Source organism: Bifidobacterium sp. LCP19S3_E9 (assembly GCF_052121135.1).
GTDB classification, from domain to species: domain Bacteria; phylum Actinomycetota; class Actinomycetes; order Actinomycetales; family Bifidobacteriaceae; genus Bifidobacterium; species Bifidobacterium thermacidophilum.
The window spans coordinates 1-82,039 of record NZ_JBQKEV010000011.1; the positions used below are offsets into that span (position 1 = coordinate 1).

At 59.1% G+C, this 82,039-nt stretch carries 57 protein-coding genes and 1 tRNA gene; 32 read left to right on the top strand and 26 right to left on the bottom strand.

Annotated features, from left to right (window positions below; genetic code table 11):
- The first annotated feature begins 160 nt into the window (after nt 1-160).
- Complete coding sequence (locus ACTQYB_RS06635) at nt 161-928, top strand: SIR2 family NAD-dependent protein deacylase (protein ID WP_033506905.1); 768 nt, start codon at nt 161-163, stop codon at nt 926-928.
- 125 nt (nt 929-1,053) lie between these two features.
- On the opposite strand, the gene ilvA is transcribed toward ACTQYB_RS06635, so the two are convergent.
- From ilvA to ACTQYB_RS06660, 5 genes are all read right to left on the bottom strand, one after another.
- Complete coding sequence (ilvA, locus tag ACTQYB_RS06640) at nt 1,054-2,319, bottom strand: threonine ammonia-lyase (protein WP_321046671.1); 1,266 nt, start codon at nt 2,317-2,319, stop codon at nt 1,054-1,056.
- Nucleotides 2,320-2,453: 134 nt separating this feature from the next.
- Complete coding sequence (locus ACTQYB_RS06645; RefSeq protein ID WP_441482274.1) at nt 2,454-4,280, bottom strand: glycoside hydrolase family 13 protein; 1,827 nt, start codon at nt 4,278-4,280, stop codon at nt 2,454-2,456.
- 432 nt (nt 4,281-4,712) lie between these two features.
- A complete protein-coding gene (locus tag ACTQYB_RS06650; RefSeq protein WP_015451317.1) occupies nt 4,713-5,546 on the bottom strand; it encodes a carbohydrate ABC transporter permease in 834 nt (277 codons plus the stop codon).
- 44 nt (nt 5,547-5,590) lie between these two features.
- Nucleotides 5,591-6,529 carry a carbohydrate ABC transporter permease gene (locus ACTQYB_RS06655; RefSeq protein WP_015451318.1) on the bottom strand — a complete coding sequence of 313 codons (939 nt, stop codon included), beginning with the start codon at nt 6,527-6,529 and terminating at the stop codon, nt 5,591-5,593.
- A 33-nt stretch (nt 6,530-6,562) separates the two neighbouring features.
- Complete coding sequence (locus ACTQYB_RS06660) at nt 6,563-7,852, bottom strand: ABC transporter substrate-binding protein (RefSeq protein ID WP_441482273.1); 1,290 nt, start codon at nt 7,850-7,852, stop codon at nt 6,563-6,565.
- A gap of 233 nt (nt 7,853-8,085) precedes the next feature.
- On the opposite strand from ACTQYB_RS06660, the gene ACTQYB_RS06665 reads away from it, so the two are divergent.
- Nucleotides 8,086-9,327: an ROK family transcriptional regulator gene (locus tag ACTQYB_RS06665; RefSeq protein ID WP_441482272.1), complete on the top strand. Its 1,242-nt coding sequence runs from the start codon at nt 8,086-8,088 to the stop codon at nt 9,325-9,327.
- Between the two features lie 467 nt (nt 9,328-9,794).
- Here ACTQYB_RS06665 and ACTQYB_RS06670 read toward each other — a convergent pair whose 3' ends face one another.
- Entirely contained in the window at nt 9,795-10,694 is a 900-nt protein-coding gene (locus ACTQYB_RS06670) for a DUF5067 domain-containing protein (protein ID WP_441482271.1), read from the bottom strand.
- 141 nt (nt 10,695-10,835) lie between these two features.
- Here ACTQYB_RS06670 and ACTQYB_RS06675 point away from each other — a divergent pair, with 141 nt between their 5' ends.
- Complete coding sequence (locus tag ACTQYB_RS06675) at nt 10,836-12,554, top strand: sensor histidine kinase (protein ID WP_441482270.1); 1,719 nt, start codon at nt 10,836-10,838, stop codon at nt 12,552-12,554.
- 60 nt (nt 12,555-12,614) lie between these two features.
- Nucleotides 12,615-13,322, top strand: coding sequence for a response regulator transcription factor (locus ACTQYB_RS06680; protein WP_441482269.1), 708 nt, complete (start codon nt 12,615-12,617; stop codon nt 13,320-13,322).
- A gap of 34 nt (nt 13,323-13,356) precedes the next feature.
- On the opposite strand, the gene ACTQYB_RS06685 is transcribed toward ACTQYB_RS06680, so the two are convergent.
- A complete protein-coding gene (locus ACTQYB_RS06685; protein ID WP_441482268.1) occupies nt 13,357-14,202 on the bottom strand; it encodes a sulfite exporter TauE/SafE family protein in 846 nt (281 codons plus the stop codon).
- Between the two features lie 321 nt (nt 14,203-14,523).
- Here ACTQYB_RS06685 and ACTQYB_RS06690 point away from each other — a divergent pair, with 321 nt between their 5' ends.
- Nucleotides 14,524-16,737, top strand: coding sequence for an alpha-galactosidase (locus ACTQYB_RS06690; protein ID WP_441482267.1), 2,214 nt, complete (start codon nt 14,524-14,526; stop codon nt 16,735-16,737).
- 80 nt (nt 16,738-16,817) lie between these two features.
- Here the strand turns inward: ACTQYB_RS06690 and ACTQYB_RS06695 are convergent, their stop codons facing one another.
- A complete protein-coding gene (locus ACTQYB_RS06695; RefSeq protein ID WP_441482266.1) occupies nt 16,818-17,300 on the bottom strand; it encodes a nucleoside deaminase in 483 nt (160 codons plus the stop codon).
- A gap of 255 nt (nt 17,301-17,555) precedes the next feature.
- On the opposite strand from ACTQYB_RS06695, the gene ACTQYB_RS06700 reads away from it, so the two are divergent.
- Nucleotides 17,556-19,634: a cation:proton antiporter gene (locus ACTQYB_RS06700; protein WP_441482265.1), complete on the top strand. Its 2,079-nt coding sequence runs from the start codon at nt 17,556-17,558 to the stop codon at nt 19,632-19,634.
- 84 nt (nt 19,635-19,718) lie between these two features.
- Here ACTQYB_RS06700 and ACTQYB_RS06705 read toward each other — a convergent pair whose 3' ends face one another.
- The 3 genes from ACTQYB_RS06705 to ACTQYB_RS06715 all read right to left on the bottom strand — a co-directional run bounded on the left by ACTQYB_RS06705 (nt 19,719) and on the right by ACTQYB_RS06715 (nt 25,183).
- Entirely contained in the window at nt 19,719-20,459 is a 741-nt protein-coding gene (locus tag ACTQYB_RS06705; protein ID WP_441482264.1) for an alpha/beta hydrolase, read from the bottom strand.
- A gap of 67 nt (nt 20,460-20,526) precedes the next feature.
- The gene (locus ACTQYB_RS06710; protein ID WP_441495917.1) at nt 20,527-21,852 is read right to left on the bottom strand and encodes a hypothetical protein; all 1,326 of its coding nucleotides are present in this window, start codon (nt 21,850-21,852) and stop codon (nt 20,527-20,529) included.
- A 334-nt stretch (nt 21,853-22,186) separates the two neighbouring features.
- Complete coding sequence (locus tag ACTQYB_RS06715) at nt 22,187-25,183, bottom strand: cation-translocating P-type ATPase (RefSeq protein WP_441482262.1); 2,997 nt, start codon at nt 25,181-25,183, stop codon at nt 22,187-22,189.
- Between the two features lie 255 nt (nt 25,184-25,438).
- Here ACTQYB_RS06715 and rlmB point away from each other — a divergent pair, with 255 nt between their 5' ends.
- Nucleotides 25,439-26,449, top strand: a complete 1,011-nt coding sequence (gene rlmB, locus ACTQYB_RS06720) for a 23S rRNA (guanosine(2251)-2'-O)-methyltransferase RlmB (RefSeq protein ID WP_441482261.1) — start codon at nt 25,439-25,441, stop codon at nt 26,447-26,449.
- 86 nt (nt 26,450-26,535) lie between these two features.
- On the opposite strand, the gene ACTQYB_RS06725 is transcribed toward rlmB, so the two are convergent.
- Nucleotides 26,536-27,975 (bottom strand): DUF4032 domain-containing protein, encoded by a 1,440-nt coding sequence (locus ACTQYB_RS06725; protein WP_441482276.1) that lies wholly within the window; start codon nt 27,973-27,975, stop codon nt 26,536-26,538.
- 123 nt (nt 27,976-28,098) lie between these two features.
- Complete coding sequence (locus tag ACTQYB_RS06730; RefSeq protein ID WP_015451340.1) at nt 28,099-29,226, bottom strand: ABC transporter ATP-binding protein; 1,128 nt, start codon at nt 29,224-29,226, stop codon at nt 28,099-28,101.
- Nucleotides 29,227-29,949: 723 nt separating this feature from the next.
- Between ACTQYB_RS06730 and ACTQYB_RS06735 the strand changes: the two genes are divergently transcribed.
- From ACTQYB_RS06735 to ACTQYB_RS06765, 7 genes are all read left to right on the top strand, one after another.
- Complete coding sequence (locus tag ACTQYB_RS06735; RefSeq protein ID WP_441482275.1) at nt 29,950-32,199, top strand: serine/threonine-protein kinase; 2,250 nt, start codon at nt 29,950-29,952, stop codon at nt 32,197-32,199.
- 137 nt (nt 32,200-32,336) lie between these two features.
- The gene (locus ACTQYB_RS06740; RefSeq protein ID WP_441482260.1) at nt 32,337-33,329 is read left to right on the top strand and encodes a DsbA family protein; all 993 of its coding nucleotides are present in this window, start codon (nt 32,337-32,339) and stop codon (nt 33,327-33,329) included.
- A 384-nt stretch (nt 33,330-33,713) separates the two neighbouring features.
- A tRNA-Thr gene (locus ACTQYB_RS06745) sits at nt 33,714-33,787 on the top strand.
- Nucleotides 33,788-34,539: 752 nt separating this feature from the next.
- Nucleotides 34,540-36,069, top strand: a complete 1,530-nt coding sequence (locus ACTQYB_RS06750; protein ID WP_441482259.1) for a G5 domain-containing protein — start codon at nt 34,540-34,542, stop codon at nt 36,067-36,069.
- Nucleotides 36,070-36,119: 50 nt separating this feature from the next.
- Nucleotides 36,120-37,076: a 16S rRNA (adenine(1518)-N(6)/adenine(1519)-N(6))-dimethyltransferase RsmA gene (rsmA, locus tag ACTQYB_RS06755; RefSeq protein WP_441482258.1), complete on the top strand. Its 957-nt coding sequence runs from the start codon at nt 36,120-36,122 to the stop codon at nt 37,074-37,076.
- Nucleotides 37,073-37,999, top strand: coding sequence for a 4-(cytidine 5'-diphospho)-2-C-methyl-D-erythritol kinase (locus ACTQYB_RS06760; RefSeq protein WP_441482257.1), 927 nt, complete (start codon nt 37,073-37,075; stop codon nt 37,997-37,999). The genes rsmA and ACTQYB_RS06760 overlap by 4 nt, the downstream gene beginning before the upstream one ends.
- A gap of 32 nt (nt 38,000-38,031) precedes the next feature.
- The gene (locus ACTQYB_RS06765; protein WP_441482256.1) at nt 38,032-38,655 is read left to right on the top strand and encodes a LytR C-terminal domain-containing protein; all 624 of its coding nucleotides are present in this window, start codon (nt 38,032-38,034) and stop codon (nt 38,653-38,655) included.
- A gap of 275 nt (nt 38,656-38,930) precedes the next feature.
- On the opposite strand, the gene ACTQYB_RS06770 is transcribed toward ACTQYB_RS06765, so the two are convergent.
- Complete coding sequence (locus tag ACTQYB_RS06770) at nt 38,931-40,349, bottom strand: CCA tRNA nucleotidyltransferase (RefSeq protein ID WP_029576267.1); 1,419 nt, start codon at nt 40,347-40,349, stop codon at nt 38,931-38,933.
- A gap of 85 nt (nt 40,350-40,434) precedes the next feature.
- Here ACTQYB_RS06770 and ACTQYB_RS06775 point away from each other — a divergent pair, with 85 nt between their 5' ends.
- The 4 genes from ACTQYB_RS06775 to trxB all read left to right on the top strand — a co-directional run bounded on the left by ACTQYB_RS06775 (nt 40,435) and on the right by trxB (nt 48,632).
- The gene (locus ACTQYB_RS06775) at nt 40,435-41,085 is read left to right on the top strand and encodes an NUDIX hydrolase (RefSeq protein WP_033506937.1); all 651 of its coding nucleotides are present in this window, start codon (nt 40,435-40,437) and stop codon (nt 41,083-41,085) included.
- Entirely contained in the window at nt 41,049-43,367 is a 2,319-nt protein-coding gene (locus ACTQYB_RS06780; RefSeq protein WP_441482255.1) for a DUF6049 family protein, read from the top strand. The genes ACTQYB_RS06775 and ACTQYB_RS06780 overlap by 37 nt, the downstream gene beginning before the upstream one ends.
- Nucleotides 43,364-47,470, top strand: a complete 4,107-nt coding sequence (locus tag ACTQYB_RS06785; RefSeq protein ID WP_441482254.1) for a lipid II flippase MurJ — start codon at nt 43,364-43,366, stop codon at nt 47,468-47,470. Before ACTQYB_RS06780 ends, ACTQYB_RS06785 begins: the two co-directional genes overlap by 4 nt.
- Before the next feature lie 220 nt (nt 47,471-47,690).
- The gene (gene trxB, locus ACTQYB_RS06790; RefSeq protein WP_321046688.1) at nt 47,691-48,632 is read left to right on the top strand and encodes a thioredoxin-disulfide reductase; all 942 of its coding nucleotides are present in this window, start codon (nt 47,691-47,693) and stop codon (nt 48,630-48,632) included.
- A gap of 733 nt (nt 48,633-49,365) precedes the next feature.
- On the opposite strand, the gene ACTQYB_RS06795 is transcribed toward trxB, so the two are convergent.
- The 8 genes from ACTQYB_RS06795 to rpmH all read right to left on the bottom strand — a co-directional run bounded on the left by ACTQYB_RS06795 (nt 49,366) and on the right by rpmH (nt 58,118).
- A complete protein-coding gene (locus tag ACTQYB_RS06795) occupies nt 49,366-50,916 on the bottom strand; it encodes a ParB/RepB/Spo0J family partition protein (protein ID WP_441482253.1) in 1,551 nt (516 codons plus the stop codon).
- Nucleotides 50,917-51,861 carry a ParA family protein gene (locus ACTQYB_RS06800; protein ID WP_441482252.1) on the bottom strand — a complete coding sequence of 315 codons (945 nt, stop codon included), beginning with the start codon at nt 51,859-51,861 and terminating at the stop codon, nt 50,917-50,919.
- A gap of 2,483 nt (nt 51,862-54,344) precedes the next feature.
- Nucleotides 54,345-55,043: a 16S rRNA (guanine(527)-N(7))-methyltransferase RsmG gene (rsmG, locus tag ACTQYB_RS06805; RefSeq protein WP_441482251.1), complete on the bottom strand. Its 699-nt coding sequence runs from the start codon at nt 55,041-55,043 to the stop codon at nt 54,345-54,347.
- A 373-nt stretch (nt 55,044-55,416) separates the two neighbouring features.
- Nucleotides 55,417-55,983: a Jag family protein gene (locus ACTQYB_RS06810; protein ID WP_033492898.1), complete on the bottom strand. Its 567-nt coding sequence runs from the start codon at nt 55,981-55,983 to the stop codon at nt 55,417-55,419.
- Nucleotides 55,984-56,194: 211 nt separating this feature from the next.
- On the bottom strand, nt 56,195-57,202 hold the full coding sequence (gene yidC, locus ACTQYB_RS06815) for a membrane protein insertase YidC (RefSeq protein ID WP_441482250.1): 1,008 nt from the start codon (nt 57,200-57,202) through the stop codon (nt 56,195-56,197).
- 3 nt (nt 57,203-57,205) lie between these two features.
- Nucleotides 57,206-57,517 (bottom strand): membrane protein insertion efficiency factor YidD, encoded by a 312-nt coding sequence (yidD, locus tag ACTQYB_RS06820; RefSeq protein WP_015451360.1) that lies wholly within the window; start codon nt 57,515-57,517, stop codon nt 57,206-57,208.
- A 9-nt stretch (nt 57,518-57,526) separates the two neighbouring features.
- Nucleotides 57,527-57,967, bottom strand: a complete 441-nt coding sequence (gene rnpA, locus ACTQYB_RS06825; protein WP_081966565.1) for a ribonuclease P protein component — start codon at nt 57,965-57,967, stop codon at nt 57,527-57,529.
- A 16-nt stretch (nt 57,968-57,983) separates the two neighbouring features.
- The gene (rpmH, locus tag ACTQYB_RS06830) at nt 57,984-58,118 is read right to left on the bottom strand and encodes a 50S ribosomal protein L34 (protein WP_015451361.1); all 135 of its coding nucleotides are present in this window, start codon (nt 58,116-58,118) and stop codon (nt 57,984-57,986) included.
- Nucleotides 58,119-58,474: 356 nt separating this feature from the next.
- Between rpmH and dnaA the strand changes: the two genes are divergently transcribed.
- The 9 genes from dnaA (at nt 58,475) to ACTQYB_RS06875 (ending at nt 73,281) form a co-directional block, all read left to right on the top strand.
- Nucleotides 58,475-60,397 (top strand): chromosomal replication initiator protein DnaA, encoded by a 1,923-nt coding sequence (dnaA, locus tag ACTQYB_RS06835; RefSeq protein WP_441482249.1) that lies wholly within the window; start codon nt 58,475-58,477, stop codon nt 60,395-60,397.
- Between the two features lie 583 nt (nt 60,398-60,980).
- Complete coding sequence (gene dnaN / locus ACTQYB_RS06840) at nt 60,981-62,105, top strand: DNA polymerase III subunit beta (RefSeq protein WP_033506952.1); 1,125 nt, start codon at nt 60,981-60,983, stop codon at nt 62,103-62,105.
- Between the two features lie 251 nt (nt 62,106-62,356).
- A complete protein-coding gene (locus tag ACTQYB_RS06845) occupies nt 62,357-63,850 on the top strand; it encodes a DNA replication/repair protein RecF (protein ID WP_441482248.1) in 1,494 nt (497 codons plus the stop codon).
- Nucleotides 63,847-64,326, top strand: a complete 480-nt coding sequence (locus tag ACTQYB_RS06850; protein WP_029576254.1) for a DUF721 domain-containing protein — start codon at nt 63,847-63,849, stop codon at nt 64,324-64,326. Before ACTQYB_RS06845 ends, ACTQYB_RS06850 begins: the two co-directional genes overlap by 4 nt.
- Nucleotides 64,327-64,633: 307 nt before the next feature.
- The gene (gene gyrB, locus ACTQYB_RS06855) at nt 64,634-66,673 is read left to right on the top strand and encodes a DNA topoisomerase (ATP-hydrolyzing) subunit B (RefSeq protein WP_026650581.1); all 2,040 of its coding nucleotides are present in this window, start codon (nt 64,634-64,636) and stop codon (nt 66,671-66,673) included.
- 123 nt (nt 66,674-66,796) lie between these two features.
- Nucleotides 66,797-69,484: a DNA gyrase subunit A gene (gene gyrA, locus ACTQYB_RS06860; RefSeq protein ID WP_412171171.1), complete on the top strand. Its 2,688-nt coding sequence runs from the start codon at nt 66,797-66,799 to the stop codon at nt 69,482-69,484.
- 141 nt (nt 69,485-69,625) lie between these two features.
- A complete protein-coding gene (locus tag ACTQYB_RS06865) occupies nt 69,626-70,135 on the top strand; it encodes a DUF3566 domain-containing protein (protein ID WP_015449541.1) in 510 nt (169 codons plus the stop codon).
- A 623-nt stretch (nt 70,136-70,758) separates the two neighbouring features.
- Complete coding sequence (locus tag ACTQYB_RS06870) at nt 70,759-71,973, top strand: alpha/beta hydrolase (protein ID WP_441482247.1); 1,215 nt, start codon at nt 70,759-70,761, stop codon at nt 71,971-71,973.
- Nucleotides 71,974-72,066: 93 nt separating this feature from the next.
- Nucleotides 72,067-73,281 (top strand): VanZ family protein, encoded by a 1,215-nt coding sequence (locus ACTQYB_RS06875; protein WP_441482246.1) that lies wholly within the window; start codon nt 72,067-72,069, stop codon nt 73,279-73,281.
- 53 nt (nt 73,282-73,334) lie between these two features.
- On the opposite strand, the gene gdhA is transcribed toward ACTQYB_RS06875, so the two are convergent.
- Nucleotides 73,335-74,681 carry an NADP-specific glutamate dehydrogenase gene (gene gdhA, locus ACTQYB_RS06880; RefSeq protein WP_321046418.1) on the bottom strand — a complete coding sequence of 449 codons (1,347 nt, stop codon included), beginning with the start codon at nt 74,679-74,681 and terminating at the stop codon, nt 73,335-73,337.
- Nucleotides 74,682-75,052: 371 nt separating this feature from the next.
- On the opposite strand from gdhA, the gene mscL reads away from it, so the two are divergent.
- The 3 genes from mscL to ACTQYB_RS06895 all read left to right on the top strand — a co-directional run bounded on the left by mscL (nt 75,053) and on the right by ACTQYB_RS06895 (nt 76,993).
- On the top strand, nt 75,053-75,520 hold the full coding sequence (gene mscL, locus ACTQYB_RS06885; RefSeq protein WP_321046419.1) for a large conductance mechanosensitive channel protein MscL: 468 nt from the start codon (nt 75,053-75,055) through the stop codon (nt 75,518-75,520).
- 510 nt (nt 75,521-76,030) lie between these two features.
- Nucleotides 76,031-76,537: a hypothetical protein gene (locus ACTQYB_RS06890; protein WP_321046420.1), complete on the top strand. Its 507-nt coding sequence runs from the start codon at nt 76,031-76,033 to the stop codon at nt 76,535-76,537.
- A 129-nt stretch (nt 76,538-76,666) separates the two neighbouring features.
- The gene (locus ACTQYB_RS06895) at nt 76,667-76,993 is read left to right on the top strand and encodes a hypothetical protein (RefSeq protein WP_321046421.1); all 327 of its coding nucleotides are present in this window, start codon (nt 76,667-76,669) and stop codon (nt 76,991-76,993) included.
- Nucleotides 76,994-78,186: 1,193 nt separating this feature from the next.
- Here the strand turns inward: ACTQYB_RS06895 and ACTQYB_RS06900 are convergent.
- Genes ACTQYB_RS06900 through ACTQYB_RS06910 form a run of 3 tightly spaced genes read right to left on the bottom strand, consistent with a single transcriptional unit; the run spans nt 78,187 to nt 79,975 of the window.
- Nucleotides 78,187-78,699: a phage major capsid family protein gene (locus ACTQYB_RS06900; RefSeq protein ID WP_321046422.1), complete on the bottom strand. Its 513-nt coding sequence runs from the start codon at nt 78,697-78,699 to the stop codon at nt 78,187-78,189.
- A complete protein-coding gene (locus ACTQYB_RS06905; protein ID WP_441482244.1) occupies nt 78,684-79,277 on the bottom strand; it encodes an IS30 family transposase in 594 nt (197 codons plus the stop codon). The genes ACTQYB_RS06900 and ACTQYB_RS06905 overlap by 16 nt, the downstream gene beginning before the upstream one ends.
- Nucleotides 79,187-79,975, bottom strand: coding sequence for a transposase (locus ACTQYB_RS06910; RefSeq protein ID WP_441482243.1), 789 nt, complete (start codon nt 79,973-79,975; stop codon nt 79,187-79,189). The genes ACTQYB_RS06905 and ACTQYB_RS06910 overlap by 91 nt, the downstream gene beginning before the upstream one ends.
- Before the next feature lie 305 nt (nt 79,976-80,280).
- Here ACTQYB_RS06910 and ACTQYB_RS06915 point away from each other — a divergent pair, with 305 nt between their 5' ends.
- Together ACTQYB_RS06915 and ACTQYB_RS06920 are read left to right on the top strand one after the other, a co-directional pair.
- A complete protein-coding gene (locus ACTQYB_RS06915; RefSeq protein ID WP_441482242.1) occupies nt 80,281-80,850 on the top strand; it encodes a helix-turn-helix domain-containing protein in 570 nt (189 codons plus the stop codon).
- A 217-nt stretch (nt 80,851-81,067) separates the two neighbouring features.
- Nucleotides 81,068-81,937, top strand: a complete 870-nt coding sequence (locus tag ACTQYB_RS06920) for a tyrosine-type recombinase/integrase (protein ID WP_441482241.1) — start codon at nt 81,068-81,070, stop codon at nt 81,935-81,937.
- The last annotated feature ends 102 nt before the right edge of the window (nt 81,938-82,039 follow it).

Sequence of the window (82,039 nt, forward strand, 5' to 3'; positions counted from 1 at the left end):
ACAACATACACCACCAACACCACCCACGCAAACCAACCACCCAACCACCACCCAACAAACCCTACAAAACACAAGCAAACACCGGCGTGTCGAAAACACCACACACCACACCACAACAAACCCACCACAAACGGACATCACAGCGTGGTATTCCTGAGGTATGAGCAAAAAGATCGCAGTATTGACCGGCGCCGGCATCTCGACATCAGCCGGCATCCCAGATTTCCGCGGGCCCGACGGCGTGTGGACCAAACACCCCGAGCAGACCAAGGTCTACGACATCGACGCGTTCCTCACCAATCAGAAGGATCGCGAATATTCGTGGCGTTGGCAGAAAGAATCCCCCGTGTGGAACGCCCAGCCTGGCGCCGCACACAAGGCACTCGTCAAACTTGAGAAGGCGGGGCTCCTGACGCTCCTTGCTACGCAGAACTTTGATGCGCTGCACGAGAAGGCTGGAAATTCGCCGGATATCATCGTGAACCTGCACGGAACCATCGGCACGTCCCACTGCATGAAGTGCCACGCAAAATACGACACCGCAGACATTATGGCGCGCCTTGACGAGGAACCGGACCCGCACTGCCATCGCCGGCTCAAGTACCAGGGCGACATGCCGTGCAACGGCATTATCAAGACGGATGTCGTGTATTTCGGTGAGATGCTGCCGGACGGGGCGATGGAGAAATCGATGCGGCTGGTGTCTCAGGCCGACGAGTTCTGGGTGATCGGTTCGACACTTGAAGTGTTCCCGGCGGCATCACTCGCCCCGGTCGCCGCACAGGCCGGCGTGCCCGTCACCATCATGAATATGGGCAAAACGCAGTACGACAACATCGCCACGCGGCTGATTCATGAGGATATCGCCGTCGCGCTGCCGAAACTCGTGGACGAAACCATCGCCGAAGCGCAGGCGGATGAGCAGTAAGCACTGAAACTTGCGTTTGCGCCGCGCGGCAAGCAACCACGGCAACGGGCGAAGCATAACGGCCCCGGAACCTTGAGAATCCAAGGTTCCGGGGCCGTTGCCATACAGAGGCAGATGGCGGACCGTCAGTAGATGCGCTTGGGGTCGAAACCGGCCTGCTTCAACGCTTCGAGTACGCGGTCGATGTGGTCGGGGCCGTTCGTTTCGACGGTGACCCCGAGGGCGACTGCATTCGTGTAATGACCGGACGCCTTGAACTGGTCGTGGTCGAGGGCGATCACGTTGGCACGCTGCTCGGCCAGCACTTGAGCGACCTTGAGCAGCTGTCCCGGCAGATCTGGCAGCTCGACCTCGAAGTTCATGATGCGGCCGCGGGCAATCATGCCCTTCTGAATGACCGCGCCGATGGTGACGGTATCGATGTTGCCGCCCGACATGATCGGGACGACGACATGCGGACCGGGAGCGGACGCGAACTTGCGCGAACGCAGGTTCAGATGTTCCAATGCGGCGAGCGACACCGCACCTGCGGCTTCGACGACGAGCTTGTGCTTCTCGAGCATCAGGAGGATCATCTCGTTGATATCACGTTCGGACACGGTGATTAGGTCGTCCAGGAATTCGTTGAGCAGTGCGAAAGTCAGGTCGCCCGGGCGCTTGACGGCAACGCCTTCCGCCGAGGTGACCACCTTGTCGGCGGGAACCACGCGGCCGGCGGCGAACGAATTCTTGAACGCCGGAGAACCCTCAGGAATCGCGCCAATCACGCGGACTTCGGGCTTGAAGGTCTTGACGGCGAGCGCCACGCCGGCGCCCAGACCGCCACCGCCGAGCGGCACGACGATATCGGTGACATTCGGGACATCTTCGAGGATTTCCATGGCGATGGTGCCTTGGCCGCAGATGACCTCGTAATCGTCGAAGGGCGGCACGTAGATCATGCCCTGCTCGTCGCTCAGCTTCTGGGCGTACGCGGCGGCTTCGTCGAACACATCACCGTGCAGGACGACGTCGGCGCCGTAGGCTTTGGTGGCGTCAACCTTGAGTGGCGGGGTGATGGTTGGCATGCAGATGGTGGCTTTTGCGCCACGCTCGCGGGCGGCGTAGGCGACACCCTGCGCATGGTTGCCGGCGGATGCGGTGACGATGCCGCGAGCCAGCTGGTCCTCGGACAGGGAGGCGATCTTGTTGTAGGCGCCGCGAATCTTGAAGGAACCGGTAACTTGCAGGTTCTCCGGCTTGAGAAGAATCTGGTGTCCGGTCATGTCGGACAGCACCGGGGAGGCAATAACCTCCGTGTGCTTGGCCGTGCCTTTGAGCCGCTGGGCGGCCTTCTTCAATTCAGCGGCATGATCGCGCTGCAGTGCTTTGAGAACCTCGTTTTGTTCCATGATCGATATTGTAGGACGGTCGAGGCACAAGCATGTCGCCGCGTCTCGCACATTGGAGTAGGCCGCTGGCTGCCGCATGAGTGGCGAACGGGTTCCCACGCGGCAGCCACAAACCCTCCCGGGCTGGACCCGGCTTACAGCCGGACCGTCACCGCCTCCCACGGGGACAGCGTGCGTGCAGCCAGTGAATCGGCGGAATGCTGCGGATCATAGGATGTCAGCACGATGTCGGGCGACTGGTTAGCGGCTGCGGCGAGCGAGGCTGCGGTGTCATCCGGAATGCGGGCGTCTTTCCCGGACAGGTTCACGGCGACCAGCAGCCGCTCATCGCCCAGCGAGCGCGTGAACGCGTACACCTGCGGGTCGGATTCGTCGAGCAGACGCCAGTCGCCTGCGGATACGACCGGGTCGTCGTGGCGCAGTGCGATCAGCTGCTTGAAGAAGGAGAACACCGAATCCGGATCATCCTGCTGGGCTTGCGCGTTGACCGTCGTATGGTTCGGATTGACGCTGATCCACGGTTCTTTGGGGGCGTCGGCGGCGGTGAACCCGGCGTAAGTCGAATCGTCCCATTGCATCGGTGTGCGGGCGTTGTCACGGCTGCGCTTGGCGAGCGCGTCCATCATCGATTCGGCGGACTGGATATGCGCCTGCTCGACACGCTGGTGGAACATGTTCAGGGATTCAAGGTCGCGATACTGGTCGAGCCGGGTGAAATGCGCGTTCGTCATGCCAAGCTCCTCACCCTCGTAAATGTAGGGGGTACCGCGATGCATGTGCAGCAGCATCGCCAGCGCTTTAGCGGAGTGGACACGGTTCTCCTCCGTGGAGTCATCGCCCCAACGGGACACGACGCGCGGCTGGTCGTGGTTGTCGAAGAACAGGCTCACCCATCCCTTCTTCGCGACAGCATCCTGCTGAGCTGCGAGTGTGCGCTTCAACTTCGGGACATCCAACGGGGTTGGGTTCCACTTCGTGCCGTTCTCACAATCGATATCCACGTGGTCGAACATGAACAGCATATCCAGTTCACGGGCGGCAGGATCAGTAATCTGCTCGTTGCGCTGCGCAGCCACACCCGGCGCCTCGCCAACAGTGAGATATCCTTCACGGCCGTCGAACACCTCACGATGCATTTCCTTAAGGAACTCGTCGAGGCGCGGACCATCGGAGCAGAACGGGAACGGGGACGAGTAGCCGTCGGGGCCGGCGGGATAATCCTCAATCTGGCTGCCAGGTTCGCCCGGAAGCTTGCCGTTGGGGTCGACGCGCTTGGAAATCTGCGTGATGACGTCCATACGGAAACCGTCGATACCACGGTCGAGCCACCAGTTCATCATCTGGTAGACCGCCTGACGCACCTGCGGGTTCTCCCAGTTGAGGTCAGGCTGCTTCGGGGAATACTGGTGGAAGAAATACTCGCCGCGCTTGGGGTCATACTGCCATGCGGAACCGCCAAAATACGAGCCCCAACGGTTCGGTTCGGCACCCGGCGTGCCCGGCTCATGGCCGGGACGGGCGGGACGCCACCAATACCAGTCGGCGTGCGGGTCGTTCTTGTCGCGGCTCGCTTGGAACCACGCGTGCTCGTCGGAAGTATGGTTGACGACCAGATCCATCACGATTTTCAGGCCACGCTGATGTGCTTGCGCGAGCAGTTCATCCATATCGTCAAGCGTGCCGAACATCGGATCGATGCTCTGGTAATCCGCGATATCGTAACCGTTGTCGTCCTGCGGGGACTTGTAGACCGGGCTCAGCCACAGCACGTCAACGCCCAGGTCGGCGAGGTAATCCAAGCGGCGGGTGATGCCCTTGATATCGCCGAGGCCATCGCCATCGGTGTCTTGGAAGCTACGCGGGTAAATCTGGTACACCACGGCGTTCGCCCACCACGGGCTGGTGGACGCCCCATTCGTGCGGACACCGGCGGGAAGGGCCGGACGATTGAAATTGGTCATGGCAAGCTCCTTTGCTGTCTGGTGTTGTTTTGCTGGAATTATCGTACGATGCACACGTTTTCATTCCTATTGCTGGCGTGCCGGGTGCGTGGGGAAAGATATTCGGGCGGGGTCGCAGGCGGAATCACGCGGTTGGCGACCAGGCGGTTGCACGGCGGGCAGATAGCCCAAGCAAGACACAGGAAACCAGCTACACTCGGCAGCTGTGCAACTGGGTAGTCACACAGTGGGCAGATAGGTCGGTAACGACGGCGAGGGCCAGTAAACGGCCGGCATGCGACTGGGTGGTTGCATCGGGCGAGGAAAAACAGACCGAGGGGCCTGTGAATGTGCATCACAGGCCCCTCGGCGGGAGAGAACAGATGGATGGAAGTGGATGGGGAGAGTAGGAAGGCGGCAGGCTTCCCTTACCCCCCCCCCCTGGGCTTTCCGTTACTTCACGGCGCCCCTCATCACGCCGCTGACAACCCAGCGCTGGGCGAAGACGTAGACGATCAGAATCGGGGCCATCGCCATCAGGTAGCTGGAGAACGCCATCGGGTAGTTGGTCGCGAACTGCGAGCTGAACACGTACTGGGCGAGCGGAATCGTCTGGTTGGACTGGTCCGTCAGCACAATCAGCGGCAGCAGGAAGTCGTTCCAGGCCCACAGCGCGGTCAGGATGCCGATCGTCGCGTTGATCGGGCTCATCAGCGGGAAGATGATCTTCCAGAAGATCTTCCACGTGCTCGCGCCGTCCACACGCGCCGCCTCTTCAAGCGACGGCGGAATCGAGCGGATGAAACCGGTCGCAATGAACAGGTTCGTGCCCAGGCCGAGCGTCATGTACAGCAGAATCAGACCGAACTGGTTGTCCAGATGCCAGGCGCCCATCTGCTTGGCGATCGGCAGCATCACCACCGGGAACGGCACGAACATCGCGGCGATGAAGAAGTAGTACAGGAAGCGGAAGAAGCGCTTGTCCATGTTGCGGGCGACGGCGTACGCCACGAAGGTGTTCGTCAGCAGCGTGAGCACCACCGCGGCCACCGTGATGATCGCGGAATTCAGCGCTGCCCGCGGATAATCGACCTTCGCCGAAGCATCTGCGAAATTATGCCACTGCCAGGATGTCGGCAGGCTGAAGGTGCCCGCCTCGGCCGGTGTCTTCAACGCCGTGACGATGGTGAAATACAGCGGGACCAGCACGGTCAGCGACAGCACCACGGTCAGTGCGGTCAGCCACCAATTAATCCGATGATCCTTGTGGAATGTCTTGTCTTTCATGATGTTCCTTTCCCCTCTGTCAGTCGGGCTTCAGCGCACGGCTGTCAGATCTGCTCCTTGCTTCTCGAGAATCCGAGCTGGATGAACGCGACAATCGCGAGGACGATGAAGAAGATCACCGCATTGGCTGTCTGATAGGCGTATTCACCGCCGGTCAGGCCACCCTTCCAGATGAGGTAGGTCACGGTTTCGGTGGAGGAATTCGGGCCGCCTTCCGTCAACGCGACCACCTGGTCGAAGGTGCCCAGCGCGTTCTTGAGCGACAGCACGAGATTGATGGTCACGAACGGTCCAATCAGCGGGAAGGTAATCTTCCAGAACTTCTGCCACGCATTCACGCCATCAATCGACGCGGCCTCGTAGATTTCGTCGTCAATGGTCTGCAAACCGGCGATGTACAGCAGCGTGGAGTAGGCGACGCCCTGCCACACGGCGAGGAACACCACAGGGACCCATGCGTACTGTTCGCTGGTCAGCATCGATTCGGACAGCCAGCCGATACCCAGCGCCTTGCCAAGCGCGGGAAGCGGCGTCATGAAGATGTACTTGAACACGTAGCCGATGACCAGCGTGCCCAGAATGTACGGGATGAAGAAGATCGCGCGGAATCCGTTCTTGAACGCGATCTTGCTGTTCAGCAGCACCGCCAGGAACATCGAGATCAGGTTGATCAGCACCGTGATGATGATGGCGATGAAGAAGGTGAACAGGTAGGCGTGGCCGACGCGGTCATCGCTGAACAACGCCTGGTAGTTGCGCAGGCCGACCCATTTGAAGTTGCCGTAGCCTTGTGAGTTCGTGAACGAGTAGCCGATGCCGCGAATGAACGGGACATACAGGAACACCGCGAAGATAATCGCCGCGGGGACGGTCATCCAGTAGTAGGCGCGGTCGACCTTGCGCTTGGAGAACGCGGTCTTGCGCTTCTTTGCCGGCTTGTCCGACGCCGCCGGCTGCTTCGACGATACGACTGTTGCAGACATGCTATTTCCTTTCTCCGTGTCCGATTACTCGACTTACTCGACCGTGCGAGCTTGGACCTTGTCCCATTCCTTCTGCATCGAGTTGATGAAGCGGGGGACGTTGCCGCTGATCACCATGGTCTGCAGGTAGCCGCCGATGTTGATGGACGACGGGATGTAGTGGTCGCAGAAGTCAACCACGTCGTTGCTTTCGAAGAACGGGCGGACGCCTTCCAGCGCCTTGTTGCCGAAGTAGGTGTCCTTGAGCGGGGAAATAGCGGACTGGGCCTTCGCGTAGGCGTTCAGCTGCTTCTTGCTCATCAGGAACTTGATGAACTTCATGGCTTCCTTCGGGTGCTTGGTGTTGGCGCCCATTGTGAGCATCACGTCATCGCCTGCGGTGAGCTTCTGCTCCTTGACGTTGTTGCTGGCCGGCATCTGCGCGAACCCGAGGTCGATATCGGGGTTGATCATCGTAATCTGCGGGATCGCATACGTGCCGAGCGGGATAATCGCCGCCGTGCCCTTCGCGAAGTTCTGGGTGGCCTCCTGATAGGTGACACCCTTGTCGGACGTCGAATAGGAGTACATTTCGACTTCCTTCTTCGCGGTTTCGGTCCAGATCGTCTTGAAGTCGGTCTTGCCTTCCTTCAGTTTCGTGTACTCGGATTCCGGGACGAGCGTACCGGCGAGCGAGGCGAGCGGCGCCTGGGTGGTCCACGCGTCCGCGACACTGGCTTGCACCGGGTTGATACCCGCAGCCTTGAATTTCTTCAGCATGGCAATAAATTCGTTCCAGGTCTTGGGCGGATTGTTCGGATCAACACCGGCCTTACGCCACAGCGTCTTGTTGTAGATGTAGCCGGATGCGTTGCCGGAGAACGGCAGGCCATAGAGGCGCTTCTTCGCCGGGTCGGTGGTCTGTACCAAGTTCTTGGCGATTTGGACCATACCAGGGTTGAGTTCGTCAACAATCGGATCGTCAGTGAAATCATGGAACACGCCGGAGGCGGCGAACATGCCGAAGCTGATATCGCCGTTAAACGTGATGACATCCGGAACACGGTTCTTTACGAACCGGGTGCGCAAATCAGTCTGCGCGTTCGCGGAATTATTGATGTTGATGCGGATGTTCGGATTCTCCTTCTCGAACTCCTGAACCATCTTCTTGAACTGGTCAGCGGCCTCGGACTTGAACTGGAAGAAATCCAACGTCACCGTCTGCGCGTTCGACGCTCCACACCCGGCGGCACCGAGCCCCATCACCGCAACGCATGCCACGGTGAGGGCACGGCGAAGTACCGACCTGAGCGTTCCGCGTCCTGAATGGGAATCCGTCTTCATGAAGACTCCTTTGCCTCTTCCGTGCCGCAGCGTCCTCGCCGCGGCTTTGTTTGTGTTTCTAAGTATACGTGGACATGGATTTCATTCCCAGTCCCGCGCGCCTCTTGCATAAGGAAAGAAAAACACGGTATTTTTATGTATTGAGAAAGAAAATACAAGATACCAGATGCGAGGCAATGAGAACAGGGTTGTATCCTCGCACGCCGGCGACGGCACATCAGCAAGGAGCGGCGATGACAGCATATGCGACAGATGCGCGGAAATCCGCGGAATCAGACGATGACAACGGGCAGACAACGGACGTCCAATGGTTCACCGGCTCCCCGCAAACCCATCGGGTGACCCGCGCCATCGCACAATACGGGCCCATCGCGCGCACGACCCTGGCTCAACTTCTCGGACTGTCACAAGGGGCGTTGTCGCGCATCACCAGCGACCTGATCTACGAAGGTGTCATCGAGGAACTTCCCGGTGACACCACAGAACAAGGCAGACTCCCGCAAGGCTTCATACCGAAAGAATCACGCGAAAAACGTGGCCGCCCGCAGACCAATCTGCGGTTGCGCGCCGGCGAGCGCACTTTCCTCGGCATCAATATCCACGGCTCCGAGGTGAGTATTGTGGCTGTGAACGCGCTGTGCCGGCCGGTCGGTCCATGCCGCACGGTGACGCTTGAATCCACCAAGCCGCAGGATGTCGCCGCGACCATCGGCACGGCGATCCGCAAATACCGTTCAGACGTCACGCCAAGCCCGGTTGCCGTAGGGCTGAGCTTCGGCGGGCATGCGGAAGACGACCGGTATGTGACGTACGCTCCCTTCCTGCATTGGGACGGGCGGGTCGATGCCGCCGGGGCGATTGAGCAGGCGGGCGGGCTGCCCACAGCGGTGTTTAACGACCTCGATTCGCTGTTGCTGTATGAAAGCTGGTTCGGCGCCGGCATCGGCGTGCGACGGTTCGCTGTGGTCACGATAGGTGCGGGCGTCGGGTACTCGCTCGCCGAGGACGGCATGCCTGTGGACTACCCTGATAAAAGCTATGGGCTGGCCGGGCATATCCTCGTGGACCCCGAAGGGCCACGCTGTTACGCGGGTCACACCGGCTGCTCGCAATGCCTGACCAATGATTCTCTGGCCGAAGAGTATTCAGACATGGTGGGACATATGGTCACCTTCGACCAATTCGCCGCCGACGCACAGGAAGGGACCGCGCAGGCACGGCAGCTACTCAACCGCCTGTGCTTCCGGCTCGGCGTGCTGGTATCCACGGTCGCGAACTTCGCCATGCCGTCGAAAGTGCTGATCAGTGGGGAATCATCATTCCTCGCGAAAATGAACCAAGAATCGATTCGCAGCGGCATCAACTGGTATCGCCCCAGCCAGGCGGCGACCGTCGACTTCGAAATTCTCGACTTCTCTTGGGAAAGCTGGGCGAAAGCCGCGGCCGCACGGGCGATCGCGCGGTATATCGGGTGAGTGGAACATGACAGCGTGAGCCCTCAATGCCTCTCTCTTTCCCACCCCCAATCATTCCCTGCTCGTCCTATACAACCTGTTGTGTGAGGATTCGCTCACATAACGGGTTGTATAGGACGACCAAACAGGCGGAATCTGCGCTCTACCACGCACTTTGTGAGCCAATCCTCACAAAGTGAGCATCTCAGACTGCCGAACCAGCAACCCGCGACGCCCTGCCGCGCAGTTTGCGAGCCAATCCTCCCATCAAGACGCCCAAACGTACCGGATTGTCCGATTCAGCGCCATTCACCCGCCGGTTTGTGAGCGAATCCTCACAAAGTGATACTCGGACAACCCCGAATCACCTCTCGGGGCGTTGGTGGTGGCCGGTTTGTGAGCGAATCCTCACATCAAGACGGGGCCGCACAACCGACATGCCGCCGGCCGCACAGCCCCGAACCACACTCGGCAACCGCCCGTATCAGCTACTGCAACTGGTACGTGTGCGAGACCTTGGCGCCCGAGAAGTCAAGGGTGCCACTCACTTCAACATCCACAGGCGAATCATCCTGAAGCACGTAGCCAACGCTCACCTGCTGGGTGGCACCGGGCTGAATCTCCTGAAGGCTGGCGTTGGAATCATAGCCGGCCGGCGCTTCCGTATAGATCGCCATGTCAAGCTCCTTGCCGTTTTGGAAGGCCTTCGCCGACGTTGCCACCGAGAACACTTGGTTCTTGTCGGTGTTATTCGTCCACTCGTAGGTCACCAGCACGGTCGGCTGGCCGTTATAGTCGGCCCCGGACTTGGCGGCAGACACGATCTTGACATGAAGCTTGCCAAGATCGCCCTCGGTATCCTGCGCCCCAGACGCCGCCGCGGAGGAAGATGAATCACCACTGTCCTTCTTCGCGCCAGACGAGGCAGACTGGGATGTGGTGGAAGACGTGCCGAGCGCATCATCGAGCGCCTTGCCTGTCGCCTGCTGCATCACCAGTGTGACCACCATCGCGAGAACCGTCAAGATGACCGCGGCAATCGCAAGTCCCCTGCCGCGACGCTTGCCGCCCCGCTTGGTCGCGACCAAACCGATAATGCCGAGCACCAAACCGATGATGCCGAGAATGAACGCGACATTGTTGATAATCGGGATAAAACTGAAGATGATACCAATAATGCCGAGGACCAGACCTGCGACCGCGCTGGCACTCAGCTTGCGCGGACCGTCATCATCCGGGTCGCCGCCTGGCACAGGCTGCGGGTACACGGTGTTCGGCGGGAGCGCCCCGGGAGTCGCCGGCATCGTGGGTGCAGCTTGCGGCTGCGGTGAATATACGGTCTGGGGGCTGCCGTACGGCTGAGTCCCATACTGTTGGTTGTCGTCCATGTCATCCTCGCTTTTCTCTTCCGATCAGGACAATCCCCACGCTACGGGCTGGGAAGAGAAGCGGAAAGTGTACGACGGGCCGTGCCGATATGTCCGAAAGGACAATGGCGGCGCGACAATTCACTGAGTACAGTGGACGGCATGAGCGAAGCAGGAGGGCATCCGGGCGGCGAACCCGACAAGCAGATGGGTGCGGGGACCATCGGGTCATTGGGGACAGCAGGAACCCCTCAGACACCTCGTGCTATGCCATCCGCACCAGTCGGGCATCAATCACCATATGGTTACGGCGGCTGCCTATCACAGGGCACGTTCCAAGGTGCATACCAGTACCGGCAGCCGTACACGACACAGCAACCCCGGCGGTTTCAGCAACCAGCGCAACCGGCGCAGCCTCAGCAACCGCAACCGTATATGTTGCAACACCCGTACACGACGCCCCGCCAACAAGCCGGAAGAACCGATACCGGCGCATCGGGCAACGGGAAAACCCGCCGCATCACCATCACAACGGTGATGCTCGCATGTGCGATTGTCTGCGGAATCGTGCAACCGGCGTTCATCTACGAAGGTATGTCCGCATGGCACAACGATATCGGCATGTTCTGGTCGTTGATCGGGCTGGCCGCCGGCGCCGCACTACCCTTCCTGCTGCGCAACCGCGACAAGAAACCGGAATTCGTTTGCCTGATCACCGCGATAATAACCATCTGCCTGCCAATCAGCCCGCTCACCACACTTATGGCACAAAGCGCGCTGATTGCTCGTCGCGACCCGGATCGCCGCATCTACGGACTCATCGCGCTCAGCAGCGCGGCAACCGTCATCTCCCGCCTGCGCGATGCCTTGATGCCAGCCGAATACTCCATCATCGGCACCATGTTGTCCAGCACCAACGATCAAGGACACGTCGTCCACGCGGCAAGCCAACCAAGCATGCTGTGGTCAGGCTTGATTCTCGCCGTGATATCCATCGCCATCGCGGTAATTGTCGGCGTGGCGAACCGCAACACTTCACGCGCGCGGCGAGCCCAACGGCAGGCAGCGCAACAGCAGAATCGCGCGCAGATGCTGCAATCCGACCTTGCTGATCAGCAACTGGCGGATGCCATCGCCACGGAGGCGCATGACACGCTTGCACACAGCCTGTCGCTCATAGCGGTCAACGCCTCTGCCCTGCAAGTGCAATGCGGGGCGCTTGAAGCCGGCAATATCACCGACCAGCAACTACACGACATCGCGCAACGCGCCGAAGATATCCGCAAGCAGGCGGCGGGGGCGCTGGACGAAGCGCACAGCATCATCGACCTGCTGCACAACCCTAACAAAGCCCGGCAAACGCTCGGACCGGACGATGCCACATCACTGTCGCGCGAGTCATTAAGCAGCTTGATCGCCGAGGCGAAAGCAGCGGGCGCGCACATCGACACTTGGATTGACATCCAGGACATGGGCGCTATCCACCCGGATATCGCCAAAATCGCCTATCGCACAGTCCAAGAGGGATTCACCAATGCGCGACGGCACGCCCCCGGACAGCCCATCGAGCTGGAGGTCACCTGCTCTGCCGAACGCGGCATTGGCGTGCATATCAGCAATCCGACCGGCATGCAGGCGCAGGGAGATACCGCCGACAACAGGAACGGAAACACGAACGGCACTGGCATCGAAAACACAGCCGGCAACGAGCCGGGCAGCACACCAGCAGGCGGCAACGGCTTGCGCGGCATCCGCCAACGCGTGGTGGCATCCGGCGGTACGTGTACATGGGGAACCGACCAGCGCGGCGTCTTCCACCTTGATGTGGCACTTCCCTCGGCAGATGCCCGGCGGCAGGCGTCCGAGGCAGACCCCCGGTAACAGACACCGCACACTGAACGGCAAGATCGCCGGCATCAGCGTCTCCGGTATCATGGAGCCGTGCGGACGCAAGAGAAGATCGAACAACCTGATGATACGGTGGCGGGCGACGATGCCCCGATCACCGTGGTCATCGCCGACGACGACCCCATGATTTGCCAGACCATGGCGTTGATTCTGCAGGACTATTCCCACGGTCGAATCCGCGTCCTCGACACGTGCGCGGACGGCATGCAGGCCGTTGCCGCCACCGAACGCGACCATCCAGACGTCGTCCTTATGGACATCGACATGCCCGCCATGGACGGGATCGAAGCCACCGACCGCGTGCGACGCGTCAGCCCGGGCACGCACGTATTGATCCTCACCTCGCTCAGCCCGCAACGCACGGTGGAACGCGCCGTGGAAATGGGTGCGGAAGGCTTCATTTCCAAAACCGACGCACCGCAAACCATCATCGAACGCATCATCGCCGTATGCCTAGGCGAGCCGCAATTCAATCAGGCCGCGCAACGCCAGCTACTGGACGATATGGCGAGCGCACGGTTCAATGCCCGCGAGGACGGAGCGAAACGCATGCTCGACAGCTTGCCCGAGCGGGAGCGGGAAACCGTAATCCTGGCCGCGCAAGGCATGAGCAATCAGGAAATCGCCGAACGGATGTTCATATCCGAACGCACAGTAAAAGCGCATTTGTCCAGCGCCAGCGAACGCCTGAGCATGAACCGGGTGCAGCTGGCGAGGCTGGTGGAGCGGGCCGGACGGTAAGCGTGGATGGCAAACGTCGTCTGTGGCACCGCTATCAACGCCAGGATTCGCGGCGCGGGAGGCGCTTTGCCAAGGCTGGGGTCACGTTCACGGCGGCCCAGACGGAACGCACGCAAATCACGCACAGATAGATGGCGAACAGATTGGCTCCCATACGAGCGCTGATCGAGCCGGCGATCCACGTGCCGGCGGGCGTCAGGCATGCCGCGACCACGCCGATGATCAGGCCGTCACGCAGGTTGACCAGGCCGCGCCGGACATTCGCGACGCTGCCTGCGATGGCATTCGGAATCATCATGAGCAGTGACGAGCCGCGGGCCACCAGGTCGCTCGCGCCGAACGCCAGCGACAAGGCCGGTACGACAATCGCCCCGCCACCGATGCCAAGCAGGCCAGACAATGTGCCCACGAACACGCCGAGCAGCATCAGCAGAACACCGGTCAGAAATGTCATGTGAATCGTGCCGTCACGCGACGGCGTCCCGACAATCTGTGAGACAATCACAAAGACCAGGAACGTGGCGAACGCCCAGCGCAACACCATTTCTGGCAATCGTGAGAGCAGCCAGCTGCCAAGCTGCGATCCGACGATTGTGCCGCAGGCGAGCAGCAGCGCGGCGATCCAGTCCACATGTCCGGATTGCGCGTACGAAATCACGCCGGCGATGGCGGTCGGAATGATTGCGGCGAGCGAGGTGGCAACCGCATGGCGTTGTGTCAACCCTAGCCAGACCAATGCCGGTACGATGATCGTTCCGCCGCCGATGCCGAATAGGCCGGACATCAGGCCCGACAGCACACCCACCATCGCCAGCACCACCACACGACGAACAAGACTGCCCCCGAGTGCATCATGATCCTGTGTGCCGGAATACGCCATAGGTGCCCTTTCCCGCTTTCCTGCCTTCTCGCGCGCATGAATGCGACACGGTCGGCACCAACTGTAGCGCGCCCGACAGCCGCGCAACGTCCTCGTTCCATGTCAATCTCCTGACACCTGCATTTCTTCATCGTTAGCGTTTCTTCAGCGTTCGCGAAAATCCTGTTTTTCTTGCGCAATGCACACGACACGCGTCCTGAGACAAGGAAAACGCGAGCACATACCATACAACTAACAATGCAGGAGCGGCGCGGCCAGCATACACGCGCCGGCTCCGGCACAGCGAAGGACAACGACAGACCCTACGACCAAAGGAGTGCAATGACGCGCATCACCATCATCCCCGGAACAGCGAACGACGGCACTGACCTGACTGCGGTGTACACGGAGAACGCCGCTGCCAACGTGGCGTTCGCACTGATTTTCCCAGGCAAGGCCCTCCCCCGGTTCGTCCATTGGGGGCGCCCACTGACGCACCCGGAAACCCTCGTGCACCTGTATGACGCACTCAAACCGCAACGCGTGTCCGGCGCATTGGACAACACCGCATGGCCGAGCATTCTGCCCACGCAGTCTGAATCGTGGATCGGCGCGCAACGCATCGATATCCGCCGTGACGGGCGCGAACTGTTCTGCAACTTCGCCGTCACCGCTATCAGCCCTGCCGCAGGAGACAACGAGGGTGCCTCCATCATCAGCGTCGACGCACAGGACGCCGACCAGCAGGTCGCTCTGCAGTGGACCTGCGAACTGACCGATTCCGGCCTAATCCGCCAATCTGCCACCATCACCAATCTCGGGGACGGCATCTTGGACGTCAACGGTGTTGAACTCGGGTATCCGATGCCTCAACAGGCGGTGGAAATCCTCACCACCACCGGCCACCATCTGCGTGAGCGCTCACCGCAGCGCCAGCCGCTCACCGTCGGCCGCTTCGAAAAGCTTTCGATGGCCGGGCGCCCTGATTTCGACGCATCCCTGCTTCTGACCGCCGGCGCCCCCGGATTCGGCTTCGAGCACGGCGACGTGTATTCCGTGCATGTGGGTTGGAGCGGCAATAGCGTGCTGTCCGCGGAACGTCTGCCCTACACGCAGGGTGTGATTGGCGGCGGCGAGAAGCTGTTCGGCGGCGAAATCACACTGGAGCATGGCGGCCAGTACACCACACCGTGGGTGTATGGCGCGTTCGGCACTGGGCTGAACGAGGTCGCCCACCGCTTCCACGAGTTCGTGCGTGCGCAGCACCCGAATCTCGCCAATAAGCCGCGTCCGGTCATCCTCAACACGTGGGAGGCCGTCTATTTCCAGCATGATTATGACACGCTTGTCCGACTCGCGGACAAGGCCGTGGACAGCGGTGTGGAGCGGTTCGTCGTGGATGACGGCTGGTTCGGCGCCCGGCGCGATGACACCGCCGGCCTCGGCGACTGGCAGGTCTCACAGGACGTGTGGCCCGACGGCGCAAAAAGCCTCAAGGCCTTGGCCGACTACGTGCACAGCAAGGGCATGGAGTTCGGCCTGTGGTTCGAGCCGGAGATGGTCAACCCGGATTCCGACATGTTCCGCAACCACCCGGACTGGGTTCTGCGCCCCACCCCCGGCCGCCTGCCGATGCAGGGCCGCTCCCAGCAAGTCGTCGATCTGACCAATCCGGATGCGTATGACTACGTGTTCGGCGCGATGAATCATCTGGTCGGCGAACTGGGCATCGACTACATCAAGTGGGACCACAACAAGCTCGTTACCGAAGCGGTGTCGCCGCGTACCGGCAAACCGGCGGTGCATGAGCAGACGCTTGCCGTATACCGGATTTTCCGTGATCTGAAACTCGCGCATCCCGGGCTCGAAATCGAAAGCTGCTCGTCCGGTGGCGGTCGCGTCGATCTGGGCATCCTACGCTACGCCGACCGCATCTGGGCATCCGACTGCGTCGATCCCGTGGAACGCGCCGATATCCAGCGCTATACGTCATTGTTGGTGCCGCCCGAGATGATCGGTGAGCATGTGGGCGCCAGCCCGGCGCATTCGACACACCGTGCGACCAGCCAAGACCTGCGTATGGATATGGCGTTCTTCGGGCATATGGGCATCGAATGGAATCTGCTCAAGGAGTCGCAGGAGGACCTGGACAAACTGGCCGCGTGGGTGCGCGCATACAAGGAGCATCGCGCTATGTTCGAAACCGGGACGGCAGTGCATGCGGATACTGCGGATCCGGCAGTGCGCCTGGACGGCATCGTCAGCGCCGACCGCTCACACGCCGTGTACCGTTTCACGCAGCTGACCACATCGCAGACCTACCCGGCGGCGCCGGTCGATCTTCCCGGACTCGACGCGGATGCCGTGTACCAGGTCAAGCCGCTGTCGGTCAGCCTTGATCTCGGCGCCGACGGCATCGGCAACGGTCAGTCCGCACTCGGCTGGTGGACCGCCGACGGTGTGACATTGCCTGCGGTCGCGCTTGAAACCTACGGTCTGCGTCCACCGAGCCTGCACCCCGCGCAAGCCGTGCTGTTCGAGGCCGTGCGGGTGTGACTTCGCACGTCATGTCACATGCGTGCGTTTGAGGTGCACGCATGTGACATGACGTGATATCTCAGCCGAGACGGTCCAATTCACCGCCTGAGGCTGAAGAAATCCGCAAGCAGACGTGCGCACTCGTCCTCGCATACTCCCCCATACACTTCAGGGAATGAGCCGACATGCGGATCGCGCGGGATATCCCACACTGAACCGCATGCGCCCAATTTGGCATCCCACGCACCGAACACGATACGCCCGATATGGGTTTGCAGGCACGCTCCGGCACACATCGGACATGGTTCCAAGGTGACAACCAGTGTGCAATCGGCAAGATTCCAGTTCCCCAAGGTCTTAGCGGCTTGACGCATTGCCTCGACCTCGGCGTGGGCCAACGGGTCGCCGCCGCGCTCGCGCAGGTTGCGGCCACGACCAATGACAGCGCCGTCAGCGCCGATGACCACCGCCCCGACCGGCACCTCCCCCTCACGCGCAGCCTCGCGCGCAAGACCCAGCGCCAGCCGCATCGACCCGTCCAGCGTCTCGCTTACCGTTGCATGACTTCCCGTTTCCGCCATATCAGCCAGTCTAGCGGCAAGCTTCGCGCACTAGCCACCTGTCCAATCTGCGTGCCGCCTATCTCCAGTTGATACGCAATCAGCGCACGGTCTGCCTACAGTCAGTCCACAACTATTCCTCAGCACGCAGCGAACAGAATTCATCTGTGCCCGGTACGCTGGAAGTATTCGTGCGTGCCATGCGGCAACCCCAAACGGCAACGCAACGCACCACAGCCCATGCCCACTGCTTACCAGTCCAAGGAAGGCGGCATCATGACGGAACTGACCCTCGTCCTGTGCATTGTCGGCGCGGTTGTGGTGTCTTCGTTCCTCAGCCGGTTCATTCCCAAAGTGTCCACGCCGCTCGTGCAGATTGTGCTCGGTGCGCTGGCTTCGCGACTGCCGTTCTTTCCGGACGCTACGTTGGATCCGGAACTGTTCATGGTGCTGTTCATCGCTCCGCTACTCTATCTTGAGGCACGCAGCATCGATAAAACAGCATTGCTGAAGAACCTGAAACTATCGCTGTCGCTGGCCATCGGCCTGGCAATCGCCACCATGGTCGCCGTAGGCTATGTGACCCATGCCGCGTGGCCCGCCGTACCGCTTGCGGCCGCCTTTGCGTTGGGTGCGGCCCTCGGTCCGACTGACGCGGTAGCCGTAGCGTCCTTGAGCCATGAAGCCACGCTGAGTGAACGGCAGCGTGGGATCCTTAAAGGCGAATCCTTGTTCAATGACGCTTCCGGCATTGTCGGCTTCCAGTTTTCGATTCTCGCCGCAATCACCGGCACATTCTCCATCGGGGCGGCCGCCGGGGAGTTCGCGGTCTCGTTCTTTGGCGGAACTGTGCTCGGCTTGATGTTCGGCGTGTTCGCCAACTGGCTGTTCGGATTGATGCGATCCTTCGGCTGGGAAACCACCACGTCACGCATCTTGATGGAACTGTTCCTGCCGTTCCTGCTGTATTTGGGCGCCGAAGCGATCGGCGTATCCGGCATTCTGACCGTGGTCGCGGCCGGACTCATTGCACGCTATGACCGCAGTGGGGTCGGCCCGAATGTCGCCCGCACTAACATTGTGTCCTCCAGCGTGTGGGCGGTGCTGTCGTTCGCGTTGAACGGTTCCGTGTTCATCATGCTGGGCATGATGCTGCCGGACGTGCTGGGCACCACATGGGCCGACCCCACAGAAAGCAACACCATGCTGCTGGGAATCATCGTGCTGGTGTCCACCGTAGTGGTCGTAATGCGGTTCGTGTGGGTGGCCGCCATGTTGCGCATCGCCCGCGACCAGCGCACCGGGCAACGGCGGCGGATGACCCCGGAACGGTGGCGTTCCGCCGCGATCATGACCTTCGGCGGGCCGAAAGGCACCATCACCCTGTCTCTGATGTTCACCATCCCGTACACCATCGCCGCAGGCGCTGATTTCCCGATGCGCGACGAACTGATATTCGTGGCCGCCGGCGTCATCATCGTGACGCTGCTGCTGGCGAACTTCCTGCTGCCGCTGCTCGCGCCCACCCACCTGCACAGCACCAAGGAGATGGACGACATCACCGTGGAAGTGCTGCGCCAGACCGTGGAGGAGCTCGCCCGCCGCGTCACTCCGGAGAACCGACGGGCGGTGCTCGCGGTCATCGACTCATACACCAAGCGCATCACCCGGCTCAAGCACCACATCGGCAGCGCCGACCCGCAAGGCTTCGAAGCCCTGCAAATCGAGGCATTGCAATGGGAGAAAGACTTCCTCAAGCAGCGAATCATCGACCTGAAAAACGAGGAACCCGCAACCCCGGCGGCAACACACCAGCGCGACCTGCATATCGAAGCCTGCGAGCGCATGCTCGACCAGTTGATGACCACGTTGCGCCATGCGACAGCAGGGTCAAGAAATTCGCAGGCGGTATCGCAGATTCGCGGCCGGTTCCGCGCGCTGCAACGCCGGGTATCCCTGTTGGCGCGGCGGATTTACGGCAAAATTCTGCGCACGGCACCGCTGATGAGCGAGGATGAAATCTACGCTGCCGTTCGCGGCACCCAGCTTGAGGCGATTCATGTGGTAATCGGCAAGCTGTATGAGCAGATGCATGCGGGCACCTACAATACCGAGGATTGTTCGGCGCTGATCCTTGATTATCAGCGTGCCGAGGCTTCCCTGCGCAATCGGCCGAATATGGAGCGCAGCGCGGAGACCATCAACGAGGTGGAGGATGTCAAGCGCGACAGTTACGCGATCGAGCTGGGCATCATCCAGGACCTGTTCGAGGACGGGCGGATTAATCGCGCCCAGTTGAGGCAGCTGCGTCGCAACGTGTATGTGATGCAGGTGGATGCGGACTCCGGTGTGTGAGCCAATCCTCACATAACGGCGCTCGTCGCATGGCACAGTGGCCCGTTCGCCGAGCGCCCACGATCCCGCGCCAGCACGCACCGTTCACAGCATGCCGGACGTGATGTTGTGCAGCATCAGCCACTGGCGCAGGTCGTTGAACTCCTGCAGGCTCACCGCGTGATCAAGCCCGCGGTAGCTTTTCTCCGTCAGCCAGGTGTGCTCCTCCAGCCAGGCGGACATCGCGTGGATCTCATACGCGGGAATCACGGTGTCGGCCTGACCGTAACCGAAGAAGGTCGGGATCTGCAGGTCGGCGAGTCGGTCATCCGCGGGAGCGGTGCCCGGAACCTGCGCTGGGGCGAGGAAACCGGACAGCGAAATCGAGGCACGGTACCGTTCCGGATGTACGCGCAGCAAGTGAATCGCAAGCAATCCGCCTTGGGAGAAGCCGATCGGCACCACGTCACGTTCTGCGGGGATATGCTCCGACACCCACGCGTCAATCGCGTTGGCGGCGGCGAAGGCGTCACGGTCGAGATCTTCGCCGGTCGGCACGCAATCGTGGAACCACGTGTAGGCACCCGGAATCGACTCTCGCTCCTCCTGCAAGACGAGCGGCGCACGCAGCGACACGAAATCGTTGTAGGGAGCCACGTAGCGCATCATATCCGCCAGATCCTGCTCGTTCGACCCCCAGCCGTGCAGGCACAGCAGCATCGGACGATTGGGCTGCGCGTTGCCGCCTCCGCGCGACCATTGGGCTTCACGCACCTGCATCGGTTCGCCGAACCGCCCCGGCACTACGTTCGATTCACGACCCACCAGCTGCGAAGATTCACTCATATCGCCCAATATACCCGCGAATTGTCCGCGACTATCCGTTGGCGGCATCATATCCGGGAGACAACGCTCACTGCACGGCGCTGATGGCGCCGCCCCACTGGTCGTGCAGGGCTTCGATGTCGGATTTCTGGCCGAAGGCGATCCAGCGTTCGCCGCTGAGAATACGCCATTCGCCCTGGGCGCGCGAGTCGGTGGAGTAGCTGTCCAGCGTGGACGAGATCTTCGACGTGATTGCGCTGCGGTACATGGATGCGGCCGACGCGCTGTCGAAGGTGACGAACGCCATCCGCGTGGTCTTGCATACCGCCACCGCGCTCATGCCGGGGTAACCGCTGACATCCATCGTCTGCCAGCCGTCGGAGCACCGCTCGGTTGCTTCCTCGATGCCGGATTCCATGCGTGACGTACTGTTCACGGGAGCGTTATCGCGTCCAGACGCCTTAATGATGCCGTCAGGGAAGAAGTTGCCGACCACCAGTGCGCTGGCGATCAACACGCCAGCCAAGGCGGTCAGCACGATGGCGGCAGTACCCGCATGACCGCCCTTGCGCCGTTTCGAATCCGCCACGCGGGCGGCGACGACGAGAATGATGGCCAGAACCGCGAACACGCAGCCAATCGCGGTGTAAGCGGATACGGGCAATACCGCCAGTTGAGACAGCTTGCCGGGAGCGACCGCACGCAATGCCGCGCACGAGGCCGCGGCGAGGGACAACAGTGAGCTCAGCGCCGCGCCGCCGGCAATCCAGCGTTCCGCGGCAATCGGCTTGCGTTGGCGCTTGGGCTTGGGTGCCGCCAAAGCGTGCGGGTCACGCCCTTCGCCGGCGCGGAATTCATGTTCATGCACCGCTGGTTCGCCCGCATGACCAGGGTAATTGTCACTATCGCGGTCGCTATCGGCCGGGTTATTTCGCAGATTCGATCGCTCGCCGAAGTCGGAACCGGCACCAGCAGCGTTGGCGGCACCCGCCTGCGTTTGCTCCGAATGCACAGACTGTTGCGAGGAGCCAGCCGTCGCCTCCTGCCGCTCGACAGGTGACATTCCAACCGCATACACCGCCGACGCCTGCGGCGACAACGATGACCCATCGGCCTCGCGTTGCAATTTTGCCATCACATCGCCATCCGGCTGCGGGGACGCCTGGGCGCGGTCATACAGGCCATTCCAAGGATGAAGAGGGTCCTGCCACGGATCGTCATCAGCATAGTCGTCATCAGCATTGAAATTGTCGTTGTTCTGGCGGAATGCATCCTCCCCCGACGTGCTAGATGCCTTCGCCATGGCCTGCCGTGATCGGGCAATCTCGTTTCCTGTGGTTTTCGGCATTCCCAAGGCCTCTGAAGCCGCAGAAGTCCCGGAATCGATGGGTAACGCCTTTCCGTCGTCTGTCATCATGCCCTCATTCACGTTTCAGCCATACATACGCAATACACGCAACAGCAATTATCGTTCATCGCCCGACAGCCGGGCGGCACTCAGCGGGTTGCTGTCACCATCGTTTCACCATATGAGACGCCGGGCGCAGATACGCCGAGTCACCCGGCAATATCCGAGGACGTCGTGCGGCGACCGGAAAACCGGCCATTGCCGCACGACGTCCCACATTCATCAGCGAATCCTGCCTCACAACGCGTCTCGGACGCTGTCAGTGCTGATCAGGGCTTTGCCGCATTCTGGCGGCATTCGCACCCGAACCCGGCATCTGGCCGTCTGGGCTGATGCCGCATCATTTCGCGGATTCCTTGCCGCGTTCCACTGCGCGAAGCACCAGCTTGCGCAATTCGGATGCGACCAGCACGATGGCGGCCAATCCGACGCATTCCAGCCAGGCGCCGCCGCTGAGCGGGGTGGTGCCGAACGCCGTGTTGAGGAACGGCAGGTAAATCACCGCAAGCTGCAGAACGATGGACAGCGCGATAGCACCCCACAGCAAGCCGTTGGAGAACAGGCCGACGAACGCGGACTGGCGCGCCGAACGCGAAGCGAGCGCGTTGAACAGCTGCGCGAACACAAGGATGGTGAAGCCCATCGTGCGCGCCTCCACCATCTGCGCGTCATGCCCGATGGCGTTGACGGAACGGTCGGTGAACAAGCCGCCGGACAAATGCATATCCATGCCGATCAGTGTGACCGCAGCCATGATGACGCCGATGAACACGATGTCACCCCACATGGAACGGTCAATCACCCGGTCGGTGAGTTTGCGCGGCTTGCGGTTCATCACGTCCTCGGTCTGCGGATCGACACCCATCGCAAGCGCCGGCGCGGCATCCGTAAGCAGGTTGATCCACAGCAGTTGTGTCGCCAGCAGCGGCACGGTGACACCCGCCGAACCCGGCTGGGTGATGCCGAGGAAACCGGCAAGAACCACGCCGAAGAACACAGTGAACACCTCACCAACGTTCGAACTGAGCAGGTAGCGCAAGAACTTGCGGATGTTGTCGAAGATGCCACGACCTTCACGCACAGCTGCCACGATGGTGGAGAAATTGTCGTCCGCCAGAATCATCTTGGCGGATTCTTTGGTCACTTCGGTACCGGTAATGCCCATAGCCACGCCAATATCCGCGGTCTTGACCGCAGGGGCATCGTTGACGCCGTCGCCGGTCATCGCCACGATATTGCCTTGCCGCTGCAAGGAGTCGACAATCTTGAGCTTGTGCTCCGGGGCGACGCGCGCGTACACGGACACTTCAGATGTCGCCTTGTCGAAGGCCTGCTGGTCCATGGCGTCGAGCTGGTCGCCGGTCAGGGCCTTGCCGCCGTTGTCGATGATGCCGAGATCGGTGGCGATACGCGCGGCAGTCAGCGGATGGTCGCCGGTGATCATAACCGTGCGGATGCCCGCGCGGTGTGCTTCTGCGACGCTGTCGCGCACTTCGGTACGCGGCGGGTCGATGATACCGACCATACCGGTCCAAATCATGTCACGTTCCAGTGCATCGCTCTGGTCGGCGATATCAAGCACTTCGCCGGCCGCATTGGAAATCATGCCCGGAACATCCGCGATGGAAACCGTGTCAAGCGGACGGTAGGCCTCGCCGAGTGTGCGGTAGGCCTCGTTCGACAGCCGTTCGACCTGGTGCAGGATTTCCTGCCGGTCGCCTTCGGTGATCGGACGGACCGCGCCACCTACGGCGATGCGGGTGCAGTAGCCGAGCAGCACGTCCGGGGCGCCCTTGGCGAATACGGTGAGCTTGCCGGAGTCCGCGTTGTCCTTGGCGACGATGGACATGCGCTTGCGTTCCGAGGTGAATGGTACCTCACCGACACGCTGGAAGTTCTCGAACCGGCGGTCGGTTTTGGTCTTGCGTGCAGCGACGATCAACGACACCTCGGTCGGGTCGCCCACGATATCCCACGTGCCGGGCTTGTCACCTTCCCGCAGTTCGCCGTCGTTCGCCATGGCACCGGCACCCAGCGTGGCATAGACCTCCGCACGAATATCGGCAGGCACTTCCAAATCGCCATCAGCGGCACCAACGGCGATCATCCGGCCTTCGGGAGCGTACCCGGTTCCGGTCAACTGCACTTCGCCGCTCGGCGTGACCACCCGTTCGACGGTCATCTCGTTGCGGGTGAGCGTGCCGGTCTTATCAGAGCAAATTACCGAAGCGGAACCGAGCGTCTCAACGGACGACAGCTTCTTGACGATGGCGTGATGCTTGGCCATGCGCTGGACGCCGAGCGCCAGCACCACGGTGAGGATTGCAGCAAGGCCTTCTGGCACTGCGGCGACCGCAAGCGACACGGCAAGCAGCAAGGATTCGATGACGTCATCGACGCCGTGGAAGCCTTCCATCAGTGCGAGCGCGGCGAGTACCACCGCGGCAATGATGCACACGGCGATACCCAGCACCTTGGAAACGTGTGCCATTTCCTTCTGCAGCGGGGTCTGCTCGTCTTCCGTACGCGACAACATATCGGCGATTTTGCCGACCTGCGTATCCATGCCGGTGCCAGTGACAATGGCACGCCCGGTGCCTTGGGTGACGGATGTGCCGTTGAACACCATGTTCATGCGGTCGCCCAGCGCTTTGGCGCTGTCAAGGGTCTCGGGCTTCTTCGCGACCGGCACGGATTCGCCGGTCAGGCTTGCCTCCGCGATACGCAGGGATGCAGCGGCGAGCAGTCTGCCGTCAGCGGAGACAGAATCGCCTTCGCCGAGGATGAGGATATCGCCCGGCACGACGTCCGACGTGTCGATGCGCATCACCTGACCGTCACGCAACACGGAGGTCTGTGGGGCGGTCATACTGGCGAGCGCCGCCACCGCCTGTTCTGCTTTTGCTTCCTGGATGTAGCCGAGCACCGCGTTGACGATGAGGATCAGCACGATGACGATGGCGTCGAACGGGAGCGCCTCGGTGGATGAGCCGGGCTGCGCGTTCGCCCGTTCGATGAACCATGCGACCAGCGATATGGCCGTCGCGACGAGCAGCAGATAGACCAGCGGGTCGCGGAACTGGGTGAGGAACTTCTTCCATTTGGGCACCGGCGGTGCGCTGGCCAGTTGATTCGGGCCGAACTTTTCCTTGCGGCGTTTCGCCTCCTGCGAGCTCAGCCCGACAGCGGGATCGACATGCAGGGCTTTGGCGACATCCGATGCGTCGGTGAGCGACGGATCGGTGTCAAGAATCGCGGATGCATGCAGGTCACCGGCTTCGGCTGGTCGCGTCTGGGGGGCATGGGATGGGGATTGATCGAGCTGGTGATCAACCATGATGGTCTCCTCAGTCAGCCGCGGAGTAGTCAACCCTCGTGTCTGCTGCGTCTACTGACGATGCCGACACGGCAAGGCTGCGCGGTTATGGGCGCCGGGCGATTGCCTGCGGCGCAATACTTATATTCTACAAAGAGGCCCCCTACCGAGGCGTTCACGAAACGCTGAAATCCACGATTTTCCGACAACACTCCGGCCTCTGCCCAGGCCGCCCTGACCGGCGATTGCTCCATCGGCCATGAGATAATGAGAGGTATGGCTAACAAGAAAGGCCCGACCAAGGGTTCGGGCGGAAAACATCGTAACGCGCTTCGAGGCAAGGGTCCGACCCCGAAGGCAGAGAATCGCGTCTATCACAAGGCATACAAGGCGAAGCAGACTGCGGACCGCCGCAAAGCCGCCGATCCGCGTCTCGCCGCACGGCGTCGGGCCGCCAAGTACACGTCCGACGGCGCCGATCTGGTCATCGGCCGCAACTCCGTCCTCGAGGCGTTGCGCGTAGGCGTGCCGAGCACTCAGCTGTATATCGCCTCGCATATCGAGCATGATGACCGCACGCGCGAGATCATCAAAATCGCCACAGCACAAGGACTCCACCTGCTGGAGGCCGACCGCCTGGAGATGGATCACATCGCGCATTCCGGCAACCATCAGGGCATCATCCTCAAAGTGCAGCCCTACGAATACGCGTCGCTGCGCGATCTGGCCGACAAGGCCGAGAAGCGCGCGAAGGCCATGGAGCAGGTCGATTCCCCGCAGATGCGTATTGCGGCTCGCCCGCTGTTCATTGCTTTGGATGGCGTGACCGACCCGCAGAATCTTGGCGCGGTGATCCGTTCCGCGGCGGCGTTCGGCGCAAATGGCGTGATTCTGCCGGAACGCCGTTCCGCTTCCGTCACGGCCGCGGCCTGGAAGGTGTCGGCCGGCGCTGCGGCCCATCTGCCGGTTGCGCGCGTCGTGAACCTGACCAAGGCGATTGAGGCACTGAAAGAGCGCGGATACTACGTTGTCGGGCTTGACGGCGGCGGGGATGCGCTCGTCGGCGAGACCGGGTTCGAGACCGATCCGCTTGTGGTCGTGCTCGGCTCCGAAGGCAAGGGCATCAGCCGGCTCGTGCGTGAATCGTGCGATGCCATCGCCGGTATTCCAATCGACAGCCAGGTGGAGTCGTTGAACGCTTCGGTCGCCGCGGGCATCAGCCTGTACGCGGTGGCGCGCGCCCGTCGCGAGGCGGCTCAGCAGCAGGCGCAAGCGGCCGCCAAGTAAACAGACGCCAAGAAACAACTCCATACGCAAACTGGGTACGCCGGGAAAAGTCTCGGCGTACCCAGTTTGTATTACGAGTCGGCCTGTCAGTGACTCCAGACCGCGGCGTCGGGGTCGTCCTCCGGATTATATCCGTCATCCTCATGATCCGCACCACGACCGGCCGCGGAATCATCGGAGTAGGTGAACTCGTCGTCGATCACACCGGAATCGGCATCGGCGTTGATATCCTTCATCGCCTTCTTATCGAGCTTGTACTGCGGGAGCACGTTCTTGACATAGCTTTGCACGGCTTCCGCCATCGGGATATCATGGCCGGCATGCTCGGCGAGGAACCACCGGTGGTCCAGCACCTCGTGGAAGAACTGCGCCGGTTCGATCTGCGAACGGTATTCCGGCGGAATCATGCGCACGGTCGGCTCGTAGACCTCGCGCATCCAGTCGGTCGCCACCACTTCAAGATCCTCGTTCTGCCGCCATGTGGACGCGCGATACGTGTCAAGGTCGTTGAGCAGACGACGGGCCTGGTTCTCCTGCACGTCAAGACCGGTGAGGCGCATGAGCTTGCGGGACGCGTACCCGGCGTCGACCACGCGCGGCCGCACCAGCACATGGGTGCCGTCGGCGGCGGTTTTCACCTCAAGCTCATCGACATCGAAACCGAGTTCGTTGAGCTTGTTTACACGCTTCTCGATCTTCCACATTTCGTCCGGATTGAAGGTATCGACGTCGGTGAGCGCGCTCCACAGCGAATGGTAGCGGTCCACCAGACGGTTGCCGACTTCGACTTCGTCCACATCGCCCGGGAGCAGCTTGCCGGAGCTCAAATCCATCAGCTCGCCGATGATATTCGTGCGCGCCAGGTCGATATCGTATTCGCGCTGACCTTCGGTGAGATTCGCATGCAAATCGCCGGTTTCGGCGTCCACAAGGAACGCCGAGTACGCGTCGGCGTCACGCAGGAACAGCACGTTGGACAGCGAGACATCGCCCCAGTAGAAGCCGGCCAGATGCAGCCGGACCATAAGCACGGCGAGGGCGTCAATCAGCCGTTCCGCGGTGTCGGTGCGCAGGTTCCTCGCGAACAGCGCGCGGTACGGCAGCGAGTATTTCAGATGCTCGGTCACCAGCATGGCTTCGAGCGGGTTGCCGTCCTTGTCGTGGCGCCCGGTGACGACGGCGATCGGCGTGACCGTAGGCAGATCGAGCTTGCGCAGTCGCCTGAGCAGCTCATACTCCCGTTCCGCCACGCTGCGCGTAATCTCCTTCATCGCGTAGACGTCATCGCCGACGCGCACGAAGCGGACGACGTGCCGGGAGATGCCTCGCGGCAGGTTGACCAGCAGATCGTCCGGCCACATGGCCAACGGCTGGTTCCACGGCAGGGTGAACATCTTCGGGTTCGAGCTCGCCGCCGTAATATTCAGCGTCTCAGGTTCCTTCGACTCCTCGTTGCCGTCTTCCGCCTTGACGGATGTCGCGTTCACCGCGCGCGGGTCAAGCTGTGACTGGTCGTTCGTTTCCATGTTCCTCATGCTACCCTTTCCAACAGAAAAGCCCCGCAGCTATGCGGGGCTTTTCCAACGAGGCCGAAAGAGAGGAAGAGAAGCCTCGCGTTACTGGTTGACGGGATTGCTCCCGCCAAGTTCCTAGTTCAGACGCAGCTCGGTCGACGGTGCGAACAGGTGCATCTTCGACGGGTCGATCTTGATCTTGACGATCTCGCCGACGCGCGGAAGCACACGCGGGTTCACACGAATCGTGGTGAGCTTGTTCTGGTCGGACATCAGTGTGGTGGTCTCGGCGACCGAGCCATCGGTGATGATGTTGCCGTAGATGTAGCCGTCGGAGCCGAGATCCTCGACGTTGACGACTTTGAGGGAGAAGGCGTTCGGTTCATCCGGCGCAGCCAGGGAGCCATCCTCCGGGCGGAAGCCGACGACGATCTTGCCGCCATCCTCCGGGGTGAGCTTGTTGACGGCCTCGGCCGGCAGGTCGAGCGTATCGTCGCCGATCTTCGCCTTGCCGTTGACCACCGGGTGGGTGTTGAGGTTCATCGACGGGGAGCCGATGAAGCCTGCCACGAACACGTTCGCCGGGCGATCGTACAGCTCGGTCGGGGCGCCGACCTGCTGGAGCTTGCCGAGCTTGATGACGGCGATGCGGTCGCCCATCGTCAGGGCCTCGGTCTGGTCGTGGGTCACGTACAGGGTGGTAACACCGAGCTGACGCTGCAGTGCAGCGATCTGCGTACGGGTCTGCACACGGAGCTTCGCGTCCAAGTTGGACAGCGGCTCATCCATGAGGAAGACCTTCGGCTTACGCACAATGGCGCGGCCCATGGCGACACGCTGACGCTGGCCACCGGACAGGGCCTTCGGCTTGCGGTCAAGGAACTCGGTCAGGTCGAGGATCTTCGCGGCTTCTTCAACACGCTTGCGAATCTCTTCCTTCGGGGTGCCGGCGATCTTCAGGGCGAAGCCCATGTTGTCGGCGACGGTCATGTGCGGGTACAGCGCGTAGTTCTGGAACACCATTGCGATGTCGCGATCCTTCGGCTGCATGGTGGTGACGTCCTTGCCACCGATGAAGATGCGACCCTTGTTGACTTCCTCAAGGCCGGCGAGCATACGCAGCGTTGTGGACTTGCCGCAGCCAGACGGACCGACGAGCACGAGGAACTCGCCATCCTTGATATCAAGATTGAGATCATCAACCGAGGGCTTGTCATTGCCCGGGTAGATACGCGTGACGTGGTCGAATACGACTTCTGCCATAATGTTCATCCTTTCAGAGGCAGGTACGTGCCTCACGATCCGTAGTGAGAGGGTTTGGTGCGTTCACTCGTAGCATCCGGCTTCGGAAACTGCAAGCTTCGGCGTTTACTTGTTCCGGTCCATTGAAGGTCCTCTTCTTTGAGCCATTGCCCAGTATACACGATGATTTGACATCGGCAGGGGTGTGTCGTTTGACGTGTTGTGCCGGGCCGAAAACAGGGGACGTTCCATGCAAACAATCTGCATCGGGATGGTCCGCCGGCGTTCCGAGAACTCGCTGCTCGTCGGTGCAGGCTCGCGAAAACTGCATCTCAGCCTCAACGACGTGATGCGTGTCGAATCCATACGGCATACGGTTATCATTCATGCATTGGACGGCAAGCTTTCCGGCAGCAGCAACACGCCTGCGGTGACCAGATACGGCACCAGCGAGTTGATGATGGCGACAACATCTGCCATGTTGATCTGTAACATGGTCGTCTCCTCCTTGTTTGTGGTGCATGTCTCGACCGTGTCGATGCTGCTTCCGCGCCTCACACCGATGTGTCGCCCGTCTTCGGGAGCGGTCCAACATGCCTTGATGCCATTGCATCAGAAAATATGTCCTGTCGTGTCTCTACGCCCCATCCTGTCATTTCTGGTGCATAATCTGCACGCTTCCCGTGCATGACCTGCTGACGTGTCATGGCGGGTCCGGCACGCTTGCACCTTGGTATCACTAGGATTGGGGCTATGAGCGATTTGAACGCGTTGAATCTCGAAGCAGGCGAGGAAATCGGCGGCTACACGCTGATTTCCCGGCTCGGCAGTGGTGCGATGGGGTCGGTTTGGCGCGTGAAGGACGACGGCGGGCAGGAATACGCGATGAAGATCCTGCGCGATTCCCTGGTTGATGACGGTGAGACGACCGGCCAGGCCGCCCGCGACCACGCGACCGCCCGCGAGCGCCTGCGCCGCGAGGCGATGGCGTTGCGGCGCATCAAACATCCCGGCGTGTGCTCGATTGTGGATATGGAATTGGATGATGCGGTCGCGTTCATTGTCACGGAGCTGATCGAGGGCAGGAACTTGCGCGAGGATGTCGCCGCCAACGGCCGGTATGTGGGCGACGATCTGGAGCGTCTGTCACGCAAGCTGATTGACGCGGTCGAGGCGGTGCACGCGGCGGGGATCGTACATCGCGACATCAAGCCGACGAATGTGATGGTAGCGGCGAGCGGGCCGATTCTGGTGGATTTCGGCATCGCGATGGGCGAAGGGGAAAGCCATGTCACGCGGACCGGGCTGGTGATGGGCACACCCGGGTTCATCGCCCCGGAAATCATTGACGGCGCTGAATCAAGCGAGGCGACGGACTGGTGGTCGACTGCCTCGGTGCTGGCGTTCGCTGCGACCGGCCAGCCGGTGTTCGGCACGAAGCCGATGATGGCGGTGCTGGAGCGCGAGGCGCACGGCAATGCGAATCTTTCCGGACTTCCTGCGCGCACGGCCGCCGCATTCCGGTCTGCTCTCGACCCGGACCCCGATCACAGGTGCACGCCGAAGCAGCTGCTGCACACCATCGCCGCGGATGCGTTGAATCCGGCCGCTTGGGATGATGCGCAAGACCAGATGGTGGACGGGCAGACGGTTGTGTTTCCCCCTGCAGACGACAGCGAGCGCTCTGAAGACGGGGGCGCGATGCTCCCTTTTGACGGGGGCAATGCGGCGAATGCCAAGCGCACCGGGGACGCCGCCATGCAAGCCGACAATCCGAGGTCGTTGTGGGTGGCTGATACCGGCGACGGCTGGGACGACGACAGCCCTGAGGAAAACGGCCCAGAATCCGTTGATATCGGCGGTGACCGCGGAACCGATGCCGACGATGATGCCACTGATGTCGTTACTACGGTTGATCCCGACGACGACGCTGATGCCCGCGCCGATATGAATTCCGCGAAATTTGCAGATACCGCCAGTTCTTCCAACGCCTCGGATCGCACCATGGTGATCGGCGACCAGCCTACTGTTGCCGCACCAGTTCCGATCACCGCGACCGCAGTGATGCCGCATGACGATCCCACGCGCCTGCCCCCCGATGCCGCCGGCGCCCCCTACGCCACCAATACCGCCAACACCGCGAACGGGACGATGCCACCGTCCATTCTCCCGGAAGATGGAGCCGAAACCGGGCAGGCGGCCGGGCAACCGGTCCTGCCGGCAACGCAAGCGGCGGTGCCAGGAACCCAGAATCAGCCAAATCCCGCCGATATCAAGCGTGCACAGTATCTCAAGCGCGGAACGCTCCCGCTCGCTGCGCTGACCGTTCCGGTCGCCATCACCGCGGCGGCGATGCCGCTCATCGCATGGATTCTCGCCGGCGTGCTGATCTGGCTGCTCATCGCTATCGGTCTGAATACCGGTTCGCAGCTCGACCGCGAAAGCAAACGCGGCGGGACACGCAAGCGCGGCGATGGCGCGTTGCGTGTGGCAACCATGCCGTGGCATATCGTCAAAGGACTGGCGCTGGCCATCCCCCGCGCCCTACTGGCCGGCATCATCGCCACACTGGTGGTCATCATCGCCGCACTCGCCTTACATTTGCCGACATTCCCGGCGCCATGGCATGCCAACGGCTGGGTCGTTCCGTTCGTGTTGCTCGCCGGCCATCCGCTGTCGGTCAGCGGCTGCGTCCTGGCAGGCGCCGCCGCCATCGGATGGCTTGTCGGCGTGTTCGCGCCTGGGGCCACCGCAATCCGATTGGGCTCAGGCGCATTGCGCGGTCTTCCCCGCGACACGGGAAGCGCTCTCCCGGCTGAAGGCAACAGCGAGACCGGCCAAAACGACGCGCCGGAACGCAAGGGCGCGGGCGGCCGACAGACAACGCTGCTCGTGATATGGCTGATGCTGGTGGTCGCCGCTGTGGTGGCGATGCTGATGACTGGTACAATCAATTGGGTACCGTTGATGGTCACTGACTACATGCACATGTGATAGGCCTGTGATGATTGCCGGAACCGCAAGAATCCGGGACTTTGCCGGCCGTTCTCGCCGTCCTCGATTAGACTATCCGACAGTGAGCGGTCATGGATGCCGCGGTCGCGGAATCGTGCATACCAGAAAGGACAATCATGCCCCAGAATGACAAGAGGAACGCCAAACGCCGTACCCGTGCGGAACGCCGGGCTGAGGAAGAAGCGCGTCTGAAGGAGCAGGCCGCCCAGGCGGAACACGAGCGCAAACAGCAGACGCTGATTGGCGCAATCGTGGTTCTCGTGGTCGTGGCGTTGGTGGCAGTCATCGGCGTCACGGTCTATCGCAACACGCATCCGTCCTCGACATCCACATCCTCCGGCTCTGCTTCGCCCACGTCCGTCGCCGCCGCGAAAAAGGCGATGAACGCGGTGAAGACCAAGCCGTCAAAGGCGAATTCCACCGGTGGATTCCTGTTCTCGAAGAACGGATACAACAAGACAATTAGCGACGCCCCCACCATCGCGCTGTACATGGATCCGATCTGCCCGGGCTGCGGGTCGATGCACCGGCAGATTGATTCGACTCTTGCGTCGATGTTCGACGCGGGACAGGTCAATCTTGAATTCCATCTGATGACCTCGCGTGACGCAAGCTCCTCAGACAACTACTCTTCGCGCGCCGCCAACGCCGCAGTGTACATCGTGGAGCACGACGACAACCCGGAGCATCTGCTCAAGTACATCGAAAATATCTACGACGAGGATTTCCAGCCCGACGAAGCCGACTCCTATGTCCCGGTGAGCGACAAGAAGCTGCAGGAGCAGGCGGAGAAGGCCGGGGTTTCGACCGTAGTAGCCTCCAAGGCGTTCTCGAATACCTACACCGCCTGGCTCAAGGCTTCGGACACCTACACGAGCATGCGGCCGGAGCTTGAGAACGTCTCGGGCAATTACGCCGGCTACATGACCACGCCTACCGTCACCATCAACGGCACGTATCTGGATTTGGTGAAGGTCGGCCAGTACAATATGTCGATCAAGGACGCGATTCTCACCTCCATCGGGCTGAAGGAAAGCCAGGTCGGCAAGAGTGGCGTCATGCCGTCGATTGGCTCTGGCAAGCCGAAGGCCATCGACACCGGCAAGTAACGGAATCGGCGTCGCGGCTGTATGCGCCGCAGATTCACGCCCCGGTCGTTATGGCCGGGGCTTTTGTCATGCCTGGCGACGCGGGGGTTGCAGGTACGGCGGCGCAAGGGCTGCAACACAACACGGTTCGCTACGCTCGTGCTGAATTCGCGGAGATGACCCCTGTGATGTTCATTCTGGGATCCACCCCATGTTCGCCCCGAGCGAATATATCAACAACTTCACATATCATTCACATTTGCAGACGTTGCTTTCCTTGATGCTGACACCGCCCCCACGACACGGTTCCGACCCTATGGTGAGTCGATGTTCGTCAGCACTGGTATGCTAGTTCCTTGTGCGCTCAGGACGCGACAACACTACGGTTGCCGCTGACGCGCGAACGCCTCCTTAGCTCAGATGGCCAGAGCGGCCGCCTTGTAAGCGGCAGGTCGTCGGTTCGATCCCGACAGGAGGCTCGAAACGTGGTACAGTATTGTTGTGCTATAATGGTGGCACCACGTTGAGTCTTACTGCGAGTAAGTAAGCCAAGGGCCTTCCCCCCAACTACGACCCTTGGCAACACAAAGGTGGAGCGTCCCCCCAACCAGCTTCACCTTGAGGGGGGCCGGACCATCCCCTTCTCTTCGGCCCCCCTTTCTCTTCCAAGTCCGCCCGCTGTGGGGCGGACTTGTTTTTTCCAGCGCATACGAATTCCGCGAAACCGGCCACGGGAGCCTTCGGGCGAGGCCGGACCATGGAATTATCGGCCAACATCCGCATCAGACAGCCGGATACGCATCGGACAGTGCGGCAATGCACATCAACCAGTTCCGCCCTCTCCCCTTTCTCCACGAACTCGTTACGCCAGGACCGCCCCAACGTCACCAGTTTGTGAAGCGAAGAACCAAGACACTCGTCCGACGGCAAGGCAAGCCCGCCAGCGCGTCCGATCCAGAACCCTCTGCCGACGCTGACGAGGTTCTCGGCGTCGGCAGAAACAGAACCACAATCTTCTACCGACACTTCAGCATTCCAACACCCCAACACCACAACCGCCACGAGCCCCCCCCCCAAGCAGCCGAGCAACCGCAGGCAGCGAACCCTGCGAATGTGGGAGAATGTTGCGAGCTGCGCCGAATACCCCGCCGCGCCCAGGCAAGTCGCTACAATGCAAGCCAGAGGCTCTGCCAGACAGGCAACCCGTTCTACGATTTCGGAAGGTGATGGCATGGCGCGTCGTTGGACTCCACAACGCACGGTGATACTGCGTCGCATCAGAGTGGCATGCTGCTCGATCGCGGTCGTACTCGCCTCAGTGTGCACATTCACTGTCGGCGCGAGAAAAACCGTCGCCCTCTCCATCAACGGACAGACCACGACAATCACCACGTATGCCTCCTCGGTGGATCGCTTGCTCAGCGAACGCGGCATCACCATCAAATCCCATGACATCATCGAGTCCACCTCGAAAGGCGCGCTCAAAGACCATGATGTGGTCACCATCCGCTCGGCATACGAGACGACCATCAACATCGACGGCACCGAGGTTCCGTTCTGGACAGTCGCCACAAGCATGGACCAGCTGCTCGGCTTCTTCGAGCAGAACGAACAGGCCGCTTCGAAAGTGACCGTCGACATCAAGAACGTCTACAACCAGCTCACTGGCGGCCTGGTCATCAACGAGGCCGGCCCGGTCACCGTCATAGCGGACGGCACCACGTCCATCGCGCCGAACGGCAAACTGACGGCTGCGTCAATCCTTGATTCCAAGGGCATCACGCTCGGCAAGGAAGACCGCGTGAGCGTCGAGCGGGACAACGGGACAACCATCCTGCGCGTGCAACGCGTCAAGCATCAGACCGAAACCCGCACGGAAACCATTCCCTTCGACACGCAAACGGTCGTCGACAACAGCCTGCAGCCTGGGCAGACCGTCATCCAACAGGCTGGACAGAACGGCGCCAAAGTTGACACGTATGACGTCACGTATGTGGATGGCGCCAAGGAAAGTGAGACATTGACCTCGTCGCAGACCACGGCGGTTCCGGTCATGCAGATCATCGCCGTAGGACCGGAGCAGTCCAGCGATTCTACGGATTCCGGCAGTTCGGACAGCGGATCGGCGGCGGCAGGCGGTTCGAATTCCAGCGATTCCGGCGATTCCGATTCCGGTTCCGGTAGCTCGGATTCCTCGTCGTCATCATCAGGCTCATCGTCACCATCCGGCTCGGCGTCGTCCTCGCCGTCCTCCACGGGCAGCGCTTCATCCAGTGCTTTACCGTCACCATCGCCGTCGAAGCCCACAACAACACCGAAGCCGTCCCCAAGCCAGAACGCGACGTCCAAACCAAGCCCCAGCCCAAGCAGCACCGCATCGACCGGCGGATCATCCAGCGGCAGCTCGTCCGGCAGCGGCAGCTCTTCGGCGGCAGGTTCCAGACTATGGCACCCGACCGTCCAGCAAGCCCAGACCTATGCCGCCGGCGCCGCTGCACAACGCGGTTGGACCGGCGACGAGTGGACAAGCCTGGTGAACCTGTGGACCAAGGAATCCGGTTGGCGCTGGTCCGCCGGCAACCCCACATCGGGCGCCTACGGCATCCCCCAATCCCTGCCGGGCAGCAAAATGGCTCAATTCGGGGCAAACTGGAAGGATGACGGCGCGGTCCAGATCGACTGGGGCCTGTATTACATCACCATCCGTTACGGCAAACCCTCCGTCGCCTGGCAGCATTGGAAAGATTTCAACTGGTACTGATCGATTCCCTCCACCGACCACCACGCAACCGAACTCGACAAGAAGCACGAATGAACACCACAACACCCCCGCAGACGGCGGACAATCGGAAGAACAACGCCCCGGAACATGCCGGGCACCTGCTCGGAGCCGCGGATATCCGCCGTATCGCCGCCGAGGCGGGCATCCACCCGACCAAGAAATTCGGGCAGAATTTCGTCATCGACCCGGGCACCGTCCGAAAAATTGTCCACGAATCCGGCGTTTCGGCCGGCGACACCGTGTTGGAGGTCGGCCCGGGGCTCGGATCGCTCACATTGGCGCTGCTGGAAGCCGGAACCGATGTTACTGCGATTGAAATCGACCCACCCCTCGCACAACGCCTTCCCAACACCGTCATGGAGTTCATGCCGCAAGCCGCGGACCGATTGCATGTAATCAACCACGACGCGCTGACCATCACCCCCGAGGACACGCCTGAGCTGTCAACAGCCCCGCACATCACGCTGGTCGCGAACCTCCCATACAACGTGGCCACGCCGATCATCCTGACTCTGCTTGAACGCTTCCCGCAACTGGACCGCTTCACGGTCATGGTGCAAAAAGAGGTCGCCGACCGGCTCGCCGCAAAGCCGGGAAGCAAGATTTACGGCACCCCCAGCGTCAAACTCGCATGGTACGGCATCGCACAGCGTTCGGCGATGATTGGCCGCAACGTGTTCTGGCCGGCTCCGAACGTCGATTCCGCGCTGGTGACCTTCACGCGATACCCCGGTGGGCAGCTGCCGGAGGCCTCCAGCCTGGGGGTCGCACGCGACGATGTCTTCGCACTGGTCGATGCCGCCTTCGGGCAGCGGCGCAAGACCTTGCACGCCGCCCTCAAACACATGGTTTCCCCGGAGGCCTTCACAGCATCCGGCATCGATCCGACCCGCCGCGGCGAGACCTTGACCATTGAAGAATTCACACGCCTTACGGTCGCGCGCACCGCGCACACCAGCATCGTCGGAGAGCGGGCATCAGCATGAAGGTGAGCGTGGATTGCCCTGCGAAGACCAATATCACCCTGCATGTGGGCGCGAAACATGCGGATTGGGGCGGACGGCACGAGCTTGACACCATCTACTGCGCGCTCGGCGTCTACGACACGGTCACCGTGTCCCCCACGCAACCCGGCGGCGGTGTACGGCTGTCGATGGACGGGGAGCATCTTGCTGACCTTGCCGACCTCGCAGGCAACGGCGACAACAGCCACAACCATGCCGTGCGCGCGGTCAACGCGTTGGCACAGGTGAGCGGACATCACCCCGATGTCGACGTGCATATCGTCAAGCGCATCCCCGTCGCTGCCGGTTTGGCCGGAGGCTCGGCGGACGCCGCGGCGACCCTGCTGGCGCTCGACACGCTGTGGGATCTGCATTGGCCGATCGGCCACTTACAGCAGGTCGCAGCAACACTGGGCGCCGACATGCCGTTCTGCCTGACCGGCGGATATGCGCACGGTACCGGATTCGGCGAGCGCATCACCTCGATACCGCCGGACAGCGAATCCGCGATGCAGCTGCGCAATCAAGGATTCGCGGGTTTGGTGCTCGTCGGTGCGTACGATTCGCAGCTCAGCACACCCCGTGTGTATGCCGAGTTCGACCGTATCGGCGACGGGCGGCACAATACCGGCGACGTCAAGCCAGCCAACGATTTGCAGTATGCTGCGGTGCAGCTTCATCCACGCAGCGGCACGGCAATTGACTTGGCGATCGCAGCCGGAGCGACCCATGCATTCGTATCCGGTTCAGGACCTTCCGTCGTCGCTTTCGTGCCGAATTCCCGCGCGCTGTCGGCAGTCGCCGAGTCGTGGCGTGCAGGCAATGCCGTCGATCGAATCATCGAAGCACAGGCACCGGCCGTGCCGCGGATCCATGTCGTCCGTGGAGTCAGCGATTGCCGGTAGAGTGGGATGGATACAGGAACGAAGAGGATGCTATGACCGGAATCTATGATGAACGCGCGGCGCGCAAAGCCTATGTGCGCCACCGTCAGACCGCGGTGTTTACTTTCACCATCATGGGCATGGTGATTGCGTTGATCATCGCCCTGCTGTTCTCGTTCCATGTATTCGGTCTGGGCTCGGTGTCAACCGCCGAGACGCTGCCGAATTATGGCGTCTCCGCCGCCTGCGCCGTGCCGGATTCATCAGGAACAGCGAAATACGTTGACAACTCGACCGTCCACGTCCGCGTGCTCAACGGCACACAGCATTCGGGGTTCGCGCGCGCTGTCGGCGAAGCACTCACCAATCGCGGATTCACCGTGGAGAACGTATCGAACTACCAGAAGACCGACGTCAAGCGGACCATCATCTATTACGGCAAGAACACCATCAACGAAGCGTACACGCTCAACGACAACTTCACTGATGCAGTTATGAAGATGGACAACCGTCAGGACAAGCTCATCGACGTGGTGCTCGGCGCCACCTTCGACAATCTCAAAACCAAGTCGAAGGTGCTGGGCAAGGGCGCGAAAATCACCGATGTCAGCGGCTGCCTCGATAGCAGCAAGATGACGAATCTGCCCAAGGCCCTAGCCCATGACGCAGTGAACTGACGCATACACTGACCACACACACCAGTCGGCACCCGCTTTCTCCACTCCCTCACTTTCACAAATTGGTTACGATGGGGATACGCTCAGCGTAACCAATTTGTGGAAATAGATCTGGGCACGGAGAAAGTCCAGGTACGGGAAAAGGCCCGGGCGTGTCATGCTGGGGAATAACACGGCGTGTCACGGCACGGGCACGGCGTGTCACAGCATGACACGGCATCACACATGATGACACGCATTCTTTCCAGCGTTGCCACGCCCGTTCTCACATCACCTCAAGCGTTCTGCGCGGCGGCCCAACGTTTGAGTTCTTCGACCGCCGCTTCATGACCGACCGGACCGTTATCCAACCGGTATTCCAGCATGTGCTGGTAGGCAACGCCCACTTGGGGCCCGGGCTCGAGACCCAGCAGCTGCATGATTTCGTTGCCGTCAAGCTCAGGGCGAATCGCCTCGATGTCCTCACGCTGTTTGAGGTCGCGGACCCGCTGTTCCATTTCGTCCATGGCGTCGGAGAACATCTGGGCCTTGCGCTTGTTCTGCGTGGTCGCGTCAGCGCGGGTCAAACGGTTGAGACGCTCATAAAGCGGCCCGGCGTCACGCACGTAGCGGCGGACCGCGGAATCGGTCCACGGTTCGTCGACATACCCATGGAAACGCAGATGCATGTTCACCAGTTCGCTCACATCTTGGACGATGTGATGATCGAAATGCAGGGCGCGCAGGCGTTTGCGCGTCAATTTTGCGCCGACGGCGTCATGATGATGGAAGCTGACCTTGCCGTGGTCTTCGAACTTACGGGTCGCCGGCTTGCCGATGTCATGCAGCAGCGCTGCGAGCCGCAACTCGAGGTCGGGGGCCGGGACCGGGCCGTCCGGGCCAGTTTCCAGCGCAACCGCACGGTCGAGTACGATCATCGTGTGCTCAAAAACATCCTTATGCCGGTGATGTTCGTCGATTTCCAGCTTCAACGCGGGAATCTCCGGCAGCACGATATCGGCGAGCCCGGATTCCACCAGCGCCTCCACTCCGGCGCGCGGCCGGGTCGACAGCAGCATTTTGACCAGTTCGTCGCGTACGCGCTCGGCGGAGACGATGCGGATACGCTCGGTCATTTCGGTGATCGCCTGCGCGGTCTCCGGCTCGATGCTAAATCCCAGCTGGGCGACGAAACGAATCGCGCGCATCATGCGCAACGGATCGTCATCAAAGGATTGACGCGGATCGACGGGCGTGCGCAACACGCCCTTGGCCAAGTCGTTCGCGCCGCCGAACGGATCGACGAACTCCAGATCCGGTACGCGCAACGCCATGGCGTTCACCGTGAAATCGCGCCGCGACAGATCCCCTTCCAGCGAATCGCCGTAATTGACTTCCGGTTTGCGCGAATCCGGATCATACGTGTCGCTTCGGTACGTGGTCACCTCGACCTGTACCGGCGTGCCGTCAGGCCGGCGGCGCATGGCGCCAAGCGTGCCGAATTTGCGGCCCATATCCCAGAAACCGTCGTGTCCCCATGCCCGCAGGATATGTTCAAACTGCTCAGGCCTGGCCGACGAGCAGAAATCAAGGTCGTGGGATTTGCGATGCAACAGCAGGTCACGTACCGGACCTCCCACGAGAGCCAGCTCATAGCCTTCATCCGCGAACATATGACCCAGCTCTATCGCTTCTGGCCAGACTTCGAAATTCAACGCGCGCCCTTTCGATTCAGCACTTCCTACGCCTCCAAGCATACCGTTACTCCACCTGCACATTGGTTTGAGTAAGGTGGAAGATATGATTACTCCCGCAGACTTTGCGCGCATGCTCGCCAATGCTGCGGATAAGCATACCCAAATGGGCCCGTCGCCCGACACGCTGATGTACACGTCCCAATCGGAAAAACCCGTGCAATACCAGGATATGGAGCCGGGAACCCCTACTCCTGCCTTGATGCCTCACCGCAGGACCGGTGACACGCCCGCAACGTTCGCCTCCCTGGACGCGCAGGAACTTCCGGTCGTCAGGGAGTACTCCGCTGGCGGACTCGTGTTCGACGAACTCGGCCGTGTCGCGATCATCGCCCGGCATTCACGCAGCGGGCATCTGGAATGGTGTCTGCCGAAGGGGCATATCGAGAAGGGCGAAACGCCGCAGGAGACCGCGGTCCGTGAAGTGCATGAGGAAACGGGGATCCTCGGTGAGGTGGTTGATTCCATCGCCACAATCGACTACTGGTTCACCGGAACCAACCAACGCGTGCACAAGCTGGTGCACCATTATGCGCTTCGTCGAATCAGCGGTGAGCTGACGGTAACCGGCGACCCCGACCATGAGGCGGAGGACGCGATCTGGGTGAAGTTCGAGGATCTGGACAATGTGCTCAGCTATCCTAATGAACGCAAGATCGCATGGCTCTACGCCAGGAAACTGAACAGGCAGGCATAACGTTGAACTACCCCGCACATCATGGCATCCAGTCGGCGCGGATGCAGCGTCTGCTGCGCCTGCTGGTCGTCTGTATCCTCGCCGTCGTCGTGCCTTCGATGTTCGGGTATGCTGCCGCAGATGCGAGCGTGGCAAACGCCGCCAGCACATCAACCAAGCCCACCTCTACAACCACTTCGAAAACCACCTCGCGCACCACGCAACGGCAGAGCGACTCCTCAATCTTGATGAGCATCGACAGCGCGACCCCGGTGGTCACTGCCTCATCCGGCTATCATCTGCAACTCACCTTGCAGAATACGTCGAGCGTAGCCACCGGTGACGGCACGTTGACGGTCGCCGCGAACGCACTGTACACCTTCGTTTCGCGCACCGATATCCAGGATTGGGCGCAAGGCCAGTCGCGTATCCCCATGACCAGCCAGCTGTCCCAGATCGATGTTGGCAATATCGCCGCCCACGGCACCGCGACAGTGAACGTCGATGTGGACGCATCCGCCGAACAGTTGGCCTCAATCACCAGTTGGGGGCCCAAGCCGGTGCGCATCTCCTATGCGTCGGCATCCGGCTCGGCCAGCGCCTCCCTGCACACCTTCCTGACCCGTTCGACCGACGGACTGAAAACGGCCGACACGCCGGCGATGAACATCACAGTTGTCCAACCACTGAGCTCAACCTCCTGGCAGAGCAATACGACCATCGTGTCCAATATCGTCAACGCGGAGCGCTCACGGCTGAACTCATCTTCGGTGGCAGACGCGATTTTCACGGGGACCGACGCGGCGAAACGCGAACGCGCCGAATCCCAGCTCGTCGCCAAGCACGCCAAGCTGCAGATTGTCGCCGACCCCATGTATTTGCAATCCATGTCCATCCCCACACAGACATCAGCAATCGCCCAGCCAGGCATGTTCGACATCACCGGGTACGCGGCGCTGGACACGCCTGACGCCTATCAGTCCGCCGGCGTCAAATCCTCTGATTGGGATGCCTCCGCAAGCATGGCCACCTACCGTTCGGCGGTCGGCAACACGAATGCGACACATACCATCATCGCGTGGCAAGGCAGTGGCCGCTGGACCCGTCAGGCGTTGAATATCGCGCGTCAACAGGGCTATTCGACGGTTATCGCCACCTCCGGCTATGACGCCAACACCTCCGGGACGGTCCACACGGGCAAATACGTTGTTCCCACGGATTCCGGCGATGTGACGGTTCTCACCGCCCAGCAGGAGCTGAGCGGTCTCGCCCAAGGCAAGGCGACCAGCAGCGAGGCGGACAGCGAGACAAGCGATGCGGGACGCCTGTCGCGGTTTGTCGCGCAAAGCGCGTTCTACCAGATGGAACAGCCTTATACATCCCGCAACCTGCTGGTGTGTCTCAAACCCGGGGCATCGACCACGCTGATCGACACCCTGATGAGCGCCGTCGAACAATCCACATGGCTCAATCTCACAGACCTGAACACCCTCATCGCTTCGGACGCTTATCTCAGCGGCGACGAGACGTCCGACATCGTGCCTCAGAGCTCCGGCATCACCGCAGCGTCACGCAAACGTCTTGAGGCCGCGTTGTCGACGTTCACGGCCAGCGTGAGGAGTCTGAACCAGTTCAAGGAACATGTCCTGTATTCCAATCCGTCGTCGTCGCCTTCCGCAAGCGCAACCGCAAGTACGTCCAACAGCGGTGACGAGCAATCACTGGCACGACATGACGCCTCGAAGGTCGCCGAAAACAACGCAAAAGGCCCTTCCTCATGGATGACATGCCTGAATTCCCTGCAATCGCGTATGGGATTGCTTGCGCTATCCGGCAATGCGGCGGTCATCCAGCGTATGGGCGATGCCGCGACCGGTTTGTCGACCACATTGCTGAACAACGTGTCCATTACCCCGACCGATATGGTCACCGTGGTCAGCGAGACGGCAAGCATGCCAGTCACAGTGACGAACGCGAACCCGTATCCGGTGCGTGTTCGTGTGTCTTCGCTGACCGACTCCATGGAGATTGTGACCAGCCGGTACGCGGATGTCACGGTTCCCGCCCATGGCGAGGCGCAGGTCACCTTCGCCATCCGCGTGGCGACTTCGGGTTCCACCACGGTGCATCTGACGCTTCTGGACCGTCAGGGCTCCACGTTCTCGTCGGCACAGACGACGACCATCACCAGTTCTCTGCAAATCAGTGACAAGACCGGCATCGCGTTCATCGGGGTGGCTTTTCTGCTCGGCGTGGTAGGCCTGTGGCGTCAATTCCATCGGAAGAAAGATCCTGACGAATGAGTTCCTCGGTTGGACATAATTCCTTCGTGATGGCCGTCGGCACGGCGGCTTCCCGACTGACCGGCCAAATCCGTACGATTCTGCTCGCGGCAGCTGTCGGCACCACCGGCATGGCTGCGAACGCGTATCAGGCCGGCTCGATGATCCCGCAGGTGATTTTCACGCTGATTTCGGGAGGCATTTTCAACGCGGTGCTCGTCCCCCAGATTGTGCGCACGCTCAAAGAGGATGATGCCGAGGACCGGCTCAACAAGCTCATCACCTTCGCCATCGCGCTACTGGCGGGCATCACAATCGCAATGATGCTGCTGACCGCCACCACCCCCGCGTTCACGCATCTGTACGCGAACGGCGGCAAGGACATGCTCGCGCTGACCAATGCATTCGCGCTGTGGTGCATGCCGCAGATCTTCTTCTACGGCCTATATACCGTACTCGGCCAGATTCTGGCGGCGAAAAACCATTTCGGCATGTACGCGTGGAGTTCGGTCGCGGCGAATATCGTCAGCTGTGCCGGATTCACGCTGTTCATTGTGATGTTCGGCAAGGCCGATAAGCAGCCGCTGAGCTTCTGGACCACGGACAAAATCATGCTGACCGCCGGCACGTGGACGCTGGGCGTGGCCGTCCAGGCACTGGTATTGTTCCTGCCCTTGTTCAAACTGGGGTTGCGGTACCGCTGGCGTTGGGGTATCCACGGTATCGGTTTGCGCTCGATGGGTTCGGTGGCCGCGTGGAGTCTGGGGATTGTCGGCATCGACCAGCTGCTGACCATCATTTCGACCCGTATCACCACGAACGCCCCACTGCGTGCGCATCAGCTGTTCGGCATTGATGAGACGCTGGTCGCCGGTAATGCCACCTACCAGAATGCGTTCACGATTTACATTCTTCCGTATTCGTTGATTGCGGTGTCAGTGGCGACCGCAGTGTTTCCGAGGGTTTCCCGAGCAGTCGCTGATAATGATTTAAACACCGCCCGCGATGATTTGAGCGATGCGCTGCGCAATGTCACCCTGCTCATGAGCTTCTTCTCCGCGATATTCGTCGTGTTGTCCGTCCCGATTTCGCTCGCCTTGCTGCCTTCGATTAGCGTGGGCGAAGCACAGCTGATGTCAGGGCCGATGATTGCGCTGTCACTGTCACTGCCGTTGTCAAGCTCCTATCTGATCATCCAACGCACCTTCTACGCCTTCGAGGACGGGCGATCCCCGTTCATATTCATGGCTGTCCAGCTCAGCATTCAGATGCTCACCCTGCTGATTACCACCAAGGTGCTTTCTCCTCTGGATTGGACGCTGATGCGCGGTGTCGCCGTTACGCTAGCCTATGCACTGTCCTTCCCCCTGCTGGTGTGGATGCTGCGCAAACGCTTCGAGAACCGCTTGGACGGCCGTCGTATCGCCTTGTCTTATATCAAGGCCACTGCCGCAGCGGTAGCCGCGGCGATTGTCGGTCTATGGCTGCGCGGACCCGTGGAACATCTGCTGGGCGCGGAACTCACCCCTTCCGGCGGGCATATGAACTGGTTGCAATCCGTCGGCGTGTGCGTCGTCATCGGCATTGTGGTGATTACGATCTATGTGGGCGCCTTGTGGGGTATGCACACCGAGGAACTGGTCACGATGTTGTCGTCGCTCAAGGCACGGGTCGCCTCCCGACGGTCTGGCAATGCGGCGAATGTCGATGGCGATCAGCCTGCCGGCGACACTGCCGACGAATCCGCGGATTCCACCGACACTACCGAAACCGCCGACAATCGGGCCACCTCCGGAGAGCCGGACGAACCAGACAATCCCGATAATCCGGACGAACCAAGCAATCCGGGCAATCGCGCCCCTGACAGGCCAAGAACCGGCCCGCAAGCCGATTCTGCGGAAGACACGGCAGTACCCACCGCCGTTTCGACCACTCCAGTCGTTAGAATGACTACTACTACATCACCCGCGAGCACGCGAATTTCTCGTTATGGAGCCGAAGGAACTATGAAGCCTCAACTGGGAGATACCGTTATCAACCGGTATACGTTGGTGTCACTGTTGCGTGACGAACCCGGCCTGCAAGCGTGGAAGGCAAATGACCGTGTCCTCGCGCGTGATTGCCAGCTGTACATCGTCACCGACGCCGATGCGATCGCCAAAGTCGACGCGATCGCGTCATCCCTAGCCCTGTCGCGCAACCGTCGTTTCACACAGGTCCTTCAACTCCAGCATCGCGGTGACGTGTCGATTATCATCACCGCTGTGGATAACGGTTTGTCGCTGACCGATTACTTCCACGGACCGGCGTCAGGAACCCTCAGTCATGCGGCCATGCGGTCGATTCTCGGCGAAACCGCATCTGCGATGCGTCAGCTCCTGGTGGACGGGCTGTCGCACTACGCGCTGAACACCGATACCATCCGTCTGACCGCGAACGGGGTCCAGCTCGCCGATGCGACGCTGAGCCCGATGCTCGCCGACACGTCACATGCCCCGGAAGGGCTCGGGGCCGAGCGTCTGGCGACCCGCCAACTCGCCGCCGTGTTGTATGCCCTGATCACCCGCACCCCTTCATCGGTGGATACCCAATTCGATTTGTCCAAGCTCGGCCCGGACGTGCCCGGCGAATTCCGTCTCATCTGCCATCGTGGCCTGGAATCCGACGGGAACGGCAGTGTCATCCCTATGGAGTCACTTGCCGAACTCACCGCGCTACTCGGCGACTGGGAACCGTTGTCGCACTTGCAGAACAGTGATATCGCCCTGCCAAGTATCGATGCAGAATGCTCCATTGCCAACGCAGCGTTGAAAACACCTGACCCTGGGCATATTCTTGATTTCCCGCAGGATCTGTCCTCGTCCTTCGAACAGCATTCGTATGCGCAAGCCGCCCAGGCGAGTGTCTTGCCGGGTGCGTCCGCCGCGATTCCCGACGCCGGCAGTAACAACACCGACCATGCCGAAGCTCTTGCCGCCCGCCAGCAGGCCATTCAGCAGGCGATGCAGCAGGAATCGGCCGAATGGATGAAGAACAGCCAGGCGGTTCCTCGCAACCCCAACAGGCAGACCATTCCCCATCCTGAAGTCACTGACAGCACCGACTACGACTTCCATGACATCGCCGCTGCGGAAGTGGCCAATATCATGGCTCCGTCCGTTCCCGACCCGGATAACGCGATTTTCCCGAACTTCAACGCGGCGTCCGGCCCGTATACCGACACCCAGGCGACGATGCGATTCGATTTCGCCCGCAAGGCGGCCAAGAACGCCCATCGTTTGCAACCGCCGTCGGTGAATGAATCCACGAGCAGGATTCCTGTATACGATGCGAACGGGGTGCCGGTTCCCCCCGGTGACGAATCACGACGCGCCTTGGAGAACGAACAGACGCAGATTCTCGCTGCCAACACTCCAGTGAGCCGCCCGCCGAGCTTCGCGCCGACTGTGGAACCGGAGAAGGAGACGCACGAAGACTACAATCCGGTCACCCAGGACGATGTGGCGGACGAGAAATTGTTTGGCCGGTTCAGCACGAAGGTTGTGGCAATCGTCGTCGTCATTGTGGTGGTTGCGGCGGCCGCAGGACTTGCCCTGCATAGCCTTTCCGGCGGCACCACACTCGGTGTCACGAAGCAGTCGAGTGCATGGCCGTCCCAGAATCTCGACAAGGTGCCGTTCGGTAGCAGCACGCCTACCGGCGATGCATCATCGTCGGGCTCATCCGGCAAGTCGAGCGTCATCACCGAGGACAAGGACGCTTCCGCCGTGCCGACGCCCAAGGTTCCGGAGAATAACACCCCGTATTCGATTGATAAACAGGAGTTCCTCACCAAGCCCGGCGGTCAGGATGGCTACGGCTATTACATGCATCTGAGCGAGCCGGAAAGCGTGTACCGCTTCGTAGTGTCGATCAGGTCTTCCGGCGGCACTGGCTACCTGTATGCCAATACAACCGCGGATCCGACGCAGGGCGAGCAGGTCGCTCAGTTCTCCTTCGACGCGAGCGGAACGACCGACGTCAAGCTTACGAAGACGGTGAAGAGCCAGGACTTCCTCATGTGGGTGCCGCGGGATAGTCTGCCCGGCAACCAGTTGTACATCAAATCGGTTCAGCTGTATTAACGGCTGCCTTCACGGCAGTTCTTGCGGCAGTTTTCACGGCTGCTGGGCTTTCTCCGGGGCGGTTGTCTGCGCATTGTTGCGGACGGCCGCCCCGGTTTGTTTTCAGGCGGTTGTCGATGCCGCTGCCGCGACTGCGGTCCTGCGTTACTCCGTTGCAGGATGTCTCGCCACTGTGCTGACAGCACAATCATGGCCGTCTGGACGTGCTAGGTTAGGACGCATGAGTGAACAGACAACAGACGTGATCATCATCGGTTCCGGGCCTGCCGGCTACACTGCGGCCATTTATCTTGGCCGCGCCGGGTATCGTCCGGTGGTCATTGCCGGGGCGCTCACGCCCGGCGGACAGCTGGTCAATACCACTGAAGTGGAGAACTTCCCCGGGTTCCCGGACGGCATCATGGGCCCCGATCTCATGGATGCCATGCGCAAGCAAGCTGAGCGTTTCGGCGCCGAAATCGTCTATGACGACGTGGTCAGCGCAGATGTGCAGGGCGATTCCAAGCATGTTGTACTGGACGGCGGGGATACGTATACCGCCCGTGCTGTAATCGTGGCCACCGGCTCGCAGGTACGCAAACTCGGGGTACCGGGCGAAGCCGAATACTCCGGCCGCGGTGTTTCGTACTGTGCCACCTGCGACGGATTCTTCTTCCGCGGCAAGCCCATCGTCGTGGTCGGCGGTGGTGACAGTGCGCTGACCGAGGCTGATTTCCTGAGCCGTTTCGGTTCTTCGGTGACGGTGATCCATCGGCGTGACACATTCCGAGCCTCGCGCATTCTGGTTGACCGGGCGGAAAAGAACCCGAAAGTTGATTTCCGGATGAACGCCGTGGTGGAGCGTGTGAACGGCGATGATGAGTCGGGCGCCCACTCCGTGACGATTCGCGATACAGTGACCGGCGATACGACTGAAATCCCGGCCAACGGTGTTTTCGTCGCAATCGGGCACACACCCGCCACTGGATTCCTTCACGGTGCCCTTCAACTTGATGAGCATGGGTATATCACTGTTGACGGTTCTTCGACTCGTACCAGTGTGCCTGGCGTGTTTGCAGCGGGTGATGTGGTGGATGGCGTCTACCGGCAAGCCATTTCGGCAGCCGGCATGGGTTGCCGCGCAGCCCTCGACGCGCAAGCCTACCTCGTCGAACAAGCCTGAGATATTCGGCAGGTATTCGCCCCAGCATACCGCTATTCCCCACCACCATCTCACTACTAACTGTCTACGAAAACAGCCTTGCCAGCGTAACCAGTTTGTACACCCACCCAATCTGGTTACACAACGCGCCTTGCCAGCGTCACCAGATTGTGTGATCTCTCAAACTCGTTACGCTCAGCACGCCCCTAACGTAGATAGTTTGTATATCAACTCAAACTGGTTACACTCAACACCGCCTCAGCATAGACGGTTTGTACATCCACTCAACCCGGTTACGCTGTGGCCCCGACGTAACCGGGTTGTTGGTCTTTACAATACGAACGGATTCCGCCATCATCGGCAGAGACATTCCCTCACTTCCACTGATTGCCGGCAGCGGCGCCCACAATCCGACTGTCGTCAGCTATCGCCAGCTGAGATTGTCACGTACCCGTACCAGCCCGTATCCCGTGATATACCACAGCACAACGCCGATTGAATAGCATTCAATGCTGAAAGTTACCATAAAGTAATCTGATTGTTCTGAATACCTAAAATCCGGTGATACAACCCGACACGCCGTATCATGGCAGATTCCCGACTGAATTCAAGCACGGCCACACACAGTGCAGTCACCATCACCTAGTGAACAACAGAATCCCCGGATTCCTGCTGCAAACCAGAAATCCGGGGAAACCTTGGATTGCGGCCACACCGCGTTTTCAGCTCAAGAGTCCAGAAAATCCGCCTCGCATCACACCCAGTCAGATTCCCCATCAGCGGCTGCAGACGCATTCCCCTCCTGCTGCTGCGGCATCAGAATGTCCAGAATCCGTTGCATATCATCTGGCGACGAGAATGTAATCTCGATCCGCCCTTTCTTCTGATTACCCTTGATTGTCACCTTGGTGTCCAAGCGCTGTTCAAGGTGCTGCCGAATCGGAGAATCAGCCCACGGGTTCGCGACTTTCTTGTTCTCCTTCTTAGGTTTCTCCCCCGCCATGGTCTTCAACGCGACGATTTCCTCAGTGCTGCGTACGGAAAGACCCTCAGCGATGATTCTGTTGGCAAGCTTGTCCATATCTTCTTCATTGGACAACCCAAGCAAGGCCCGCGCATGCCCTGCAGACAATACACCCGCGGCGACTTTCTTCTGGACTGAGGCCGGAAGATTCAGCAACCGTAAGGTATTCGCAATCTGTGGCCTGGACTTTGACACGGACTTCGACAACTGTGCCTGGGTCAGTCCAAACTCATCAATCATCTGTTGATATGCAGCCGCCTCTTCAAGAGGATTCAAGGCGACTCGGTGCAGATTCTCAAGCAACGCGTCACGAAGCATCTCGTTGTCGGATGTCGTCTTGACAATCGCCGGAATGGTCTCCAGTCCAGCAAGCTGCGAGGCTCTCCACCTGCGCTCTCCCATAATCAGTTCATATGGCCGACGCATCACATCGTTGGTATCGTCGGCATCCGCCTGATGCGATGTCGATTCCACGAGTTGCGCTTGCGGCCGCTTACGCACCACAATCGGCTGCAATACACCCACCTCGCGGATTGATTCGGCAAGCTCCCGCAACTCATCCTCATCAAAGATGGTTCGCGGCTGTTCTTTGTTTGGACCGATGTCATCCAGCTTTAACTCGGCCAGATAACCACCCTGCACCGGTTTCAGTTCTTCGTTCCGGCTATCAGTATCTGCCGATGTTTCACGTGAAACATCGTCATCCGTAGAACCATTTCCATTGTCGACATCGGCAATCGCTTCGGTCGAACGAGCAGAGGACGCTCTCTCATTGGCGACAGACTTAGCGTCAGTCGCGTGATTCTGCTGAACCTTACTCTCGCCTGCAGCGCGCTTCTCTACAGGCGTTTCCGTTGATTGCATTGCTCCGAAGAACACATCGCTCGGATGGGTCATTTCTTCGAGCGACGGAATGCTCATCCGATGCTGCAAACGTGATTGCCCATGCGCATGCTGCTTGGTATTGGCAGATGCAGTATGAGTCGATGTTTCAGATGTTGCAGATGTTTCACGTGAAACATCGTCATGCTTCCTCTGATGTTGCGTTCGTGTCTCTACCGAAGCCGTATCATGCGCAGGTGTCCGATTCTGCGCAAGCTTGCTCTCACGCTGCGATGCACGAGAAGATGCCTTATCATGCTTGACCGATGTACTGGCACCAGCCTCAACTGCGGCAGGATGATTCGGCTCAGCGGCGTGTTGTTTGGACTCATTCGGATCTCCAGGCAATGCAGGGAACAATGCTCCAAGCCCTTTGCCCAGACGTGACTTCGTTGCCATTCAGTGCTCACCTCGTTTTGCTTCCAAAGTTGCCAAGACCGCCGGAGATCTCCTCGCAATTTCAAGAGCCGCTTCCCCATAGGCAATCGCCCCCATGCCATGCGGGTCATATGCAATCACCGTCTGCTGAAAACTCGGTGCCTCTGAGATCTTGACCGAACGAGGAATCGTCGTGTCAAGCACGATATTGGGATAATGGCTCTTCACTTCATCATAAACTTGACGGCTCAGAATCGTACGCTTGTCAAACATCGTCACCAACATGGTGGACACCAGCAGCACAGGATTGTAATGCTCCTGTACCAAACCGATGGTGTTGATGAGCTGTCCCAGACCTTCGAGCGCATAATACTCAGCCTGGATAGGAATCAGCACTTCCGTTACAGCGCACATCGCATTGATTACCAGCAGGCCCAAGCTTGGCGGACAATCGACGAACACATAGTCGTAGGGCTCATCGCATGATTCTAGATACTTATCCAAGGCATGCTTGAGCAAATCGGTCCTGTCGCCGAGATCGGCAATTTCAAGCTCCGCGCCGCTCAAATCAATAGACGCCGGGACGACATCCATATGATCAAATGACGGGCATTGCTGAATCGCTTCACGAATAGTCGTACGCCCCTCGATGACGTCATAAATCGAGGGTTCGCCTGAAATGTGGTGCGCACCCAATGCAGTAGACGCATTGCCCTGAGGATCCATATCCAGAACAAGTACCCTCGCTCCACTATCAGCAAGAGCAGCAGCAAGATTCACCGTGGTCGTGGTCTTGCCGACGCCACCTTTCTGATTGGCCACAGCAATACGCCGCGTTGATGCCGGCTTGGGGAACGTCACCATATGGAGAGCTTGATATCTGGTGGTTTCCTCTGCGATTTCACTGCCGAGCGAATCCGCTTGATCACCAAATATGCGACGGATGATATCCGAGGCGGAATTCATGGACCGACCCCCTTGCTCTGGACCTGTTGAACGTTGTGCAGCCGTCGACAAAGCTCCTCCTTGATATACAGTTGTTCCAGTTTCCCCATTGCACTGGACATGCCCGGCAAGATATCCACCACATTGTGGATAAATGTGGACAACATTGTACAACTCTGTGGATAACCTAGTTTCATCTCGCCACAAAACCGCAGGAAATCACGGAAACAGCATTTCCCGAAGGTAAACACGATTGTTGTGGATAACTTTTTTGCGACATGAAAATGTGGATAACCTAGTTTCTTGAGGCGGGAATGAGTGGTGCCAGACCTTGATTTGCCCTATCCGTATTACATCCGATAATCAATCTATAGATGTCAATGTTTCACGTGAAACATTGACAAGAATGTTGCGACGGTGCGGGTGAGTGGCTATTATCATCCACACAATTCAGCGCTGATTGTGTTGTCCAAAGCGAATCAATCTTGCCATGTCACCTCAGCATATAGGAACAACATGATGTACTTGACTACGTTGCTGGGCATCTAACATGCCTTTATCGATGTCAAATTGTGTTTTGATAGCTTTCCTGCCCCGGAAGTATTCCTGCATCTCCGACGTGATGCAGCTGTTTCCTTCATACGCACACCAAGCACGGGCGCGCTTGTTCTGGATTCTAAATTTCCCCCTCACTGCGATATACGATGTCAACAGACCACACGACACCACCGATCTACCGGGATTCATGTGTAAGCGATTCATCACACCACAGCACACAACTCCGGTTGGAGCGCAACAGCATGATGAGCACAACGATTGATTCCATACGTCCTGCCTCGCACTATTCGACGAACCAGCTCATGCGCACAATTGATGGAACGATGTTTCACGTGAAACATTCCGATCCAACGGTCCTGCAAACGGTGAGCTTTGAGTAATCGTCACCTGCCTACGTTGATCACATCGAGAGGGTCTATCCAAACAGAATCACGCCCCGCTGCATCTATATGTAGGAGGGGAACAGAATGCAATCAAGAACACTCACTCAACATTCGATGTTCCCGTGAAACATCATCGTAGATTTGAAATTCGCCTGTCAGATGGCGCACATCGCTACGTATTACTAAACAGTGGCAACCTAGACTCTCTGTATCACTCCCCTCACTCTTTGTTAAATGGGTACCAGATCTCGACGACGCTATCATTATTAGCACATTTCCCGCCAATAATAGAGTGACTACGTCACCCTATAGGGCAAGCCGCTGATCCATGGCGGATACTGTTCTCAATACACCTGCAATATGAGAACTGGAAACATGATACTAACAAAAACACCCACAAACGCTGATGAATTTGGAAACCAGCAACAGGCGGTAACTTCCGGACACTACTGAAGAACCCATCAGCGTTATCAGTACCAGACATGTTCTACAGACCGACGCAAGCTGTGTTCAATGCCACCGGTGATGTCATTCCCAACTATCCCAGCGCAAGTAATTCAGTTTCAAGACTTTCGACATTTGAATGGGTGTGGATCTAATCGGCGAAACATCTATAGTCACCGTTCTTCAAGCCTGTTGATGTTTCACGTGAAACATCAGCCCCACAGCCGACAACCCGTGGTCATGCGGAACCACAGTATCCTTTCCAATGAAAACCCACGGCAAGTCAGTGATATCAGTAGCTCAACAATCGAATCCAGCACGAAGAGCAACACCGACAGTTGGAAAACAAATATATGGCAATCCACCAACAGGTATAAGGCTGTTGCCAATGCTGACATGATCGAGTCGCTAGATCATTGAAACACAGACCAGACACGGTCAGGACACATCACCTGGAATCAGGAATTCAAACGCAACGGACAAACCAACACATGATGTGAAGGAAACAACGTGCACTTATGATGTGCTGGAGCCTGCGGAGTAGAGAAGTCGTAATGTGATAAAACGTTCACCGTTCATGATTGATTCTCCGGGATCCGTGCTCCGTCGTGGTTGCAGGTATCACAACAAACCGGAACCAAGAACAATACGCCGACACTCAAACAACGAAGCACAGATGCAGACAACGGTGTCACCGCAATTGGCATACTGGCAAACAGGACGAACACCTCTGCCGTTGAGACGGGATTCTGTTCCCTCGAAGGACACATTGGATGAGAAAACACGAAGCCAAAGGCATTACGTTGACTTCGTAATCGTCAACTCACAAAATTCGCAGGCATACCACCCGCACTATCATCGGTACTCAACCACGGCTGATTCCAACATCGAGCCTTGCCCAACACGATGTTGGTGGAATGTTTCACGTGAAACATTCCACCAACATCACCCCGTTCCCGGTATCATCACTCTATCGGTGGGATGTGTAATCAGCGGCATCCACAGTAATAGCCCAAGTATCAATCCAGCGAGTACACAACACCAAAACCGCAGGAATTCCGGGGTTCAACAGCTTCTGGCTATGCTGCGAAAAATCTCAAACCGAACACAGCGCGCTGTCTACATCTTGTCCACCAACACCACATGTGTCGGTTCAAGCCCCTCCCCCACAGGCGCGAGACACACACGGGCATGACCGCCGTGGAATTTTCGAATCATCTTCTCCGCCTTATCAAGTTCGACCTGTGCGGAACGACCTTTCAAAGCGATGAGTTGGCCGTGCGGCTTCAGCAACGGCAGGGTCCAACCGGAAAGCTTGGTCATCGGTGCAACCGCCCGGCAAGTAACCGCGGCAAACGGTTCGATATCATGCTTTCGAATCTGGTTGATGATCTCCTCTGACCGCGCGCGCACAATCTTGACATTCTCAAGTCCGAGCTGCTGCACGCACTCCTCGAGCCACTCGACACGACGCTCCATAGGCTCAATAAGAGTGAACTCGCGGTCAGGCAGGCATGCGGCTGCGACAATGCCAGGAAAACCGCCACCACTGCCGATATCAGCGACCCGCTTCTTGGCATCATGCGAAGTAACCTTACGAATGAAGGGCACCACAGCGGCCGAGTTCAGAATATGGCGTTCCCAGACAATATGAACATCCCGAGGCCCAATCAAACCGCGGGGCTCACCTTCAGCCATGAGCTTGTCATGGAAGCGTTGCAACACCGGGTAGGCGTCGCCCAGAATCCGCTGCGGCAGTGGGGAACCATCAAGCTCGTCAACAACCGCATCTTGAGGTGTCTGTTCTTGTTCAATCATGAATGTACGTCCTTCTGTAATGATTTCAATGTACTCGAATCACCGGATGATACATATACAGCTATTTATCAGCTTTTATTCAGTTGGAGCCGAACACAATCGGCCGGAATCGGCCGCATATCCACGATCGGCCGCGATTCGCGGCAACCGGTTGTACCAAACCCATCCACAACCAATAGCAAACAACAGCAACCAACCGCACAACCATTCCAAACACCAGCAACACCTCTCCACGCGGCCAATCACCGAAGTCAACCATCATCCGTTTCAAAGAGAATGCGGTTGTGCAAACACGCAGCACTCAGCATCCACGCATTCACACAACCGCATTCAGCATCAAAGCCCATCACCAGACGAGCTGAAATGACTGAAATCAGGCTTCGACGTCACCAGTTTCATCAGCTTCGTCATCATATTCGTCATCGTAATGCTGATCATCATCGACAGCGGAAGCCTTGAGATAAATGGTGACATGACGGTTCGGTTCCTCGCCGTGCGAACGGGAGCGCAGCCCCTCTTCGCGGACCAGATCATGGACCACCTTGCGTTCGAAGGAATTCATCGGCTTCAAATCGACAGGCTCGCCGGTCTCGCGCACTTCGTCGATGGCATCAAGCGCAATATCGCGCAGGTGCTGACGCTTGTGCTTGAGGAATCCGTCAACATCCACAATAAGATGTGATCGCTCACCCGTCTTCTGCTGCACCGCAAGCCGGGACAGCTGCTGCAGGGCGTCCACCACCTCGCCGTTCTTGCCAACCAGATGCTTGATGTCGTCGTCATCATCGGCAACAATCTGTACAACGGGTCGGTTGTTGCGAATGCCCATCTCGATATCACCGTCATAATCGGCGATGTCGAGAAGGCCTTCAAGATAATCCGCGGCGATATCAGCTTCCTCATTGAGCTGGTCGATCGTCTTTTCATCATCCTGTGCCATGTGGTACTCCTTGTCGGCTGTATAGGTCAAGTCTAATGGATGGACGGAAATTCGCCGCATCTGAGCGCATCACAAATGTTGTTCGGCGTATCCGTCTTCATGTCGGGGGTTCAGGCTCCTGCGGGGATTACACCCGGCGTCGCGGCTGATACCATGCCGTCAACACACAGGTGGCGTCGGTATAGCCTGACATACCGGCGCCACCATGGGATTATTTCTTCTTCTTGCGCTTCGGCTGCCTGCGCTGGAACCCTTCGGTCTCGCGACGAGCGGCCTCGTCCTTGGCCTTCTGCAGCTGCTCTTCCTCGAGCGACGGCTCACCGGCGCGCTTACGACGGGCGTTCTCACGCTTGTGATCGCGGATTTCCTTGTCTTCCGCAGCGGGCGACCCCGGAGTTGGGAAGGTGTAAATCTGCCACAACGACCGCAGGAAGTTGCACACGTTGTTGGTAAGCCAGTAAATCAGCACGGCGAACGGGAAGTTCAAACCGGAGAAAATGTACATGATGGGGAACATCCAGGTCATCGCCTGCTGCATGCGGTATTGCTGGCCCTGCATCGAAGCTCGGGGCAGGTTGCGCCGCATGTTATAGAACTGCATGAGCCACATAAAGAAGCACATGAGCGCGATGAAGATGCCGATGACAATCTTCGCATGCGTATCGGCGTGCATGAAGCGCGTGGTGATGTTCACACCGAAGTTCGAGCTGTCGGAGAACTGCTGCGCAGTGGCCTTGTCAAAGGCGCCGAGCGGGGCGCGCTTGCCCTTGGCGATGTATTCGATGGCGGAGAGCACATAGAACATGCACATGAATACCGGGCCCTGGATGAGCATCGGCAGGCAGGAGCCGGCGGGGTTGGCGTCGTTGTCCTGATAGAGCTTCATGAGCTCGCGGCTCATGGCGTCCTTGCTGGCCTGGTCGTTCTTGCCCTTGTACTTGTTCTGGATGCGCTGCATTTTCGGCTGGAGCGCCTGCATCTTGCGCATCGAACGCATCTGCTTGATGAAAATCGGCAGAATGCACGCATGCACCACAATCACCAAGAAGATGATGGAGAGCACCCAAGAAACACCGACGGCGGGCATACCTAGCAGTGTCAGGAACTTGTGGAAGATGGCCATGATCTGGGTCATCAGCCATTCGACCGGGGTCAACAGCTTGTACAGCCAACCCCAAAAGCCGCTGTCAAGCAAGAACTGATCAGTATTGGTATTCATCGATCAGGCCATCTCCTTCGTGTGCGAGGCCAGTGGCGTCAGTCGCGGCTCCTCATGGGCCTTCGACCAGGAATATCGATAGAACAGCGAGAAACGCTGCGGAACGTCGTCAATACCACCGCGACTCCAGGGGCGACATCGCAGCAGACGCAACAATGCCAGTGTTCCGCCACGCACTATGCCGAAGCGTCGAATGGCTTGCAAGGCATAGTTCGAGCACGTCGGATAGTACCTGCACCGTGCCGGCGTATTCGCAGAGATATTCCTCTGATACCAGCGGATGGCCCGAATCGCGGCTTGCGTTGCAGTTGACATATCGACCGCTTACTTACCTTGGGCCGCCCGTGCGCCGACGGACGCGAACAATCGCTCGACTTGGCGGTCAAGGGATTCAAATGGCGCGTGCGCGGCTGATGGTTTCGCCCGCATGACGATATCGCAATGTTCGGGCAATACTTGCTCGTGATTCCGTGCCAAGACGCGGAACCTGCGTTTTACCTTGTTGCGGGTTACGGCGTGCCCCACCGATTTGGATACGGCGAGCCCAAGACGTCGGTGCGATGGCGTTCCAAGCGTTGAGCCAGTGGAATCCGTACGCCCGGCCGTCTCGGCGGACTGGGCGTTTGGGGTGCTGATAGCGCCCAATTGGGCGCATGAATGTGAATCGTCGCGCACCAGATAGTGCACGACGATGTCATGGTCGCTGACTTTTCGGCGACGTTTCAGCACGGTGACGAAGTCACGGTGACTTGTAAGCCGCTCCACTGCTCAGTTCGCCGGTTCAGGCAGACAGGGTCTTGCGGCCCTTGGCGCGACGACGGTTGATGACGGCGCGGCCAGAACGGGTACGCATACGTGCGCGGAACCCGTGCTTCATGTGACGACGGCGGTTATTGGGCTGGAATGTCCTCTTCATAATTTACGCTCCCGGTTTTTCAGCCATGCAAAAGCACGGCTCCTCATGAGTCAAGCTCTACTAAACTACTCTCACCCCTACCCATTCGTCAACACGACACAGCATGTGGATAATTCTTCGGAGTTTTCCACATCGCTTACCAACCGGCGAATCAATCCCCACAATTCCCGAAAAACGTTGCAATCACAACGAAACCGAGGGGAAAGTTATCCACAAATTACACTGATGTTATTCACATTTCAGCAATTTCAACACGCAAGGCTGTGGATAACTTCCCGGATTCGGTGTAAACATACACTACGGTATTGTTCTCATATACGGACGGGAACACGAGGTATGCACGAAAGGATGGCCGCATGGCGAACAGCTCGCAAGATCCGGCGACCCAGGCCGTGCATATCTGGTCGGATGTGCTCGCCGTGCTCAAGCATGATGCATCATTGACCGCACGGGACAAGGGATGGTTCGAAGGTGTCATTCCCGAAGCCGTGTTCGGTACCACCATCGTGCTCACGGTCACCAACGCCGCGACGCAGAAGGCGTTGCAGACCGACCTCAACCAGCCTCTGCTCAAAGCGCTCAAATTGTGCACCGGAATGGACATGTTCCCGGCGTTCAAGATTGAGCCGCACCCCGAGCCGCTCGCCCCGCAGCCGGACATCACCATGCCCGACGCCACGCCGAGGCCCGACGCCCAAGGGGAAATCTCTTACGCCGGCCACACCAATGTCCCAACCGGGCAGCAGCAGTCGGCCGCGCAACAACCTTCCGTCCAGCAGACCCCGGCATGGGGATCGGGACAGGCTTCGCAACCCCAATTCGCCGAGTTCCAGCAACCCGCGATGATGCCTCACCAGGCCACGCATCCGGTGCAGTCCGAGACGACGATGCATCAGGACCGCGGCCAGATGCCCGGCCAATATCAGCAATCATCCGGATTCAACGAACAACAAGGCGCCGATGCATATGGCCCGTATGCCCCCGGATATCAGCAGCCGGCAGCCCAGCCGCAACAAATGGGGCAGCCGACCGGCGCCGCGATATACGAGCAACAACCAGTGCACTATGGCGCAGACCAACCGGGTTCTGCAGCGGCCATGCCGTCTACTGCCGCCCAGCACCAAGCACCGGCGCCCAGCCCGAATCAGCCCGAAATCCCGGCAACCGTGCCCTCCGGCGTACCGAATCGGGAGAATTTCAACATCGACCAGCATCGACCCGCCCTCGATCCGGAAACCCATCTCAACAAGAACGCGACCTTCGAAACCTTCGTTCCAGGCGATTCCAACCGTTTCGCGCGTACCGTCGCCATGGCGGTGGCAGAGGGATCTGGCAAGGATTTCAACCCGTTGTGTATCTATGGCGGCTCCGGATTGGGCAAAACCCATTTGCTCAACGCCATCGGCAATTACGCGCTGATCAAGGACCCCACGCTCAAAGTGCGGTACGTCACCAGCGAGGAATTCACCAACGAATTCATCGAAGCACTGCAGAACCCGAATCAGTCCCAAGGCCAAATCGCCGATTTCAACCGACGTTACCGTGAAGTCGACGTCCTGCTCATCGACGATATCCAGTTCCTCGGCGGCAAGGAAGCTACACTCGACAGCTTCTTCCATACCTTCAACACGTTGTATCAGGCGAACAAGCGCATCGTAATTGCATCCGATGTGGCGCCGAAGAACCTCAAAGGCTTCGAGGCCCGCCTGATTTCACGATTCGAATCCGGCCTGACCGTGGATGTCAAACCGCCGGATCTGGAGACCCGCATCGCGATTCTGCGCATGATCGCCTCGATGAACCATATGAAAATACCGAACGATGTGCTCGATCTCATCGCCGAACGGTTCACTGAGAACATCCGCGAGCTGGAAGGCGCGCTGACACGAGTCTCCGCAGTGGCGTCACTGAATAACCAGCCGGTGACTCGTGCGCTTGCCGAGCAGACCCTGCAGGACTTCTTCTCAACGGATGTGGAGATCAAACCCACCGATATCATCACCCAAGTAGCGAAGTACTTCCACCTGACCTTTGACGATCTCGTGGGGCGCGCACGCACGAAGAACATCGCGCTGGCGCGGCAGATCGCCATGTATCTCGCCCGTGAGATGACCAGCATGAGCCTGGTCGATATCGGCGAGGTATTCGGAGGGCGCGACCATACGACGGTGATGCACGCCTACACGCGTATCAGCGACGAGATGAAAGAAAAGCAGGAGACGTACAACTACGTCATGGAGTTGACTGTTCGTCTCAAGCATCATTCCGCCGAACAATAAGCCCTGCCCCCGCCCGGTCAACCAAGCTGTGCCCGGGACGCGTGCCGGTTTGAAATGCGCCTTACGGGCAGTCCTATCAGGGTGACGTCTTGCGTCCGATCCCACGTTCCATGCGAGACAACGACGCTCACAGCAGGATTTTCCTCTTTTCCAAATCATCCACCGTGGTGGATACGACACACCGGGACTGTGGAGAAATCAGAAAAAAGTTATCCACCACGTTATTCACAATTGTGGGTAAACCATGCGAATAACTCGTGGGCAACCTCAGAAAAGCTGTGGATAACTCGTGGATGATTCAGCTTCCGATGTGGATAACTTTTCGGCGACCTTCTCGCTGTGGATAACTCTCAGGGTTATGCACAGAGTATTCAGGAGTTATCCACATTCGGCAGGTGATTGCGAAGTCTTGCCGCTGTAGGCCTACATACACTTATCCACACTATCCACCGGAATTATTACGAAGGCTATTGTTCTCTTACGTATCATCATCGGCATCATTATGGCGCATGCTTCGCACGAACGAATCTGGCCGGAAAGTCCGGCTAGAATAGCCACAGAACACCAATCGAAACGAGGAAGCATGAAAGTCGAAGTGAACACGACCTCGCTTGCGGACGCTGTCGCATGGACCACGCGGGTCATCGATGCACGTCCAGCAAGCCCTATCCTTGCAGGCATCAAGCTGGAGGCCATTGACGGAACGCTCCAACTGTCTGCATTCAACTTTGAGATTTCGGCGCGCGATCACATCGAAGCTGGCGTCGATGAATCAGGCAGTACCGTGGTCCAGGGCAAGATTCTCGCGGACATTACCAGGTCGTTGCCTTCCGAGAAGACATATCTAGCCACCGAAAACTCAACGCTGATTATCACTTCGGGCAAAAGCAAGTTCACCATGCAGCTCATGCCGGAAAGCGAATATCCCGATCTACCGGTCGTTCCACCGATTTTGGGCAAAGTTGACGGGGAAACCTTCCATCAGGCGGTGGATCAGGCGTGCGTGGCCGTTTCACGCGAAGAAACTCGGCCGGTACTGACCGGCGTATTCATGCAGTTCGAAGGCGACAAGGTCGTCATGACCTCGACCGACCGGTTCCGTCTGTCCCGTGCGACGTTCACTTGGTCGCCGGAGAATCCGGATGTCTCGACCAACACCTTGCTGCGCGGTTCGCTGTTGCGCGACATCGCCAAAACGTTGAACGAAAGCCAAAATGTCACCATCAACTTCAGCCAGGACAACCCCTCACTCATCGGCTTTGAAAACGCCGGCCGGGTGTCCACTTCCCAGCTGATCGACGGTGAGTTCCCTGCAATCGACCGGTTGTTCGCCGACGAATATCCGATTCAGGCGGTCATCGACAAACAACAGCTGATCAACTCGATCAAGCGTGTGTCGCTGGTAGCAGAGCGCAACGCACCGATCCGCATGGCGTTCTCCGGTAGCGAGTTGACGCTGAGCGCCGGTGTCGCCGACGAAAATCAGGCGAGCGATGTGCTCGATGTCGATTTTGACGGCGATGACATCACCGTTGCGTTCAATCCGTCCTACCTGATTGAGGGATTGAGCGCAATCGCCGAACCATTCGTGCGCATGAAGATGACGACAGCGGTGAAGCCGGTGGAATTCAACGGCCAGCAGGAGCAGGATTCCGACGAATCGATGGATTACCGGTATCTGCTGGTTCCGATGCGCTTCAGCAACTGAGTCTGGACTGGGTATCTGAGCCCGAATCAGGCAATCGCCGTCGGCAAGGTGGTGTGGATAACCCTGCCGACGGCGAAATCCTTGTCTGGGCGCGATCGTACTGAACGGTGAGGCGCTGCGGAATTCTTCCGTAGCTGTGCCGCATGTGTCGGTCGGCCACGAGAAACCCTCCCAAACACGGAATATGACAATTCGACAGTTATCCACAGGCTTTGGTGGCCAGCCAAAAGACCTAGAAAGGACAGGCAGCGATGAGCGTAATCGTCTCACGACTGGCGCTCGACCATTTCCGGTCGTGGGACCATTGCATCATCGACCTGCCTGAGGGAGTCACGGTAATCCGGGGTGCCAACGGCATGGGCAAAACCAATCTGGTCGAAGCAATCGAAGTGTTGTCCACCGGGTCGAGCCACAGAACTTCAAGCTCGCTTCCACTCGTCCAACGAGGATACGACTCGGCTACGGTCCGGGCTAATATCGTGGATACCAACGCCACAGACGGCGAAGCGGCCGGGTCGCAACCGCGGAATATCGCGGAATCAGCCAATACTGAATCGGCACCAGAATCCTCTGAATCGAATTCTGAAGAGCAAAATGGAAAACTGAATTCGAATCAGGATTCACTTCAGAATTCACCCTCCGACCATGACGATGCGGCGCAACCAGACCACAACACCCAAGATCGCGCCCCCTACACCACCATCGAACTGACCATTCGCGCCCACGGGGCGAACCGGGCACGCATAGACGGCGGTGCCTCGATGTACATGCGCGACATTCTCGGCCGGATTCCCAGCGTCTCGTTCACGCCGGAAGACCAGCGCCTGGTGTCGGGCGACCCTGCGACCCGACGTGGATTCATCAACCAGGCAGGGACTCTGCTCATCCCCGGATACGACGAAGTCCACCAGACATGCGCCAAAATCGCCAGACAACGGGCCGCGCTGCTCAAACAGCTGGGAAAACCCTCCGTTCAGGACGGGCGATACGACAATCGGTACGGGCAGAGCGCCCCAAGCGATGCTGATGCCGGACAGGCTGCCGCGATGCAACCCGCGCTCAGCGGACTGGAGATCTGGACCGGGCAGTTCATTGAGTCAGGCGTTGAATTCACGCGTATGCGCAAGCGCCTCATCGATCAGCTCGCCCCCTTGTTCTCCCAGAACTACGATGCCTTGTCGGGAAGCGAACAGCACGCCTCGCTCGCCTATCTCCCCTCATTCGACGAGGTGCTGGAAGACGGCGAGCCGCATCAGCTGATCAGCCGGCATTTCCAACGAATCTATCCGGGCGAAGTGGCGCGCGGCCAGAATCTGATCGGTCCTCATCGCGACGACATGGCCATGACGTTGGACGGCGTGCCGGCTAAGGAATTCGCGTCCAACGGCGAAATGTGGACGATGGCGTTGGCGCTCAAAATGGCGCTTGCCGCCTTGGTTGAGCGGGCTACAGGCAACGCTCCTATGGTGATTCTTGACGATGTGTTCGCCCAGCTTGATGAGACGCGTCGGCGGCAGATCCTCGAATTCGCCGTCCGACGTGACCAAGTGCTGATAACCGCCGCCGCGGCCGCAGACGTGCCTGATTTGTCGCCGTATGGCACGCATGCGCGGATCGTCGATATCGCCGCTCTCCGGCGTCAAAGCGACGATGAGCAAGCCGGGCAGCTGCTGACGGACGAGACTGTCGCGCGAATCAAGGCCGCCCGGCGACAGGCCGACGCGCAAGGCGAGGCATCGGCATGAACAAGCCGGTCGCACGCATGCTCAAGCTTGATCCGAGAAAGCTGCCGGCGCAGGTGTTTCAACGCTATGCCGCGCGGGCGGGCATCATCCGCGACAGGCAAGAGCGCGAAGCGAAGGCCTGGGAGAGCTTCGGCAAACCGGGCAGAGACCCCAACACCCTCGGGTCGTTGGTCACCCTGCTGGCGAAAAACGGCAACTGGACCCCGCATCTCAAGCTCGCCCAGCTGCGCAACCATTGGGATCAAGTGGTCGGCCCGCAAATCGCACAGCACTCGGTGGTCGCCTCGTTCAATGATGGAATTCTTGTGATTCGGGCGGAATCCCCGGCATGGACCACGACGCTGACGTATATGATCCCGCAGCTGACCGATACGATCAAGGAACGTCTTGACGGGCTTGATATCTCCCAGATTCGCGTGACCGGGCCGCAGGCGCATCCATTCACCCGTGGCCGCTACGGCAGATACCGGCGATAGTATGGGATGGAGGACTTAAAAACCGCGAAATATCGCGGAATGCCTTGTATTGCCCTCAGAGCCGCAAAGTCCCCCTTGATGTGTAGAATCACGTACAGTACTGTAAAACGCCTAGAAGGCCCCGTTATTTTCGTTCTAGGGTATATCGACCGTGTCGGCAGGGGCGCCGCGCGGTGTGCTGGAAGGAATTTGTGTGGCAGACGCTGAAGCTGATTCGCTGAACAATGCTGCGCCCGGGCAGGGCGAGGTACCATCGCAGACAGGTAATGAATCCAAGGCCGAACTCAACGACAAGGTCAACGACGCCATCGCCAACGACAAGCTCGAGAATGCCCAGCTTGACGATTCGCTGTCGCCGGACCATTACGACGCCAGTGATTTGCGCGTGCTGGAAGGGCTTGAGGCGGTGCGTATCCGCCCGGGCATGTACATCGGCTCGACCGGTCCGCGAGGCCTGCACCATCTGGTCTACGAAATCGTCGACAACTCAGTGGACGAGGCTTTGGCCGGTTTCGCCACCCATATCGAAGTGACCATTCTGCCGGACAACGGCATCCGCGTGGTGGACGACGGACGAGGCATCCCGGTTGACATTGTGCCGGGCGAAGGTGTTTCCGGCGTTGAGACGGTTATGACCAAGCTGCACGCGGGCGGCAAGTTCGGCGGCGGCGGCTACGCGGTCTCCGGCGGTCTGCATGGCGTGGGCATCTCCGTGGTCAACGCGCTGTCCACGCGTATGGAGATCGAGGTGCGTCGTCAGGGCTTCCATTGGACCCAGACGTACATCGACCAGCATCCGACGGCGCCGCTCGCCCAAGGCAAGCCCATGGAGGACGGCGAATCGACAGGCACCTCCGTGACCTTCTGGGCCGACCCGAAGATCTTCGAAACCACGGTCTACGATTTTGAGACCCTGCGTTCGCGCTTCCAGCAGATGGCCTTTCTCAACCGCGGCCTGCGCATCTCCCTGACCGACCTGCGCGAAATCGACCAGGCGGGCGACGAGGTGACCGGCGACGGCGACAACCCGGTCGAGGAACTCCATCGCTCCGTGACATACTGCTACGAGCACGGCATCAAGGATTACGTGGCCTATCTGGTCAAAACCCGCAAGACCAACCCGATCGAGGAGGAGGTCATCGATTTCGAGGCTGAAGACCTCAAAATCGGCATCTCCGCGGAAATCGCCATGCAATGGACGACCGCCTACTCCGAATCCGTGCACACCTTCGCCAACACCATCTCCACAACCGAAGGCGGTACCCATGAGGAGGGCTTCCGTGCGGCGCTCACCACGCTTGTCAATCGGTATGCGCGCGAGAAGAACATCCTCAAGGAGAAGGACGACAACCTCTCCGGCGATGACGTGCGCGAAGGCCTGACCGCCGTCGTGTCCGTCAAGCTCACCAACCCGCAGTTCGAAGGCCAGACCAAGACCAAGCTCGGCAACTCCGAAGCGAAGACCTTCGTACAGCGTGTGATGACCGACAAGCTCGGCGACTGGTTCGACGCACACCCTGCCGAGGCCAAAAGCATCATCCAGAAGGCGATCGAGGCCTCCCGCGCCCGTATCGCCGCGAAGAAGGCCCGCGAATCGACCCGGCGCAAGTCGATCTTCGAATCCGCCGGTATGCCGGACAAGCTCAAGGACTGCCAGTCCAACAATCCGGAGGAATGCGAGCTGTTCATCGTCGAGGGTGATTCCGCAGGTGGCTCCGCCATCCAGGGGCGCAACCCGATTACCCAGGCGATCCTGCCGCTTCGAGGCAAGATCCTCAACACCGAGCGCGCCTCCATCGATCGCATGCTCAAGTCCGACACCATCGAGTCGCTGATCACCGCGATCGGCGGTGGCTACGGCGAAGACTTCGACGTGAGCAAGGTGCGCTACCACAAAATCATCATCATGGCAGATGCCGATGTCGACGGCGCGCATATCGCCACGCTGAACCTGACGCTGTTCTTCCGCTACATGCGGCCGATGATCACCGCAGGGTATGTCTATGTGGCCATGCCGCCGCTGTACCGCATCAAGTGGACCAAGGGGCCGCACTCCTTCGTGTATACGGACGCCGAACGCGACCGCGTGTTGCGCGAGGGCAAGGAGTCCGGTCGCCAGCTGCCGAAGGGCGAAGGTATTCAGCGCTACAAGGGTCTGGGCGAGATGACCTATCAGGAGCTGTGGGAAACCACCATGGACCCCGACCACCGCATTCTCAAGCAAATCCACATCGAGGACGCGGCACAGGCGGACGAGACCTTCTCCATGCTGATGGGTGACGAGGTCGAGCCCCGGCGCCTGTTCATCCAGCGCAACGCGCACGACGCACGATTCATCGACGCGTGACCGTACAACGCCGGAATCCGCGGTTTTCCAAGGATTTCGGCACGGAAACCAGCACACTTCATCACTAGCCGTGCATCAGGCTAGCCATCCGAAGAGGATGGACAAGAACACGAAGGATCTACCGTGGCAGACGAAAACAACACCAACACCCCGGAAGACGGCGGGTCGAGCAATGACGACCAGCTCAACGGGCTGGACAACAACCACGAGCCGTTGAGCCCGCAGGAAGCCGACAACACCGATTACGGCCTGATGAAAGGCCAGCGCGTCCAACCGATTGATTTGCAGCAGGAAATGCGCGAATCCTACCTCGCCTACGCACTGTCCGTCATCGTGGAACGCGCGTTGCCGGACGTGCGTGACGGTATGAAGCCGGTCCACCGTCGCGTCATCTACGCGATGTACGACGGCGGATACCGCCCGGATCGCGGCTACAACAAGTGCTCCCGCGTCGTCGGCGACGTTATGGGTAAATACCACCCGCACGGCGATGCCGCCATCTACGACACGCTCGTGCGTATGGCCCAGCCGTGGTCCATGCGCTATCCGCTTGTGGACGGTCAGGGCAACTTCGGCTCCCCGGGCGACGACCCGGCGGCCGCCATGCGTTACACCGAATGCCGTATGGCCCCGCTCGCCATGGAAATGGTGCGCGACATCGACAAGGACACCGTCGATTTCGTGCCCAACTACGACGGCAAGACTCAAGAGCCGACCGTGCTCCCGAGCCGTTTCCCGAACCTGTTGGTCAACGGTTCCGCCGGCATCGCCGTCGGCATGGCCACCAACATCCCGCCGCACAACCTGCGCGAGGTGGCGGACGGCGTGCACTGGGCGCTCGATCACCCGGAAGCGAGCCGTGAGGAGCTGCTCAACGCGCTGATTGAACGGATCAAGGGGCCGGACTTCCCGACCGGCGCGACTATTCTCGGCCACAAGGGCATTGAGCAGGCATACCGCACCGGCCGAGGCCTGATCACCATGCGTGCCGTGGTCAACACTGAGGAAATCAACGGGCGTATGTGCCTGGTGGTCACCGAACTGCCATATCAGGTCAACCCGGACCGTCTGGTCGTCTCCATCCGTGAGGCGGTGCGCGACGGCAAGATCCAAGGCATCGCCGACATGCGAGACGAGACTTCGGGCCGTACCGGCCAGCGTCTGGTGCTCGTGCTCAAGCGCGATGCTGTCCCCAAGGTCGTGCTCAACAACCTGTACAAGCATTCCCAGCTGCAACAGACCTTCGGCGCCAATATGCTCGCCCTGGTTGACGGCGTGCCGCGCACGCTCAGCCTGGATGCGTTCATCCGTCACTGGGTCTCCCATCAGCTCGACGTCGTCGAACGCCGTACCCGGTATTTGAAGCGTGAGGCCGAAGAGCGCGACCACATCTTGCAGGGCTATCTCAAGGCCCTCGACATGATCGACGAGGTCATCGCCCTCATCCGTTCCTCTAAGGACGTGGACACCGCCCGTGAAGGCCTTAAAGACCTGTTGGACGTCGATGATGTGCAGGCGGACGCGATCCTCGCGATGCAGCTGCGCCGTCTCGCCGCGCTCGAACGGCAGAAGATCCTCGACGAACACGAGGAATTGCAGCGCAAGATCGCCGATTACAACGACATTCTCGCCAAGCCGGAGCGCCAGCGTCAGATTGTGGGCGACGAGCTTGACGAAATCGTCGAGAAGTACGGTGACGAACGCCGCACCCGCATTCTGCCGTATTCGGGCGAGATGAACGTCGAAGACCTGATCGCCGAGGAAAACGTGGTCGTAACGGTCACCCATTCCGGCTTCATCAAGCGCACCAAGGCCGACGAATACCGCGCCCAGCACCGCGGCGGTAAGGGCATCAAGGGCACCAAGCTGCGCGAGGACGACGTGGTCGACCACTTCTTCCTCACCAGCACACACAACTGGCTGCTGTTCTTCACCAACAAGGGTCGCGTCTACCGGCTCAAGGCCTACGAGTTGCCCGAAGGGTCGAGGGATTCCAAGGGCCAGCATGTGGCCAACCTGTTGCAGTTCGCCCCCGACGAGACCATTCAGGCGGTGCTGTCGATTCCGAATTACGAGGTCGCCAAGTATCTGGTGCTTGCCACGCGGTCCGGCAAGGTCAAGAAGACCAGCCTCGCCGAATATGATTCGCCTCGCCAGGGCGGCCTGATTGCAGTGCGATTGGCAGCTGACCCCGAGACCGGGGAGCCGACCGATGAGCTGATTGGCGCCGCGCTGTGCAACCCGGAGGATGACATTATCCTCGTCTCCAAGCACGGTATGAGTCTCAAGTTCCGTGCGGACGACGAGCAGCTGCGTCCGATGGGTCGCCAGACCGCCGGCGTACAGGGCATGAAGTTCCGTGACGGCGATGAACTGCTGTCCATGGACGTCATCTGGGGTGACAGCGACAAGGATCTGTTCGTGGTCACCAACGAGGGCTTCGCCAAGCGCACGGCCATCAGCGAATATCGTCTGCAAGGCCGTAACGGCTTCGGTGTCAAGGCCTTGCAACTGGCGGAAGGCCGCGGTTCGCTTGTCGGTGCGCTCGTGGTCAGCGAAGACGACCAGGTCATGGCCATCATGAAGTCTGGCAAGGTCATCCGTTCGGATGTGTCCGAAGTCAAGCGGACCGGCCGAACCACGCAGGGCGTGACCTTCGCCAAGCCCGACAAGGGTGATGAGATTCTCGCCATCGCGCGCAACGCCGAGAAGGATGACGACGACGAGAACGACCAGACCGATGTCGAACAGCATGATCAGCATAATCAGCACGCGGATGAGGCTACGGCCGCACAAGGCGCGCAGCAGTGAACTGGCGGCGGGCCGCGTCGAAATACCATGGCGCGGCCCGTCGGATAGTGTGCAGACCTTGCCATCAGAGCGGCAATCGTCCCCGAACACTGGTAGGTTCACTAATCAGGCGAAGGCAGTCGAAACGTCCAAGGAGAAACAATGAGCGAATACGTCGACGACGAGGGGCGCCGCGAACCACGCGTAGGCAGGACCGTCTCGAACCAGCCGATCAGTACCGGCAACGAGGCGCCGATGCCGTCTGCGGCGCGTGCCGCGGCTGCGAACAAGCGTCGGCACCATACGCCGCGCGCACGGCGTATGAGCCTGTCCCTGACACGAGTGGACGCTTGGTCGGTGGCCAAGGTCACTTTCCTGCTCAGTGTAGCCGGGGGCATCATTCAGATTGTGGCGGCGGCGCTGTTGTGGCTGGTGCTGAACATGGCGGGCGTGTTCGACCAGGTCACGCAGATTGTCTCTTCGACAGGCCTTGATTCCAGCGGATTCAACCTCGCCGACGTGCTCTCGCTGAGCACGGTGTTGAGCACGGTGACCATCCTCGCCATCATCGGCGTGGTGCTGTTCACTCTGCTGGCGACGATTTTCGCGCTGCTGTATAACGTGGTCAGCTCGCTTGTCGGCGGCGTCCACGTGACTTTGGGTGACGACTGACAGCCATTCCCATATCCATGGTCTTTTCAGCCGATCAGGGGCGGTTCCGGTACTCCGGGCCGCCCCTGATCGTATATGCGGCCTAGGGTAATGCGGTCTTGGGGGTAACGGTTTGTCGGTTTGTCGGGCATTTCCGAGCCAAAGGTATTGCCGGAAACGTTCCGTCAAGTGATGTATGCGCTGGCATGCGTGACCGGGTGGAAGGTGTGGGGGAATGGCGGAATCCTTTGGCATCTGTTGATTTGCGTATGTCTGGGCATGCGCGACCTGATGGAGGGCGCAGAGGAATGGCGGAATTCCCCGGTATTTACTGGTTTGCGTATGTCTGGGCATGCGCAGCATCGTGTCGGCGGCGCGTATGGCCTGTGGGGTGCCTGTTTCTGACGCTCGGCGTATGTCCTGGTATACGCAACTGACACCACCTTGGTGCCATGATGGCCCAGTTCGCGTTCGCGATGGCGGGGAAACACGGAACGCAGGTTCAATGCCTGACACTCCTACGGCCGCAACGTTCCTCGGAACACGTGATTGCTCAAACGGCTGGCGGGACATGCCGACGGCGAACGTCATCGTGCCCTGCGTAAGATGACCGAAGAGCAGGTCATATGAACAAGGAGGCTACCATGTCGAATACCGGACAGCCCCCAGTGTCCAGCATCCCGGATGATGCGGCCGCAACGGGCAACACCTCCGCGGCGGTGTTGCCGGACAGTGCATTGGCCACTCGGACGGCATCATCTTCGATGGAATCATCCTCGAAAGACCCGCAAGCCTCCTACTCCTACGTGGACCCGTGGAAGCCCGATTCCGTGCTCGAAGGGTACCAACAGGCCACCGTCCACCTCGGTGAGGACGCCGAGGGTGAGATTGTAGCAACCTTCGTGCGCAAGGACCCGTCGAAACTCACCTTGCACGAACGGTGGCGGCGCTGGCATTTCAGCGTGCGCGGCCATCGTCTGGCCATCATGTACGTGCACGGGTGGAACGACTATTTCTACCGCCGGCACGCATCCGAATACTGGGAATCGCTGGGAATCCCCTTCTACGCCGTGGATTTGCGCAAATTCGGGCGATCCTACCGTCCCTACCAGACCCCCGGGTATATCGAGGATCTGCACGAATATCGTCTGGAATTCAACGCCTTGCGTGACCAGATCGTCAAAGAACAAGGCAAAGACGTCCGCATTCTGATGATCGCCCACTCCCAAGGCGGACTGAGCGCTTCGTTGTGGGTCAATACCGAACATCCTCACCATGTCGAGGCACTCGCGCTGAATTCCCCTTGGCTTGAATTGCAAGGCAACCGCATGTTCCGCCTGCTGTCCACACCGGTCGTGCAGATGTACCGGCTGCGCGGCGGCAAAACCGTGATGCCGATGCGCGACCCGGGATTCTATGCCCGGTGTATCAAACGGTCGACCGGAGGCGAATGGGACTATCTTGACCATCCGCTCAATCCTGGTGTTGAATTTCTCACGCGGGCAGGCTGGATGCAGGCAATCTACAACGGGCAGGACGAGATTGCGAAGAATCTTGACATCCAGATCCCGGTCCTTGTATGTACTTCGGATAAGTCGATGATGCTGCAATCCACATGGGATGAAGGCATGCGCGAAGCCGACAGTGTGCTGGACATTACTGCGATCCGTCAGGCAGCGCTGCATCTGGGCGATGTGGTCGCGTTGGCGACGATTCGTGGCGGTTTGCATGATTTGAGCATGTCCAAGCCGGATGCGCGGCGCAAGTATTTCCGCATCGTCACCATGTGGGCGTCGATGATGGCGTGGCGGCGTGTCATTCCCACCAAATGGGTGGATGAAGCCTTGGCGAAACTCTGATTTTTTCGCCAGCCTCGCTCGTCGGCATGCTCTCAGGAATCGCCGTGCCGCTTGAAAGATATCCCCCAGCCCTTGCGCTAGTGTTGTTGCACGATGAGTATCGTAACCCTGTACGCCAAGACCTTCGGCACACCGCTGCTGATTGCGCTGCTGCTCTGGCCGTTCATTTCAGCGTTCCTGACCCTGCCGATTCTGGCGCTGCTCTATCATCACGAGCACCGTCTGCGGCTCGCCTCGACCATCGGCTCGTATCTGAGCGTGCTGTACGTGGTCGGTCTGCTCACCTTCACGCAGTACCCGATGCCGGACGAACCTGACCGTTATTGCGCCACGCACCATCTTTCGCCGCAGCTCAACCCGCTTGAATTCATACAGGACGTCGCCACCGGCGGAGTATCGGCGGTGATGCAGCTGCTGCTCAACATCGTGCTGTTTATGCCGCTCGGATTCCTGCTTATGCGGTTCCTGCGGCGCAATATCGGCCATACCGTTATCGTCGGTTTTCTGCTGTCACTGGCAATCGAATTGACGCAGCTGAGTGGATTTTGGGGTATCTACCCGTGCTCGTATCGGCAATTCGATGTCGATGACCTGCTGACCAATACCTTGGGCGATCTCGTCGGGTACGGCATCGCGAAGTTGTGTGACCGGCGGTGGCCGCCAAAACCGGTTGACCGAGCGGAAATCAACCACCGGCCCGGCATTGTGCACCGCGGGGTGACCTTCGCAATTGATATGATCATGGTGATCTTGGGATACTACCCGTTGGGCATTATTGTCGTCTGGCTGTTCCACGCCATCGCCAAGCCGCTGCCCGACGGGACGTTCCAGCTGGCAAGTGTCGTCATCCACGTCGAATCGTTGAACACCATAGTCACCGTGCTCGGCATGGCATCATTCCTGATATTCGAATTGTGGATTCCGGCGACGCACCGCGGGCAGACACTCGGAGGCATGTTCACCCACATGAGTATGGAAACCCGTGAACGCCATGGATGGCAACGGGTATTGTTCTATGCGATCCGCACGACGATTATCGGCGGATGGTTCCTGCTCACGCTGCTGCAGAAGGACACACACAGTGGGTTGCTGATCATCGCGGTCGTGGTGTTCGCGCTGATATTCAAGCAGATGCCTTGGGATTACGTGCCGGGTAACGCCGAATCAGGGCGTGTGGGTACTGATGGCGATGATGCTGACAATGCCGGACGGGTCAATGATGCTGATGGTGCGCAGACACTCCCCGCGGTCCACAATCGCCAGAATGGCGGACAAATCGGCGATACATCAACATTCTTCAAGCAGTAATCCCCTGTTGTCTCCACTGGGAAATCTCAGTGGAGACAACAGGGGAAGGGATATCAGAAGATGCCCTGTGCGACCATGGCGTTCGCGACTTTGACGAAGCCGGCGGCGTTCGCGCCCAGCATCAGGTCGCCCTCACGGCCATATTCCTTCGCGGCATCCAGGGAGTTCGCCACGATATCCTCCATAATCTGCTTGAGTTTGGCATCGACCTCGTCGAAGGTCCAGCTCAGCCGATACGAGTTCTGACTCATCTCCAAGCCGGAAACGGCCACACCACCCGCATTGGCGGCCTTTGCGGGGCCGTACAGCAGCTTTGCGCCCTGATACACGGCGATCGCCTCCGGCGTGCTGGGCATGTTCGCGCCTTCGCACACAACCGTGCAGCCGTTGTCTACCAACGTGCGGGCAGATTCACCGTCAATCTCGTTCTGCGTGGCGCACGGCAGCGCGATATCGCACGGGACGGTCCACACGTCACGGCAGCCCTCATGGTATTCGGAACCGGGCACGCGCTCGGCATATTCCTTGATACGGCCGCGGTGACCGAGTTTGATATCCTTGACCACATCGAGGTCAATGCCCTTGGGATCGTAGACATAGCCGTTGGAATCGGAGCAGGTGACGACCTTCGCGCCCAGACGCTGCGCCTTCTCGATCGCGAAGATCGCGACATTGCCGGAACCAGAGATGACCACGGTCTTGCCCTGGAAGGAATCGTTGCGCAGCACGCGCAGCGCCTCCTGCGTGTAGTAGCACAGGCCGTAGCCGGTCGCTTCGGTGCGTGCCAGCGAACCGCCGAATTCCAAGCCCTTGCCGGTGAGCACGCCGGAATATTCGTCGCGGATGCGCTTGTACTGGCCGAACAGATAGCCGATTTCGCGGGCACCGACATTGATATCGCCTGCCGGAACATCAGTGAACTGGCCGATATGACGCTGCAGCTCGGTCATGAACGCCTGACAGAAGCGCATCACCTCGCCATCGGAACGGCCCTTCGGATCGAAATCGGAACCGCCTTTGCCGCCGCCCATCGGCAGACCGGTCAGGGAGTTCTTAAGAATCTGTTCGAAGCCGAGGAACTTGATGACGGATTCGTTGACCGTCGGGTGGAAGCGCAGACCGCCCTTGTACGGGCCGATTGCGGAGTTGAACTGCACGCGGTAGCCGCGGTTCACCTGGACACGGCCTTCATCATCCGTCCATGCGATGCGGAACTTCACCACACGCTCCGGCTCGACGAACCGTTCCAGTACACCGTTGCGCTCATATTCCGGATGCTTGGCGACAACCGGCTCCAGGCTTTCGAACACCTCTCGAACGGCCTGCAGGAACTCAGGCTGGTCGCCGTCGCGGCGTTCCACTTGCGCATATACGCGCTTGACATACTCTTCAGTGAGCATAGCTCTCCCCTCATTGGTCGGGTTATTGATAAGACGGTTTTATTTTAAGCGCGGGTGCATGGGCCGGCAAGACCGTGGATGCTGTTTTCCGCCCCTTGGACAGGCGACAGACGACGATTCCGGCGTGGCTGCAAGATAAATTGGGATTTCTCAGGCGTGTCGCGATGTCGATTCATGGATACCGGACGGTACGATACCAAGCAGAGCTGTTTTAGCCCCACGTCGACTGCATCTTCCTTGGCGGACGCCGACGGCGTGCCACCTGTCGAATCGGCATGTTCAACGCCTGCCGACGGACAATCACCAATAGTTGGTCAGTATGGCCATCAATCGACAATCACAATCAGCAATCATATGAATCGAGAACAAGAATGATAGACGGATTCAAGAAATTCATCGCACGCGGCAACATGATCGACATGGCTGTCGGCGTGGTAATGGGTGCCGCGGTCACCGCTGTGGTGAATTCCATTGTGAACAACCTGATCAACCCGCTCATCGCCATGATCTTCGGAAAGCCGAATATGGACGGGCTGCTCGCGTTCACCTTCAATGGCGCGACCGTGTCCTTCGGCGCGATTCTCAGCGCGGTGCTGAACTTCCTGATTGTGGCGGCGGCTGTGTACTTCTGCATTTTGGTGCCGATCAATAAGCTGCGGGATATGTCCGAGGCATTGATTGCCAAGGCCAAGGGCGAGGAAGACGCCAAGGTCAAGGAAGAGCAGGAAAAGAAGCTGAGCAGCGAGGAAGAAACCGTGCTGTTGCTGCGCGAAATCCGCGACCAGCTTGCCAAGCAGAGTGGCGACAACACCTCTGACATGCCATCTGGCGTGCGCTGACACCCGAGACCCGACCTTCCCAAACCGGTTACGCCTGTGTACCCGTTTGCGTAGCTGGTTTGTGGGGGTAGACGGCAGATGTACTGGAACTGTCGCCCCCACCTGTTTCTGCCGACGCTGAAAGCCTTGTCAGCGTCGGCAGAAGTTTGGGGGCTCGATAGGCGGCGGTTGTGCGTAGCTAGTTTCTGGGAGGGAAGACGCGGGAAATATGATAAACCCCGGAACTCTGCCGAATTCAGGGTTCCGGGGTTTGCTGTGGAGCTAGCCGGGTTCGAACCGGCGACCCTCTGCTTTATATGCCTACATTTCGACTGAATCCAGCAGCATATGGCTAGTGCTGTGAACGTTGGAATATCAGGGGGATCCAGAGATATTTGTACTTGAGAAGATTGGCTAGAACAAGCGAAATCTTGAGGTCATCGTGTCTGAATCGTGTCTGAATCGTGTCTGATCGAATTGCATATAGGATATTGATTAGAGTTATGTAGTCGAGTTGAAAGAGCGAAGATCATGGTTGTAAATGAGAGTGTTGCTAGTTTGCTGCCATATGTGTCCTCAACACTGGTTCCGATTGTTACAGCACTTTCTGGTCTCGTGAAGAACACTGAGAAGAAGAAGACAAAGATATTATCTCGATATATCGGTATCAGGAAGACGATGGTTGACTCTGGATATTCGGGTGCTGCGCTCACTGGGGTTGACGAAATAATTGACTCAGAGACGCAGCGTCTGAAGAAGATTTATGATAAACAGTCTGACCGTGAGATTGATCCAGCTGGAGTAGCAGCTATTGTGTTCGTTGGCGTGATTGAAATTTTGGTTACGTTCTGGAGTGTGAATTGGGCTTTGGCCATGCCTGCAAACTGGCCTAAACTCATACGAATAATAATATGGTCTTTTCTTGTATTGCTGATTTTGGCCATGATACTTTTCATAGTTGTTGGTACGGCAACTTCAATATTCAAGAAGAAGGAACCTACTTCAAAAGATGTTGCAAAGAGTAATCCTAGTGAGTGATAAGGCATGAGCACTCGAGCCATCGTTTTTGGGAATAGTGGCCTCCACCATTCGACCAAGTTAATCAGTTTGTTGATTTATCGAGAGATGATATCGAAGTCTGTACATTGCATGAAAAGGGAGAGAAGAATGAGCAGCTCAGACGATAGTAAGAAGAGTTTACCTGGAGCAATCTTAGGATTGGCTTTTGGTGTTTTCTTCGGTTGGCTTTTTATTCATATTTCGCCCAACTTAGGCCCCAATGAGAGCATGACAATCAACGGCCATAGCACCACTCCTGTGGATCAAGCTCTTCTCACAATTGCCGCTGAGGTAGCAATGATGAAAGTTCTGTCAATCTTTTTCGAGAATTGGGATTGCAGATTTCTTAATGTTCACGCAAAACAGTTTGCTGATGCTGCTGGTGTAGCTATGGCCGCTGCTAGTGCCGTGACTGTTTCCATTCGAGGCTACTAATTCTGTTGAACAGTCATCGGTTTGTTTGTCGTATCTTACAAAGATAACGGATACTACGAAGCAGCGTGACCTGTCGCGCAGTACCCAGTTGGATGCCCAGGAGATGGCTCGACGCGCAGACTATGTGCTCGGCAAGGTAATCAGGGACGGGCAAGATAACGGGACAGTAGCAACTCCGAAGACTGCAAGATCGACTTCTACAGGAGAAGTCGTTCCAGTAACAACACTTGCTAATTCATCAGAATTGTATGGTGGCAGCGTTCCTCACGGCGGCATTCTTGCTCTTGCTGATCATGCGCTTGGTGCGAAGCTTTCCTAACAGTGTTTGCATGTTCGGTCATCGGTTGGGTCGCCGTGCTGCCAGTCGAGGTAGGTGCCGCATTTCTGGCATGTGGTCATGTGTTGGTAACGTTCGCGGGCTGTGAGCTGGCTGGAGTTGGTGTATTGGGTTCGCACTTTGAGTGCTTGGGCTATAGCTTGTCTTCTTCTGCTTAATTGGTGTTTTCCTTTGGTGTGGTGATGCGCCATCCGAGTGCGTTCGTGGCTTTGGGGGTGAGTCCCAGAGCGTTGGAGGCGTAGCGGCATTCCTGGGCGATTCATGTGGCTCCACTGCCGGAGAGCAGCTGGCTCTCAGATGTGACTAATAGAGCGACGGTGCCGGATACGCTGTCGTCCCATTGGGTGGCTTGTGGTGACTGCCAGAGTTCCTTCCATCGGGTTTTCTGCTGGCGGTTCCATTGGCCGCATGCGGCGGTGGGTATCGGGGGTATGGGAAGCGTGCATCCTTCAGCTGGCAGGTGGGTTATCGCGTGTTTCTCATTGTTCTGCTCATGGAATGCGCGGGAAAACTCTCGTGTGGTGTTGGGGGCATGGGTTTCGTTCTCCTGACTGGGTTCAAGGGCGTGCCTGCATGTTTCTATGACGTGTCCAGGTTGGGGTTTATTGGTCGGCGTTGTTGCGAGCTGCCTCACCGGCGGTCTTCCGCACCCCTGCTTGGGGACTACCCCCTGGGTGCGGGTTGGTGGATTCTTCTTGGTTCGGGAAGATGGAGGATTCGGTTACGGGTCGGAGCGTGTTCGTGGTGTCGTCGTGTTGCTGCTTTGTATTGCCTCGTTGGTCGAGGCGAAGCGAAGCCCGGCGTCCGTGCTGACGGTGTCGGGCTTGGCTTGCTGTTTCATGGTTCGCTCTGTGTGTCAGCCTTGTGTTGACAGGGTGATGGCGAGTTTGGCAAAGCGGTTGGCGTGCACGGTGTTCCAGCCGATGCGCCGGGTGATGCGGTGCACGAGGCTGTCTGCGCTGAATGCGGCTTCTGTCGATGTGGTTAGGTCGATGGTGCCGACTGCTGCGATGAGGTCGGCTTTGCTGACGATGAGGGCGTTGCCTGCGGTCATGCTGGGAGTGATGTAGATGGGCAGGCTGAACAGGGTGCGTGCCGCGGAGGCGACGGGGTTGCCGAGCACTGCCCAGGATTTGGGGTCCATGACGATGGCGCTGGGGTTGCCGTAGTTTTCCTGGATGGCGGCGATCCCGTCGAGGAACGGGTCGAGGCTGTCGGTGACGGTTCCAGCGTCGACCACGCCGGTGATGTTGCGCAGTCCGGTGTGGTCGGATGGGCTGTTGAGGAATGCCTGGTCGGCGGCCACGGTGATGGTGCGTTGCAGCGAGGTGCTGACGGCGTTGGCGGCGAATTCTAATGGTCGTCGCAACATCTTTGTTGACAGTTGGTGTTGATGGTATCGGTTGGTGTTGACGTTGCGGTGTCGTCGATCAGTTCGAGGATCTTCTCGCTGGGTTTCATGTAGTCCAGGGTCTTGCGGGGCCTGGCGTTGAGTTCCATGGCGACTGCGTCGAGGTGTTCCTCGGTGTATCCGGACAGGTCGGTTCCCTTGGGGAAGTACTGGCGCAGCAAGCCGTTGGTGTTCTTGTTGGTGCCGCGTTGCCAGGGGCTGTGGGGGTCGCAGAAGTACACCTGCATGTCGAGCGCGGCGGACACGCGTGCATGCAGGGCGGGTTCGGATCCCTGATCCCATGTCAGGCTGTTGCGCAGCAGCGCGGGCAGTGACCGCATCTTGCGGATGATGGCGTCCTGCACGTGTTCGGCGTCGTGCCCGTCGGGCAGGTGCAGGAGGATCGTGAACCGGGTGGTGCGTTCCACGAGGGTGCCGATCGCGCTGCGGTTGCCGGCACCGCAGATCAGGTCGCCTTCCCAGTGGCCGGGGACCGCCCGGTCGGCGACCTCGGCCGGCCACTGATCATGACCATGGGCTCGCGGAACCTGGGGCATCTGGATTGGCCGTCGCCGCGGTGCCTGCGTACGACGCGCCCCCGTCTCATGGCATGTTTGAGCTGGAGTCGCAGCTCGCCCTTGCCTTGCACGTAGATGGCCTGGTAGATGGTCTCGTGGCATGCGTTCATGCTTCCATTATCCGGGTGGCCGCGTCGGAGCCTGCCGCCGGTCTGTTCGGGGCTCCAGTGCTTGTCGAGCCCGGCCTTGATCTCGTCCCGCAGCGGGGTGCCGGGCATGATCTTGCGTGGCTTGGGGCGTCTGAGGCGGTGGGTGGCCATCTGCCGGGCGCGGTGCGGCCCGTACACGCCGCCGATTTCGGCGACGTTGCGGCGCAGCTCGCGGCTGATGGTGCTGGGCGCCCTGCCAAAGGCCCGGGCGATGGCGCGGACGCCGCTGCCGGCGCGGTGCATGTCGGCGATGGCGATGCGCTCGTCCATGCACAGGTATCTGGCGTCGATTCGCTTGGGTTTGCCCATGTCGCCACGGTACCAGTCCACGAGCGGCCGCTCGTTGCGGCCGGTGGGGCGTGTCCTGCCGTTGCGCCAGGCCTTCCCGGTGCGTTTGGACACACCGACCGCGTGGGCGGCCTGGATGAAGTTCACACCGCCGCGCACCAGGCCCAGGTACTTCGCGCGTCTCGCCGCCTGCATGTCCCGCAGCTTCTCGTACTTGGTCCCGTCGAACTCGTACACCATGTTTCGATTCCTTCCGAATCCAAGGTGTTGCGACGTTCACTAGAACCCGCCAAAAGCTAGCGTCTCTGTGGGGGTTACATTTTTCACGTAAAAAGGAGAGGCAAGAGTGGGTAATTCCTCAAAGGTAGGTGTTAAACCGGAGTAGTTCATTTTTTTAATCTCTCTTGTCGATTTTTCTAATGGCATCGAATCCTCCAAAGCTAATCTTTACTTAAATATCATGATTCAATATATATAAATCTTTATAATTTTGTCAATATTCAAATCAGTATGGTTGTGTCAAGTTTTTGAGATGCTTTTTTGATATGAAAACTGACGAACAAATCATTGGTGAGAATGTTAAACGGCTGCGCCACGGCACTTCGCAAGAAGAACTAGCCGGGAGGATGAGAACGGCAGGCTTCCCATGGATGAAGATGACTGTCTATAACATTGAAAAAGGGGAGAGGCAATTAAAGCTTTCTGAAGCAAAAACGTTGCTTGATATTCTCGGATATGAGCCAACGCGCGATATGAATTTGCTGTTTTCATCTGAGATAGATGCTAAGGCTGGTCAACTTGTAAATCAGATAAATAGTGCGGGGACACAGGTAATTTCATGTGGTAGAACACTCCATGAAGCTATCGTTAAAGCTCAGAAATTCCTTAGCGAGAATAGAGATGCAGAGCAGCCGGAGGTGGAAACACTCCAAATGTTCCTTGATTATGTATGTGGTGAGTTTTTCAGATATCTCAATGGAGTTATCTATAGCGATTATGTTCCAAGAGTCTTGAAGCATGAAGTCGAGGAATGGAAAAATTCGGGCTTGGATAAGGCAGATAATTCGATACCTTCTTTCCTGGAACAATTACCAAAACCAAATGATGGTGACTGATGGCTCGTGTAATCATCGATGATCTGTGGTTGAAGAACGATGGTGAGGTGTCACCTTCGGCAGCTGCGAAGCGTTCGTTGGCTAATACCAAGGATCCGATGAAAGCCAGCGTGCCGGAGCGTTGGCGCTCGACTAGATACGGTCAGGGCAGGCGGCGGCGCTGCCGTTGGTATGCCACAGAGTAGATGGGATCAAACGTCAGAAGTCCAAGGCGTTCGTGAAGCACAACGAAGCTGAGGAATTCGCAGCAGCGATGGAAGATGATGTCAGACGTGGCAGCTATGCCGATCCGTCCGATTCAGAACGACTGTTTGCCAGTGTGAGCGAGCTGTGGATTAAAACCGAAGTTGACGCCAAGGCAAGCACCGTGAACCGTTACAAGGACGAGCTTCGGTGCTACGTATATCCGAAGTGGGGCGGTTGCAATCTCAGAGAGATCACCCCTCAGAACATGGCTGACTGGGTGGTGCAACTGATCGAAGGCACGTATCCTGCGGAGCTTCCCAATAACCGTAAGCCGGTCACTCTATCTGCCAGGTCGATTCGCAATATCGTTAAGGTCGTGACAGCAGGAGCCCTGGGTTATGCCGTTAAGCAACGCTGGATTGCCGAGAATGTAGCTAGGAGCGCCAAGACACCGAAGACCGTCACCAAAGATGACGACATGGTGTTCCTCACCATCGGAGAGGTGGAGGAACTGGCTGACACAGCGGCGCACATCGGCAATGCCGTCGATGGAACTCTCATACGATTCCTTGCTTACACAGGCTGTCGTATCAATGAGGCGTTGGCGCTTCAGGTGCGTGACATGTGCCTCGATGAGGGCAAGGCGAGAATCAGCAGGGCGTGGAGCGAGGACAGTGCGCGGCGAATGATCCTAGACACCCCGAAGAATGGCAAGGCCAGGACCATAGGCCTGCCCGCTTTCATCATCCCGGCATTGAGAGCAATGGTCGAAGGTCGTGCTGATACGGATTTCGTATTCAGACCCAAGCGTGGAGAACACATTCTCGATCACAACTGGCGTACCAGAGTCTGGTATCCAAGTGTCAAGGGCGCTGGAATGGACGACATCGCAGGGCTATAGGAACTAAACGTGGTGTTTTAGACTTCCATTTTTGGTTAGTGGACGTGTCCTTTGCGGATGTAGAATCCAGGTTCGTTCGTCGGATCGTCGTGGTTGTTCGCC

Excerpts from the sequence above, each read along its gene's own strand:
- ACTQYB_RS06765 (WP_441482256.1), top strand. The coding sequence starts at position 38,032 with ATGACCGGAATCTATGATGAACGCGCGGCGCGCAAAGCCTATGTGCGC.
- ACTQYB_RS06870 (WP_441482247.1), top strand. The coding sequence starts at position 70,759 with ATGTCGAATACCGGACAGCCCCCAGTGTCCAGCATCCCGGATGATGCG.
- ACTQYB_RS06775 (WP_033506937.1), top strand. The coding sequence starts at position 40,435 with ATGATTACTCCCGCAGACTTTGCGCGCATGCTCGCCAATGCTGCGGAT.
- ACTQYB_RS06915 (WP_441482242.1), top strand. The coding sequence starts at position 80,281 with ATGAAAACTGACGAACAAATCATTGGTGAGAATGTTAAACGGCTGCGC.
- ACTQYB_RS06780 (WP_441482255.1), top strand. The coding sequence starts at position 41,049 with ATGGCTCTACGCCAGGAAACTGAACAGGCAGGCATAACGTTGAACTAC.
- ACTQYB_RS06740 (WP_441482260.1), top strand. The coding sequence starts at position 32,337 with ATGCCCCAGAATGACAAGAGGAACGCCAAACGCCGTACCCGTGCGGAA.
- ACTQYB_RS06675 (WP_441482270.1), top strand. The coding sequence starts at position 10,836 with ATGAGCGAAGCAGGAGGGCATCCGGGCGGCGAACCCGACAAGCAGATG.
- ACTQYB_RS06695 (WP_441482266.1), bottom strand. The coding sequence starts at position 17,300 with ATGGCGGAAACGGGAAGTCATGCAACGGTAAGCGAGACGCTGGACGGG.
- ACTQYB_RS06705 (WP_441482264.1), bottom strand. The coding sequence starts at position 20,459 with ATGAGTGAATCTTCGCAGCTGGTGGGTCGTGAATCGAACGTAGTGCCG.
- ACTQYB_RS06850 (WP_029576254.1), top strand. The coding sequence starts at position 63,847 with ATGAACAAGCCGGTCGCACGCATGCTCAAGCTTGATCCGAGAAAGCTG.
- gdhA (WP_321046418.1), bottom strand. The coding sequence starts at position 74,681 with ATGCTCACTGAAGAGTATGTCAAGCGCGTATATGCGCAAGTGGAACGC.
- ACTQYB_RS06650 (WP_015451317.1), bottom strand. The coding sequence starts at position 5,546 with ATGAAAGACAAGACATTCCACAAGGATCATCGGATTAATTGGTGGCTG.
- ACTQYB_RS06670 (WP_441482271.1), bottom strand. The coding sequence starts at position 10,694 with ATGGACGACAACCAACAGTATGGGACTCAGCCGTACGGCAGCCCCCAG.
- ACTQYB_RS06655 (WP_015451318.1), bottom strand. The coding sequence starts at position 6,529 with ATGTCTGCAACAGTCGTATCGTCGAAGCAGCCGGCGGCGTCGGACAAG.
- ACTQYB_RS06760 (WP_441482257.1), top strand. The coding sequence starts at position 37,073 with ATGAAGGTGAGCGTGGATTGCCCTGCGAAGACCAATATCACCCTGCAT.
- ACTQYB_RS06665 (WP_441482272.1), top strand. The coding sequence starts at position 8,086 with ATGACAGCATATGCGACAGATGCGCGGAAATCCGCGGAATCAGACGAT.
- rlmB (WP_441482261.1), top strand. The coding sequence starts at position 25,439 with ATGGCTAACAAGAAAGGCCCGACCAAGGGTTCGGGCGGAAAACATCGT.
- rpmH (WP_015451361.1), bottom strand. The coding sequence starts at position 58,118 with ATGAAGAGGACATTCCAGCCCAATAACCGCCGTCGTCACATGAAGCAC.
- ACTQYB_RS06810 (WP_033492898.1), bottom strand. The coding sequence starts at position 55,983 with ATGGCACAGGATGATGAAAAGACGATCGACCAGCTCAATGAGGAAGCT.
- ACTQYB_RS06730 (WP_015451340.1), bottom strand. The coding sequence starts at position 29,226 with ATGGCAGAAGTCGTATTCGACCACGTCACGCGTATCTACCCGGGCAAT.
- ACTQYB_RS06845 (WP_441482248.1), top strand. The coding sequence starts at position 62,357 with ATGAGCGTAATCGTCTCACGACTGGCGCTCGACCATTTCCGGTCGTGG.
- ACTQYB_RS06635 (WP_033506905.1), top strand. The coding sequence starts at position 161 with ATGAGCAAAAAGATCGCAGTATTGACCGGCGCCGGCATCTCGACATCA.
- ACTQYB_RS06800 (WP_441482252.1), bottom strand. The coding sequence starts at position 51,861 with ATGAATTCCGCCTCGGATATCATCCGTCGCATATTTGGTGATCAAGCG.
- ACTQYB_RS06785 (WP_441482254.1), top strand. The coding sequence starts at position 43,364 with ATGAGTTCCTCGGTTGGACATAATTCCTTCGTGATGGCCGTCGGCACG.
- mscL (WP_321046419.1), top strand. The coding sequence starts at position 75,053 with ATGATAGACGGATTCAAGAAATTCATCGCACGCGGCAACATGATCGAC.
- trxB (WP_321046688.1), top strand. The coding sequence starts at position 47,691 with ATGAGTGAACAGACAACAGACGTGATCATCATCGGTTCCGGGCCTGCC.
- ACTQYB_RS06905 (WP_441482244.1), bottom strand. The coding sequence starts at position 79,277 with ATGCCCCAGGTTCCGCGAGCCCATGGTCATGATCAGTGGCCGGCCGAG.
- ACTQYB_RS06865 (WP_015449541.1), top strand. The coding sequence starts at position 69,626 with ATGAGCGAATACGTCGACGACGAGGGGCGCCGCGAACCACGCGTAGGC.
- rsmA (WP_441482258.1), top strand. The coding sequence starts at position 36,120 with ATGAACACCACAACACCCCCGCAGACGGCGGACAATCGGAAGAACAAC.
- ACTQYB_RS06710 (WP_441495917.1), bottom strand. The coding sequence starts at position 21,852 with ATGACAGACGACGGAAAGGCGTTACCCATCGATTCCGGGACTTCTGCG.
- yidC (WP_441482250.1), bottom strand. The coding sequence starts at position 57,202 with ATGAATACCAATACTGATCAGTTCTTGCTTGACAGCGGCTTTTGGGGT.
- ACTQYB_RS06895 (WP_321046421.1), top strand. The coding sequence starts at position 76,667 with ATGAGCAGCTCAGACGATAGTAAGAAGAGTTTACCTGGAGCAATCTTA.
- rsmG (WP_441482251.1), bottom strand. The coding sequence starts at position 55,043 with ATGATTGAACAAGAACAGACACCTCAAGATGCGGTTGTTGACGAGCTT.
- ACTQYB_RS06690 (WP_441482267.1), top strand. The coding sequence starts at position 14,524 with ATGACGCGCATCACCATCATCCCCGGAACAGCGAACGACGGCACTGAC.
- ACTQYB_RS06725 (WP_441482276.1), bottom strand. The coding sequence starts at position 27,975 with ATGGAAACGAACGACCAGTCACAGCTTGACCCGCGCGCGGTGAACGCG.
- ACTQYB_RS06910 (WP_441482243.1), bottom strand. The coding sequence starts at position 79,975 with ATGGTGTACGAGTTCGACGGGACCAAGTACGAGAAGCTGCGGGACATG.
- dnaA (WP_441482249.1), top strand. The coding sequence starts at position 58,475 with ATGGCGAACAGCTCGCAAGATCCGGCGACCCAGGCCGTGCATATCTGG.
- ACTQYB_RS06890 (WP_321046420.1), top strand. The coding sequence starts at position 76,031 with ATGGTTGTAAATGAGAGTGTTGCTAGTTTGCTGCCATATGTGTCCTCA.
- ilvA (WP_321046671.1), bottom strand. The coding sequence starts at position 2,319 with ATGGAACAAAACGAGGTTCTCAAAGCACTGCAGCGCGATCATGCCGCT.
- ACTQYB_RS06875 (WP_441482246.1), top strand. The coding sequence starts at position 72,067 with ATGAGTATCGTAACCCTGTACGCCAAGACCTTCGGCACACCGCTGCTG.
- ACTQYB_RS06750 (WP_441482259.1), top strand. The coding sequence starts at position 34,540 with ATGGCGCGTCGTTGGACTCCACAACGCACGGTGATACTGCGTCGCATC.
- ACTQYB_RS06645 (WP_441482274.1), bottom strand. The coding sequence starts at position 4,280 with ATGACCAATTTCAATCGTCCGGCCCTTCCCGCCGGTGTCCGCACGAAT.
- ACTQYB_RS06685 (WP_441482268.1), bottom strand. The coding sequence starts at position 14,202 with ATGGCGTATTCCGGCACACAGGATCATGATGCACTCGGGGGCAGTCTT.
- ACTQYB_RS06700 (WP_441482265.1), top strand. The coding sequence starts at position 17,556 with ATGACGGAACTGACCCTCGTCCTGTGCATTGTCGGCGCGGTTGTGGTG.
- ACTQYB_RS06660 (WP_441482273.1), bottom strand. The coding sequence starts at position 7,852 with ATGAAGACGGATTCCCATTCAGGACGCGGAACGCTCAGGTCGGTACTT.
- ACTQYB_RS06715 (WP_441482262.1), bottom strand. The coding sequence starts at position 25,183 with ATGGTTGATCACCAGCTCGATCAATCCCCATCCCATGCCCCCCAGACG.
- dnaN (WP_033506952.1), top strand. The coding sequence starts at position 60,981 with ATGAAAGTCGAAGTGAACACGACCTCGCTTGCGGACGCTGTCGCATGG.
- yidD (WP_015451360.1), bottom strand. The coding sequence starts at position 57,517 with ATGTCAACTGCAACGCAAGCCGCGATTCGGGCCATCCGCTGGTATCAG.
- ACTQYB_RS06795 (WP_441482253.1), bottom strand. The coding sequence starts at position 50,916 with ATGGCAACGAAGTCACGTCTGGGCAAAGGGCTTGGAGCATTGTTCCCT.